Source organism: Paenibacillus rhizovicinus (genome assembly GCF_010365285.1).
Classification (GTDB): domain Bacteria; phylum Bacillota; class Bacilli; order Paenibacillales; family Paenibacillaceae; genus Paenibacillus_Z; species Paenibacillus_Z rhizovicinus.
Genome location: NZ_CP048286.1, coordinates 3,607,501 through 3,722,535, shown reverse-complemented (window position 1 = coordinate 3,722,535; position 115,035 = coordinate 3,607,501). Strand labels below are relative to the sequence as shown.

General features: G+C 51.6%; 114 protein-coding genes, 1 tRNA gene and 2 pseudogenes (2 of these 117 cut by a window edge). 33 read left to right on the top strand and 84 right to left on the bottom strand.

All coding sequences use genetic code 11. The annotated features are described in order from the left end of the window. Positions 1-976 carry the 3' portion of an MFS transporter gene (locus tag GZH47_RS16735; RefSeq protein WP_162641573.1) on the top strand. The gene continues 242 nt to the left of window position 1, outside the view, so the window shows 976 of its 1,218 coding nt (coding positions 243-1,218); the start codon falls outside the window, past its left edge; the stop codon is at positions 974-976. A 94-nt stretch (positions 977-1,070) separates the two neighbouring features. Here the strand turns inward: GZH47_RS16735 and GZH47_RS16730 are convergent, their stop codons facing one another. The 14 genes from GZH47_RS16730 to GZH47_RS16665 form a co-directional block, all read right to left on the bottom strand. Then, the gene (locus GZH47_RS16730; protein WP_162641571.1) at positions 1,071-3,026 is read right to left on the bottom strand and encodes a GTP-binding protein; all 1,956 of its coding nucleotides are present in this window, start codon (positions 3,024-3,026) and stop codon (positions 1,071-1,073) included. 228 nt (positions 3,027-3,254) lie between these two features. Continuing rightward, the gene (locus GZH47_RS16725) at positions 3,255-4,769 is read right to left on the bottom strand and encodes an ABC transporter substrate-binding protein (RefSeq protein WP_162641551.1); all 1,515 of its coding nucleotides are present in this window, start codon (positions 4,767-4,769) and stop codon (positions 3,255-3,257) included. 7 nt (positions 4,770-4,776) lie between these two features. Then, a complete protein-coding gene (locus GZH47_RS16720; protein WP_162641533.1) occupies positions 4,777-5,538 on the bottom strand; it encodes a response regulator transcription factor in 762 nt (253 codons plus the stop codon). Next, the gene (locus GZH47_RS16715) at positions 5,513-7,273 is read right to left on the bottom strand and encodes a sensor histidine kinase (RefSeq protein WP_162641530.1); all 1,761 of its coding nucleotides are present in this window, start codon (positions 7,271-7,273) and stop codon (positions 5,513-5,515) included. Before GZH47_RS16715 ends, GZH47_RS16720 begins: the two co-directional genes overlap by 26 nt. Before the next feature lie 162 nt (positions 7,274-7,435). After that, complete coding sequence (locus GZH47_RS16710; RefSeq protein ID WP_162641528.1) at positions 7,436-8,959, bottom strand: ABC transporter substrate-binding protein; 1,524 nt, start codon at positions 8,957-8,959, stop codon at positions 7,436-7,438. Positions 8,960-9,071: 112 nt separating this feature from the next. Further along, the gene (locus GZH47_RS16705; RefSeq protein WP_162641526.1) at positions 9,072-10,001 is read right to left on the bottom strand and encodes a carbohydrate ABC transporter permease; all 930 of its coding nucleotides are present in this window, start codon (positions 9,999-10,001) and stop codon (positions 9,072-9,074) included. Positions 10,002-10,016: 15 nt separating this feature from the next. Next, positions 10,017-10,961 carry an ABC transporter permease gene (locus tag GZH47_RS16700; protein ID WP_162641523.1) on the bottom strand — a complete coding sequence of 315 codons (945 nt, stop codon included), beginning with the start codon at positions 10,959-10,961 and terminating at the stop codon, positions 10,017-10,019. Between the two features lie 426 nt (positions 10,962-11,387). Further along, positions 11,388-11,816, bottom strand: a complete 429-nt coding sequence (locus GZH47_RS16695) for a hotdog fold thioesterase (RefSeq protein ID WP_225446100.1) — start codon at positions 11,814-11,816, stop codon at positions 11,388-11,390. Positions 11,817-11,886: 70 nt separating this feature from the next. Further along, entirely contained in the window at positions 11,887-12,813 is a 927-nt protein-coding gene (locus GZH47_RS16690) for a DMT family transporter (RefSeq protein ID WP_162641520.1), read from the bottom strand. A 191-nt stretch (positions 12,814-13,004) separates the two neighbouring features. Next, positions 13,005-13,361, bottom strand: a complete 357-nt coding sequence (locus tag GZH47_RS16685) for a VOC family protein (RefSeq protein WP_162641516.1) — start codon at positions 13,359-13,361, stop codon at positions 13,005-13,007. 10 nt (positions 13,362-13,371) lie between these two features. After that, positions 13,372-14,103 (bottom strand): CD3324 family protein, encoded by a 732-nt coding sequence (locus tag GZH47_RS34515; protein WP_318653370.1) that lies wholly within the window; start codon positions 14,101-14,103, stop codon positions 13,372-13,374. 25 nt (positions 14,104-14,128) lie between these two features. Then, on the bottom strand, positions 14,129-14,833 hold the full coding sequence (locus GZH47_RS16675) for a hypothetical protein (RefSeq protein ID WP_162641513.1): 705 nt from the start codon (positions 14,831-14,833) through the stop codon (positions 14,129-14,131). 251 nt (positions 14,834-15,084) lie between these two features. Continuing rightward, positions 15,085-15,435 (bottom strand): nucleotide excision repair endonuclease, encoded by a 351-nt coding sequence (locus GZH47_RS16670; protein ID WP_162641510.1) that lies wholly within the window; start codon positions 15,433-15,435, stop codon positions 15,085-15,087. 60 nt (positions 15,436-15,495) lie between these two features. Further along, a complete protein-coding gene (locus GZH47_RS16665) occupies positions 15,496-16,092 on the bottom strand; it encodes a TetR/AcrR family transcriptional regulator (RefSeq protein WP_162641506.1) in 597 nt (198 codons plus the stop codon). A gap of 137 nt (positions 16,093-16,229) precedes the next feature. On the opposite strand from GZH47_RS16665, the gene GZH47_RS16660 reads away from it, so the two are divergent. The 3 genes from GZH47_RS16660 (at position 16,230) to GZH47_RS16650 (ending at position 19,229) form a co-directional block, all read left to right on the top strand. Then, positions 16,230-17,078: an SDR family oxidoreductase gene (locus GZH47_RS16660; RefSeq protein WP_162641504.1), complete on the top strand. Its 849-nt coding sequence runs from the start codon at positions 16,230-16,232 to the stop codon at positions 17,076-17,078. 67 nt (positions 17,079-17,145) lie between these two features. Further along, complete coding sequence (locus GZH47_RS16655; RefSeq protein ID WP_162641501.1) at positions 17,146-17,907, top strand: SDR family oxidoreductase; 762 nt, start codon at positions 17,146-17,148, stop codon at positions 17,905-17,907. A gap of 251 nt (positions 17,908-18,158) precedes the next feature. Continuing rightward, positions 18,159-19,229: an SDR family oxidoreductase gene (locus GZH47_RS16650; protein WP_162641497.1), complete on the top strand. Its 1,071-nt coding sequence runs from the start codon at positions 18,159-18,161 to the stop codon at positions 19,227-19,229. A gap of 4 nt (positions 19,230-19,233) precedes the next feature. Here the strand turns inward: GZH47_RS16650 and GZH47_RS16645 are convergent, their stop codons facing one another. Then, the gene (locus GZH47_RS16645; RefSeq protein WP_162641492.1) at positions 19,234-19,602 is read right to left on the bottom strand and encodes a winged helix-turn-helix transcriptional regulator; all 369 of its coding nucleotides are present in this window, start codon (positions 19,600-19,602) and stop codon (positions 19,234-19,236) included. A gap of 135 nt (positions 19,603-19,737) precedes the next feature. Here GZH47_RS16645 and GZH47_RS16640 point away from each other — a divergent pair, with 135 nt between their 5' ends. Together GZH47_RS16640 and GZH47_RS16635 are read left to right on the top strand one after the other, a co-directional pair. Then, on the top strand, positions 19,738-20,199 hold the full coding sequence (locus tag GZH47_RS16640; RefSeq protein WP_162641490.1) for a nuclear transport factor 2 family protein: 462 nt from the start codon (positions 19,738-19,740) through the stop codon (positions 20,197-20,199). Continuing rightward, complete coding sequence (locus GZH47_RS16635) at positions 20,196-20,774, top strand: TetR/AcrR family transcriptional regulator (protein ID WP_162641487.1); 579 nt, start codon at positions 20,196-20,198, stop codon at positions 20,772-20,774. The genes GZH47_RS16640 and GZH47_RS16635 overlap by 4 nt, the downstream gene beginning before the upstream one ends. A gap of 105 nt (positions 20,775-20,879) precedes the next feature. Here the strand turns inward: GZH47_RS16635 and GZH47_RS16630 are convergent, their stop codons facing one another. Continuing rightward, entirely contained in the window at positions 20,880-21,563 is a 684-nt protein-coding gene (locus GZH47_RS16630) for a TetR/AcrR family transcriptional regulator (RefSeq protein ID WP_162641485.1), read from the bottom strand. Between the two features lie 139 nt (positions 21,564-21,702). Between GZH47_RS16630 and GZH47_RS16625 the strand changes: the two genes are divergently transcribed. Further along, positions 21,703-23,064: an MATE family efflux transporter gene (locus GZH47_RS16625; protein WP_162641481.1), complete on the top strand. Its 1,362-nt coding sequence runs from the start codon at positions 21,703-21,705 to the stop codon at positions 23,062-23,064. 116 nt (positions 23,065-23,180) lie between these two features. Here the strand turns inward: GZH47_RS16625 and GZH47_RS16620 are convergent, their stop codons facing one another. After that, positions 23,181-23,549, bottom strand: coding sequence for a winged helix-turn-helix transcriptional regulator (locus tag GZH47_RS16620; RefSeq protein ID WP_162641476.1), 369 nt, complete (start codon positions 23,547-23,549; stop codon positions 23,181-23,183). 143 nt (positions 23,550-23,692) lie between these two features. On the opposite strand from GZH47_RS16620, the gene GZH47_RS16615 reads away from it, so the two are divergent. Beyond that, positions 23,693-24,334, top strand: coding sequence for an NAD(P)-dependent oxidoreductase (locus GZH47_RS16615; RefSeq protein WP_162641474.1), 642 nt, complete (start codon positions 23,693-23,695; stop codon positions 24,332-24,334). Between the two features lie 132 nt (positions 24,335-24,466). Here the strand turns inward: GZH47_RS16615 and GZH47_RS16610 are convergent, their stop codons facing one another. From GZH47_RS16610 to GZH47_RS16595, 4 genes are all read right to left on the bottom strand, one after another. After that, on the bottom strand, positions 24,467-25,846 hold the full coding sequence (locus tag GZH47_RS16610; protein ID WP_162641471.1) for an FAD-binding oxidoreductase: 1,380 nt from the start codon (positions 25,844-25,846) through the stop codon (positions 24,467-24,469). A gap of 256 nt (positions 25,847-26,102) precedes the next feature. Next, positions 26,103-26,588, bottom strand: a complete 486-nt coding sequence (locus tag GZH47_RS16605) for a GyrI-like domain-containing protein (protein WP_162641469.1) — start codon at positions 26,586-26,588, stop codon at positions 26,103-26,105. A 69-nt stretch (positions 26,589-26,657) separates the two neighbouring features. Then, positions 26,658-27,125: a phage tail protein gene (locus GZH47_RS16600; protein ID WP_162641465.1), complete on the bottom strand. Its 468-nt coding sequence runs from the start codon at positions 27,123-27,125 to the stop codon at positions 26,658-26,660. 186 nt (positions 27,126-27,311) lie between these two features. Next, entirely contained in the window at positions 27,312-27,734 is a 423-nt protein-coding gene (locus tag GZH47_RS16595) for a DoxX family protein (protein ID WP_162641463.1), read from the bottom strand. A 116-nt stretch (positions 27,735-27,850) separates the two neighbouring features. Between GZH47_RS16595 and GZH47_RS16590 the strand changes: the two genes are divergently transcribed. Next, positions 27,851-28,876 (top strand): helix-turn-helix transcriptional regulator, encoded by a 1,026-nt coding sequence (locus GZH47_RS16590; protein WP_162641461.1) that lies wholly within the window; start codon positions 27,851-27,853, stop codon positions 28,874-28,876. A gap of 22 nt (positions 28,877-28,898) precedes the next feature. On the opposite strand, the gene GZH47_RS16585 is transcribed toward GZH47_RS16590, so the two are convergent. Then, positions 28,899-30,356 (bottom strand): DHA2 family efflux MFS transporter permease subunit, encoded by a 1,458-nt coding sequence (locus GZH47_RS16585; RefSeq protein ID WP_162641456.1) that lies wholly within the window; start codon positions 30,354-30,356, stop codon positions 28,899-28,901. Positions 30,357-30,516: 160 nt separating this feature from the next. Between GZH47_RS16585 and GZH47_RS16580 the strand changes: the two genes are divergently transcribed. Beyond that, positions 30,517-31,212 (top strand): TetR/AcrR family transcriptional regulator, encoded by a 696-nt coding sequence (locus GZH47_RS16580; protein ID WP_162641452.1) that lies wholly within the window; start codon positions 30,517-30,519, stop codon positions 31,210-31,212. Between the two features lie 176 nt (positions 31,213-31,388). Here GZH47_RS16580 and GZH47_RS16575 read toward each other — a convergent pair whose 3' ends face one another. Together GZH47_RS16575 and GZH47_RS16570 are read right to left on the bottom strand one after the other, a co-directional pair. Beyond that, entirely contained in the window at positions 31,389-33,326 is a 1,938-nt protein-coding gene (locus GZH47_RS16575; protein WP_162641448.1) for a discoidin domain-containing protein, read from the bottom strand. Positions 33,327-33,734: 408 nt separating this feature from the next. Further along, a complete protein-coding gene (locus GZH47_RS16570) occupies positions 33,735-34,148 on the bottom strand; it encodes a winged helix-turn-helix transcriptional regulator (protein WP_162641444.1) in 414 nt (137 codons plus the stop codon). A 92-nt stretch (positions 34,149-34,240) separates the two neighbouring features. On the opposite strand from GZH47_RS16570, the gene GZH47_RS16565 reads away from it, so the two are divergent. Next, a complete protein-coding gene (locus GZH47_RS16565; protein ID WP_162641440.1) occupies positions 34,241-34,714 on the top strand; it encodes an SRPBCC family protein in 474 nt (157 codons plus the stop codon). 79 nt (positions 34,715-34,793) lie between these two features. Here the strand turns inward: GZH47_RS16565 and GZH47_RS16560 are convergent, their stop codons facing one another. Next, complete coding sequence (locus GZH47_RS16560; RefSeq protein WP_162641437.1) at positions 34,794-35,741, bottom strand: helix-turn-helix transcriptional regulator; 948 nt, start codon at positions 35,739-35,741, stop codon at positions 34,794-34,796. A gap of 105 nt (positions 35,742-35,846) precedes the next feature. Between GZH47_RS16560 and GZH47_RS16555 the strand changes: the two genes are divergently transcribed. After that, positions 35,847-36,296: a VOC family protein gene (locus GZH47_RS16555; protein ID WP_162641435.1), complete on the top strand. Its 450-nt coding sequence runs from the start codon at positions 35,847-35,849 to the stop codon at positions 36,294-36,296. A 47-nt stretch (positions 36,297-36,343) separates the two neighbouring features. On the opposite strand, the gene GZH47_RS16550 is transcribed toward GZH47_RS16555, so the two are convergent. Then, on the bottom strand, positions 36,344-37,312 hold the full coding sequence (locus GZH47_RS16550; protein ID WP_263866860.1) for a helix-turn-helix transcriptional regulator: 969 nt from the start codon (positions 37,310-37,312) through the stop codon (positions 36,344-36,346). A gap of 114 nt (positions 37,313-37,426) precedes the next feature. Here GZH47_RS16550 and GZH47_RS16545 point away from each other — a divergent pair, with 114 nt between their 5' ends. The 3 genes from GZH47_RS16545 to GZH47_RS16535 all read left to right on the top strand — a co-directional run bounded on the left by GZH47_RS16545 (position 37,427) and on the right by GZH47_RS16535 (position 39,697). Next, positions 37,427-37,906, top strand: coding sequence for a hypothetical protein (locus tag GZH47_RS16545; protein WP_162641429.1), 480 nt, complete (start codon positions 37,427-37,429; stop codon positions 37,904-37,906). Between the two features lie 24 nt (positions 37,907-37,930). Next, entirely contained in the window at positions 37,931-38,407 is a 477-nt protein-coding gene (locus GZH47_RS16540) for a GyrI-like domain-containing protein (RefSeq protein ID WP_162641425.1), read from the top strand. Between the two features lie 252 nt (positions 38,408-38,659). Further along, on the top strand, positions 38,660-39,697 hold the full coding sequence (locus tag GZH47_RS16535) for a hypothetical protein (RefSeq protein ID WP_162641422.1): 1,038 nt from the start codon (positions 38,660-38,662) through the stop codon (positions 39,695-39,697). A gap of 85 nt (positions 39,698-39,782) precedes the next feature. On the opposite strand, the gene hemG is transcribed toward GZH47_RS16535, so the two are convergent. The 9 genes and pseudogenes from hemG to GZH47_RS16490 all read right to left on the bottom strand — a co-directional run bounded on the left by hemG (position 39,783) and on the right by GZH47_RS16490 (position 48,996). Beyond that, positions 39,783-41,189 (bottom strand): protoporphyrinogen oxidase, encoded by a 1,407-nt coding sequence (gene hemG / locus GZH47_RS16530; protein WP_162641419.1) that lies wholly within the window; start codon positions 41,187-41,189, stop codon positions 39,783-39,785. A gap of 28 nt (positions 41,190-41,217) precedes the next feature. Next, entirely contained in the window at positions 41,218-41,940 is a 723-nt protein-coding gene (locus GZH47_RS16525) for an ABC transporter ATP-binding protein (RefSeq protein WP_162641416.1), read from the bottom strand. Then, on the bottom strand, positions 41,940-43,061 hold the full coding sequence (locus tag GZH47_RS16520; protein ID WP_162641413.1) for an ABC transporter permease: 1,122 nt from the start codon (positions 43,059-43,061) through the stop codon (positions 41,940-41,942). The genes GZH47_RS16525 and GZH47_RS16520 overlap by 1 nt, the downstream gene beginning before the upstream one ends. 125 nt (positions 43,062-43,186) lie before the next feature. Beyond that, positions 43,187-43,753 (bottom strand): TetR/AcrR family transcriptional regulator, encoded by a 567-nt coding sequence (locus GZH47_RS16515; RefSeq protein WP_162641410.1) that lies wholly within the window; start codon positions 43,751-43,753, stop codon positions 43,187-43,189. A 132-nt stretch (positions 43,754-43,885) separates the two neighbouring features. Continuing rightward, positions 43,886-44,443 (bottom strand): histidine phosphatase family protein, encoded by a 558-nt coding sequence (locus GZH47_RS16510; RefSeq protein ID WP_225446099.1) that lies wholly within the window; start codon positions 44,441-44,443, stop codon positions 43,886-43,888. A gap of 462 nt (positions 44,444-44,905) precedes the next feature. Continuing rightward, positions 44,906-46,882: a collagen-like domain-containing protein gene (locus tag GZH47_RS16505; protein ID WP_162641400.1), complete on the bottom strand. Its 1,977-nt coding sequence runs from the start codon at positions 46,880-46,882 to the stop codon at positions 44,906-44,908. Between the two features lie 274 nt (positions 46,883-47,156). After that, a complete protein-coding gene (locus GZH47_RS34135; protein WP_225446098.1) occupies positions 47,157-47,660 on the bottom strand; it encodes a hypothetical protein in 504 nt (167 codons plus the stop codon). Positions 47,661-47,916: 256 nt separating this feature from the next. After that, positions 47,917-48,015: pseudogene (locus GZH47_RS34130) on the bottom strand (hemin ABC transporter ATP-binding protein); the annotation flags it as partial. 123 nt (positions 48,016-48,138) lie between these two features. After that, positions 48,139-48,996, bottom strand: coding sequence for an SDR family oxidoreductase (locus tag GZH47_RS16490; RefSeq protein ID WP_162641392.1), 858 nt, complete (start codon positions 48,994-48,996; stop codon positions 48,139-48,141). 231 nt (positions 48,997-49,227) lie between these two features. Between GZH47_RS16490 and GZH47_RS16485 the strand changes: the two genes are divergently transcribed. Next, positions 49,228-49,782, top strand: coding sequence for a TetR/AcrR family transcriptional regulator (locus GZH47_RS16485; protein WP_225446547.1), 555 nt, complete (start codon positions 49,228-49,230; stop codon positions 49,780-49,782). Positions 49,783-50,378: 596 nt separating this feature from the next. On the opposite strand, the gene GZH47_RS16480 is transcribed toward GZH47_RS16485, so the two are convergent. Both GZH47_RS16480 and GZH47_RS16475 read right to left on the bottom strand, forming a co-directional pair. Then, the gene (locus GZH47_RS16480; RefSeq protein WP_162641385.1) at positions 50,379-51,470 is read right to left on the bottom strand and encodes a DUF4179 domain-containing protein; all 1,092 of its coding nucleotides are present in this window, start codon (positions 51,468-51,470) and stop codon (positions 50,379-50,381) included. Next, positions 51,418-51,963: an RNA polymerase sigma factor gene (locus GZH47_RS16475; protein WP_162641381.1), complete on the bottom strand. Its 546-nt coding sequence runs from the start codon at positions 51,961-51,963 to the stop codon at positions 51,418-51,420. The genes GZH47_RS16480 and GZH47_RS16475 overlap by 53 nt, the downstream gene beginning before the upstream one ends. A 314-nt stretch (positions 51,964-52,277) precedes the next feature. Between GZH47_RS16475 and GZH47_RS16470 the strand changes: the two genes are divergently transcribed. From GZH47_RS16470 to GZH47_RS16455, 4 genes and pseudogenes are all read left to right on the top strand, one after another. Next, entirely contained in the window at positions 52,278-52,730 is a 453-nt protein-coding gene (locus GZH47_RS16470) for a hypothetical protein (protein ID WP_162641375.1), read from the top strand. Positions 52,731-53,058: 328 nt separating this feature from the next. Beyond that, the gene (locus GZH47_RS16465; RefSeq protein WP_162641372.1) at positions 53,059-53,283 is read left to right on the top strand and encodes a hypothetical protein; all 225 of its coding nucleotides are present in this window, start codon (positions 53,059-53,061) and stop codon (positions 53,281-53,283) included. A gap of 17 nt (positions 53,284-53,300) precedes the next feature. Next, positions 53,301-54,005, top strand: a complete 705-nt coding sequence (locus GZH47_RS16460; RefSeq protein WP_162641369.1) for a hypothetical protein — start codon at positions 53,301-53,303, stop codon at positions 54,003-54,005. Between the two features lie 327 nt (positions 54,006-54,332). Continuing rightward, positions 54,333-54,560, top strand: a pseudogene (locus GZH47_RS16455) (IS4 family transposase); the annotation flags it as partial. 272 nt (positions 54,561-54,832) lie between these two features. On the opposite strand, the gene GZH47_RS16450 reads toward GZH47_RS16455, so the two are convergent. From GZH47_RS16450 to GZH47_RS16415, 8 genes are all read right to left on the bottom strand, one after another. Continuing rightward, positions 54,833-55,288 carry a DinB family protein gene (locus GZH47_RS16450; protein ID WP_162641365.1) on the bottom strand — a complete coding sequence of 152 codons (456 nt, stop codon included), beginning with the start codon at positions 55,286-55,288 and terminating at the stop codon, positions 54,833-54,835. Between the two features lie 113 nt (positions 55,289-55,401). After that, entirely contained in the window at positions 55,402-56,427 is a 1,026-nt protein-coding gene (locus GZH47_RS16445; RefSeq protein WP_162641362.1) for an LLM class flavin-dependent oxidoreductase, read from the bottom strand. A 122-nt stretch (positions 56,428-56,549) separates the two neighbouring features. Then, complete coding sequence (locus tag GZH47_RS16440; protein WP_162645286.1) at positions 56,550-57,557, bottom strand: zinc-dependent alcohol dehydrogenase family protein; 1,008 nt, start codon at positions 57,555-57,557, stop codon at positions 56,550-56,552. 95 nt (positions 57,558-57,652) lie between these two features. Further along, positions 57,653-59,086, bottom strand: coding sequence for a DHA2 family efflux MFS transporter permease subunit (locus GZH47_RS16435; RefSeq protein ID WP_162641357.1), 1,434 nt, complete (start codon positions 59,084-59,086; stop codon positions 57,653-57,655). A gap of 273 nt (positions 59,087-59,359) precedes the next feature. Beyond that, positions 59,360-59,665 carry an ArsR/SmtB family transcription factor gene (locus tag GZH47_RS16430; protein WP_162641353.1) on the bottom strand — a complete coding sequence of 102 codons (306 nt, stop codon included), beginning with the start codon at positions 59,663-59,665 and terminating at the stop codon, positions 59,360-59,362. Positions 59,666-59,827: 162 nt separating this feature from the next. Further along, positions 59,828-60,307, bottom strand: coding sequence for a 23S rRNA (pseudouridine(1915)-N(3))-methyltransferase RlmH (gene rlmH, locus GZH47_RS16425; RefSeq protein WP_162641350.1), 480 nt, complete (start codon positions 60,305-60,307; stop codon positions 59,828-59,830). A 3-nt stretch (positions 60,308-60,310) separates the two neighbouring features. After that, complete coding sequence (locus tag GZH47_RS16420; RefSeq protein ID WP_162641347.1) at positions 60,311-60,484, bottom strand: CxxH/CxxC protein; 174 nt, start codon at positions 60,482-60,484, stop codon at positions 60,311-60,313. Between the two features lie 130 nt (positions 60,485-60,614). Continuing rightward, positions 60,615-62,048, bottom strand: coding sequence for a S1C family serine protease (locus GZH47_RS16415; RefSeq protein WP_162641344.1), 1,434 nt, complete (start codon positions 62,046-62,048; stop codon positions 60,615-60,617). Positions 62,049-62,256: 208 nt separating this feature from the next. Between GZH47_RS16415 and GZH47_RS16410 the strand changes: the two genes are divergently transcribed. Further along, positions 62,257-62,478, top strand: a complete 222-nt coding sequence (locus GZH47_RS16410) for a hypothetical protein (protein WP_162641342.1) — start codon at positions 62,257-62,259, stop codon at positions 62,476-62,478. Here the strand turns inward: GZH47_RS16410 and GZH47_RS16405 are convergent. From GZH47_RS16405 to GZH47_RS16350, 12 genes are all read right to left on the bottom strand, one after another. Continuing rightward, positions 62,447-63,253 carry an MBL fold metallo-hydrolase gene (locus tag GZH47_RS16405; protein WP_162641337.1) on the bottom strand — a complete coding sequence of 269 codons (807 nt, stop codon included), beginning with the start codon at positions 63,251-63,253 and terminating at the stop codon, positions 62,447-62,449. The genes GZH47_RS16410 and GZH47_RS16405 overlap by 32 nt on opposite strands. 69 nt (positions 63,254-63,322) lie before the next feature. Beyond that, entirely contained in the window at positions 63,323-64,045 is a 723-nt protein-coding gene (yycI, locus tag GZH47_RS16400; RefSeq protein ID WP_162641333.1) for a two-component system regulatory protein YycI, read from the bottom strand. A gap of 127 nt (positions 64,046-64,172) precedes the next feature. Next, positions 64,173-65,606 carry a YycH family regulatory protein gene (locus GZH47_RS16395; protein ID WP_162641329.1) on the bottom strand — a complete coding sequence of 478 codons (1,434 nt, stop codon included), beginning with the start codon at positions 65,604-65,606 and terminating at the stop codon, positions 64,173-64,175. Beyond that, a complete protein-coding gene (locus tag GZH47_RS16390; protein ID WP_162641326.1) occupies positions 65,603-67,561 on the bottom strand; it encodes an ATP-binding protein in 1,959 nt (652 codons plus the stop codon). The genes GZH47_RS16395 and GZH47_RS16390 overlap by 4 nt, the downstream gene beginning before the upstream one ends. Next, positions 67,558-68,316 (bottom strand): response regulator YycF, encoded by a 759-nt coding sequence (yycF, locus tag GZH47_RS16385; protein WP_162641322.1) that lies wholly within the window; start codon positions 68,314-68,316, stop codon positions 67,558-67,560. Before yycF ends, GZH47_RS16390 begins: the two co-directional genes overlap by 4 nt. A 205-nt stretch (positions 68,317-68,521) precedes the next feature. After that, complete coding sequence (locus GZH47_RS16380; protein WP_225446097.1) at positions 68,522-69,874, bottom strand: M23 family metallopeptidase; 1,353 nt, start codon at positions 69,872-69,874, stop codon at positions 68,522-68,524. Between the two features lie 304 nt (positions 69,875-70,178). Beyond that, a complete protein-coding gene (locus GZH47_RS16375) occupies positions 70,179-70,994 on the bottom strand; it encodes a hypothetical protein (protein ID WP_162641314.1) in 816 nt (271 codons plus the stop codon). A 218-nt stretch (positions 70,995-71,212) separates the two neighbouring features. Next, positions 71,213-72,499, bottom strand: a complete 1,287-nt coding sequence (locus GZH47_RS16370; protein ID WP_162641310.1) for an adenylosuccinate synthase — start codon at positions 72,497-72,499, stop codon at positions 71,213-71,215. A gap of 229 nt (positions 72,500-72,728) precedes the next feature. Beyond that, positions 72,729-74,078 (bottom strand): replicative DNA helicase, encoded by a 1,350-nt coding sequence (dnaB, locus tag GZH47_RS16365; RefSeq protein WP_192043645.1) that lies wholly within the window; start codon positions 74,076-74,078, stop codon positions 72,729-72,731. Positions 74,079-74,115: 37 nt separating this feature from the next. After that, positions 74,116-74,559, bottom strand: coding sequence for a 50S ribosomal protein L9 (gene rplI, locus GZH47_RS16360; protein WP_162641304.1), 444 nt, complete (start codon positions 74,557-74,559; stop codon positions 74,116-74,118). Continuing rightward, positions 74,556-76,517, bottom strand: coding sequence for a DHH family phosphoesterase (locus GZH47_RS16355; RefSeq protein ID WP_162641293.1), 1,962 nt, complete (start codon positions 76,515-76,517; stop codon positions 74,556-74,558). The genes rplI and GZH47_RS16355 overlap by 4 nt, the downstream gene beginning before the upstream one ends. A 19-nt stretch (positions 76,518-76,536) precedes the next feature. Then, the gene (locus GZH47_RS16350) at positions 76,537-77,439 is read right to left on the bottom strand and encodes a DUF2232 domain-containing protein (RefSeq protein ID WP_162641290.1); all 903 of its coding nucleotides are present in this window, start codon (positions 77,437-77,439) and stop codon (positions 76,537-76,539) included. Positions 77,440-77,603: 164 nt separating this feature from the next. On the opposite strand from GZH47_RS16350, the gene GZH47_RS34390 reads away from it, so the two are divergent. Then, entirely contained in the window at positions 77,604-77,726 is a 123-nt protein-coding gene (locus GZH47_RS34390) for a hypothetical protein (protein WP_263866859.1), read from the top strand. Here the strand turns inward: GZH47_RS34390 and GZH47_RS16345 are convergent. Both GZH47_RS16345 and GZH47_RS16340 read right to left on the bottom strand, forming a co-directional pair. After that, positions 77,723-78,160 (bottom strand): CBS domain-containing protein, encoded by a 438-nt coding sequence (locus GZH47_RS16345; protein ID WP_162641287.1) that lies wholly within the window; start codon positions 78,158-78,160, stop codon positions 77,723-77,725. The genes GZH47_RS34390 and GZH47_RS16345 overlap by 4 nt on opposite strands. 33 nt (positions 78,161-78,193) lie before the next feature. Further along, positions 78,194-79,285, bottom strand: coding sequence for an LCP family protein (locus tag GZH47_RS16340; RefSeq protein WP_162641284.1), 1,092 nt, complete (start codon positions 79,283-79,285; stop codon positions 78,194-78,196). Positions 79,286-79,469: 184 nt separating this feature from the next. On the opposite strand from GZH47_RS16340, the gene GZH47_RS16335 reads away from it, so the two are divergent. Further along, on the top strand, positions 79,470-79,823 hold the full coding sequence (locus tag GZH47_RS16335; RefSeq protein ID WP_162641280.1) for a DUF4870 domain-containing protein: 354 nt from the start codon (positions 79,470-79,472) through the stop codon (positions 79,821-79,823). 99 nt (positions 79,824-79,922) lie between these two features. Here the strand turns inward: GZH47_RS16335 and rpsR are convergent, their stop codons facing one another. Genes rpsR through rpsF form a run of 3 tightly spaced genes read right to left on the bottom strand, consistent with a single transcriptional unit; the run spans position 79,923 to position 81,116 of the window. Continuing rightward, positions 79,923-80,201, bottom strand: coding sequence for a 30S ribosomal protein S18 (rpsR, locus tag GZH47_RS16330; RefSeq protein WP_090649321.1), 279 nt, complete (start codon positions 80,199-80,201; stop codon positions 79,923-79,925). A gap of 18 nt (positions 80,202-80,219) precedes the next feature. Next, complete coding sequence (locus tag GZH47_RS16325) at positions 80,220-80,783, bottom strand: single-stranded DNA-binding protein (protein WP_162641274.1); 564 nt, start codon at positions 80,781-80,783, stop codon at positions 80,220-80,222. A gap of 48 nt (positions 80,784-80,831) precedes the next feature. Beyond that, positions 80,832-81,116 carry a 30S ribosomal protein S6 gene (gene rpsF / locus GZH47_RS16320; RefSeq protein WP_162641270.1) on the bottom strand — a complete coding sequence of 95 codons (285 nt, stop codon included), beginning with the start codon at positions 81,114-81,116 and terminating at the stop codon, positions 80,832-80,834. A 239-nt stretch (positions 81,117-81,355) separates the two neighbouring features. On the opposite strand from rpsF, the gene GZH47_RS16315 reads away from it, so the two are divergent. After that, positions 81,356-81,535 (top strand): YjzC family protein, encoded by a 180-nt coding sequence (locus GZH47_RS16315; RefSeq protein ID WP_162641265.1) that lies wholly within the window; start codon positions 81,356-81,358, stop codon positions 81,533-81,535. A gap of 444 nt (positions 81,536-81,979) precedes the next feature. On the opposite strand, the gene mglC is transcribed toward GZH47_RS16315, so the two are convergent. The 9 genes from mglC to GZH47_RS16270 form a co-directional block, all read right to left on the bottom strand. Then, entirely contained in the window at positions 81,980-82,993 is a 1,014-nt protein-coding gene (gene mglC / locus GZH47_RS16310) for a galactose/methyl galactoside ABC transporter permease MglC (protein WP_162641262.1), read from the bottom strand. 13 nt (positions 82,994-83,006) lie between these two features. Beyond that, positions 83,007-84,494 (bottom strand): sugar ABC transporter ATP-binding protein, encoded by a 1,488-nt coding sequence (locus GZH47_RS16305; RefSeq protein ID WP_162645285.1) that lies wholly within the window; start codon positions 84,492-84,494, stop codon positions 83,007-83,009. Positions 84,495-84,611: 117 nt separating this feature from the next. Beyond that, on the bottom strand, positions 84,612-85,673 hold the full coding sequence (locus tag GZH47_RS16300; RefSeq protein ID WP_162641258.1) for a galactose ABC transporter substrate-binding protein: 1,062 nt from the start codon (positions 85,671-85,673) through the stop codon (positions 84,612-84,614). A gap of 129 nt (positions 85,674-85,802) precedes the next feature. Continuing rightward, positions 85,803-86,789, bottom strand: a complete 987-nt coding sequence (locus tag GZH47_RS16295) for a substrate-binding domain-containing protein (RefSeq protein ID WP_162641255.1) — start codon at positions 86,787-86,789, stop codon at positions 85,803-85,805. After that, positions 86,786-88,555 (bottom strand): cache domain-containing sensor histidine kinase, encoded by a 1,770-nt coding sequence (locus tag GZH47_RS16290; protein ID WP_162641251.1) that lies wholly within the window; start codon positions 88,553-88,555, stop codon positions 86,786-86,788. Before GZH47_RS16290 ends, GZH47_RS16295 begins: the two co-directional genes overlap by 4 nt. After that, entirely contained in the window at positions 88,552-90,309 is a 1,758-nt protein-coding gene (locus GZH47_RS16285; protein ID WP_162641245.1) for a response regulator transcription factor, read from the bottom strand. Before GZH47_RS16285 ends, GZH47_RS16290 begins: the two co-directional genes overlap by 4 nt. Positions 90,310-90,896: 587 nt before the next feature. Next, positions 90,897-90,987, bottom strand: a tRNA-Ser gene (locus tag GZH47_RS16280). A gap of 75 nt (positions 90,988-91,062) precedes the next feature. Next, positions 91,063-91,302: a DUF951 domain-containing protein gene (locus GZH47_RS16275; protein ID WP_162641240.1), complete on the bottom strand. Its 240-nt coding sequence runs from the start codon at positions 91,300-91,302 to the stop codon at positions 91,063-91,065. A gap of 44 nt (positions 91,303-91,346) precedes the next feature. Further along, a complete protein-coding gene (locus GZH47_RS16270; RefSeq protein WP_225446096.1) occupies positions 91,347-91,586 on the bottom strand; it encodes a putative Se/S carrier protein in 240 nt (79 codons plus the stop codon). 171 nt (positions 91,587-91,757) lie between these two features. Between GZH47_RS16270 and yyaC the strand changes: the two genes are divergently transcribed. Continuing rightward, a complete protein-coding gene (yyaC, locus tag GZH47_RS16265) occupies positions 91,758-92,351 on the top strand; it encodes a spore protease YyaC (RefSeq protein ID WP_162641229.1) in 594 nt (197 codons plus the stop codon). Here the strand turns inward: yyaC and GZH47_RS16260 are convergent. From GZH47_RS16260 to rpmH, 12 genes are all read right to left on the bottom strand, one after another. Further along, positions 92,323-92,817 (bottom strand): DUF4446 family protein, encoded by a 495-nt coding sequence (locus tag GZH47_RS16260; protein ID WP_162641224.1) that lies wholly within the window; start codon positions 92,815-92,817, stop codon positions 92,323-92,325. The genes yyaC and GZH47_RS16260 overlap by 29 nt on opposite strands. A 30-nt stretch (positions 92,818-92,847) precedes the next feature. After that, positions 92,848-94,023, bottom strand: coding sequence for an aminotransferase class V-fold PLP-dependent enzyme (locus GZH47_RS16255; RefSeq protein ID WP_162641219.1), 1,176 nt, complete (start codon positions 94,021-94,023; stop codon positions 92,848-92,850). 103 nt (positions 94,024-94,126) lie between these two features. Then, positions 94,127-94,981, bottom strand: coding sequence for a ParB/RepB/Spo0J family partition protein (locus GZH47_RS16250; RefSeq protein WP_162641215.1), 855 nt, complete (start codon positions 94,979-94,981; stop codon positions 94,127-94,129). Continuing rightward, a complete protein-coding gene (locus tag GZH47_RS16245; protein WP_162641211.1) occupies positions 94,962-95,735 on the bottom strand; it encodes a ParA family protein in 774 nt (257 codons plus the stop codon). The genes GZH47_RS16250 and GZH47_RS16245 overlap by 20 nt, the downstream gene beginning before the upstream one ends. A 245-nt stretch (positions 95,736-95,980) precedes the next feature. Continuing rightward, positions 95,981-96,814, bottom strand: coding sequence for a nucleoid occlusion protein (noc, locus tag GZH47_RS16240; RefSeq protein WP_162641205.1), 834 nt, complete (start codon positions 96,812-96,814; stop codon positions 95,981-95,983). Between the two features lie 159 nt (positions 96,815-96,973). Further along, a complete protein-coding gene (gene rsmG / locus GZH47_RS16235; RefSeq protein ID WP_162641199.1) occupies positions 96,974-97,696 on the bottom strand; it encodes a 16S rRNA (guanine(527)-N(7))-methyltransferase RsmG in 723 nt (240 codons plus the stop codon). Positions 97,697-97,698: 2 nt separating this feature from the next. Beyond that, on the bottom strand, positions 97,699-99,588 hold the full coding sequence (gene mnmG, locus GZH47_RS16230; protein WP_162641195.1) for a tRNA uridine-5-carboxymethylaminomethyl(34) synthesis enzyme MnmG: 1,890 nt from the start codon (positions 99,586-99,588) through the stop codon (positions 97,699-97,701). Positions 99,589-99,619: 31 nt separating this feature from the next. Further along, complete coding sequence (gene mnmE, locus GZH47_RS16225) at positions 99,620-100,999, bottom strand: tRNA uridine-5-carboxymethylaminomethyl(34) synthesis GTPase MnmE (RefSeq protein WP_162645284.1); 1,380 nt, start codon at positions 100,997-100,999, stop codon at positions 99,620-99,622. Between the two features lie 87 nt (positions 101,000-101,086). Then, positions 101,087-101,803, bottom strand: a complete 717-nt coding sequence (jag, locus tag GZH47_RS16220; protein ID WP_162641190.1) for an RNA-binding cell elongation regulator Jag/EloR — start codon at positions 101,801-101,803, stop codon at positions 101,087-101,089. Further along, entirely contained in the window at positions 101,800-102,576 is a 777-nt protein-coding gene (locus GZH47_RS16215; protein WP_162641185.1) for a YidC/Oxa1 family membrane protein insertase, read from the bottom strand. Before GZH47_RS16215 ends, jag begins: the two co-directional genes overlap by 4 nt. 137 nt (positions 102,577-102,713) lie before the next feature. Next, complete coding sequence (gene rnpA / locus GZH47_RS16210) at positions 102,714-103,061, bottom strand: ribonuclease P protein component (RefSeq protein WP_162641181.1); 348 nt, start codon at positions 103,059-103,061, stop codon at positions 102,714-102,716. Positions 103,062-103,143: 82 nt separating this feature from the next. Then, on the bottom strand, positions 103,144-103,278 hold the full coding sequence (gene rpmH, locus GZH47_RS16205; protein ID WP_090574515.1) for a 50S ribosomal protein L34: 135 nt from the start codon (positions 103,276-103,278) through the stop codon (positions 103,144-103,146). Positions 103,279-103,921: 643 nt separating this feature from the next. Here rpmH and dnaA point away from each other — a divergent pair. From dnaA to gyrB, 6 genes are all read left to right on the top strand, one after another. Continuing rightward, entirely contained in the window at positions 103,922-105,274 is a 1,353-nt protein-coding gene (gene dnaA, locus GZH47_RS16200; RefSeq protein WP_162641171.1) for a chromosomal replication initiator protein DnaA, read from the top strand. Between the two features lie 251 nt (positions 105,275-105,525). Beyond that, entirely contained in the window at positions 105,526-106,668 is a 1,143-nt protein-coding gene (gene dnaN / locus GZH47_RS16195; protein ID WP_162641166.1) for a DNA polymerase III subunit beta, read from the top strand. Between the two features lie 81 nt (positions 106,669-106,749). Beyond that, positions 106,750-106,965, top strand: a complete 216-nt coding sequence (yaaA, locus tag GZH47_RS16190; protein ID WP_162641161.1) for a S4 domain-containing protein YaaA — start codon at positions 106,750-106,752, stop codon at positions 106,963-106,965. A 46-nt stretch (positions 106,966-107,011) separates the two neighbouring features. Continuing rightward, positions 107,012-108,121 (top strand): DNA replication/repair protein RecF, encoded by a 1,110-nt coding sequence (recF, locus tag GZH47_RS16185; protein ID WP_162641156.1) that lies wholly within the window; start codon positions 107,012-107,014, stop codon positions 108,119-108,121. A 33-nt stretch (positions 108,122-108,154) separates the two neighbouring features. After that, entirely contained in the window at positions 108,155-108,403 is a 249-nt protein-coding gene (remB, locus tag GZH47_RS16180) for an extracellular matrix regulator RemB (RefSeq protein WP_162641147.1), read from the top strand. Between the two features lie 146 nt (positions 108,404-108,549). Continuing rightward, positions 108,550-110,460 carry a DNA topoisomerase (ATP-hydrolyzing) subunit B gene (gene gyrB / locus GZH47_RS16175; protein ID WP_162641143.1) on the top strand — a complete coding sequence of 637 codons (1,911 nt, stop codon included), beginning with the start codon at positions 108,550-108,552 and terminating at the stop codon, positions 110,458-110,460. Between the two features lie 64 nt (positions 110,461-110,524). On the opposite strand, the gene GZH47_RS16170 is transcribed toward gyrB, so the two are convergent. Beyond that, a complete protein-coding gene (locus GZH47_RS16170; RefSeq protein WP_162641140.1) occupies positions 110,525-111,277 on the bottom strand; it encodes a YheC/YheD family protein in 753 nt (250 codons plus the stop codon). 384 nt (positions 111,278-111,661) lie between these two features. On the opposite strand from GZH47_RS16170, the gene gyrA reads away from it, so the two are divergent. Beyond that, entirely contained in the window at positions 111,662-114,157 is a 2,496-nt protein-coding gene (gyrA, locus tag GZH47_RS16165) for a DNA gyrase subunit A (protein WP_162641139.1), read from the top strand. 42 nt (positions 114,158-114,199) lie between these two features. Beyond that, on the top strand, positions 114,200-115,035 hold the 5' portion of the coding sequence (locus GZH47_RS16160; RefSeq protein ID WP_162641138.1) for an HD-GYP domain-containing protein. It continues 253 nt past the right edge of the window; 836 of the gene's 1,089 nt are visible here — the first part of the coding sequence; the start codon lies at positions 114,200-114,202; its stop codon lies beyond the right edge, outside the window.

The following is a 115,035-nucleotide window of genomic DNA, read 5'->3' as shown; positions in this document are numbered from 1 at the left end:
CCCGCAAAAGCAACTGCTATGCTTCCTGATGGGACTATTCATCCTAGGCAATGCCATCTCCGTCATCGCACCGAATTATGCCGTTCTCATGGGTGCCCGTATGCTTACGGCGCTGACGCACGGTACATTCTTCGGGGTGGGCGCCGTGATCGCCTCGAGCCTGGTGCCGCCCGACAAGCGGGCCGGGGCCGTGTCCATGATGATGGCCGGCCTTACGATTTCGAATATTATCGGGGTCCCGCTGGGCACCTTCATCGGTCAACATATGGGATGGCGCGCCTCGTTCGGCACGATCGCCATCATGGGCGTCATCACGTTAATCGGAATTATGATCTTCATCCCGAAGCTCAAACAAGAGAAGAGCGCGCCGATCCGGCAGCAAATCGCCGCCCTCGCCAATCGCAGGCTGCAGCTGTTCCTGTGCATCGCCGTGCTCGGCAACGCAGGATTGTTCGCGATCTTCACCTACATTACCCCGCTGCTTGTGAAAGTGACCGGGTTCGCCGAGCACAACGTCACCTGGATTCTCGTCCTCTTCGGCTGCGGCGTGACCATCGGCAACATGGTTGGCGGCAAGCTGGCCGACTGGAAGCTGATGCCGACGATTCTGGGCCTTTATTTCATCATCTGCATCATCCTGGCGCTGTTCACGTTCACCGTCCACAACCAGATTGCCGCGGTCGTGACGATCTTCCTGTGGGGAGCTGCTTCCTTCGCCGTATTCCCAGGGATGCAGGTCCGGATCATGGGCTTAGCGAAGTCTGCGCCGGCGCTCGCCTCGACCACCAGCCATTCAGCCGGTAATCTGGGCAATGCGACAGGCGCTTTCATCGGCGGCGCGGTCATTACGCATCTGTCCTTAACGGCCCTTCCCTGGGTCGGATCGACGCTTGTCGGGCTGGCGCTTATTCTCGGCATCGTCTGCCATCTTGCGGACCGGAAATACGCGGCTTCGGCGTCACCGGTTTCTAACTAAACCTTCCGCATGTGAATACACAATGTGAATACACCAAGGGCGCACAGTCATGTGCGCCCTTTTTCTTCTGCTGCATCCGTTGCTGCAGCGCCCGCTATAACAAATGCATCTTCGCTTCCGCCTCATCCCAAGCCACCGTATATCCGTGACCCTTCGCGCAGAAGATCGATGAAGAGCTGTACAGCGGGTCCGCGTCCTTCCGATAGTTCTTCCGCTCAATCACCGCCTGTTCGTTATGGCAACGGTCGTAACCGCCGAAGACGAACTGGGCGATGCCCTTGCCATGCGTAAAGGAAGCCAGCTCCGTGCCGTAATCCATAAAGGTAGCCACGGGAACCCGGCCCGTAATGACAGCGTGGGAGGCGGTCGCGTGCGGCGGCTCGAACTGCCCGGATGCGCGTTGAATATCGGACAGCACTTTGCCCATATGGTCGATTTCCACTTTAATCTTAAACTCGTAATACGGCTCAAGCAGCACGTTCTCCGCTTTCTCCAAGCCCTGCCTCAGCGCGCGGAACGCGGCCTCCCGAAAATCGCCGCCATGCGTATGCTCATTATGCGCGGCGCCCGTCAGCAGCGTAATTCGGACATCGGTCAGCGGCATGCCCGTCAGTAAACCGTGATGGTCGCGCTCATAGAGATGCGTCTTGACCAGATTCTGATTGCCGATGCTTAAATCGTTCGCATGACACGCATTCTCGAACGTAATTCCGCTGCCCCGCTCCGCCGGTTCCAGCCGCAGATGCACCTCGGCATAATGCTTGAGCGGCTCGAAGTGGCCATAGCCATTCACGGCGGACAGGATGGTTTCCTTATATAGAATTTCGGGTTTGCCGAAGGAGACGGGGATCTGGAATCGTTCCTTCGCCAGCTGCTCCAGCACCTCGAGCTGAATGAGGCCCATCACGTGAATGTGGATTTCCTGCAGGCTTTCCTCCCAGATGACATTCAAGGACGGATCCTCGGCATTCAGCACTTGGAAGGCCTTAAGCACATCCTTCACATTCAGCGAATCGGGGAAAATCACTTTCGACGTCAGCGTCGGCACCAGCTCATAGACCAGCCTGTCCGAATAGACGCCTATGCCCTGCCCGGCCTCGGCGCTTGAAAGTCCGGTCACGGCGAACAGATCGCCCGCTCGGACCTGATCGACCGCCTGCGACTTGCTCCCGTTGATGATGAGGAGCCGCGTCGCCTTCTCGCACATGCGATCTTCCCTGCCGGGATAGCACAGCTCATCGCGAACCTTCAGCGTACCGCTCAAGCCTTTGATATAGGTCAAACGCACGCCGTTCGAATCATGCCGGATCTTATAGACGCGCCCCCCGAAAGGCGCCTGGTCATCATAATCCACGGTCGTTAGCCGATGCAGCTGGTCCATAAACTCGATCACGCCGATATCCTGCAAGGCGGAACCGCTCGCGCAAGGGAAGAGCTGATGTCCGCGAATCTTGTCCTGCAGCGCCCGCAGCCAGAAGGCTTGGCCTTCCGTCCCCGCCAGGAACGCGTCCAGCAGCGTCTCGTCCCGCTCCGCCATAAACTCCAGCAGCGCTTCGCCTACGTTTCCGCCTGCGAAGCTGTCGGTTAGCATACAGGCATCCGCCGTCAGATGCATCCGAATATCCTCGAATACCCGGTCTACTTCCGCGCCGACCCGATCGATTTTGTTAATGAAGAAGAACGTTGGAATGCGATGTTTATGAAGCAGCTGCCAGACCGTCTCCGTGTGGCCCTGAATGCCTTCCACCGCGCTAATGACGAGAATCGCGTAATCCATCACCTGGACGGCTCGCTCCATCTCGGGCGAGAAATCGACATGGCCCGGCGTATCGATCAAATAATAGGTGGAGCCTTGATAAGTCATGACGGCTTGGTCGGCGAATACCGTAATGCCCCTGGCCCGTTCGATATCATGGCTGTCGAGGTAAGCGTCTTTATGATCGACCCTGCCCCGTTCGCGAATGCTGTGCGTATGGTAAAGCAGCTGTTCGGCAAACGTGGTCTTGCCCGCGTCCACGTGAGCGAACATGCCTATGGTTATTGGATTCATATTATCGTACCACCTTGATCTCACAATGGTTAGATGGATGGCTTGCACTCGCCGGCGGCGATCAGAGCATGCGCGATCTACTCCAATGATCATATCACACCGCTTACGGGGGCGAGCCGGTTTGTTGGCTTTCTAGCGGAAATTTTAATCTCTCCTATTACAAAAAAACAGGCAACCGCTAGGGGTTTCCCCCCCTGGCAATTGCCCGCTCCTCTTACCCACGCCCTATTACTTATGCCTAGCACGCCAAGCATCCAGCTGCTTCTGCACTTCTATCCGCACCTCGTCGATGCCCGCTTGCCGCAGCTCTTGATTGAACATCGGCAGCACCGTGTCGACGTTCACGCTGCCGGTCATCAAGCTCGGGAAATATTTCTCCCAAACCATCTGGATGTTCTGCATTTGGATCGGCACCCGGGAGAAGTCCGGGGTGAAGCCCAGCGTGTTCGAATCGACCGCTTCCTTGTTGCTGGCGCGGAACTGATCCCATTTATCGGGCGGATCCGGGAATTGCCCGCCCATCGTCTTCAGGATGAACCAGTTGCCCTGCGTATACTGCACGCCTCCATAGCTTGGCAGCGCGTCCGGAATCGGATTGCCGTTACTGTCCTTCGGAGGAATGGGCACCACTTGGCCATTGCTGTCCAGCGTGTAGTGCACGCCTTCGATTCCGAAATTGAACAGGTTGCGCACCTCGGGATCCGTGTTGAGCAAGTTGAGAAACTTGACGGACTCGACGGGATGCTTCGTGTCCGCGCTGACGGCCATGACCCCGCCGCGAATGGATTCCGTCGTGATCAGCGCAGGTGTAACCGGATAAGCCACAAGCTTATAGCCGCGATCCTTGCTCCAGCTATTCTCCGACAGCGGACCGCCTCCGGCAGCTTTCCAGAATACGAGCGCGCCCCGCTTCAGCCCTTGGCTTTCCCGCATGGCCGCATCCTCATTGATATAACCTTCCACGTAGTAGCGCCGAAGAATGTCCAGCACTTTACGGCCTTCCTCGGTTTCGAATATATTGACGACCGGAGAACCGGGATCCATCACGCGAACCATGAGCGGAAGCGTCTTCTCCGCTACGTATTCGTACCCGTCCAGAGCGAAGAAGTTCTGGGAATCCTTATCCAGCTCCATCGGCTGGTACGCGGGCTCCTTCTCCTTGATCATCTTCAATAGCGGTTCAAGGGAAGCCAGCGTCGTGTACTTGGAGATGTCGATATGATATTTCTTCACCAGCGCATCCGGGTACATCCACTGGTCGCGCACGGCTAATTCCTTATTCGTCGGTACGCCGTAGATGCCGCCGTCATCCATTCGCACGCCATTCCAGAAGATCGGGTCGATGGCCTTGTACATATCCTGCCCGACGTTCGATAGATAGCCGTCCAGCTTAAGCCACGCGCCGCGCTGCGCGTACGTCATATACTCCGGCGCAAAGGCGATATCGAATGGCGTGCCCGCCGACACAAGGGTGTTCAGCCGGTCGGCATACTCCTGCCAGCCCACTTTGATATACGTAATCGTGACGCCGATCTTCTTGGCCAGCACCTCGTTGATCTTGTCGTTGACCATCTGAAGGTCCGCGTCGGGATCCCCGATCGTATAATAAATCAAATTCACTGTGCTGCCGGTCTGTCCGGCATTCTCGTTCTTGCCGGATCCGGAGAAGCAGCCGGCTAGAGGCAGCAGCATGACGAGCATGAGAGTGACGGCGAGACGACTCCAATTCCGTTGTTGTCGCATTGCGGCGTTATTCCTTTCTCCGCAAATCCGAGGGTGATTTGCCGAAATAAGCATGGAAATGAGAATAGAAATAGTTCAGGTTGGGATAGCCTACGGAAAGCGCGATGCTGATGATTTTCTCGTCCGTGGACTGAATGCGTTCCTGCGCGCGAAGCATGCGGTAGGCCATGAGATATTCCGAGAATTTCTTATGCGTCTCCTTAAGGAAAAGCTGCCCCAGATACGTTCCGTTCATCCGGAAACGTTCCGCAACCGATTTCAAACTTAAGTTCTGGGCATACTCCGCCTTGACGATCAGCAGGATGCGGTTGGTCAGCTTGGACAGGCTGTCGTAGCGCACGCCGAGCACCGGATCCATGTCCAGGTCGTCGCGGTCCGTACCTTCGAGCGTACCGTGCAGATCCTCGACGATAATCCTCTCGACTAATTGCTGCAGCTTCGAACGGTCGACGGGTTTAAGCAGATAGTCCTTGGCGCCGCAGCGTATGGCCTCCAGCGCATATTGGAATTCGCCATAGCCGCTCATAATGATATATTTGGATGGCAGGCGCAGCTCGTTGAGCTTATGAATCGCGTCATAGCCGCGCTGCTTGCCGATGCATACATCGAAAATCGCCAAATCCGGCAGGAATTCCACCGCCTTCGAAATCGCGCCTTCGTACGTTTCGCTCGTCTCGATGCGGCCGAAGCCGTACTTCTCCCAATCCAGCGTTCGTTTCATTCCCTCCAGAATCTGCGGCTCGTCATCTACGATCAGCAGCTTGTACATCGTAAGTAGCCTCCTTGGATAAGAATACGGATATTTTGACCCCCGCTTCCTCGTTGTTGTCGATGCTCATAGAGAAACCCGATCCGTAGAAAAAATGCAGCCGGGTATACACGTTGCGCAGGCCGATGCTGTCCGCAGCGGCGTCCTCGCCTCTGGAAAGCTTATTCCTGATCTCGGCCAGGCGCGCATCGGAGATGCTGTTGCCGTTATCCACGATCTCCAGTACGAAGCGGTCCGCTTCCTCCCAGCCGTTCACGATGAGCAGGTTGAACTCGCTCTCCGGATTGAAGCCGTGAATGAAGAAGTTCTCCGCCAGCGGCTGCAGCCAGAATTTCACGGTAGGCAAGGATAGCAGCGCCTGCTCCACATTGAACTGATGATAGAACCGGTCCGGATACTTGAACTCCATGATTTTCAAATATTTCTGAAGCAGATCCAGCTCGCTGTCGAGCGGTATGATGTTCTCGTTCTTCACGATATCGCGATAGAGCGCGCCCAAGGTGGCAATGGCGTCGGACGTGTAATCCGCGCTGTTCACCAGCGCCGATGATCGGATAACCTCAAGCGTATTATACAGAAAATGCGGATTGATTTGATGCTGAAGCGCTTTCATCTCGGTCTCTTGCTGCTTAAGCTTCAGTAAATAATTCGTACGGATATGCTTGTCGAGCTGATGAATCATATCGTCCAATTCCCTGGCGATCATGCCGTATTCGTTCCTCCGGTAACGAGGCGGATTAACCGGCGTAAAGTCCGCGGTCTTCGCCCTTCCGATGGAAACGATAATCCGCCGCAGGAAGTTCGCATCCTCGCGGAGATTATATACGATCAGCAGCAGCACGCAAATCATCGCGGCCAGCACGATGAGAAACACGATGAGCAGCACGTTCGCCTTTTGACGAATTAACGGAGCTACGTCCACGATGCTGACAAACTCATAATCAAACTCGGTCGATTTATACGTTGCGTAATACGCGCGGTCCACCAATCCCGTCGATAGATAGCCATGCGTGCCGCCATCCGCCACGGCCCGGCGAACCAAATCCTCCGTCTTCTTGCCGCTGCCCGCGATCAGGTATACGTCTCCGGAAGCGCTGACAGCCGCGGCCTCGCTCAGGTGGTCGTTTTGCACCGTCTTGAAAATCTTGTCGCTGCTGACCAGGAAGCGGAATTCGCCCAGCTGGCGGGAAATTTGGTTCGGGTCCGACAGCTTCTTATGGTAGACGAATCCTTTCTGGATCGACTCGCTGAACGTTGCGTCCGTACTCGGCAGGCGGAATTGAAAGCTCGTATTGCCGTTATTGTCAAAGCTCACCACGTTGCCCTCTTGTTCGGTATGCAGGCTTACTTGCGTGATATCGCCCTTGCCTCCGTTGCTCAGGAAGGCTTTCATATCGTCGGGGAAGGATACGAGCGGCCGGTTATAATGGCTGCTCTGCAATCTGCTCGTCAGATAGCCTTCGGCGTTGTTTCCCAAGAAACTGCGAATGTCGGACACCAGTCCGCTATTGGAATAGACCCGCTGCATGAAGGCTTCGATTCGGTCGGAATCGTATTGAAGGCCGTTTTCCACCCGGGAGAACGCCCCGGCCGCCTCGTTCCGGGAATTTCCCACCCATTGATCGAGCAGTACCGCACAGGTGAGCGCGCCGAGCGTTAAGCCGATGAATACTACGAATACCGCATATGCAATGAATTTGCCGCGATAGATCTTAATTTGCATAAATGAACGCATGCGGCGTCTCCTTTGCAATAAGCTTATGTCGCACCCCACCGCTCAACCATATAACGTAGTTGTCGATAAAAGCAATCCAGAAAATTGTGACAGAAAACCCGAACGGCAATCCCGTTCGGGTTTTCTGGATGTCGACTGTCGATCACAAGTCCAACTTATAACTTATTTGAAATAAGCGTCGATTTGCTCTTGCGCGGCCTTCGTGATCGTATCCATGCCGGCAGCTTTCAATTCGGCAACGATTTTCGGTACCACTTTCTCCGGATCGGAAGCGCCCGTCATCAGTTCATAGCGGTATTTGTCCCATACTGCTTTCGTGTTGGCTACTTCCGTACCCAGCTTGCTGATATCCAACGCGAAGCCGAGCGCCGTGGAGGAAGTTGCTTGCTCGTTCAGCTTCTTGACTTGATCCCATTGATCGACCGGAGCGCCTTTCGTAACGGCCAGGTCGAAGAACGTGCCTTGCGTGTAAGCAGCCAGCGGCCAAGTATCGGTCGTGCGTTCAACGACTTTCTCGCCGTCCACGTTCGTGTAGTCGACGCCCGGCTCGCCGAATGCCAGCATGTTGCGCAGCTTCGGATCGGTGTTGACCAGTTGCAGGTATTTCAACGCTTCGCTCTTGTATTTCGAGTTCGCCGAGATCGCGTTCAAGGAGCCTTGAATCGTGCTCGTCGTGTAGATCGGTCCGAAGTATTGGAACATGTCGTACTTCGCTACGCCTTCGTTGATCTGCCAAGTCGTTTCGGCGCCCGGGAATGCTTGCGCCGCGAAGAACGAAGGTCCTTTGTCCGCTTCTGTTTTCGTTGGCGCATCCGGGTTGACGATGCCGTCTTTGTACCAGCTGTGCAGCGATTTCAGGTCGTTCATGATGTCCGGCTGCTCGAGCACGGATACGACTTTACGGGACGCGTCGTCTACTTTCACGCCAATCGGCGGCAGACCGAGCGTCAAGTCATCGTAGTTATTGAAGAAGCCGTTAAATCCGCTTTGTGTCATTGGCAGCGGATAGAAGCTCTTGCCTTCGCCGGCTTTCATATCGTGGAAAGGCTTGTCGAGATCTTGCATCGATTTGATGTTAGCCGTGTCAATGCCGTATTTCTGTACGTACTTGTCGTCGAATACCCAGTATTGCGTGAGCGAGGAGTCTTTATACGTCGGTACGGAATAGATTTTCCCGCCGATTTTCGTTCCATCCCAAACCTTCTGCGGAATGAGGTTGTAGAGATCCGGCGTGTCCTTCTGAACGAGATCCGTCAGGTCGGCAAACGCGCCCAAAGCGACTTGCTGGCTGTATTTGCCGTTATTCGTAAACATGATATCGAACGGTTCGCCCGTGTTCACGACCGTGTTGATCTTCGTATCCCAGTCGCCCCAGCTTGCTACTTTGATATCGACTTTCACGCCGATTTTCTCAGCCGTATATGCGTTCATTGCCTCGAGCGCCTTGTCGAAGTTCTCCGGCACTTGGCCGCCGATCGTCCACCATACGAGCGTTGGCACATCGCCGGACTTCGCAGGCGTGTTCGCATTCGTCCCGGCGTCGGTTGCCGTATTCGCAGGCGTATTAGCCGGCGTGTTGTTAGCCGCGTTGTTCGAATCGGAATTCGAGTTGCCGCAGCCTGCCAGAGCAGTTGTCAGGAGCGCCGCGGCGCCGATTGCAAGCAGTTGCTTCTTTGTCTTTTTCATGATGTTGTTCCTCCTTTTAATTATCTTTCTCTCTTTCCATGCACCCCGCCTTTGATGTGTTGCGGCGGATATATAAACCGGATAATATCCAGGCTTATTCAAGTTGCTCGGATTAACCTTTGACAGCGCCGACCGTCAGACCGGAAATAAAGTATTTCTGGAAGAACGGATAGGCGATCGCCACGGGAAGCACGATGATGATGGCGACGGCCATCCTCGCGGATTCCTTCGGCATGGTTGCGACAAGCTGCGCGTAGCTGATTCCCATGACGGACGCGTTCTTGGCCAAGGCATCCACGTTGGTCATCAAACTGTTCAACAGCGCCTGCAGCGAGTACAGGTCCTGATTGTCGATGTACAGCATGGAGTTGAACCAATCGTTCCAATAGGAGAAACAGAGGAACAATCCGATCGTCGCCAGTACCGGAAGCGAAATCGGCAGCACGATCGAGAAGAAGATGCGCAGCTGGCTCGAACCGTCGATTTCCGCGGATTCGATCAATGCGTCCGGAATCGTGCTTCGGAAGAACGTTTTGCAAATGATGACGTTGAACGACGAGACGGCCAATGGAAGAATGAGCGCCCATACCGTATCCTTCAGCCCGAGCAAATTCGAGTTGATGTAGTAGCTGGACACCAAACCGCCGTTGAACACCATCGGGATGAAGACGATCCAAGTCAGGAATCCGTTCAGCTTATAATTCGGACGGGACAGGACATAGCCCATCGAAGTGGTCAGCATGACGCCAAGCACCGTGCCGACGACGGTAACGAGTACGGAGATGCCGAGCGCCTTTGAAATCAACTTTCCTTGCTGGGCGATGTAATGATAAGCCTCGCCGGAGAAAGCCGTCGGGAAGATATGGTAGCCGCCGTTCCGTATGGAATCTTCGCTGCTGAACGAGATGGACAGCACCACGATGACCGGGATCAGGCAAAGCAGCGACAGCACGATAAAGATGAGATGGAAACCGACGTTTGTGCCGGTTTTGACCCGGTTGAATTTATCCAATCCGGATTCGAATTGCGTTCTTGATGACATTTCCCGCTTCCTCCTTTACATCATTGCGCTTTCACGGTCGACGCGTCGAACGATCCAGTTAGCAGTCAGAATGGTCAGACAACCCATCACGGATTGTACGAATGCGGAAGCCGAAGCCATGCCCACCGTAGCGGTTTTGAGCTGACTGTACACGAGCACGTCAAGCGTAGTCGCGACATCGAACAGCGAGTTCGAATTCCGCGGCACTTGGAAGAACAAGCCGAAATCGGTATAGAAGATGCGTCCTACCGCCAGAATGAACATCATCACGATAACCAGCTTCATCAAGGGCAGCGTAATGAATCGCGCTTGCTGCCATTTGGAAGCGCCGTCAATAACGGCTGCTTCATAGTACGTGCTGTCGATGCCGGTGATGGTCGCCAGGTAAACGACCATGCCATAGCCCAGCCCTTTCCACACGTTCATGAATACCAAGAAGTACGGCCAATATTTCGGCTCCATGTACCAGTTGACCGGGTCTTTGCCGAGGCTGCCCAGGAACTGGTTGGCGATCCCTTTGTCGAAGCTGAGGAACGCCCACACGATAGCGGACACCACGACCCAAGACAAGAAGTAAGGCAGGAACATCAGCGTCTGATAAACTTTGCCGGCCTTGCTGTTGTGCAGCTGGCCGATCATCATCGCCAACGTGACGGGCACCACGATGCCCAGAATGATGAAGATCAAATTGTAGCCAAGCGTATTGCGAATGACGACCCAAGCGTCGTTCGACTTGAACAGAAACTCAAAGTTCTTGAACCCCGACCACTTGCTGTGGATAACGTTGCTCAGGAAACCACCGTGAATCTTGAAATCTTTAAAGGCGATAATGAGGCCGAACATCGGCAAGAAACAAAATAAGATGTACCAGATCGTCGTCGGCAAGGCCAGAAACGTCAGCTCGGTATCCTGCGTGCGCCAGCGCACCCGCGGGCGTTTTCGTCCGCTCTTCATGTCCATGTTAGCCACTCCTTCCGTTGTGCTCATGCTAGTGTGTACACGCTTTCAGCTTTCTGTAAGCGCATTCGTTTTCATCCGAAATGGCCTCGAACACTGTGATCCTGCGCCGGGGTTACCAGTTTCCCGCAGCTGCTTTCCATGTTTCAATGCGTACACCATTCAATCTAACTGATGTCATTGTATAGAAAGTAGGCGCTCTCATTCCAGATAACAAACATAAGACCGCAGTCAACAAACGTTAGGTTTTAGGGGGAACGAAGCTAAAGTTTACAGGTACCTTCAGCCAGGGAATGCGGACGGCTGGTATGCCAGCCATAAAAAAGAAGCTTCCTACACGCCGTTATTCGGCGGTTCGGAAAGCTTCTTGTATGCTGCCGAAGCACGGTCCGTGCTTCTCTATGCCAGATCGGCTTCCTGCGATGCCCGTCAGCGAACCTTCGGAACGACGCCCACCGTGCAGCGGGAGACGCAGATCAGCCGATCCTCTTCGTCGGTAATCTTGATATCCCATACCATCGTCGTCCGTCCCTTGTGCAGCGGCGTCGCCGTGGCGGTGACGATGCCGTCCTGTTTGGGGCGCAAGTGGTTGGCGTTGATCTCCATGCCGACGGCCAGCTGCGTTTCCTTATCGATCAGATTATAGGTACCGACGCTCGCCACGGTTTCGGCTAGCGCCACCGAAGCGCCGCCGTGCAAGACGCCGAAATACTGCCGGGTAGCCGGTCCGACCGGCATCGTGGCAACCACGCGCTCCTCCGTGCATTCCGTAATACGCATGCCCAGCACGCCGAACATCGTCTGTTCGTACGCGATATCCTCGCTGAGCATGAAGTGATTTTCAACTTTCTGATTCATAGGTGACTCTCCCTCTTAAGCTGTTACCCTCCACTTTACAGATGTGCAGCCGGAGAAGCAAATGCCGGTCTCAGCTAATCAGCTGCTGCTTCCTTCTTGCGGCGATGGCGCTTCCGATCTGCTGAACGGGCACGCCGGCCAGAATGAGCAGCGCAGCGGCATAATCGACCGTCGTCAGCTTCTCTCCCAGCAGCAGCACAATGAGCGCGAGCGTGACGAACGGCGTGACGAAGGTGAAGCTCGCAATCAGCGATGCCGGCGAGTAGCGCAGCGCTTGAAAATAAAGAAAGAAACCGATCACGACATTGCTCATGCTCAGCCAGAGCACGCCGCCAAGCGCAGACGGACCGGGCACGGACGGACTCGAAAACGCGATCAAGCTGCACGCGGACAGCAGGAAAGCGATGACCGTTATGAAGAACGTGCCGAGCAGCATATCCTGCTTGTTCTTCTTGGCCAAATTGGTGAACAGTCCCCAGCTGACCGCCGCCAGAATCGCAAGCGCGTCTCCGGCCGGGTTCGTGAATGCCAGACTGGATAGGTCCCCCTTGGTCATGAGCAGCACCGTTCCCAGGAAGCCCATCGCGATCGACAGCAGCTTGTAGCGGTTCAGCTTCTCCTTATGCAACGGAATGGCGAACACCACGATGAAGATCGGGAACAAGTAGTTCAGCATGGAAGCTTCGACGGCCGGAATCCTCGCGAGCGACTGCATGTAGAAAAAGTCGTATAGGAAGCTGAATAACCCGCAAGCCAGCAGCAGCGCCGCGGTCCGGGAAGTCCAGACATAAGCCGTGACGGTCCGTCTCTTCACCAGCAGAATCAGCGCAAATGCAATCACGGCAAAGCCGTACATATAAAATAAAACATGATAGCTGTCGATCTCGCGCAGCAGCAGCTTGCTTACCGCGGCCAGCGATCCCCACATGAGCAGCAGAATCGGCATCAGCACATACGGATTTTGCGAAGCGCGCAGCTTCTTGGCGTTGGCCGGCATCCTGCTTCCCACTCCTCAGCTCCGATTATTTTCAGGATAACGCTCTATCATCCATCATAGGATGCATGTCCTGATTTCGCAACGATTCGCTGGAAGGATACAGAATCGCCGGCTAACCGTCGCGCAAATAGCTTAAGGCCATCCTTCGCCGGATGGCCTTTTGTTTCGTGCATCGTTCGTATCCTTTCGGTTCAACTCTCCAGATCATAAGCGACAGGGTGGAGCGGCTGGTAGATCGGGAGATCCGCCCCGCTCGGGAGCTTGATCGAAGCGAGCCGCCCCCATCTCTGTTCGCTGACGGGCTCCGAGACCGTGACGCCCTTAGCGGTTAATTCCGCCAATGTCCCTTCGATGTCCTCGCACATAAAATAAAACTCCTGCTTGCTCGGTCCATCCGTTGGATGAACCGCAATTTCAGCGGGAGGCAGCTTGAAGATCAGCCATCCGCCGCCGGCGTCGACGCCTGCCAAGCCGAGCACATCCCGGATGAAAACCCGGTCCGCATCCGCGTCCGCGCTGTATAAAATAATGTGTGCCGCGTTGATCATGCGTTCATCCTCACCTTCTTTCGGACAATCTGGTTCCTGCATATTGTCCCACTTGATCCACATAAATAAAGATGTTGCCAAAGAATTTCATGAACCTTTTATATTCGGCATTGCCTTGCAACACGATAATCGCGGGATACGCATTGACCTTGCGTTGTTGTAAGGAAGCCAGCAGCTCCTGCTCCGCGGTGCAATAAAACTTCCCGTCCTCGTAATAAAGAAGAAGCGGCTGGGTCGCAGCCGTATCATCATTCTCGCTTGGACGGTCCATCCCAAGGCTGCCCGCTTCGGGCTGAATAAGACGCAGCGGAAACTTAATGACTCCGAAGCAGAGGGCATGCTCCCCTATAAGCGCCTGTACCATCGGAGCGGCCTTCCGGGTAAGCAGCAAGTAGCATTGGACCCACTCTTCCATCATCCCTGCATTCGCATAATGCACGGCGGATTCCAGTGTCGGCGAGTAAGCGAGATCCTTATTGCCTTGCTTCGAGTAGATGATTTTCTTAATCGAGTCCAAGGATAAGAAGTATTCGTCCGCAAGATCCGACACCGTCAGCCCATGCGCGTACTTATTGCGAATCATGCGATTGCGCTTCTGCAGCTGGTCCCGGTAGCCGGACGTTTCGCCCCAAGCCCTTTTCCCCTCGGGAGAAGGGATATAGAGCAGCTTCCCTGCCGCGTATTTCTGGATTTCTTTCAACAGCTCCTCGGGGATAACATCGTTGGCATTCTCGTATTTCATCCGGTCACCTTCTATAAGGCGTATTCTACAAAGCGTACATGCGATCCTTCAGTTCGCCGATGGATCTCATAATGTAAAAGCAGGATTCCGTATCATCGATCGAGGCATGCCAGCGGAGGACATCGATCCCTTTATAATAAGCCATACATAGGAATCTCTCTTGGAAGTCCGGGATGACGATGTCCCTCCGCTTGCAGTAGGCGAACAACAATTCCGGAATGCGCAAATACGGCTTATTCAAGTCCATCGTGGCAAAATCGAGCAGGAAGTCACTGATGCCGGATCGGCTCCAGTCCGGGAATCCGACCTCCGTCTTGCCGTCCGTGATCATATTAATGAAGAACGTATTGTTATACACCAGATCACGTCTTCCTTCGCAATAAGGAATGCGGTCCTTCATCTCCTGCAAGTACTTCTCGTAGAATTCATGCTCAAGCGGCGTTGTCTCGAACATCTCCTTCCAATTGTACCAGTACCCCTCTTGATCGTCCGCGAACGTCCCGATCAGAAATTCCTCGCAGGTGCGGTATGGGGTATTACATTCCTCGTCAAACTCGCCATACCCTTCTATTCCGCTAATATCGGACGCGCGAATGTCCAGGATTTTGTCAAAGAACAATTCATGGCAGGCTTCAAACTGTTCCGGGCTTAACTGATCAGCGATAAATCCATTCGGCGTCATGCTTACTTTGTCAGAAAGCAGCGACTTAATGACATGGTCTTTACTCATCTTATTGGCTCCCTTCCCGTCGTTAACGGTTGTTCATCAGATGCGCATCTAATATAGGGTAAGAATAGCATTGGAAAGGCATGGCAGATAGGTAACGAATAGATTAACCTGACTTTACACGGTTCGGTTTACGAAGGATGGCATCGAGTGAGGGCACAGGCCGCTGAGCCAGCTCAAAAAAAGCACGAAACGAAATCCGCCACGGATAACGTTTCGTGCTTTTTGAGTGCTCGGTATGCCACCGTTCCGTTTTACAGCACGCGGTCCGGATTGTACTTCGCTCTGAATTTATTCGCGATGTAGATTTCGTAGATGGCGCGATCCAGAAGGCCCTCGACGATGCAAACCTCGATTCTCGTCACTTCATCCCGGTGGTTCTTGATCGGCGATACGGTATCTTCAAAATGCTTCTTGATTCTTGGGCGCAGCTTTCTCGCTTTCCCCACGAACAGCAGCTCATCTTTGCTGTTGTAGAACATGAAGATTCCGCCCGTTTCCCTGGAAATCAAGTGGAAATCGGTGAATCCGTAAATATGGCTTTCCTGAGGATCACTCTTTTTCTTTATGGTTACGTCCGGTCTAGGCAGGGTGATGTCGATCATTGCTCGGTTCACGTCCTTTTTAAGGTTGGTCTATATACTACCATGAATGCAGGCGTATACCTAGCGTTTCTCCTCGCTTGATGCTTCAACCGTCTCCGCCTGAATCATTAACTTCACCGTTCCTGCGATCCCGTCCCGCAACGCGTCGACATTCTTCATGCTCTCCGAGTCGAGCGGCAGACCGAATGGGTTCGCCACTGTCCATGCGGTAGCAAGCGTCATGACCGTCGTCAGGATAAAGGCAGGCGGGAACGCCGTCCCGATCTTCCCCGACTGCTGGGCAGCCGCTATAGATTGCACTTTCAAGCTGCGCGAATCGTCGCGATCGCCGAGTCCTTCCGCTTGCTGTTCGATATTGGACCATACCAACAAGCGCATCAGCTCTGGATTCGATATCGCGAAGTCGAAGACGCGAACCGCGAAGCCCGGCAGGTCTTCAGGGGTAAAGTCGATTTCTTGATACACCCGCGTAAGGTGTAACCGCAAGATCGTGTTAAACAGCGTTTGTTTGTTCTCGAAATAAATGTAAATCATGTTTTTATTGCATCCGGCATTCTTGGCAATTCGATCCACGCGTGCACCCATAATCCCGTACGCGGAGAATTCGGCCATCGCCGCCTCCAGAATACGTTCTCGCGTTACTTCCGAATTACGCATAAGCATCTTCCCTTCAAGAGCGTCACAATTGGAATCAGTATATCATTTGACAAACCGGTTAGATAGTTCTATCATCTTAACTAACCAGTCAGTTATATAATGAGCGACTGAGAACGATTCGAAAGAAGGTTTTCTTGATGGCGCAACGAACATGGTTGATCACGGGCGTCAGCAGCGGGTTTGGCCGGCTGAGGCTGATGACGGAGCAGCTGCTTGAACGCGGTGATCGCGTTGCCGGAACCGTTCGGAACAGGGAAGTTATGAATGATCTCCAACACAAATACGGCGATCTATTATGGGTGACCCAGCTCGACGTAACCGATACGCCAGCTATTCGCCGCGTCGTGGAGCAGGCATTTAACGACCTGGGCCGCATCGATGTCGTGGTCAGCAACGCAGGTTATGGCCTGATCGGGGCAGCCGAAGAACTGACAGACGAACAAATTGACCATCAACTCGATACGAACCTCGTCGGGTCCATCCAACTGGTTCGCGCCGTTCTTCCATACTTACGGGCGCAAGGCGGCGGTCGGATCCTCCAACTGTCCTCCGTCGGCGGTCAAGCCGCTTTCCCAGGCGGTTCGTTGTACCACGCGACCAAATGGGGCATCGAAGGCTTCATGGAATCGGTTATGCATGAAGTGGCGGCTTTCAATATCGGCGTGACGATCGTGGAGCCCGGCGGCGCAAACACCAACTTCCGGTACAAGAGCTCCAAGCTTGCTTCGAAGATCGATGCTTATGAAGCTTCCCCTGCCATACATGCGCGCCGCATGCTCGAGGAAGCGACGGCGCGGTCCATCGGCGATCCGGCAAAAATGGTTACCCTAATGATTGACAGCGTGGAGCGGACTCCCGCTCCCAAGAGGATCGCCCTGGGAAGTGACTCCTATACGGTCATTCACAAGGCGCTTACCGAGCGGCTTGCACTGCTCGAAGCACAGAAGGACCTTGCATTCTCGACTGACGAGAGTGCGAACAACTAAGTTTGAACAGCCCCTGCCAGGGTAAAGTTGAATAAGCCAAAATAACAAATGGAAAGAGGCATTCCTAATGAAATTATCCGGAAATACCATCCTTGTCACAGGCGGAAGTACGGGAATCGGATTGGCTTTCGCAGAACGCTTCATCCAATCAGGGAATACTGTCATTGTTACGGGACGCCGGGAGAACGTACTTCAGCAAGCGAAGGATAAACACCCGGGTCTCATCACGTATGCCGGTGATTTAAGCAAAGAAGCGGATCGTTTAGCCTTGTATGATTGGGTAAAGGCGAACCATCCGGACGTGAATGTGCTGGTGAACAATGCGGGCATACAACAGCGATTTAACGTTCTGAAGGCGGATTCGATAAACGATTGGCGTTATTTCAATAACGAAATTACGACCAATCTCGAAGCGCCGGTCCATCTATCGATGCTGTTCGCGCCTTATTTTGCTTCGAAACAAGCGGCGGCGATCCTGAACGTAACCTCCGGATTAGCATTTACGCCCTTCGCCATCGCTCCGATCTATTCGGCCACGAAGGCGGCGCTGCATTCGTTCACGATGAGCCTCAGACACCAGCTTTCGAATACGACGGTGGAAGTCATTGAAGTGGTGCCTCCGGCGGTAAATACCCAATTGGGCGGAGACGGGCTGCATGTGCACGGAGAACCGCTGGATGCTTTCGCGGACGGTATCTTCCAAGGGTTAGCGGAAGGGAAATCGGAGATCGGATACGGTACTTCCGTGCCTCGCCTGCGCATGTCGCGCGATGATATCGATCAACAAGTCTCCAATCTGTACGAAGCCACGAAGAGCATGGTTGAATAAGTACGCCTAGTACGGCTAACACGCCTAACATGCCTAGTACGCCTATCGATCGTCAAGCCCCCTTTCATAGGGGGCTTTTTGCAATTTGCATTTTGCAATTCGCGCTCATGTCGCGACTCCACGGCAGCTGATTCCTAGCCCCCAGCCTGCACATGATTACTTTCAAGTGCGTATGGGAGTTCAAAGTGCGTACTTCTCAATTCCTCCGTCCTGGCTCACAATGGTCCTTAGAAGAAGAGGAGGAATGCTGTATGAACCCAAGTGAAACTCAATTGCGCAAGACCGCTCTTGTCGTCGGTGCGAATGGCGTCATCGGACGGAATTTGATCGACTATCTGCTGACGCTCCCCGAGTGGGATATTATCGGCTTGTCGCGGCGCGGTGGAGAAGACTCCGTACGACTGAAGTATGTGGCGGTCGATCTGCTGGATGAAGAAGATACCCGGGTGAAGCTGGGGCATCTCACGGCCGTCACCCATATCTTCTACGCGGCTTATCAAGATCGCCCTACATGGGCCGAGCTCGTTCCGCCCAACCTCGCCATGCTCGTAAACGTCGTGAATGCCATCGAGCCGATCGCCGCGAATCTGCAGCACATCAGTCTAATGCAAGGTTACAAAGTGTACGGCGCGCATCTCGGTCCTTTCAAGACGCCGGCGCGGGAAACGGACGCCTATCATATGCCGCCCGAATTCAACGTCGACCAGCAGCAATTTCTCGAACGGCGTCAGCCTGGAAGCAGCTGGACGTGGTCGGCCCTGCGTCCGTCGGTGGTTGCCGGTTTTGCATTGGGCAACCCGATGAATTTGGCGATGGTGATCGCGATCTACGCTTCGATGTCGAAGGAACTCGGTCTGCCGCTCCGTTTTCCAGGAAAGCCGGGCGCCTACCACAGCCTGCTGGAAATGACGGACGCCAATTTGCTGGCTCGCGCGACAGTGTGGGCGGCCACCGATGAACGCTGCGCCAATCAGGCGTTTAACATCACGAACGGCGATCTTTTCCGCTGGAATGAGCTGTGGCCGAAGATCGGCGCGTTCTTCGGAATCGAGACCGCCCCTCCTTTACAGATGTCGTTAGATACGGTCATGGCGGACAAGGAACCGCTCTGGAATTCCATGGTGGAGAAATACGACTTGGAGCAAAACAGGTATAAAGACGTGTCGTCTTGGCGTTTCGGAGACTTCGTGTTCTCGTGGGATTATGATTTCTTCGCGGACGGATCGAAAGCCCGCCGGTTCGGCTTCCATGACTTTATCGATACGGAACAAATGTTTATGGATATCTTCCAAGACTTCCGCCAGCGTAAAATCATTCCTTGAGCATTCAGGTAGCTGGCGGAGGCTGGAACAGCACTTTTCCTCTTCCGCCATATACACGATCAATATGCGCATCGCCCCAACGGCACATGAAATGAAGGATGTCTTTCAAACTCCAGCCATAGTCCGTCAGCTCATATTCCACTTTCGGAGGCACCTGGTCATAAGAAATCCGGTTCACGATGCCATCCCTCACTAGCTCGACCAGCTGCTGAGTCAACACCTTCTGCGACATGGCAGGTATGAGCTGCATGAGCTCGCCATTGCGCTTCTTGCCGAACGTAAGATGGAACAGAATGACCGGCTTCCACTTGCCTCCGATGACTTCAAGCGTCGCTTCTACCGCGGTGTTGTAGATTTTCGCTTCCTCTTGCATCGCTTCGGATCGCCTCCCTGGCTTAACTTTAGCATCATGAACGGAAGACCACAAAACTAATTTACCTTTGCGCTTGCGCTTCTAAACCGATCGGTCTATACTGTACAAAACAGTATAGAAAGCGAGGAAACTTTCATGAGTATCATCGTTCCCCCTTTCACTCGCGAGTCCGCGACGAACAAAGTCCGGCTAGCGGAAGATAGCTGGAACAGCCGCGACCCGCATCGGGTTGCGCTTGTCTATACGGAGGACAGCCGTTGGCGGAACCGCACCGATTTCCCGGCAGGCCGAACGGAAATCGTCTCGTTTCTTTCCGAGAAGTGGGCGAAAGAGCTGGACTACCGCCTCATTAAGGAGCTTTGGTCGTTCACCGATAACCGGATAGCAGTACGCTTTGCATACGAGTGGCATGACGATCGCGGGAATTGGTTCCGATCTTACGGGAATGAGAATTGGGAGTTTGCTGCCGACGGCTTGATGGCACGCAGGCATGCGTCGATCAATGACATGCCCATCCTTCCATCCGAACGAAAATTTCATTGGCCGCTCGGTCGGCGCCCCGATGACCATCCCGGTTTAACGGATCTGGGCCTATGACCCGTACCGTATTCGAGAAGGCCGATGTAATTCCGCTGGTTGCCGAGGTTTTTCGCGAGCTCGGTTATGAGGGGGCATCCATGAGCAAGATCACGGAGCGCACGAAACTTTCCAAAGGAAGCCTTTATCACTTCTTCCCCGGAGGAAAGGAAGAAATGGCGGCCGAGATTCTCGCGCACATCGATAACTGGTTTGTAAGCAACGTATTCGAACCGCTCGAACGGGATGAACCCCACGCGGCGATTCAAAACATGTGGCGTGAAGTCGATGCGTATTTCCGATCGGGTCAACGAATCTGCCTGATCGGCGCTTTCGCTCTTGACGAGACGCGCGATCGGTTCGCTTCGAGGATTCGGCTGTATTTCAGAAGGTGGATCGATGCATGCTGCGCCGCGCTTGTTCGAGCAGGAGCGTCCATTGAAGCCGCTGCCCGACTGTCGGAGGAGACGATCGGTCGAATCCAGGGGGCATTACTGCTTAGCAGAGCGCTCAATGATGAGACTGTGTTTGAACGCACTCTGACAGCTCTTGCAGAGCGGGTACAGAAATTTCATGAGGCACCGCCTCCTGATTGATGCTAGGCAATGGGGTATGGCCGTGAAAATCAATTCAAATCAAACAACGCGCACCGATTGCGTATCGATGCGCGTTGTTTGATTTGGCTTCTTTCAAGATTACTCCTACTTCTCCTGCTCCTTGATCACCTGTTCAATCCCGAGCAAAATCAGGTTCAACCCGAACTCGAACGACGTATCGCTCCCCATCACCTGGAAAAGCCCGCTCTTGAACATCCTCCGGAACAATCCCGCATCCGTCTCGCTCATATCGTCCAAGAGCCGAATCAGCTCTTCCCCTGGTTCCGTCCCTTTCTCCTTAAGCATTACGGTAACATTGCGCTCATGCTGATAATTGTCCAGCACGAAGTAGAAGACATAGTTCACGAGCGTATTCACCACTTGCAATTTCTGCTCCCTCGTCATCGGCGTCGCTTCCACGCAGAGCAGCATGCGGTTGGTAAACCGGATAATGTCCGGCTCGTGGGGGAGCGTCATCATCATAAGCTGCGTGGAACAGGGATACCGGCTGAGCACGTTCCGCTGCGTTAACGCGAGCGCCGTTAGCTGCTCCTTCCAGTCGCCATCGGAGTTGAACTCCTCCAGTATCGTTTTCGATACCTGGTTAGCCAGACGCTGGTAGAGATGCTGTTTGCTCTTGAAGTACCAATACAGGGAGGGAGCCTGGATCCCCAGCCGTTCGGCCAATCTTCTCAGGCTGAATTTCTCGATGCCCTCCTCCTCCCCCAGAAGCTCCCACGAGGCTTCCAAAATCTTGTCCTCCGAAATTTGAGGCTGCTGTTTTTTCATCGCGATCCATCCTTTTAACTAACAGTGTAAGATTATGCTTTACAGGTCCATACGTCCATGATATCATCTAACACTGTAAGGCACAAACTAACACCGTTAGATTGAGGGCAAAAATAAACCACAGAAGGTCGTGATCCGCATGGATACAGAAAATAAAGAAAACCTCCATTACTTTGAGAAAGCACCGGTCGCCAAGGCCGTCGCGCATTTTGCCGTACCGATGATGCTGGGCATGTCGATGAGCGTCATCTATTCCATCTTGAATGCCTTTTTCCTTGGCACGCTGGGCAATACGGCCATGCTGACCGCACTCGCATTAACCTTGCCCTTATTCGCAGCTATTATGGCGCTTGGCAACTTAATCGGCGTCGGCAGCAGTGCTTTCATCTCGCGTTTGCTCGGAGAGAAGAGATATGATGACGTCAAGCACGTATCCTCGTTCGCCTTTTACAGCAGTTTAGTGCTCGGTCTTCTCTTGATGGCCGTCGGCCTTCCGTTGATCGATTCCATCGTTCACGGCTTAGGCGCGACGGTTGACTCCTTCGGCTACACTAAGGACTATGTCACGATCATGATTATAGGTTCGCCCGTCATCGTCTTATTCTTCACGCTGGAGAATATCGTGCGTGCCGAAGGTTCAGCCATCACGTCGATGATCGGCATGATTATAAGCGTAGCCGTGAATATTATCCTTGATGCGCTGGTCATCTTCGTCTTCCACTGGGACGTAATCGGCGTGGCGTCTGCAACGGTTATTGCCAACCTGGTTGCAAGTGCATTCTACGCCTTCCATATCGGATATAAGAGCTCCTTCTTAACCGTCTCGATCCGATGGTTCAAGGCTTCCAAGGAGATTCTCAGCAATGTATTCAAAATCGGCGTGCCCGTCTTTATCATGAGTCTCTTCCTGGGCGCGATGTCGCTGATCTTTAACCGTTATTTGGTCGAGTACGGGGAGCAGGCCGTAGCGGCGTTCGGAATTTCTTCCCGTTTGCTGCAATTTCCCGAGGTGATTCTGATGGGCTTATGCGAAGGAGTCGTGCCGCTCATCGCCTTCTCGTTTACGGCGAATAAATTACGAATGAAGCATACGATTGCATTCACGATCAAAGCCATCTTGGCGCTGGCCGTCGTGTTCGGCGTTATCGTCTATCTGATTTCCGACCACTTGATCGGCTTATTCACGAATGACCCGCAATTGATCGAGATGGGCAGCTACATTCTGCATGTAACGTTCTTATCCTTGTTCATTACAGGCATGACCGCGTTGTTCACGGGCATCTTCCAAGCAACCGCCCAAGGGACCGCCGCGTTTATTATGTCCATCATTCAAGGGATTACGCTGATTCCCGTGCTGTATATCGCCAATCGGCTGAACGGCTTCCACGGTGTCGTCTGGTCGCTCGTCATTGCCGATACGGTCGCATTCCTCGTCGGCGCCACCATGCTGTACGTGCTGCGGAACAAACTGCAGCCGGATTTGGAAAGCTTGGCGGCGTAGTGGAAGTATAGAGACCTATCACATAAAAAGGCAGGATTAGGGCATTCCCTAATCCTGCCTTTTTGCGATGCGAGAATGGGAATCGCGCGCTAAGTAACTACGGTTCACCTTGACGATCACTTCCCAGATTCAATAACCGTCTTCTTGCCTGCCGCGTATTTCTTGCCCCATTCGCCCATCTGCTCCAAAATGGGCATGAAGGTTCTTCCCTTGTCAGTCAAGGAATACTCTACTTTGGGCGGCACTTCCCGATATACTTTTCTGTCGATCATTTGATCGCTTTCCAATTCCCTTAGCTGGCTGGTCAGAATTCCTTTAGAGACTCCGGGCACTAATCGTTGCAGCTCCCCGAACCGTCTCGTCTCTTGCAAATGCCACAAAATAATAATTTTCCATTTCCCCGCAATGATGTTTTGCGTATCCGTCACAGGGCATACTTTGATCTGCTCTACGGGAATTTCTCCCTCGAATGAAGTACGGGCCATCGCAAAAGCCTCCCTTTTCACATGGTTCTGTTTTTGTGACTATGTTATAAAATTATGCCTACTTACAAATAACCGACTAAAGCTATAGTATAAAATCAAGAGCCAAACAGCAACTACGTACAAAACAACTGGAGGAATGAAAAATGAAAATCGGTATCATTGGCGCCACAGGCAAAGCCGGAAGTCTTATTTTAGACGAGGCATTGAGCAGAGGACATGAAGTAACGGCTATCGTGAGAAACGCTTCGAAGCTCGCAGACAAGAAAGCGAACCTGCTCGAAAAAGACATTTTCTCGCTTACGGCATCCGATCTTCAACCGTTCGACGTCGTCGTAAGCACGTATGCGGCGCCGCATGGAGAGGAGCATCTCTATATCGATGCGGGCCGATCGTTGGTTCAAGCGCTTCAAGATGCTCCGGATACAAAATTAATCGTCGTGGGCGGTGCGGGAAGCCTGTTCGTCGATGAAGAAAAAACAGTCAAATTGATGGAAACGCCCGATTTTCCAACCCTGTACTATGCAACGGCATTCAATGCCGGCAAACAACTTGAGGAACTGCAAAATGAAACATCCATCTCATGGACTTATATGAGCCCTGCCGCTTTCTTCGACGCAGAAGGAAACAGAACGGGGTCTTACCAGTTGGGACAAGATCATCTCATTCTGAATAGCAAAGGCCAAAGTTATATCAGCTACGCCGACTTTGCTATCGCTATGGTGGACGAAATCGAAAATCCGAAACATGCGAATGAACGGTTTACCGTCGTTGGCGAAGCGGAATAACGGATATAGGCAGCGGCGAGCTGACCTTCAACGAAATCTATACGAACAACTTTCACCGTAAACGGTCGGCGAAAATGGAAAAAGGAGCTGCTTATCTCAGCTCCTTTTTCCATTCAGGGTGGTTTGAGCCGATCATTGGTCGACTCGCTTACCCACCGGTATACTCTGAGCGAAACGAAACACATTATGAGGATCGTACTTGCGTTTCACCTGCTTCAGTCTGCCGAAGTTCACGCCATAATACGCCTTCGGCCAGTTCTTAATCTGCAAGTCGGGAAAGTTCACGTAATCCCCATGAACAAAGGGACGCAATGCGCCGCGGAACCCGGCCACCCACCGAATATTCCGCCGCTGCTCTCCATCGTTCCTCCAGCGGGCCGACAATTCGTAGATCGTTTCGGCTTTCCGATGCGGATAGGCCGTTGCAGTAGGCGACACTCGGCTTACGGCGCTCCCTGCTCCGCCTAAGCTTTGGCTCCACACGCCGGCATGCTTATTGGGTGCCTTCGATAGAAAGTCGCGTATGATTCGTACCCCTTCACGAGGCAAAGGTCGAAACCCGTAGGCCCCGGAAATTTTGAACTTCGGTTCCAAATTCAAGTCCGATTCGGCAAAGAATTTGGTCGCTTCAATAAAAGGCACGGTCTTCACCATCACCTTGACCGGAGTGCCTGCTCGCAAGAGCGGTCTGATCAGCCGGCGCAGCTCCTCTGAACCGCCAAGTAATTGCCCGGTAGATACGATGGTTCCCACTTGCTTGGCAGCCACCTCGATGGTTGAGGTCAAGCGGTTCGTGACAGACGGGGCCCAGCGCTGCCAAGCCGGCAGCACCTTCTCCAAATCGCCGAATTTCCAATCGATCCTGTAGATCGAAACCGTCGAGATGGGTCTGACCCGAAACGTATAGGCCGTGGCAATGCCAAAGTTTCCTCCCCCTCCGCCTCGCGATGCCCACAGCAGATCGGAATGTTTCTTCTTGTTGGCCACAATCGTCTTTGCCCCGTACCTCCCCGAAGCTACGACCATCTTGACTTGTTTCAAATTATCGCAAGTCAGCCCGTATTTGCGGGAAAGCAGACCGATGCCGCCTCCCAGGGCAAGTCCGGCTACGCCCACGTCGGGCGCGGTCCCGGCCGGGAGCGCCACGCGCTTATTCCACAGCTTCTTGTACACGCGGGCAAGCGGATTTCCCGTCTGTACGATGGCCGTCCTATTGGTTCGGTCAACCTTAACCTTATTCATCTCGCTCACGTCGATAATAATGCCGCCGTTCACGGCCGAGAAGCCTTCATAGCTGTGCCGCCCGCTGCGCACCCGCAGCCGCACGCCCCGCTCGCGAGCCCATTTGACCGCATTAATCACATCCTGAGTCCGTTTGCAAAAAACGATAACCCTCGGGAATTTCGAAAAACGCCTATTGAATTCCATTCTTGCCGCATTGTATGACGGATTGTCCGGAAATACGATCCTTCCGGTTAATCGCGTACTTGTCTTTCTCCGGTTTCGTGCCATCTCCTCTACACATCCCCGTCCATGACATAAGCCTTGCTCATCAGCTTATTTCTATGTAGGGACACCCGTCCTCGCAACGGCTAACGCCCTGTTGATCAAATTCGAATATAGCGAAGTGGCCGCAGCGGAACGTTTGATCGATTGTCCGAGTACCTGTCAACGCTATAAAGCACGAAAGAACCGGCAAACGGCAGAAAAGGGATTCCTCTTGGGAATCCCTTTTCCAGTTACTCGGCTGCCCTGCCTGGTCCGCGCTTTATTTCCGAACTACGGGAATCCACATCTCGCCGGCGACCAGCCCGTTACGCTCTTCCATCACGACCGTTGCATTCGGCCCGCCGACATAGGCGAAGTCCTTCGCTTCCGGCAAAACTTGTCCGAAGGCAATGCCGGACACCTGATTATTCAACTCTTCAGCCGTCTTCGCCTCCCCTTTCACGACCAGGTATTCGCCCTCTGGAAACTGGATATCGCGGGATCCCTCTGTCGCGGGTGCCGTGGTCGCCGTCATCACGCCGGCGTAGTGCATCATCTTGCTATTCACCGCTTCGTTCACGGCAAATACGTAGTCATTCGCTGCCATGGCTTTCAGTGTATCCAATCGTCCATTCTCGCCGACGGCCTGCCAGAATTCCGACTTCTCCCTGCTCATGCCTGCATAGTCCGTGTAACTGCTCTTAAGTTCCGTTCCAAGTCCATAGACCGTAAAACCTTTCTTTTGTTCCAGCGTATAGTTTGCCATCGTTATTCCCTACTTTCTTTATATTGGATTCGCGAACTGTCTCTTTCCCTTACAAGATTCCGGTTTGCTTCAATATTCTCCTTTAATCACGAAGAACGTACCTCGGATGGTCCCTGCCAGTTTGGACTTCTGCCTGGCGAATTTGAATTTCTTCTCTTCCAGCTCTGCAGGCACCTCCATCCCCTCGGATAGCTTGAACCCTACGGCCCGCTTCTTAGGATCATCCACCGTATACAGGACGTTGACCGCCAGACCGTCCTCATAGAAGACGAAGGCCCATTTGATATTTTCCACTTGAAAACGGGATGTTTCCAGCGGTCGAGCCGCGAACGCAATCCCGCGTTCTTCTTTCAATACCCGATTCACATAATCAAGCGTCTCTTGGCTTTCGCCGGCCGGTACGGTCGTAAATTCGTGCTTGTATTTGTTCATGAAGTAACGGGCTTCATTGGCGCGCATACCGGCCAGCGCTCCTGCTACCGGCGAAGATTCCAGACCGACCTCAGATACCTGTTTGAAATCAACAATCGTGGACATTTCTTCATTCCTCCTGTTTCATCGTTTTACCTCAGGTCTATCATAACCATGAATCATGTCAAAATATGAACCTGTTTAGCGTGCTGGAAATGATTCTCTTCCAAAGCTGCCTCTACCTAATAGTAGTGTCTGAGGCGAGGCAAGTCTATCGAAGTCGCGAATGGGCTGGCGTTCATTTCGCTTCCGTTAGAATCGGCGGCTTGTCGGACGCAGCGCCCAGGAGGCGATGCCAAGAGCGGCATAGAACAGCGGAAGAATAACATGGAATCCGCCATCCCCATAATCATGGGCGAACACATGAGACAAGGCCGCGCCTGTCATTAGAAAGAAGATCCCGCTATACGCCCATTCCTTAAGCCGAGGAAAACCCGGTACGACGATCGCCAGGACGCCAAGCAATTTCCAAGTCCCGAGAATGTTCGTGACGTATAACGGGAATCCAATAGCGGTCACTAAATCAACATTGCCGCCATATCGCATCAATTGCCCGATTCCGCTTAGTGCAATGGAGAAGGCGAGCAGGATGGTAACGATCCAATAAGCTGCCGTCCTTCCGATAGGACGGGATCCTATCTTCGCCATCTGGTCGTTGCCGGTTATCGTACGCATTTCAATTCCTCCTCCGCCGATCTCTTTTTCATTTGATCGACTCCTTTGTTTTTGTACTTGATGAGTTTATAATAAAGGTAAATGATGTCAAAAAATGATACTGTTTAGAGGACCCGATGAAAAAAGTAGAACGGATCAACATCATCATGCGCTACATCAACAATCGCGCCCATTTTACCATTTCGGAAATCATGCAGGAGTTTAACGTCTCCCGTTCAACGGCGATTCGAGACATCAGGGAGATTGAAGCGATGGGCATGCCCCTGGTCGCCGAAGTCGGGAGGGACGGGGGCTATTTCGTGATGAGCAACTCCGTCCTGCCCACGGTCCGCTTTACCGATAATGAGATTAAAGCTCTGTTTATCGCCTTCATGGCCACGCGCAACCTGCAGCTCCCTTATCTGAAGAGCCGTCACTCTTTAGCGGAAAAATTGCTCGGCCTCACCTCTCAAAACCAGCAGGATGATCTTGTTCTGTTGAACCAAATCCTGCTCTTCGAAGGTACCAACCCCTACAATCCCGATCTGCTCGATCTGTCCGATCTGCCCCATCCGATGCTCGAACGACTCATCCAGATCCTTCTTGAAGACCGCTACTTATTGGTTTCCGTCGAAGACGTCGAAGAAGGAAGGGAACTGAAGGCTTATCCCATCTATCTCATGCGCCTCTATCGCGAGAAAAGCTCTTGGCAAATCGAAGGCTTTGATCTAGAGGAGGGGACAAGGCGGATTATTCCCGTCGACAATCTCACCGACGTCAAACCATACCCGGAGAAGAAAAGAGTAAGCAAGAAGAAAATCGAAGAACAGCTGCGCAAGCAGGAAGAAGCCGTCAATCTCGTCCTCGCGCTTGGTCCCAAGGCGATCGCCCAGTTCAAAAAGTACCATCCCTTAAAAATGACCATCTCCTATACGAATCCATTTCAAACGACGGCTATCTTGAAAACGTTCGTTAATGTTCATCATCGGGACGAATTGACCGAAACTACAAACTGGTTGCTTTTCTTAGGCGGAGATATCGAGATCAGGGAAATTCCGAAGGAAGTTGCGAGTGAATTTCAGGGGAGAATGGAGGTGTTGGGAACAAGTCATTCCGAAGACGCCAAATCAGGGGCAGGACAACCCACCCCCGACAGGATCTAAATAAAGCAGGACAGCGCAGCCATCAATGACCCGCGTCCATGACGACCGTCGGCTGGGCACCCTGCTCCTTGGCCGGCCTTCTGAGCGTGATGGCCAGCAGCAAGCCAGCCGCCGCAAGCATGGCGATCAATATATAGGCATTGTGAAATGCGTGCGACATCGCGTCCGGAACGGGCTTCTCGCCTTGGTTCGCATAATGATTCGTACGGCTGACGAGCAGCGTCGTCAATCCCGCGATCGCGAACGATCCGAAGACCTGCTGGGCAGCGCTGGTCAACGAGGTTACCTTGCCTACCAGCTCTTTCGGAGCGGTTTGAATCAAGTGCGTGTTCAAGGCGATAAAGGACATGCCCGTACCGAGCCCGATCAAGGCGCGGGGAGCCAGGAACAACCACGGGCTGTCGCTCGGATCGATGAGCGAGAACGAGTACGCGCCCACCGTAATCAAGATCAACCCGCCGATAACCAACGGGCGTGCGCCGATCCGGTCGAACAGCCGTCCGCTGAACGGCATCATGGTCGCGGAAGCCAATGCCTGCGGCAACGTCCATAATCCTGCCTCGAACGCGCTCATTCCCATCAGCCGCTGCATGAAGTAGGGAACGGCGAAGATCAGCCCGAACATCGTGAACTGCATCACCCACTGCACGATAATCCCGCGAGTAAATTGCATGGACCGGAATACCCTAAGTTCCAGCAACGGCTCCCTCTTGCGGCGGAGCTCGACGACGACGAACAAGATCATGGCTGCGACGCCGACGATAAGTCCGGCGATCGTCCTCGCTGAAGTCCATCCCTCGCCCGCTTCGCTTAACCCGTACGACAATCCGCCGAAGGCGAACGGCGCAAGCGCGATTCCCGCGTAATCAAGCGGCGCCGACGCTTTTTTCGGAAGGTTCGGCAAGGACATCACGCTCATGATCACGCCTGCGATCCCTACCGGAATATTGATGAGGAAGATCCATTGCCAATTGACGTAATCGACCAAATAACCGGATATGACCGGGCCGAGTGCCGGCGCAAGCAGGACCGGTACCCCCATCATGCCCATAATTTTGCCCACCGACTCGGGAGGACTGATCCGATACGTCATCGCGAAGGCGATCGGCATGACCATCCCGCCGCCCAGACCTTGCACGATACGGAAGGCGATTAACTGCTCCGCCGTACCTGCGCACGCGCAAAGGACCGAACCGATAACGAATAAGATTATGGACACGATGAACGTCTGCTTCGCCCCGAAGCGGTCCGAGAACCAGCCCGCCATCGGAATCACGACGGCTTGAGCCAACGAATAACCCGTGATCGTCCATTGAATAAGACTTAATGAGCTGTGCAGATCATCTGCAAGCGCCGGAATCGCGACATTGACAGCCGTCGTATCCAAGATCACCATGAACAGCCCGACCACGATCGCGATCAGCGGAGCAAGGATGGAACGGACGGGCGTTGACGCACTGGCATGAACTTCTGCGGACATGTAAACTCCCCCAAGCATAATCATTTTCTTGCTAATAAAATAACACATCTCCTCTAACTAAGTAAACTAATTTTATTAAAATAGTTAAATTAATAAACTTGTTTCTAATACCCTCGAGATGTTCTATACTAGGAGTTGGTCATCCTGGAGGTGTTGCGAAATGTCGGAAATCGACTGCGATCCGTTATTCGAGAAACGGGAGAAGCTTGTGATGCGCTTGATGCCCTACGTCCAAAAGCACGGCTTTAGTTCGTTGAAAATGGACGATGCGGCCAAATATATGGATATCAGCAAGCCGACGATGTACAAATATTTCGCGTCGAAAACCGAAATCGCGGAAAGTCTCATCGATAAGTTCGTCCTGTACGTGTCCGATCAAATGTTGGCGGAGGCCCCGCCTACGCTGTCGACGGAACAGCCGTCCACCGAAGAGCTGAAGTTCTACGGCGAGTCTTTCGCCCGAGCGTTCAAGCTCACGATCAAGCTGTCGTTTTACTTAACCGACGTCCTGCTTCAGGATCTGAGCGGGTCCTATCCCGACTTGTACGCCAAGCTGGCCGGGGCCGTCGAGCTATGCAAGAACAAGCTCGCCGAATACTTCGACAGCGGCATTGCGCTTGGCGTTTTCTATCCGATCCATGCCCGCATTTATTTGACCCAAGTGGATCTCGTCTTCCGCAAGCTGTTGGATCCGAAGTGGCTGATGCTGCAGAACATGACGATGAAGCAGGCTTTGATGGACTTCTACAAGTCGATGAAGCACCAGGTTTTCTACGAGAAATGGTTGGACGAAGAAGACTCCGCGATGAGCGATTATTTCGATGCCTTGATTGCTGGAATGCGCGCGTACGACTAAGAAGAGCCTTCTTCGCTTAGCGAAGAAGGCTCTTCTTGTTTACTCTCATGCAGTCATGATTCCGTGTACACGGTCGATTTCGTCAGCTCCTCATGGTGCCCAACAAAGAGGAATAATCAAAAAAAATAACTCCTGAAGGATGAAGGATTCAGGAGCTATCTTTAAGCCCGAAGAGGTTATGACGTATAGTCGGGCCCATATACCTCGAACTCGTAAATCCTTGCCGCGGCGTTCGCCGTCTGCGTAGGCACGGTTACATTCAGCTTAATATAACGCGCCGAAACCTCGGTTATCTTGTTTACCGTAATGCCGCCCGTATTGGTAGTCGCATTGACTGCCGTGGTCCATTTCGTACCGTCTGCGCTCACCTGGATATTGTAAGCCTTCGTGTTGTAGGAGGCGGTCTCCCCGCCCTCCGAGGCATGCTTGATAACGAATTGGTTGACTTGCTTCACGGAACCGAGATCTAGCTGCAGCCACCGGTTACCGGACAAGGAGCACCATTTGCTGTCGTTAATGACGCTGCCGTCCACGGCTTTGGCCGCCGTCTGAGCGGCGTTGCACGTACTGTCGGCCGTCGCGGTTGTATTCAGCGCTATATTCGGAGGTCCGTATGCCTCGAACTCGTAGATCCTTGCCGCTGCGTTCGTGGTCTGCGTAGGCATCGTCACATTCAGCTTGATGTAGCGAGCCGGCATAGCATTTATTTTGTTTACCGTAATGCCGCTCGAATTGTTGGTGACGTCTACCGCCTTCGTCCAATTCTTGCCGTCCGTGCTGACCTGGATATTGTAAGCCTTCGTGTTGTAGGAGGCGGTCTCTCCGCCCTCCGAGGCATGCTTGATGACGAATTGGCTGACTTGCTTTACGGAACCGAGATCAAGCTGCAGCCAACGATTACTGGACTTAGAGCACCACTTGCTATCGTTGATGACGCTGCCGTCCACGGCTTTGGCCGCCGTCTGTGAGGCATTGCACGTACTGTCGGCCGCCGCGAGTGAATGTAATGCCAAATTCGGGGGTCCGAATACTTCAATTTCATAGATTCTTGCATAAACATCCGCGGTTTGCGTGGGCATCGTCACGTTCAACTTGATATATCTAGCGGATACCGGCGTAATATTGTCTACCGTTTCCCCACTCGTATTGTTGGTTACCCGGACTGCCGTGCTCCAATTCGTACCATCGACGCTGACCTGGATATTATAAGCCTTCGTGTTGAAGTAGGCAGCTTCTCCGCCCTCCGATGCGTGCTTGATGATGAATTGGCTTACTTGTTTCGCGGAGCCCAGATCAATCTGCAGCCACCGGTTGGCAGTATTGGAGCACCATTTGCTGTTATTGATTTCGCTGCCGTCCACCGCGTTGGCCGCAGTCTCCGAGACATTGCACGTACTGTCCGCCTTAGCGGCTTTATTTAGCGCCAAATTCTGATGCTCGTAGACCCCAAACTCGTAGATCCGTGCCGTGGTATCCGCGGTTTGCGTCGCCGTCGTAACATTCAACCTCATATAGCGCGCCAACGTGTCCGGTATATTGTCGATCGTAACGCCGCTCGTATTATTGGTTACGTTAACGACCGTACTCCAGCTTTTCGCATCGGCGCTGACCTGGATATTATAAGCCTTGGTGTTCAAGGAAGCGGGCTGTCCGCCTTCCGAAGCGTGCCTGATGACGAATTGGCTGACTTGCTTCACGGCGCCGAGATCGATCTGCAGCCAATGGCTGCCGGACATGGAGCACCACTTGCTGTCATTGGTTACGCTGCCGTCCACGGCATTGGCCGCGCTTTGCGAAGCCATGCACGCGCTGTCGGCCGTCGCAAGGCTATTCAAAGCTAGATTTCTACTCGGAGGACTCGGGGGACTCGCCGCACCGCCGCACGGCGCGCTTTGGGCGGACCATTTCGCATAGAGCGTTAGGTTTTTATTGATAAGGTCCGACGCCTTGTAGGCTTGCGTCAACGCGCTGTCATAGAACCAGCCTGCAAAGCTGTAACACTCCTTCACCGGTATATTTTGAAAAGTTACCGTACCGCCGATTTCTACCGCTTGCGTGGGAAGAGGAGAGCCTCCGTTCGTATCGTAAGCCACGACTACTTGCCTGTTGCCCACCCCCGGATCTTCTCCGGCAAATGACGATGATTCGAATGACAATAGAGAAACGATGACAGCTAGCGCCAGCAGTAAACCCCTTATCCTCGCGACAAACATTGGCTTGCCCAAACGTCGTCCCAACCCTTTCATGAATCGTTCCCCTCTCGCCTGCCCGAATGAATGATGCTTTCTGAACCTGCGGACTCCCCCGCGAATGCAGCCTTCCTTGGCGTGTTGCGCCAATCCTAATGCTATTCGCGAAAATCCGAAACATGTATGCCTCGCTTACCGCGTATCCCGCTCCTCTCCTAAGCTCCTTACTGACCGATGCCGCATCCATTGTGTAGAGTAAGAATTCGATGCAAGAAGTGGAAATTCCTGTAAATAAAAGGATCCCTCCGAAAAATTCGGAGAGACCCTGGTTTCTTATGATGTCATATCGCCGAAATGCTGCAACAGGCGCTGCTCCAGCCCCTTTTCGTTTGTTGTCAGCTCTTGCATGATCGGAATAGTCATATCGGTATTCGGATTGTACTTCAGGCCCCAGTGCATAATGGCAAACACGACCGGAAACAGGTCAAGCGCCTTTTGCGTTGGCCGATACATCGTTTGTGCGCGGTTTGAATCTCCTTCTATCTTGACGAGCAAACCCGCTTCAACGAGAGACAGGAGCCTTGCGCTCAAAATATTGGTGGAGATGTTCTCGCGTGAAGCAAGAAACTCGCGGTAATACCGCTTGTTATGGATCAGGACGTCACGAAGGATGATCAGGCTCCAAGGGTCTCCCCAGATATCGAGCGCATAGACGATGGGACAAACGGTTGAGGTTCGCTTTTTCATGAGCTCGATTATACTATCTGTACTTGCATTTTACAAGTACGTATTCTATACTCTGTTTGCACCTCAACAAATGAGCGAAGGAGATCACTTACATGAATCATAGTTACAGGACTTCTTTCATGGTAGACCAGAGCCCTGAGGAGGTATACGCCGCCATTAATAATGTTCGCGGATGGTGGTCAGAAGATATTGAAGGCAAGACCGACGAGCTCGGCCAATTTAAGCATCAGTACCAAGATATCCACCGCTGCACCCTCCAGATCACCGAACTCCTTCCGGGCAAAAAGGTGGTTTGGCACATCGTAGACAACTATTTCAACTTCATAACGGACAATAGCGAATGGAAAGATACCGACGTTATTTTCGAAATCGTCAAGAAGGGCGACCAGACGGAAGTTAACTTTACGCACGTAGGCCTCGTCCCGGCGTACGAATGCTACAACGTCTGTTCGGACGCCTGGGGCTTGAACATCAATGGCAGCCTGCGAAGCCTGATTAGAGAGGGTATAGGCCAGCCTCACGCCAACGATCAAATCGTCGATAAACACGGCCTGGAGAATGCATAGTCTCCTAAATGACTGAATCCTATCTCTTGACGGTACGTTTTTAGTTTTTGGGGGATCGCCAACATTCAATTATCCCCCATTAATCGTACTGATCCAACGTTTCCAAGATCTCCCTCTTAATGCCTTCCACGAGTGCTCGCGGACTTTCTACCCGTACATCTTTACCCAGGCCCAAAAAGTACGCTGCCAAATAAGGAATCTCTTCCTTCGGCATGTTTCCCTCCAGCCAGCCGGTCCCGTCCTCTCGCGTATGCAGCTTGCCTGCCGCCCAGTGCTCCGCTTCGCATCGCTGAACGCCTTCCTTACTCAATTCCGCATACAGACTCACTTTATCCGGTTTGAATCGAACGTGCGACTCCCAGTTTCCAAGATGAACATGCCGCAGATCCAATGGTTTTATCTCGGAAACGTCAACATCCGCCGAATGAATGCGGTCGCAGCGGAACAAACGAATACCTGCCCGAAGAAAGCAATAAGCCGGACAGTACCATAAACCGTTTTTGGCAAAAATGCCAATCGGTTGTATGCTGCGACATGTCTCTCCGTCCTTCGATTCGTAATGGATCACGATCACTTTTTGGTGAATGGCAGCGTCCAGCAGCATGGCTAAATAAGGGGATTCCATTTGTCTCGTCGGGGTAACATAGTCGAAACGGTTTTTCATTTGATCGATACGGTCTCGTATGTCCCCAGACATGTATAAGTAAAATTTACTCAATGCAGAGGAAGCTTCGGTTTCAAAAGGAAGCGATGAGAAGTGACGCAGCGCATGACTCGCAAAAAATATGGCGACGGCTTCTTCTTCGGTAAAAGCGATCGGCGGTAAAATTCTCTCCCGCAGCACTTGATAGCCGCCATGCGGCCCCACTTCGGAGTACAAGGGGACACCGAGCTCGCCAAGCTCCTGCAGGTCTCTTAATATCGTCCTCGGAGAAACGCCAAACTCCCGGGCTAGTTCCTTGACGGTAAACTTTCGTTTTCGATTGACGGTCATCATTAATTCAACCAATCGTTTTGATTTCGACATCCGATATCTCCGTTTTTCAGAATAGTGACAAGAGTTGTCACCATTATCACTTACAATGATAATCAAGTCCAGCTTGTCATATTAAACAAAGGAGTTGTAAACAGCATGACTGTACACTTGTTCCCATTCTTGATGATGGATGGAAATGCAAAAGAGGCCATTGCGTTTTATAAAGAAGCTTTGGATGCGGAGCTGCTATTTATCCAGCAATTCGGGGATGGACCGGGAGCCCCGGAGCATTTGAAGGATATGGTCGCCCACTCCGTGGTGAAAATCGGGGAGACCTCTATTATGATTTCCGATACGCTGCCCGGCATCTCTCGTCAGATCGGAACCAATGTCAGTGTCTGTATCAATACCGACGATATCGGAATCACAACTAAGTTTTACGAAAAGTTGAAGGAGGAGGGCCAAGTATTGCTGCCGTTGCAACCCGTGCATTATGGCCCTGGAAGCGCCATTGTCACTGACAAATTCGGTGTTACCTTCCTAATTACTACGATGGGATCGGAAGACGCGGTTAGAAGAGGACATCAAATGAAGAGCTCGCTATGATGTAAATCATAGCTTAAACAGAGCCGTTCCGATTGCCTCGGTCCGGCTCAAGAAAATCTCATATTAGCTAAACGCTCTTCCAAAATAACGCGCAGCTCATCAGGAATCCGTTCAAACTCGACCCCTTTCCCCAGAAACAGTAGCCAATCCGCATAATACGCCAGCGCCTCAACATCGGTCACATCCAGCTGAACATTGAAAATCCCGCTCGACTGAAACATCCCGGTAAAAGATAAAATAATCCCCGGCGGGTGCATGCGCTTAAAGCGCTGAATCCCAGTCGTATCGAGCTTCACGACCAGATTGGACTCGCGTGCACGAATCCGCTTTTTGCTTAAAATCTCTTGCTCGGACCACTTCATCTTCTTCTCGGAAATGGCCGAATCCCGCAGCATGACAACAGGCAAATAGCAGAACTCATCCGTGTCGAAATCATACACCTCGACAAGCCACTGAGCGTTCGAGTTGAAAATATGCAGCAAAAAGACGTCCATCAGCTGCGGCCAGCCAGGACTCCGCTCATACGTCAAGCGCAAGTGCTTATCCCGCACGGCAAGCGAAATCAGCTGATTCAGCTCCGAAGGCGCCACATCATCGAGCTCCAAGAGACTCGGATTGGCAGGATTCGTATTTTCGAAAAGCAAAATAGTATTCAGATCGATCAGCTCGTCTTGCTGGGATTGCGACGCGATGCCGATGAGTTTTTCGGTGATGGAGCGGCGATTTTGCAGATAAGGCAGCTGTGAATTTTTCGAGGCGATAAAGCTGATCAAAATCGCCTTCAGCTCTTCCGGCGTTAAGCGGACGGCGGGCAGATACTGATTTTGCAGGACATAGTAGCCGCCGCCGCGTCCAAGCTCGGTCGTCAGCGGGAAACCCATCGCCTGAATCTCATTAATGTCCCGGATCGCTGTCGCGCGGGAAATCTTGAACTCCCGCTGAATCTCGGCAATTGTAAAATGCGCGCGGTTATTGATGTAGCGCATGATCACGTTCACTCGTTCAGTTTTTTTCATGATTTTATTGTATCAAAGATGCAGCAAAAAACTCAATAAAAAGTATCACTTTCTGATACATTTCACAAATAGAATCAATCTTGTAAGAAATACTTCCTCAAAGGAGAGAATAAAATGACTAACTACTCCATCCAAACAATCTCGGAAAACTACAAAATGACTGCTTTCGGTGTTTTACTTGAAGACTACAACGACTGGGCAGGCAATGCAGCAAAAACGGCAGCAAAAAAAGCAGAAATCACGGAAAACGGCAAGCTTGCCGAACTTCTCGCGCTCGCTGACGGGCAAGAATATCAAATCAACTACGTTATCGACGGCAAGGCTTGGCGCGGCTTCGGCGTGATGGGTGAGTTCGACGCGGAAGACACGATCGTCCTCGACTTCCTCGCCGGCGACTACATCGTCGTGCCAGGCACAGGCGCTGACAAAGACCGCCTTGCCGACGAGATCACAGGCAAAGTGTTCGGCGGCATGATGCAAGAAATTACGGACTACAAATACGTTGGTCCTGGTAACTCGACATTCGTCAAAGCAGCTGACAACGGTGAATTCTACGGCGAAATGTGGCTTCGTGCCAAAAAAACCGGGCGGTAATCGTTCGGATAAAGGAGCACTCCCATGGCAGATTATACACTTGAACACAAGAAGTCATTCACATTGACCGCTTACGGTTTTTCAATTCAGTCGAACTTTCAAGACATGCCGGCTATGCAAAAGGAAAAAGCCGAGTTTTGGGGCAGACTCCAAGCAGACGGGCGTTTTAATAAGCTCAAAAACGCCGCGAAAGACGGTCGCGAATGGTCCGTCAACGAGGTATATCAAGGCAAGCCGTGGAATTATTTCGCGGTAGAAGCTCGCAAATCAGTGACTGATGCTACGCGCATCATCGAGTTTCCAGAGAGCGAGTACATCGTGGTCGCGGGACATGGCGACAAGGAAACGTTGTTTGATCAGCTGACTTACCGTGCTTTTGGCGAAGTCCTGGCCAAGGTTACCGACTATGCTTACATCGGCGGTCCGAATGCGACTTATCGCAAAGATAACGGCGACGGTACTTTCTATGGCGAATTTTGGGTGCCCGTGGTTGAGAAATAAGGGTCCGTCCTTACTTTGGGTTCGGTTCTCTGCGCTGTCTGTACCGGCAAGTTTTAGGGCCATCCTTTGCGGGATGGCTCTTTCTTTATAGCTACAACCTCACGCTTAGTAGCCTCTAAACCTTGTTGACATAATTTATTGACCTCTATTTTCAAAATCATTCAAGTCCAGACGCTCTGATTGAGGCGCCTTGATTTGACAAAATAATACAATTAATTGATACTGGTTCTAAACAAAGCTGGAGGTACTTTAATGAACAAAATTGGTTTTCATCAAAAACATCGTTCTAATTCCTTCTATACTTTAAAGAGTAATTCTCTAATTGTATTGAAATTTATTCTACCTATTCTTCTTACTATTATTTTATTGCTATTAATATTCTCTTTTTTCCCCCATACTGCTTGGATTTATTCTACAGGTTCCCCCTACTCCATACAAATGAACGATTTCAATGGGAGGATTGATAGTAAGGCACTCATTATTTCCTCAAAAGATAAACTCAGTGGAACCATAGTAAACCAAAACAAATTGACAGTTAACTATAACAAAACTAACTATAATATTGAACCGGGTGAACTTGTAATACGTTATGGACATTCTAGTTCGAGAGACTTTTGGGATACTCTTAGTTCTGATTCCCTTATTCAATTGAGTATGCTCAATACGCATTTAGACAAACTATATATAGAAAAGAAATATTTATTGCAAAAGTTCGATGATTTCCCAAAGAACTATTTGATGTCTATGTCAGGGGATGAATTTGATATAAGTGCTATTGTTTACGATAAAAACTTCGCATGGAATCTTCAAGGTGATTTAGAGGTGTTCATAAAAGGAAAAAAGTTTATTCAAGATATCCCCGTATATGATTTGAGTTTTTCTAATAGTGATTCACAGCATCCTGCTCTTTTTCAATTGATTGGATTTACCAACGTAGAGTTAACTATACCTGAAGAGAAGGGTGAAATTTTATTCTCCGGTCAAAGTAATGAATCAAATAGTTTTTTTGAAAATGGTAATCTAAACTTTAATCAAACAGCAACAGAAAAACAATTCAGTCTGGATGGCAAATCCCTAATAGTAGACTCACTCAAGAATGAAAATCTTAGTGTTGCTTATTCAAATAAAAAGCAATCCACTTTAGAAGTTTACGGAAATATTAGGAAAGCATCTTTGACAGGTAACAACCTATTTCTAAACTTTAAACAATGGGCTGTAGAGAATATTTCTACAGTGGTTGGGACATTAGTTGCAATGTTTATAGGCTTTATTATTATCAAAAAGAATTAATATATTTATCAATTTGACAAAATCAGCTTTTTCCTACTTATGATAAGGTTCTCCCCGCTTAGCTTGATTCAACTATTGATGCCCCTTACTTATTGACTGGGGAATAGCTTTCCTTCAGTAGATCAATGATTTTTTTTGCCGAATCTGCCCCGTTCTTCATGCAGTCTGAGATTCCTGCGCCATAATAAGAGCATCCAGCAAGGATAATGCCTGGGAATACATCTGCCATGATGCTTTCAAGTGCATGGACGCTTCGCGGATGGGTAATCGAATAAATTGGCATTTGCCCGGACCAGTCGGTGATCTCGTTAACGACAGGCTCGGCAGTAATTCCAAGCCCCTTCTCAATATCGCTAAGCGCTACCTTTAGCAGACCATCGTGATCCAGATCCTTTATTGAAGCGAACGAAGGATGGCTGCTTTTATAAAATAGCCGGACGAGCAAATTTCCGGATTTGGACGTATGCTCCCATTTGCGACTAGTCCATGTGCAAGCGTTGCAGAACAATTCATCGGTCGTTGCGGTAATAAATCCCGTTCCATCGGCGGGGAGCACTGAATCGGGCACGTCAAATCCGACATATACGCTGATGAGCGAGCTGCTCTTCAATCCCGAGAATTGCTCCGTAAGGTTCGGATCGGCAAGAATCGGTTCTGCTGCCGTATGCGGAATGCTTAGTACAACATAATCCGCTTCGATCATGTCCTGATCGGCTAAGTGCACGTGATACCGATCATTGTCCTTATCAATTCTGCAGACTTTAGTGTTTAGCAGCAATTCTTCGGTCAGACCGGCTTGAAAGGCGTCAATAAGCGAGCCCATGCCGTTTTTCAGCGAGAAAAACTTCTTCTCACCGATCCTGAACTTCTGCTTGTTTGCTTCGAGCCCTTTAATAATACTTCCGTATTGCTCCTTGTAATCGATCAAGTAAGGTAGTGTTGAGGCAATCGTTAATTCGCTCAAATTCCCTGAATAGACCCCGGAAAGGACGGGGGCAATTTGCTTCTCGACGAGTTCGCTCCCGAGGAAATACTCCAGAAACGCACCGACAGAATCGTCCTTCGTAAACGTCTCGTTTTTCGTATAAAAATCTTTTAGCGCCGCAACTTTGCCTTCTGCCGAGACGAGCGTACTCTTGGCGAGCGACTCGATGCTTGCCGGAATGCCAAACACCGCGTCGTCCGGAATCGGCTTCAGCTGTCCACCCGCGTATATGAAGGAGCGTCCAGTCGCGTTATAGACCACGTCATCCTTCAAGCCCAGTTCTTCAATCACGTTCATGTCGTCCATTTTTCGTGCTACGATAGAATCCGCCCCGGTCTCCGTCACGAATTGTTGATGCCTGACGGTTTGAATTTTACCTCCTAACTGTGCCGACGCTTCAATTAATAACAGCCTGACCGCAGCTCCGGTTGCCTTCCTCCATTTGCGAAATTCATGCATGGCCGACAGCCCGGTAATGCCGCCGCCGATCACAATAATTGTTTTCAAATTTAACACCTCGAGAATCGGAGATTGTTTAGAAGAAGCTTCCGCTCTCGGCTGCGGACGCTAATCTTGTCGTTTCCGCTAACGACAATTTACCATCTTCCATTCGGTACACTTTATCGCAATATTCAAGCATGCGTTCATCATGCGTGACCATAATCGCTGCTTTACGGCGCGACTTTACCTCATTTGCTATCAGACTGACCACCTCATGGGCACGCTTGGTATCCAGACTGGCCGTGGGCTCATCCGCCAAGATAACGTTGGGATTGTTGATTAAAGCCCGCGCGATGGCCGTACGCTGCTTCTCACCGCCTGACAGTTCCTCCGGGTAGCTCTTCAGCTTCGAACCGAGTCCTAACTCCTCAAGTAACTTAACGGCGAACGTTCGATCCGCAGCTTTAACCTTCCCCGACATTCTCTTCACTAGAAGCAATTGGTCAAGAACGTTTAAATAAGGCACTAGATTGGATGATTGCATAATAAAGCCGATTTCCTTCAATCGTACGTTCGAAAGTTCTTTATCGGAAAGCTTAGCCAGAAGATGCCCGTTCAAGTTGACTTCTCCTTCCGAAGCTTTGAGCAATGCGCCCGCAATTGAAAGAAATGTGCTCTTGCCCGACCCGGAAGGCCCGACTACAGCGACAAGCTCTCCAGGCTCCACCGAAATAGAGACTTTTTCAAGCGCGGATATCCGGTTGCTTCCCTCGGCATAATACTTCGTTACGTTGCTGATCTGCAGTCCCGTTGTCATTATTCTGCCCTCCCAAGCGCCTTCAGCGGATCAATTTTAGTTATTTTGCGAACCGAGACCAGTGAACTCAGCACTGCGATGACGAGAAGAATAACCGAGTACTCGATAACGAGGTTCATCTCCAGCTTGAACGGCATCCCCTTCGGCATGATTGCCGCAGTCCCGTATGTGAGCAGAATACCAATAACGATACTCGTCAACGATAAAACAACGACCTGTGAGACAATCGCTTTGCCGAGAAAGCCGTTTCTTGCGCCGATCGCCTTCATGATGCCGAATTGATTGGTCTTCTGCATCGTAATCACATAAAAGAATACTCCTAGCACGAAAGCGGATATCGCAAGCAAAAAGCCCAGCATCATCATTATGGAGCCGTTCTCTTCCTTGTACCCCGGCATGCCGTGAATCGCTGCTCCGCGCGTGACGGTATCGGTATTGGAGAGCTTGCTGCTAATATAAGCAGGATCGATATGTTTGCCCTGCAGCATGACTGCATTAACCGGATCTGCAATTCCCTTATCCGAGCCCGGCGCGGCGAACGTGATCTTCCGCCATTCGGACATCGGAACAAATACGGCTGAGAGGTGGTTGTACGTCTGATTATCGACGAAGCCGATAATCGTCAAGGCTTGTGTCGAACCGTCTAGCTGAAAAGTATCCCCAAGCTTAAAGCCGTCATCCTTCATCGTCTTGTTCACAATGACGCCTGTCGGATTCGCTGCAGCCAGCCCTACGCCTTCAATTACTGCCGGCTCTAGAAAGCTGCCGGGAAGAACGCCTAAGATTGCGATATCGACCTTATCCTCGTTCTTTGTGCTGTTTCCTTTCAAAGCGGTGGCCATCGTACTTCCCATTGGAGATGCGGCTGCTACATTAGGCAATTTCTCCGCTTGCGCCACCAATTCGTCGGATAACAGGGACTTGCCCATGGTCGACTGCGCCCCTTGTTCAAAGACGACATAATCGGCTTTCATGTTCTGGAAAGCGGATGCTGCAAGCGTCGATAATCCGTTACCAAGTCCCGATAGGATGAACACCAACCAAGCAACCAAGACAAAAATAATGACAATCATCAAAAATTTCATCTTGCTGTGCATTAACTCCTTTACAGCTAAAAACATGCTTTCTCGCTCCTCATTTTTTATTTATGACACATGTGTCATTTTTATTATGAAATATGCAACAATTCCGTTTCACCTATTAAACTACATAACCGACACATGTGTCAAATTGAAAAGGGAGCACTCTATCCTTGCGCTCCTCCTATCCACATTTGAAACAGAAGCTTGCTCCATTGGGGATTAGGGACGTTTATCATATTAGGGGTGTTGATAAGGTTGAAAAAGCCCCCGATAAGCACCGGGAGCGGAATGTCTTCTCTGAGATTTTTCTCTTGTTGCGCTCTTTGGAAGAGACGCGTAAGTTGAATTTTTAGCGTAGTATGGGCTTGCTCAACGACATCTAGATCCCGACTAGCCGCAGCAGAATTTGTTGTATTAATTTTTTGAGCATCGCCTAATAGTTGATGAAGCTTGGATTCGTCAACATAAATGCCAAGCAGTTCCTGAAGGGCCTGCATGGTGTCAGTCTCATCGATCGCTGAAGCCCTCTCTATGACGCTCGTGATCACACGCTTCATGCAGGCAGAAACAATTTCTTCCTTATTGGCATAATACTGATAAATCGTACTTCTTGCACCGGGTAAATGCTGCGAAAGCAACTTGAGATGAAACCCGTCATATCCATGCTCAAGCACCAGCTTTTTTGTAAGATCCAGTAGTTCAGATGCTGTATAGGATTGCTTTCTACCCATGGCACTTCTCCTTTCAGCATTTCAATATTACATATTGCTTGGAATTCCTCTGTAGAGAAGAAAAGAGAACAATCACTTTTTTCTTTTTCCAGGATATCAGTCTAACATACCTGTCTGTAACTGCAAGTTTTTTCAACGAAAGCTTAGCCATTCATCTAAAGTGAAACGCCCTACAATCTCAAAGCCATTGCCCTGCCCTCTTGGTTTCACAATTACGGTGCCTAAGTTAGTGATTTCCCCTAAACCAATGCCCCTAGGGAAACTGTGAGCGACGATAACCTTGTTGCTCCCTTGGGGAGGTAATGTTTCCAGTACAGTAGTTAAGTCATTTATAGTGGCTTGCTGCTCGGCGGGAGGCAAGGTACTGCTTAAATTATATACTCTAACCCAGAACGAGTCGGTTTGGACCTTCCCCTCGCCAAAAGCCAATTCCGCGGTTTCCTTCGCTCGGCAAAAGGGACTAGCTATAACCGGGGCTTGGACCGGGATTTGCAAACTGCGCAGCGCCTCACCATATTTTTCAGCTTGTCTTCTCCCAGCCTCAGAAAGATTTCTTTGGGTAGAGCAATCATTGAAATCAACTCTCGGAGCGTCCTCTCCTACCGTTGCCTCCCCGTGCCTTACATAAAGAATATAACCACCCTGACGAAGTGAGTTAATTACCGAGGGGTCTGATGGCCTTGATTTCAAAATTCCTCCTGACGCTTCATGTGGCTGAAACATGAAGAGTATGCACAAGATACTGGTGACAAAAAGCCTTATCATTATTTACCTAGCTCCCTTCGGGTTCGTAACTACCATGAAGTAGTGTCCCTCAAGGAGGTAAAGTTATAACGGGTAAATGGACGACACCTTCCCCTTACCTCTTCTTCTAGCTGAACATTGAAATCCGGCTTTACTGATTTACCGTTGTTAGCGTAACACTGTTTACAACAACTACAATGGGCACAAATTTCCATGCCGCCTCCTCAACTCCCTCTCTGCCAGCATCGACACCTGGCTCAGCGCGCTGCCTGTAACGGCCTGTTCTGAACCTTCGTCCAGGCGATTAAAGCAAATAGCCGCCACATTGATGGCAGCCATTCTGTACCTATAGAATCTCCTTTGCGGCTCATGCTGCAGATAGATCCGTTTCTTTTAAGGAGCGGAGGGTTAGAAATTCACATTGCCGATCAGATCGAAGGCTGCAAGCGATACACCTACGGGCGCGCCTGTGCTGAATCCGACCGGGAACAAAGGACTGACCGTATCGGTGCCCGATCCCCATGGCAGCGTATAACTAAATTTGTTGTTATGCACTTTAATTTGTGCCGCCGAGGGTACGGAAGTACCTCCGAATGTATAGTCGAGATAAACAGCCAATCGATTCGGATTCGGCTGAATAAATATATTATCATCAATAAGAATGGAGACGAAATTCTGAAAGAAATTTACGGCTGCGGGCAAGAAGATCACCGTGCTTCCGCTACGGGTCATATGGTTAACGACATTTTCCGATACCAATAACGAGGTGTTGGATGTTGGCGAATTAAAGAGAACAAATTGCAGCCAGCTGGTTGCCGTATTATTGGAGACTTGGATGGCATCATTGGCGAAATCCCCTTCGATCGATATCGTTCGCCTGCTCGTTGCCCCTCCTCTAAAGACATTCCCATATACAGTTGTCGTGCCTTCGATTCTTTCAAAGACAAGCGCATCCCTGTCTCCGGTATGAATGATCGTATTGCCTATGAAAGTAAATGTATTCGTATCAATAAACGCAGTTCGTCTTCCACCTTCAAACGTACAATATCTGATCATGATATTCTGGTATAAAATTAACGGCAAAAAGGATGCGAGCGCTACATTAAATATCGAATTTTGCGTGAGTCCCGCTCCCGTTGGACCAACCCAATGAATGTTCTCAAGAAGAATGGCATCGGCACGAAGGGACAAGTAGGAAAAGTCTTGGCTCCCGACAACGTTGAATTGAACGATTGTCAGTTTAGAAGATATCCCTCGCAGTGTGATCGTTTTATTAATAACAAGCGGGGTTGCTGTTGAGACCGTCTCTATATAAGTACCGGGAGACAGCTCTATGGTATCTAACGGATTGGCTGCAGCTACAGCTAAAGCTATCGATGCATAGTTGATGCCTTGCGTGAGGTTGCGAATCCGATTCACATTGGCGGTAACCTGGCTGCCAATCGTAATAAAATTAAATTCTTGATTCAAATTGAACTGGATGACCGCCCCGGGAGAGACACTGTTCAGCCGGACAGCCGTTGTACGACTGATAACGGGATCCGTGCTAATGTCATAACTTCCCGCAACGAGGTTGATCGTGCTTGTAGCATTGTTATTAAGTGCGGCTAATAATTCAGCGCTTGTCGTTACCGTCTCGGTGACCTGTATGCCTAATTTCTGCAGAAAGACCGAGGCTGTGACATTCGATTGCGTTCCACCGGCCAGCGTTTGAAGTTGAACGCTCAGGATGGATATATTATTGTGATACCTCACCGTTAACAAGGCAGGTACAGTTGTCACTGTGATAATTGCATGGCCCATATTTTGTTGATTACCATCATCGGAACCATAAATAGACCCCTCCATTAAGGATCCATCTAAAAATAATGCAAACTGATCGATTGAAGCGCCGCTAATAGAAAAAGAGACGAAGTAGTCGCCTGGACTAGAAATGGAAATATCCGTGGATCCGTCTATGTGAGAAATACCACCGAATAGGATCCCGTTGCTATCAAAGGGAATGCTCATTCCAGGAGTAATGGTTTGATTCCCTAAATTATAAATATAGGCATGATCGGACGAGAATCCGGCGATGCCTGTCGATCCGGTCGAACCCGTTGTACCGTTCGCGCCTTGAAGACCGGCAGGTCCGGCAGGCCCGATTTCGCCTATGGCACCGTCGATTCCAGGCATGCCTGCAAGACCTGAAACCCCTACAGGCCCGGCAAGCCCCGCGTTGCCTTGGAGACCGGTAAGCCCGGCAGGCCCGGTAGACCCGGTGGATCCGGTAGGTCCGGTAGGTCCGGTTGAACCGATAAGTCCGATTGGTCCGATTGGTCCGACGCGTCCGATTGGTCCGGCAGGTCCGGTAGGTCCAATTCTTCGTGGAAAAGATTTCGGCAAAAGGGGCACCCCACTTTCGTTAATACAGCTTGCACACTTTATAATCGTTGGATGAGTATTGATGCCGTCACGTTTGCCTCGGTTCCGCCAGCCAAAGTTTCAAGATTAATTGAGCCTGCAGAAGTGTGATTGCGCAAAGTGAGTGTCGAAGATGCGTTTATTGCAATAATAACGATTCCCGTGTTTTGCTGATCGATATCATTTGATCCGTAAATCGACCCGATTTCCAAATTCCCGTCTAGAAACAGAGCGAATTGATTAGCCTGTTGGCCAGTTACGGAAAATACGACCTTATAGTTACCGGCATTGCTAATGACAATCCCGGCATCCCCGATCGTATGGCTGATTCCTCCAAAAAGTATGCCATTGCTATCGAACGTAATGTCTGTCTCCACGGGAACAAGCTGCGCTGTGGACTGATAAATGAATCCATAGTCAAGCGAAGCAGCCGTGCCTGAGGGCCCTTGAGGTCCTTGCGGGCCGGTTGCCCCTGTAGCACCTTGAAGCCCTTGAGGTCCTTGTACTCCCTGTGGTCCTTGTGCTCCTTGTACACCCTGAAGTCCTTGAGGTCCTTGTGACCCTTGAGGTCCTTGGGGTCCTTGAGGTCCTTGAGGTCCTTGAGGTCCCTGGGATCCTTGAGATCCTTGAAACCCTTGAGGTCCCACGGACCCCTGAGGCCCTTGCGGCCCTTGTGGCCCCTGGGGTCCTTGGGGTCCTTCGGGTCCTTGGGGTCCTGGTGGACCCGGAGGACATGGCATTTTACCCATTTCCCACTCACACCCTTTTTTGTGATCTTAGATCACGACACACAGTAAGATATACGGTTGGATAGACGTTTGTGAATGCAAATAGACACTTCTTCAAAAAAACATCGGAATGAGGAGAGCCTGTGCCGGTCGAGTTCCATCGAAGTTCCTGCCGAACGCGTTTATTGAACAACTCGATCAATTCAGACCTCTGACTCTATTCCTGCAACGATTTGAGCATCGATTCAATCCACCTGATATTCCGCCCTACTTGCGGTAAGGTTCAGCTTAACGGCCCGCCAGCGACAATTTGCCATCTTCCATCCGGTACACTTTATCGCAATAGTCAAGCATCCGTTCATCATGCGTAACCATAATGGCCGCTTTACGCCAATTCGATTGCTCACAATGATGTAATTTTTACAATTGTCGATTATCTAGTTAGGGCCATCCTTTTGCAGGATGGCCCTTTCATTAAACGAATAACCGGAAACCGCATTCGCAGCGCGTCTATAGAGATAATGACTCTTTTAGAAAGTCCCTTATCGTCAACGGAGGACGACCGATCAGGTCAGCTAAAGCGTTACTCGTTTGCGCGAAATCCCCGTTACGGCTGGCACGGAATAAACCCAAGGTGATTGCAATGCGCACTTCCGGAAAACCTTGGGCAGTCAGATAAGCCCGATACGTATCGTCCGTTACGACCTTTCGATAGATGGGCCGGCCGACGATATCCGATACCATCGCCGCAACCCCCTCCATGTCAATCGCTTCAGAGGCCGTTAGATTCGGAGATGGACCCTCCCAGTTCTTCTCGGCTAAGATCACTGCAATAGCTTGAGCCAAATCCGAGTGCGTTGTCCAGGCAATCGGACCATCCTCGGGAACGATCAACTCGCCCGTTTTGACGGCATCGCCTATTAATCCAACCAATGAGGAGGCGTAAAAACCGTTGCGAAGAGACGTGCAGCGTATACCCGACTCTTTAAGCAAATCTTCTGTCGCTGCATGGTGAACCATAGGCGGGAAAAACGACGCTCTAGAAGAGCCCATATGACTCGTGTACAGCACCCGCCGGGCGCCGGACTTCTTTGCTGTGTCTATCGCGGTTTGGTGCTGACGGATTCCCGCATCACCCAAAATACCGGTTGAAACAAGGAGAACCTGCGACGCGTCTTCAAAAGCATCCAGCAAGCTCTCCGCGTTAGCGAAATCGCCATGACGAACACGTACGCCGCGCGCCTTTAATTCATGTGCCTGGCTCACATTCCGAACACTGACACCAATCTGATCAGCCGGGATGCGTTTAAGCAGCTCCTCGACCACGCCCTTGCCTAACTTTCCATTCGCTCCAGTAACGATAAGCATGTTATCTCACTCTTCCCCTTCTGTAAAAGATTTGCTTACAATACGGTTTTGTGTAACCATATAAGCAAAAGATAAAGGGTTGGAGCCCGGTCAACAATCAGCAAAAGGCCGGTTTCGTTGCGTTCCCGACACAATCGCCGTTTTGTTTGTTTTTGAAATCCGAAGAAAGCGTGGTTTAGCATGCCGGTAAATCCCAGCGACCCTCGGGTTAAGAGAACCCGCCAATTGTTTATGCATGCCTTTAACGATTTGCTCGACGAAAAGAGAAACCTCTATTCCATTTCTGTTCATGACCTTGCGAATCGGGCCGCCGTCAACCGCGCAACCTTCTATGCCCATTTTGAAGACAAGTTCGCTTTTCTCGCTTATTGGATGACGGAGAAGTTTCAACTCATTCTCTCAAGAAGACTGCCCGATGATGCCGCCTTCAGTCCGGACAATCTGTATGTCCTTGTTCAGACCGTCTTTCAATTTCTCGTAAGATTTCGACAGTACCTCACGCCGGGAGACAAGCAATTTGAGCCGCTGCTGGAGAACGCCATGCATAAGGAATTGTATCGTCTCCTGCTTCAATGGCTACAATCGGTGCCTAAACAGAGCCACCTGCAAGAAAAGCTGGAAGTTACGGCTCTTGTGGTCAGCTGGGGCATATTCGGGTCGGCCCTGCAGTGGAGCAGGGAGGTTCAAGCCCGCACGCTGGAGTCGATGGTGGAAAAGGTTATGGAGGTTGTAACGGATAATTTAGGCACTTTCTGGGAGCGTGCCAAAATGGATACCGGTTTCTAACCGACTCGGGGTAAAAAAACCGCCCTGCAATCGGCTCATTTAGCCGATTGCAGGGCGATTTTATTTCTGCGTCAATCGTACCGCTGGGAGATTAAACGTTCTCAATGATCTATCTTCTCCAATTCAAACTCGTTTACCCGTTCAGCAGATAGCGCAATATCCCTGCAGCAGCGCTGGCGACATCTGCCATAGGCTTGGTAATGAACGTCCGGAAATATGACTCCGTATGGTCATCTTTGCTGGACTTCTTCCTGCCGGCGTCAATCAGCAGCTAAAGCTGCTGCATCAGACGCAGGGCGATGATCTACCTGAGGCGTACCGACTGAGTCGTAAACGCTCCGCCTGGTTAGAAGCGGTCGCTAATCTTGCCGTTTTCATCTCGATTCTGCTAATAGTATTCAAACCGTGAGAAGTCGATCTCTTCAACCTATCTAAAATTCGCTTTATTTGTGGTACGGTTCTCCGCGCTGTCTGTAACGGCAAGTTTTAAGGCCATCCACATTGGGATGGCCCCTTCTTTTTCGTTAGTTCAACAGCCCCCAAAATAGCCCATACCGTTCTTGAAAGCTTTAACCGATTCCAATGTTTAGTGTTTGCTAATTGTTCACAGGCATCGTAAATGCCAGTTCCGGGATGTATTCCTTGCCCGACCCTTCTTTCAAGAGGTATGGTTTGACTGTGACCATTTTCGGAAGGCTAGGGAACGGAGTGAATTCGGCCGTGTTCACATATGTTCCAGAGTCCGCTCCAGGACTTCCGCTTCCGGTCATAACGTTGGAATATTCCCCGCGTTCATTTTGAATGTCGTACCTGATGGAGTCTCCTAACTCTGCATCTACTTTGCCGGAGAGGTGTACTTCCAATTGCGAGGTAGCCTCTGTCATCTCGAGCTTTTTGATACGCATGACTAGTCCGTTATAGGACTTCGTCTCCTCGGATGCTAAAACGATCGATTGGCTTGTTGTTTTCTTGACCGGGAATGACAACGTAAAATACCGCCCAATAGTTGCGTCCCGAATCACCACTTCCAGATTGAACGCATCTGGCAAATCAAACGAAGTCGTATGCGTCTCCGAAACGGACGGCTGTATCGTCAATATAGACGAATTGTTGTGTAGAATATCAGAAGCCAGAGCAGTTGTCACTTTCAGCTTCCTGCCGTTCGCCCGAACTTCGATCATGCTGGATTCTTTACCCTGCTTCTTCCACATTTCCATCACTTCTTCAAACGTAGCATTCGTCCATTTCTTCAGCGGCGGATTCTTGCCATCGTCCGTTTCCCTGGTCAGCACCATGGACATTCGGGTCCCGTCGTACATCATCTCGGAGATTTTAAAGGTTACGCCATCATGCGACTCATTTGCATTAATCTTTGCGGTCAAACCTTGATTGGACGCAGTCTTCAGACCGGTATCGCCTGCCTCGACGAACAGACTGCCAACTAGGGGCAACTTGCTCAATGCATTGGCCATTGCCGGATTGACGAGCCCTGCGCCAAGGATGCATAATACCGTTACAGCGGCAGTTGCAATGATCAAGCTTACAGTGCGCGCTCTGCGTCTGACCCATTGAAAGCGACCAATCCTTGGCTGCTCATGTAGCCTGGCCATAACCGCCTCTAACGTGCGCTCCGGATCAGCGTGTATATAAGTTGGCTTTGCTTGACGAATACGTGTCTCCAATTTCATCCGACTCCTCTCTGGTTAATGCTGATTTCAATTGTTCTCTCCCTCTCGCCAGCCGTGTCTTGATCGCGCCTTCACTTAGCTGGAGAGCATAAGCGATCTCCCTGACCGTTAGGTCCTCAAAATAATACAAGATAATCGGTGTTCGATATTTTTCGTCCAAATCTATTATCGCAGCATAAACTTCCTTGTCCCTACTCATCTGCAGGTAAATGTCTTCCGTGCTCTTGCCTCTCTGTTCAGGCAGAAAATCGGTAGGTTGCTCTCTCCGATATTTGCGGTTCGTATTCAGACACAAGTTGATAACGATGCGAACCAGCCACGGGTACGGACGCTTAGGGTCTCTTAGTTGCCGAATCGAGAGATATGCTTGTACCATTGCTTCTTGTACAATATCCTCTGACCTGTTGTGATCGCGCACGTACGTGTAAGCGACATAACGTAATCGGTCATTGTAATCCCGGATCCATTGATTAAGTTGATCCATCTTTTCCATTTGACTCTCACCCTCTTCCTATCATAATGACACATGAACACAGAAAAGGTTTCAGATAAAATTTACCGATAATGGATTGAGCGACGGTTACTTTTGACTTCTGTATTCAAGACCATATTTTGTGAACGCAAAAAAGGTCCGCTGCGGTAAGACCCTACTGCGTGCTTCATTGAGTTAAACTGCCCGTTTGTTGAGTAAATTTCGCCTTAAATACAGAGCCGATTCAAGCATTTTTTGAGACATATATCATAATCTTGATCTTGCTCTAAGCCCCTTTTCGAAGGGGCATTTTCTTTTTCAGGAGGGATTCAGAAATGAAGATCATCAAGACCCAGCATGACCTTGTCGTTCTGCGCCAAGGCGGAGCACTTCTTACGGTGCTCCTCGACCTGATAGACGACTACTTTCTGCTATTAAGGGACGAACTGGAGGAGGAGGATAGCGAGTTTCGGTTGGACGGGCATGGCTACATTGTAGTTCTCGAAGTGGGGGACAACGTCCGCGATCTCGACAACGTCGGGCTGAACCGCGAAAACGGCGGACTGCTGGGAAGTTACCCCGAGTACGTCGAACTGCTCAACGTAGGCGAGGGACTCCAAGCGTACAAATTCGTGGTGCTGTACGACAACGACTACATGATGACGTTTTTCACTCTGGCGCAGAACGCGAGGCCTTGGAAAGAGCGTTCGATGACGAAAGCATCCAGTTTGACCTCAATTACCTCCCCACCAAGGTTTTCCATGGTCTTGGCGTCAACGAGTGGCTAGACGGCAAGTCGGAGCGTTTTGACTTTGACGACTACTCCTACGAGCGAACCTTCATCGGCGATTACGAGGTTGTCAGCTTGGCTTGACAGCTTGCTGCCGCCCTCCCGCACTTTTCGCCTTCAACCCAATGCAGTCAAAGAAAGGGCCGATGCTGGCAAGCTAACTGTAAGTGAACTCAAGTGCACTTGTCGGGACTGCCGGCAAAGTACAGGTCAGGGCGACTACAGAACGGCAAACCGCCCATGCAACACAACAAAGGGCGACAGGGCGGCACTTTTTTAGTACCGCTCCTCCCCAAACACTTCACGAAAAAGAGGAGTGACCACCGATGCAACTGACCGTTGCCGACAACTACCAAACCACGATCGAGATTCTTGCCACACTCGTCAAAGACTATCTTGCCAAACCGGAAAGACGCTTTGCTCTCGCCAAAGTCGACGAGCGAATGTTCCTACTCATCACCGCCATTCTAGAACAGGAAGATGACGAGCAAGCCGAATTTGAACTGACCGCTGAACTGCTCGGGACCCCGGAATTCAGACGAATAGCATAGAACAAGGGGACTTGAAAATGACTTCGACAAAACAAAAGACGCAGCCCCTCAACGTGCTCAAAAATATCTCTGCTCCGCCAGAACTGCAAGTCGTCTCGTACAGCCGCGTGTCAACCGAGGAGCAGGCGGAACTGGGCTTTTACATCGAGGCCCAAATGGAGGAAATTAGAAAGCAAGGTCGAACACAAGGTCGTGTTCAAAGAGTACGTCGACGCCGGAATCTCCGGCAAGTCGATCGAGAAGCGTCACCACTCCAGAAGGAACTGGCCGCAATCGAAAAAGAACTGGCATCAGTCGAGAGCCAGCGCAAGAGATTCTTCAAGCTGTTCGAGACAAGCGGCGTGGACGACGACCTATTCGTCGAGCGGCTGAGCGAGTTGAAAGTCCAGCACGAGCAACTCACGCGACGAAAAAGCGAAGCAGAGCGGCACCTAGCGGACAGCACGTCCGCCCCCGTCCCGCTCCAACAAGTCCGGCAGGCACTTGCACAGTTCCAAAGCCTTCTCGAAGGAGCGCCTCCAGAGACGCAGAAGACGCTCCTCCAGACCGTGGTCAAGCAAGTTCACATGAAGGACAGGCGCAAGGTCGCTGGCATCGAACTTGAGTTTGACCCAACCGTCCAAAAGCATATTTTTGAGCTTGTCCCTTCCGCTAAACAGGCGGAGGGGGCTTTTGCTTTCCGTAAGCAAAAGTCCCCCTCCAGATACCGCATCGTTCTGTAGCTCAAAAAGCTCGCAGAAGCCCGTTTGCGCCGACTACGCCGCCCAGCGTGGCCCATCCCAAACCCATGCCCGGCAAAGCGTCTTTCCAAGCCCACTGCGTGATTTTCCGAAAAAACTTGCCGTTACTTGTGATACGGTTCAGCTTAACGTATCTATCGGCGAAAATAAGCAGCGAGGGCCATCCTTAGTGGAATGGCCCTTAACATTGATTATATTTTGTTCAACTATCGTTCTCCGAGGGAGTTCAATGACATTGCAGACTTCAACGTTCAAACAACAACGGCAGAAACTTCTGTAGACTCTTTCTGGGACAATGTTTTGACCTCAGACAAATATCACGCCACTGGCGCTTATTATACAGGGTTTTGCATGCTGACGATGGGATGGTCTGATTGCCATACTTTCCTGCCACTGGACTTTGCATTGCTTAGCTCTTACAAGTCTGCGATTAACGGTATGAGCGAGAACATTGACAAACCCTCACACGGTTACAAGCGCCGACAAGAAGCTCTCCAGTCGGCTCCACAGGTGATAGCATCTATGCTCGATCGTGCTGCTTGTTTGCCGATTTGATGCTGCGAAAGTTGAGCTAATAACATAATTAAATACCAAATATCTTTATAAAGGGGTAGCGTCAGGAAAATGCGGATTTACAACGTTAAGGAAATCCCATAATAAAAAACCTAATTTCTCAAATATAAATTTTGAGAAATTAGGTATTTTTCATTGCTCCGTTAAAGCGCCCTTTAATGGAATAACTAAAATATGGCCTTACCTAAGAATGATACGCTATTTATTAGCATAAATGATACTTCCACCTGTGGGGGTTAGACACCTTTAGCTTGAACCACTCGTTTTAGTGACTGAATTTGGCCTAAGTGCATCGCTTCATGGTACGCCATCATGGCCGCAAATTCTCCAAAAGTCTCCAATCCCGGACGTGGTCTTGACAATTTTTCATTAAAGGCTTCCTCAGGGATATTTTGAATGCGAACATACTGCTCTTTTAATTCAGCAATAAGGATTTTCAATGATGGAACTCCTTCTTTCGATTGCCGGGGTCTTGTTCCAGAGTCAAAAAAATTAGCATACTCCGCCGGTAACGTTCCTTTTCCTGGGAACAAATGTAGTTCTCCTGCATATAAGATATGTCCTACTTGCCAACGAATATTGTTATTGAAACCAAATGGAATTACGTCAGCCATTTCCGGTGAAACACCCTCTAACGCCTGCATGACTCCTTGTCTCGTTAAAGTAAACTGCTGTTTAATAAGATTGACCATTATTATACCTCCTATGTTTTTTTCAAACCTAGTAAACTTCCCGCTCTCTAATTGTTTTGCTTTCTGTATATATTTATGCTTTTACTCGCCTTTTCATAGCGTGACTTGTAAAATTAGCACAGTCCTAATTCTTTGGCCAATAATTTGTGTCCTTTCTTTCGACTTTCTTGATCAGGATAAAAATCAACAATAATTATTTCATCAACTAAACTATCTTTCGCTAGCCGATGTAATGTCTCAGCAACATTTTCTACACTACCAATCACGAAACGAGATTTGTTACGTTCCCTCGCACTTTCTTCCGCTAGAGTGTATATATGATTTTTCGCTTCCAATGGTGTTGAAAACGACAAATCGATTGTTCCCGTACTGATTTGTGCCCACATTAACTCTGCTGGACCGGCTATGAATTCAGCCTCTTCTTCTGTTTCGGCCACGATAACCATTAATGCTATTATACTTTTTGGTTCACTCAGATAAGATGAGGATTTAAATTCGTTTTTATAGGCTCGTAAAATAGGAATAGCTAATTGTGGTGCGAGTTGAGCAGCGAACACAAAACCTAATCCTTTATCAAGTGCAAATTGTAAACCACCTTCGCTAGAGCCTAACATATACACATCTGGTATCATTGACTTGTCACCCGGTGGGGTTATCTGGCTAAATGGATGATCCTTTTTAAAATCACGCTTAAAAAATGAAAGAAGATCCTCCAGTTGATTGGGGAAGTCATTTGCCCACATTAACTCTCTAGACCGTAGCAAAGCTAACATAGTTTGTCCGTCAGTTCCGGATGCCCTCCCTATACCAAGATCAATACGCCCTGGGTGAAGCCCTTCAAGTAAAGTGAAATTTTCCATTACTTTCAATGCACTATGATTAGGCAGCATTACTCCTCCAGAACCCACCCTAATCCTCTTTGTATGAGCAGCCGCATGCATAGTCAACATTTCGGGCGAAGTACTTATCGAGGTTTTTGTATTGTGATGTTCCGTAAACCAATATCTTGTGTAACCTAATTCCTCAGCTAGTTGCGCCATCTCAATTACATTCTTGAGACTTTCTGAAGCATTACTATTACCGTATATATGAACAAAATCTAAAATTGAAAGTTTTAAATCGTTATTCTCGATGTTCACTGAACTCCCCCCCTTCTGGTAACGATCTAATTGATCGGATCGATTTTCGACTGCGTCACCATGACAAATCAGCATTCGGTCGAATTTCTCCGGCTATCCGTTCACGCGCCCTTCCATGACAATTACATCTCGATGACGATCTTCCCGACCATCGCACCGCTTGCGAGCCGGCTATATGCATCTTGGTAATCGGCAAACGGGAAAACTCGATCAATCACAGGGTTCATCTTATGTGCTGCCATGGCGGCAAGGAGTGCTTCAAAGTCCATCCGTGTGCCCATTGTCGTGGTGTTCAGGCTGAGCGCCCGACTCATGATGTCAATGGGTGAAATTCCACCGCCCGAGCCGCCGGCGAAGCCGACTAGCGCTACGTTGCCACCGATTCGGGTTGACGCTGCCGACTTCACAATTGTTTTTTCGCCTGCGATGTCCACAACCTTGTCAACGCCAATGCCGCCAGTCAGCGCATGGATGTCCTTCTCCCAATCGGGCTGATTGGTATAGTTGACAACCGCCTCGGCACCGAGCTCCTTCAGTTTCTCGGCCTTCTCATCCGAAGAAGTGATCGCCAGAACACTGGCTCCGACCATCTTCGCGATCTGCAAGGCGAACAGCGCCACACCGCCCGTGCCCTGTACCAGCACCGTCTGACCGGGAGAGAGAGGTGTCTTCTGATTGAGCGCAGCCCATGCAGTCACAGCAGCGCAGGGTAAAGCGGCAGCAGCGGTGAACGACAGATAGTCTGGCAGATGGACAATTGCGACCTCGTGCAAGACTATATATTCAGCGAGCCATCCATCGGTGGTAAAGCCTACGCTACTCGAGAAGTATTCTGGCAGGATCGGGCCACCGATCCAATATTCCCAGCAGTTTGCCGACACACGATCACCGACCTTGACCCGTGTGACGGAATCACCGACAGCTACGACCTCACCAGCACCATCTGAAAGCGGGATAACCTGCTTTACCTCTCCAGGATAGTTATCCTGTAATATTGCCTGATCACGATAGTTAAGCGAGGCGGCAAGAACGCGCACGAGAACATCACGTCGTCCAATACTGGGCTTAGCCTCCTCATTTAAGACAAGATTCAACTTATTATTTTCAACTTTCAATCTAACTGCTTTCATTTCATTCACGCTTCCTTTCTTCCTTAGCACAGATGTGGAGACAAACAAGATACGGTCGAAATGGTTGTGTTCGGTTGGGCTAATTTTGTTTGTATTTAGTGCATGCTTTGTACTTCTCCGATTTTGTTATTGGAGCGACGTACGAAAAAGCCAATAATAAAGCCAATAACAGCAATAATCATCATGACCCAAAACACATTTTGAGCTCCCGCAGTTATCGCATTTGCGATTTCATTCGGCATTGTTGGTGTAGATGAAGTAGCTAAAAACTTATTCTTTCCACTTGTTAAGATGCTAATCGCTACAGCAGTTCCCGTAGCCCCGACGACTTGCATTAACGTGTTCAGGGCAGCTGAACCGTGTGCATATAATTCAGATGGAAGGGAATTTAATGCGTTTGTTTGTGAAGCAGGCCAAATGAGTGCAATTCCACCCCCTAGAACCATATGCAATGCGATAATTAACCCAACAGCTGAAGCTGGCGTTAATGTTGTAAAGAACCATAAAACCAACATCACGATGACTGAACCAGGGATTATAACCCACTTCGGTCCATACTTATCGTATAAGCGCCCTGCGAGCATTTGGAAAATACCATTTAGCGCACTACCCGGCAATAGTATCAACCCTGTAGCAAACACTGAGAGCCCTGCCCCTGTTTGCAAGTACATTGGCAACACAATCATAGTCGACATAAAAACGACCATACAAATCATTACAAGGAAAACCCCGATAACGAACATTGGGTATTTGAACACACGTAAATTTAGTAACGGCTGACTCTTTCTTTGGCGCAATACAAATAAAACAAGTGCAACTACACCAACAATAATCAACGTTAGAGCGACGGAGCTTACTCCCCCATGGCCTCCTTCACCAGCTTGACCAAATCCAAATACGATACTTCCGAAACCAATCGTAGATAAAACCGCAGAAAGTACATCAATACGTTGCTTACTTACTTCTGTTACATTTTCCAAATACTTATAGCCGAACAACATTCCAATCACCATCAATGGAATAAGGAACCAAAAAATATAGTGCCAAGACAAATACTGAATGATCATCCCACTAACTGCTGGACCCAATGCTGGTGCAAACGATAAGACTAACCCAATGTAGCCCATAGCTGCGCCTCGCTTTTCTGGGGGGAAAATCACAAGTATTGTGTTAAACATAAGCGGTAATAATAACCCCATACCTATTGCCTGTAGAACACGTGCAAACATGAGCATTTCAAAATTGATTGATACAGCCGCTAATAATGTACCTGCTGTTAAACCAATTGTTGACACCGAAAAAAGTTGTCTAGTCGTAAACATTTGTAATAATTGACCAGTGAAGGGCATTAGTATACCGAGCGTTAGTAAGTAACCCGTTGTCAACCATTGCGCCGTAGCGGCTTTAATTTCGAAAACTTCCATTAAATTTGTAATTGCTATATTCAGAGAAGTCTCGCTAAACATCCCAACAAATCCGCAGATAAGCAGCGATGCCAAGATGGCACGCGTATTATATTTCTTTTCCATTTCTGAATCACCTCGTGGTTGTTTATCATTGAGCTAAATTCCCCGTTAGTCATCCATGCAGCGCAAAAACACTAACGGGGCTGGGAGAAGAAGGTCTATAAACATTAGTCCTTATATAGGGATAGGTATTTTTTTTTTATTTTTTTTTTGCGGGGCAGCCTGTGTGCAATTTATCGAAATTGACTCTTCTTAATTTATATTTACATATCGCGAAATAACAATATGTTAATTTAAAAATTGAGTGAATAATACTGAATGATTGTAAATTCAGTATTATTCACCTTTTTGGAGATACCGACCAATTTGATTAATTGCATCTTCATTTCTCTTATAATATGTCCATTTGCCGATACGCTTAGCACTAATTAAACCAGCTCGATGTAGTATTGAGAGATATTGTGAAGTTGTTGATTGATTCATATTCAATTTTAAAGTTATTTGACCAACACATACCCCTACTTCAACAAGATCAATCCCTTCTTGGGGAGAAAAGTGAGCTTCTGGATTTTTCAACCATTCTAGTATTTGAATACGCGACTCATTAGCCAGTGCCTTAAATATATCTAATTGAGTGTCCATAGACACTATTATATATTGATTATTCTCGATATGTCAACATGATTAAGTCATGACTTTTCATGACACTTTCAATTGTGGCTACTTAAGGATTAATATTTCTAGAGAGAGTTAACTCCAGTATGATTTCATAAAATGCAGGCAAGCTTATAAAAATTTTAGCCGTCACTTATGGTACGGCTCCCCCCGGTTAATCTTCACCGCCCGGTACACCTGCTCCAGCAGCACCAACCGCATCAGCTGGTGCGGCAACGTCATGCGCCCGAAGCTGAGCTTCTGCTGGGCGCGCTTCAACACGGCGGGCGCGAGGCCGTTGCTCCCGCCAATGACAAAAGCCACGTGGCTCCGCCCATACGTGGCTAAATGATCGAGCTGGCCGGCGAGGTCCTCGCTCGACCAGAGCTCCCCGTCCAGGGCGAGCGCGACGACATGCGCGTCCGCCTTAATAACCGCGAGCAGCCGCTCACCCTCGCGCTCGCGAACAATGGCCTCCTCCGCGGCGCTCATCGTCTCGGGCGCCCGCTCGTCCGCGACCTCCGTGAGCGTAAGCTTCACGTACGGGCCCAGACGCTTCGCGTATTCGGCGATACCGAGAACGAGGTATTTCTCCTTCAATTTCCCAACGGCCGCAATTTGAATGTGCATCCCCTACACCACCAGATATTCCGCGATATGATCGCATTGACCCAATTCGCAGGTCGCCGGCGCTTCCCATTCGGTGAACTTCGTCTTCATGAGATCCACAATGTCCGGCGCATCCTCGTACTCGTCCACGAATTTATCGATCGCCAGCTCCACATGCTCTTTGCACACACAATACATAAATCCCGTTTCCTCCAACTCTGATCGAACTCGAATACCTCTATTGTACGAAAAAAAAAATCAGCTCGTCAAACGCAGTCCCGCTTCCGGGCGCTGCACGAGCTGATCCGTCTTCGCGATATTATATCGCTTAGTCTTCCGTCTTCTCTTCAAGCTTAAACGTCGTCGTATGCCGCTCGCCTTCACGGTAAAAGGTCACTTCGATGTCGTCGCCGATATGCTTCTTACCATACAAGTATTTGCGCAGATCCATCGTGCTCGTAATCGGCTGCTTATCCAGCTTCACGATTACGTCGTTGAAGGCCAAGCCGGCTTCCGCCGCCGGTCCGACCGCCTGCAGCACGATGACGCCATCCTTCACGTCGTCCGGCAGCTTCAAGTCGCTGGGCGGCACGACGATCGTATCGTCATCCCCGCCCGGCTGCTGCCCGGCGCCGCCGGTATCCCCGGACGACGAATCCCCGCTGCCGCCCGCGTCGCCGCCGTCGCCCTGCTGGTCGCCGTTCGGATCAAGCGGGCTGCTGCCTGGACTATCGTCCTCGGCCGCCGCGGCTTGAACCAAATACTGGTCCAAATCCATCGTGTACACGCCGAGGTAAGGACGCTTCACTTTGCCGTCGGCCAGCAGACTCTTCACGATCGGCAGCGCCTCGTGGGACGGAATCGCGAAGCCGACGCCCTCCACGCCGTAATCGGCGATCTTCATGCTGTTGATGCCCACGACATTGCCGTCGAGATCGATCAACGGGCCGCCGCTGTTGCCTTGGTTGATCGACGCGTCGATCTGGATCACTTCCTGCTCCCAATCATAGTTGCCGTCTTGGCTGAGCGAGACCGGTATAATCCGCTTCGTCTTGCTGACGATGCCCATGGTCAACGAATCGCTTAAGCCCAGCGGATTGCCGATCGCCATGACCCATTGGCCCGCGCGCAAGTCATCCGATTCCCCGAAATGCGCCACCGTATCGATCCCCCGGTCATCGATTTCCAGTACCGCCAGATCCGTAATCTCATCTTTGCCGATGACCTTCGCATCCCGCGTGTCGCCATTGCTGAGCACGGCCTTCACGGCCACGGCATCGGCGATAACGTGATTGTTCGTCAAGATATGCGCCTTGCCGTTCACCTTCTCGAAAATAAACCCCGATCCCAGCGCCGCCTGCTCCAATCCGGACCCGCCGTCCGCGCCCTGCGAATCGGCCGTGCCGGACTTGCCTCCGCCGGCAGCTCCGGGTTTGGCTTGCTCGTTAATAATGCTCACGACCGCCGGCCGCACCTTTGCCGCCGCGGAGATCGTTTTCTCCAGCGGATCGTTGTCGCTCATGCCCACCTTGGTTACGCCGGCCACCGCGGTGACCGGGCTTTCATGATGATCGAATCCCGTAAAGAGCCCGAATGCGATCACCACGGCCGCCGCGCTGATGACGGAAGAAGCCACCGCCACCCGCAGCGGCGTCCAGCGAACGCCACGGCGCTTGAAAGGCGCTTCTCTCCTCGCTTGAAAGGTTACCCGCACCCGACGCGATACGCGCGTCGAGTAGAAATCATCATCGAATAAGCTCATCTATAATCGCTCCTCTCGACGCCCGGGGACATCAAGATCATTTTTTTCAAATCTAGGAATGATATCGGTAGATTAGACTACAATGTAATAGAGAGGCTCGCAGGCTCATCAGCCCCGATACTTCCCGGCCTCTGTTTGGAACGTCTCTCCCATCCGGTCCGGCCAGGCTTACTGCCAATAATCCCGTTTCCCCAAGGAGGATAACCCCATGCCGCACAAAGCTTCCGCAGCACTGGAGCAACTGAATCTCGCAGCCAAGCTCGCCGATCTCAAGGAAGACCACTACCGCACCCTGCTGACCATCAGCGCGGTGACCGAACTGTTGATCGACAAAGGCATCATCGCTCCGGAGGAGCTGGAACGCAAAGTCCGTTCGCTCGATTCCGAGCTGGACGAGCTTATTTCCGCCTCACTTCATCCCATGCCGTAGGACGGTCATGGTACGTTTCGCGCAGCGGATGCTCATCCCGCTTGAAGAAGAAGCCATTGCTCTCGAGCACCTCGTTCACCGTCATCCGCGCGAGATCGGTCAAATTATGATCCAAGCTCAGATGGGCCAGATAGACCCGCTTCGTACGGTCCGTCATCAGCTGGCAGAGTGCCTCGCCCGCTGCTTCGTTGGACAAATGGCCGACATCGCTCAAGATGCGCCGCTTGATATTCCACGGATAGCGTCCCATGCGCAGCATGTTCACGTCATGATTCGACTCCAGCACGAGCACGTCGGAATCCTCGATCATCATTCGCACTTTATCGCTCACGTAACCTAGGTCGGTGGCGAGGCTGAGCTTCAGCCCATCTTCCTCGAACACGTAGCCGACCGGCTCCGCCGCGTCATGCGATATCGCATACGAGGTCGCCCGCAGCGCGCCGAAATTCATCGGCTCGCCTGTCTCGAAGACGACGCGCTGCTCGCTCCCAAGCTGCCCGACATGCCGTTCCAGCGCACCCCAGGTGGCCTCGTTCGCATAGATGGGCAAATTGAATTTTCGGGCAAGCGCGCCCAGCCCCTTAATATGATCGGAATGCTCGTGCGTCACGACGATCGCATTGATATCATGGCCGGACACGCCCTGCTCCCGCATCAGCTCGTCGAGCCGCTTGGCGCTCAAGCCCGCGTCTACCAGCACCGTGGCATCCTGGCCTTTCACAATCGTCGCATTCCCCGTCGAACCGCTTCCCAGTACCGTAAATCGAAGTCCCATGTTCCCCAAACCTGTCCTTTCCCCGCTGCCCGCCGGCCCATATCCCGCGAACAGCCTCCGTAATGCCGCTTATTCCGTAACGACTTCTCCGCTGATGGCATTCATGTAATACTGTCCGCCATCCTCCAGCAGCACGCGCCATGTAGGCGCCGATACCTGGGTATCCGAGTTGAAAATCTGCCCGTGATAGCCCAGTTTGATTTCTTTGATAACCGCGCCGTTATGCAGCAGGTTCTTGTTCTCGATCAAGCTTGCGACCACCTTCGTCGCCGGCAGTACGGACTGCGGCGTCGATTTCTCCGATGGCAGCAGCTCGATGAGATCCTGCTTGTACGCGGTGATTTTCAAGTTGCTGTAGAACAGCTCCAGCTTCACGTCGAACATCGGACGCCCATCGGCCATCCGGTAGAACACGAATTCATTGTCCAGATATTCGCCGAACGTATACTTATCCAAGTCCGGGATGATGCCGCCCAAGCTTTCCTGAAGCTCTTTCGGCGTGAAAGCCACTTTACTGTCCACGGGCTTCTCCAGCACATGCTGTTCGCCATTGCCCAGCTTCGCCTTCACCCGGAAAGTCAGATCCTTGAGATCCGGCGTCTCCGATGGAATGCTCGTCCCGAGCTTGATTTGGTTATTCTTCATCAGCGCCTGCGTCTCCGGCCGCAAATCGTTCACGTCCGCGCTCGTGTCCAGCCTCTCCCGGATATTGGACCAGAGCTGGTACCCAAGCACGAGATTCAGCAGCAAGAACGCGATGATTAGCACACTCTTCGCCCTGCCCCAGTCCATTCCGACAACGCCTCCAACTGAACATCAGTACCGATAAGCAACCGGCCGCCCGCAAAAGCCAACCGTACATTCATGCAGCCCGCTCATAAACCGCAACACTCGCGGGCCGCCCATCTAACCCGTCCGCCTACTCGGACGCGGTCTTGCCATATCCATACGGACTGACCGTGCCCGCACTTCCGGACCCCGACCCGTTACTGCCGGTCGCCTCATGATGATTCGCCGGCGGCAGCGGTGCGCCGCCCGGCTCGCCCGGCAGCGGCTTATAGCCGCCCGGGATCGCGTCCAGCAGCTTCTCCTGCGTAGCGTCACTGAGCTGAACCGCCCAGATCGGGTCGAGCGACAGCGACTTGTCATCCGTCGGCGTAACGAGCAGCGCCGGATAGATCGCCACGATTTCCGCCCTGCGCTTATAATTCGCTAACGCATCCGCGAGCATCTCGCCGCCCGGCAGCCAGCGAACGCTGCGCCGATCCGCCTTCTTCTTGAGCGTTAGCATGGAACGCTCATATTCCGAGACGACGCCGTCCTGCATGCGCAGCTTCATGTTGCCGAACAAGAAAGGGCTCATCGGAACGAGCGGGAACGATCCGTAATACTGCTGGAATTTAAGCACCTGCGCATCGCCGAACAAATCGGCGTACACGAACCGGTGCAGCCCGTCCCACCCGCCATGCTGATTGACGAACTGAATCGCCGCATAGACGTTCTGACTCTCATTGTCGCCATGGCTCTGGACGGCAACGGAATCCGTGAAGCTGAGCCATTTGCCATTCTGTTCGATCTGCAGGCCGCGTTTGCCGTCGGTATAGATCTGCGAACCGTTGCGGTCGCTGATCGCCCGCGTCACGCCCGGGTCGTAGAACAGATAGCTTTGCATCTCGCTTGGCGTGTAGCTGTCATAGCCAACGGTAGAGGCAACGGATTCCACCGGTCCTTCGGGCAGATACAGATCATTGCTGATCCGTTTGTAATTGACCTGGTATTCCCCATAGCCAACATACATCTGCACGTCCTGCGCGGTGAGATCCGCTTTGACCGACTCGTATACGGTGGTATTGTCGGCACTGAAGAAGTACGTCCGCACTTCGTCGCGGTCGCTGCTCTTATAGATCCAGATGCGATTCACCACATCGTTCATGAACGGGGCATCGCCTTCCAGCTTGAGTACCTTGCTTAACAGCTCCATGGGAACGCCGCGCCCGAATCGGAGCTCGAGTCCCTGGTCGCTGTCGCGAATGACGTTCCAATCGTCCGCAGCCGCAGTCGTCCGCTGGAAGCCTTTAAACTCCCGGCTTTTGATTTTATCGAAGATCAGATTATAGAAATTCGAATCCGGGTATAACACCGTATGCTTTGACTTGCCCAAATGAAGCACCATGTCCTCAGGGAAAATAACACTTTCGACCTTTGCTTCTTCTCCCAAAGGTATTTTCACATAATCCTGCAGCGGCGATGTCGTGACATCCAAGCCCGGCATGCTGTAAGCGAGCAGATAGCTCTGAACGAGACTCAGAATGACAAGCGCCGTAAGCAGAATCGTCTTCGTCTTATCGATCATGACGTCTCACCTCCGGTTAACAGAGGCAGCACGACCGTAACCGTCGTGCCTTCGTTCAGCTCGGAATCGAGCGCGATGGAGCCGCCGTGGGCTTTTACGATTTCCCGGGCAATGGAAAGCCCGAGACCCGTGCCGCCCATGCTCCGCGAGCGGGCTTTATCCACCCGGTAGAACCGGTCGAAGATGCGCCCCAGATCCCGCTTCGGAATGCCGATGCCGGTATCCTTCACGCTGATCGCGATCGAAGACGGCTCCTGCCTGCCCTGGTCGCCAGATTCGCTGGCCCTGGTCGCGAACTCCGTTCGCCCTGGTCGTGAGCTCCGCTCACTGCTCGGGTATGCATCCGACTGCTCGGGCATGCTTCCTGCTGCTCGGGCATGCATCCTGCGCGCCGTGATCTCGATCCGCCCGCCGTCCAGCGTGTATTTGATCGCATTGGATACGAGATTATCAAGCACCTGGTCGATCTGATCGCGGTCGAGCCAGACCGTCGTAATGTCGTCCTCGACGCGGACAGAAGCGCGAATCGATTTCTTGCGCATCTGGAAGGAGAAGCGGTCCGCCACTTCCTCCAGCATTTCGGGCATATTCGTCTGCTGCCTGCGCAGTGGAGCTTGATTGGAATCCAGCCGCGATAGATGCAGCAAGTCGGTTACGAGCCGAATCATACGTTCCGTCTCGTTGCGGATGACGCCGACGAACCGCTGTCCGAGCTCCCGCTCGTCCATCGCGCCTTCGTCCAGCGCCTCCGCATAGCTCTTGATCGTCGTGAGCGGCGTGCGCAGCTCATGCGATACGTTGGCAACGAACTCCCGCCGCGATTGCTCCAGCCGTTCCTGCTCCGTAATATCCTGCAGCACCGCGATCGTGCCTGAAATGCCATGCTCCCGGCGATGGATCGGCGTCAGCGTCACGCGCATCAGCTCGTCCTCCTCGCCTTCGGGCTGCGTATGATAGAGGACCGCCTGCTGATCGTTGCCTTTCGGCAGCGCCGACAGCGTATCCTCCATGTTGAACAGCTCGCTGAGCTTTACGCCTTCGCAATCGTCCCTGCGCAGCATCTCCAGCGCCCGGCGGTTGGAAACGATCACGTATCCGCGCTCATCCGCCGCGACGACGCCGTCGCTCATGTTGGCCAGGATCGAGGCGAGCTTCTCTTTCTCCTCCTCGTTGGCCGAAAGCGCGTCCCGAAGCCGCATCGTCATGTTATTGAACACTTCGGAGAGCCGGCCGATCTCGTCATCGCCGAGCACCGGCACCTGCTGGTCGAAGCGTCCTTCCGCCACGCCGGCCGCTTGCCTCGTCAGCGCTTTGATCGGATTCGTAATCGTATGCGCGAGCAGAATGCCGAGCACGCCGGTCAGACCGAGCGCGAACAGCATCCCGGACATGAAGATCCGGTTAATCCGGTCCACCGTCCGGTACAAATCCTTCATCGAGGCGACCAAATAGACCGCGCCCACGATTTTATCGCTATAGACGACCGGCTTGGCAATGATTTTCTTGCGCACGCCGTCCTCGTCGATGATATCTTCTTCATTGTCCCGAACGCCCTGCAGCGCGCGGCTGACCGCCAGCGACGTATTCTTCTTCCCGATATAGGATTGATGGGACTGCGAAGAAGTCGCCAGCACCTTGCCGCTCGCGTCCATCACTTGGATCTCCGCTTCGCTGATGCTGAACAGGTTGCTGACCAGCAATCCGAGATATTCCTCCCGGGTCTGGTCGCCGGGATTGCCCGGCTTCTCCGGCTGGCTCGACAGCGTCTGCCCCGCGATCTCCGACAGCAAGTTCGCCTGCTCGTTCAGGTTGTTCGTAAACGTCGACGTCAGCGAGGTTTTCATCGTACTGATGAAATACACGCCGATCAGCTGCATCGCAATTAAGATCAGCAGCACGTAGATAATAATCAGCTTTACTTGAATGGTCCGGAAAAAGCGAATGCCCCCGTTCATCCGAAGCTGAAACCTCCGGATTTCGGATTACGCATGAGATACCCCAAGCCCCGGCGCGTCAAAATATACTCCGGGCGGCTCGGATCGTCCTCGATCTTCTCGCGAAGCCGCCGAATCGTCACGTCCACGGTACGGACATCGCCGAAATATTCGAATCCCCAGACCGCCTGCAGCAAATGCTCGCGCGTCATCACCTTGCCGCAGTTGCGGGCCAGGTAATACACGAGTTCATACTCGCGATGGGTCAAGTCCAGCGGTTCGTTATCCTTGTACACCACGTACATGTCCGTATCGATAAACAAATTGAAAATCGCCAATCCCTGCTTGTCCGCAGCCGATGGCGCATCCGCGCCTGCAACGCTGCCCGCGGCGGCCGGAGCGGCCGCTTCGTTCTTCGTTCGCCGTAAATGCGCTTTCACCCGCGCAAGCAGCTCGCGCGTGCCGAACGGTTTGGTTACATAATCGTCCGCGCCGAGCTCGAGGCCCAGTACTTTGTCCAATTCCGTATCCTTCGCCGTCAGCATGATGATCGGTGTCTGCAGCCGTGTGCGCACTTCGCGGCACACATCCATGCCGTCCTTCACGGGAAGCATCAGATCGAGCAGAATCAAATCGGGTAGTTCCTCGAAAGCCAGCCGCACGGCCTCTCCGCCGTCAAAGGCGCAGATAACCTGATAGCCTTCCTTCTCGAGGTTGAATTTTATAATGTCCGCAATCGGTTGTTCATCATCGACCACTAATATTTTTCCGTGCATCGCTACACCGCCTGTCGCTTAAGCAATCTCCTTATATTCTACCATAGTAGCCCTGCGTGTTCCCAATGAAAGTTCCCTCATATCAGGGGAGATTTAGGCGAATAAGGGCGAATTCGCGCTTATTCCGCCCACGCGGCCCGCTGTATGCAAAAACACCGCCGCAGCCTCATGGGCCGGACGGTGTTTCGTTTCAGGCAACGCCTGATTATAGATATTTAAGCGGGTTTTGCAACGCGCCGTTCTTATGAATTTCGAAATGCAAATGCGTGCCGAAAGAGTGCCCCGTATTGCCCATGATGCCGATATACGAACCCTGGCTCACGGTCTGGCCTTTCTTCACCTGTATCTTGCTCAAGTGCCCGTACCACGTTTCATATCCGTTCTTATGGTCGATGATGATGCAGTTGCCAAGCCCCGGGCGCGTTCCGACAAACGTAACGACCCCGTTGTCCGCTGCCATGATGTTATGGCCGCCGACCATATCGAGACCGCGATGCAGCGCGCCCCAACGCATTCCGAAGAAACTGGTCAGGCGATGGCTGGTTACCGGCCAAGCGAATTGTCCGGTGCCCTCGGCAAGGTTCACCTTCGTGCCCTTCATGATGATTGCCGGAACCGAAGGCTCGAGCACGACTTCGCTGATCAGCTCTTCGCTCATCAGGTAGCCGTTCTGCTTCACTAATCGATAAACGAGCTGCTTCTTGCCGCTCTGTCCTTCGCGGATGACCTTCTGCTCGCCCGATTTCATATTGCTGTTCTTCTGATAGACCGTTTTCGGTTCGATCGATTCCGTTTCCGTTACGTTCTCGACCGTCTCGACAGTCACTTCCGGCTGCAGTACGGTCAGATCGAGCACGTCGCCGACCTTAATCATATCGTCTTTGATCCATGTATTGCGTTCGTAAATCACCTGCGGCGAGATATTGAACTTCTGGGCGATACAGCCTACGCAGTCGCCGTCCTGAACGGTATACGACTTCGGCTTGACGGTCCCTTTAATGAGCTGCAAATACAGCTGCTCCGGATCGGCAATGTCTTGCGGCTGAACGTCCTTAGCGCTCGTTCCGATCTTCTCGACGAATTTCACCGATTTCAGCGCCGTCTTCGACTTCACGCTGCCGTCGGCCGAGTAAGCCAGCGCCGTAACTTCCGTCTTCGCCGTTTTGGTCTTAGGCGCGTATTTGCCTTGCACCCGATTCAGCAGCGAATCGGCCGTCGCTTTGTCCTTGACGACGCCGACTTGCTTGCCGTCAACGACCAGTGCGACGCCTGTCGCGTGGGAAGCGAACAGTCCCTCGAGCTTCTCCAGCGTTGCCGCCGTTTTCGGCTGCGCGTTGTAAGCGCTTTTATCCCCATATGTGATCGTACCGGTCTCAAGCACCATATGTAGGCCTGCGTTGCCCGAATCAAGTTTCTTCTGTACGTTGCTGATCAACTCTGCCACTTGCTCCTTAGAGCTGACTTCGCCGACCAGATTGCCGTTCTGATACACCTCGAGATATTCCACGGTGTGCGCCTTCACGTAATGCGTTCCGCTTAAACCGGCGATGACAAGCACGGCGGCTGCGCCTCCTGCAAGCAGAAGCGGTTTCTTGCGCAGCAGGCGTTTGGCTGCTGGATTGTCTATGTCTAGTTGCGAATGGCTTTGATTGGGGGTTACGCGCCGAAAAGTCTGTCGGAATGTATTCCACAACTTTCGGAATCGACCCTTGTCCGTAAAAAAGGTCATGATCGTCTCCTTTTCGCGTTATGTTGCCTTAGAATGAGCGCTTCCGACAATGATAATTCTACATCGCCAGTCACGATTTCTACTGTATCATAACGCGCTAGGCAGGTTCAACCAAACGGCCTTTTACCCCACATTAATATTTGCTCAGAATCGACGACATCTGATCGTATTCGTCACGGTCCAAATACTGCGCCATCAACTGATTTACCTGCGTCATTTCCTCCGTCGTCAGCCCGTCTTCCATTAGTTTCGAGATCTGCTGCCACGCATCCACGGGCAGTTTCTTGATCATGACATTGAACAGCTGATCCTTGTCCGCTTGGCTTATTTGCGACTTGGCCGCATTAATATCGTCCGTCGACATCGCGACTTCATCCTTCGACGAACCGCTTGCGTTCGTCCCTGCGCCGCTCTCCTGCCCTGCAGCCGCGCTATTGCCCTTCGGCCCAGTTCCGCCGCCGATATCGCTGATCTGTCCTTCAGGCAGATCGCCGAAAGCATCCACCGCATCTTGGCCGTTCCCGCTTCCATGATTGTCGCCTCCGGTCGATGCCGTTCCCTGACTGTCAGTCGAACTGCCGGACGGCGCCGTGTCATCGCTGCCTGCGTTCGCGCTTGTGTCATGTCCGCTGCCCGAGTCCGAAGACGTCTGATCCGAGTCCTTCGAATCGGCGTTTGCTCCGGACGTGCCGTCCTTCCCTGTCGACGAATCCGCAGTGTTCGATTTCGCGACATCCTTCGCGCCCGGATCGGCGCCCCACATCTCGCCCCATAACCCGCTGAGCGCGAAAGGCTGCTCCTCCAGCGGAATATGAAACTGCTTCAGCAGCGTCTCCACGTAACTGTTCACGACATAACCGGTCGTCCAGATCGACAGAAAGCTAATCAGCAGTGCCGCTGCGACGAGTTTCCCGACGGCCGCCGCTACTTTCCCTGTAATCTTCCACATTCTCTATCACCCTTTGCTGCTGCCGCCTATCAATAGCTGAATGCTGCACTTGCGTCTCTCAGAGCAAATGCAAACTAGTCAGCTCGGGCGACTAGATTGGCAAGGGCATTTCGCCCATACTTCTTAGTATGGGCAGCGGCCGGACGAAGCATTCACTCTCCGCGCAAAAAGAAAGAGGACGGCGATTGCTCGCCATCCTCTTCATCAACAGTTGGAACTTACAAGTAAATCGGTGCGACCGGATTGGTCTGCTCGCGGTTGCGCCCGACAGAGAAGATCGCGATCGGAATGCCCGTCAGCTCGGAGACGCGTTCCACGTAGCGGCGCGTATTCTCCGGCAGATCAGCCAGCGTCTTCGCGTTCGAAATATCTTCGCTCCAGCCTGGAAGCTCCTCGTATACGGCTTCGCATTCGGAGATCAGCTTCAAGCTTGCTGGATAGTGCTCGATGATTTCGCCGCGCAGCTTGTAGCCTGTGCAGATCTTAACCGTTTCGAGACCGGACAGCACGTCAAGCGAGTTCAGGGACAAGCCCGTGATGCCGCTGACGCGGCGCGCATGGCGGACGACAACCGTGTCGAACCAGCCGACACGGCGCGGACGGCCAGTAACCGTGCCGTACTCATGGCCTTTCTCGCGGATCCAATCGCCGGTTTCGTTGCTCAGCTCAGTCGGGAAAGGACCGTCGCCGACGCGAGTCGTGTAGGCTTTCGCAACGCCGATGACTTGTTGAATCTTCGAAGGGCCGACGCCCGAACCGATACATACGCCGCCCGCGGTCGGGTTGGACGATGTTACGTACGGGTACGTGCCTTGGTCGATGTCGAGCATAACGCCTTGGGCGCCTTCGAACAGAACGCGCTTGTTGCTGTCGATTGCATCGTTCAACACAACGGACGTATCCGTTACGTACGGACGAAGCGTTTCCGCATAACCGAGGTACTGGCCGAGGATTTCATCCGCATCCAGCTTCTCTCCGCCATACACTTGCTCGATGACTTGGTTCTTCTCGACGATAAGGCGGCGCAGCTTGGACTCGAATTCTTCAGCGTCCAGCAGATCGGCAACGCGAATACCGTTACGCGCCGCTTTGTCCATGTAGCAAGGACCGATGCCTTTGCGGGTCGTGCCGATCTTGCTATCGCCCTTGCGATCTTCTTCCAACCCGTCCAGAACCAGGTGATACGGCATGATTAGATGCGCGCGGTCACTGATCTTCAGGTTCTCCGACGAAAAGCCGTGTTCATGTATATAATTGATTTCATCGATAAGGGCAGCTGGATTGATGACCATGCCGTTGCCGATAACGCATACTTTATTTTCATTAAAAATACCGGATGGGATCATAGTGAGCTTATATTTCTTGTTACCGATCATGATGGTGTGGCCTGCGTTATTGCCCCCTTGATACCGGGCTACAACATCGGCGCCGTCCGCCAAAAAGTCGGTGATTTTGCCTTTGCCTTCGTCTCCCCACTGGGTTCCGACTACAACTACCGTTGACATGGATATACCCCCATTACATGTTTTGCACGCAAACACATCGAATGGCTGCCGATGACGGCAGCAAGATTGCCCGTAAAAGCAGCAGGACTGCCTGCAAGCAGCATCGCCGCTTGTTAATGACAGCATTCTTAGTTTACTGGTTTAGTCCAGTAAAGTCAACGAAAAGCGAACAATTGTAGGGTTGCCCCTACAATTGTTCGGAAATAGAATATAATGTCCACGTAACGCCCTAGGAGGCATGACCAGGTTCCTGATGCGAACGATCCAAGCCGACGAACTTATTATAGTTCTTCAGGAAGGCCAGCTCCACTGTGCCGACCGGGCCATTCCGCTGCTTGGCGATGATGATCTCGATAATGTTCTTCTTCTCCGATTCCTTATCGTAGTAGTCGTCCCGGTAGAGGAACGCTACGATATCGGCATCTTGCTCGATCGAACCGGATTCCCGAAGGTCAGACATCATCGGACGCTTGTCCTGCCGCTGCTCGACGCCCCGGCTCAACTGAGACAGCGCGATGACCGGCACTTCAAGCTCGCGCGCGATCTGCTTCAGCGTACGCGAAATCTCGGATACTTCCTGCTGCCGGTTCTCGCCGGCTTTGCCCCGGCCTTGAATCAGCTGCAAGTAGTCGATCAGGATCATGCCGAGCCCGCGTTCTTTCTTCAGCCGCCGGCATTTCGCGCGAATGTCCGCAACGGTAATACCTGGCGTATCATCGATATAGATTTGTGCCTCCGACAGCGAACCGATTGCCATCGTTAGTTTTTCCCAATCATCGCCGACTAATTCTCCTGTTCTCATTCGGCCGGCGTCGACATTCGATTCCGCGCAGATCATCCGCTGCACCAGCTGGGCGGCGGACATCTCGAGACTGAAGATCGCGACCGTCTCGCGGGCGCGTACGCCGACGTTCTGGGCGATGTTCAATGCAAAGGCTGTCTTCCCTACGGAAGGACGCGCCGCTACGATGATAAGATCGTTGCGCTGGAAGCCGGACGTCATCTTGTCGAGATCCGAGAATCCGGAAGGAATGCCGGACGCGCCGCCTTTGTTCGAATAGAGGTGCTCGACTCGTTCGAAGACTTCCATCAGCACGTCCCGGATCGAGATGAAGCCGTTGCTGGAACGGCGGTTCGACAGCTCCATGATTCGCGATTCCGCGTCGCTCAGCATCAACCCGACATCGTCCGCCGCCGCATAGCCGTCCGATACGATATTCGTCGCCGTACGAATAAGGCGGCGAAGCATGGACTTCTCTTCTACGATTTGCGCATAGTAGTCCACGTTCGCCGCCGTCGGCACCGCGTTGCCGAGCTTGGCCAGATAGCTGACGCCGCCGATTTCCTCGAGCTGCTGCCGGTCTTGTAAATAAGAAGTCAGGGTAACCAGATCGATCGGCTGATTCGCTTCGCCGAGCTCCACCATCGCATCATAGATCAATTGATGCGACGGCAGATAGAAGTCCTCGCTCTTCAGACGTTCCATCGCCGTAATGAGCGCTTCCGTCTGCAGCAGAACGGCGCCAAGCACCGCCTGCTCCGCTTCCATGTTCTGCGGCGGAATCCGGTCAAACATCATCAGCTCGTCATTCGCGTCTCCCCTGGCCCCTTCGTTATTATTCTTCCGAGGCATGGACGCTCAGCTTCGCTTTCACTTCAGGATGCAGCTTAACCGCCACTTGCGTAACGCCCAGTGTACGAATCGGCTCCTCCAGTTCGATTTTGCGCTTATCGACCTTCACGCCCAGCGCTTCTAACGCCTCGGCGATCTGCTTGCTCGTAATGGCGCCGAACAGACGGCCGCCTTCGCCGGCTTTCGTCTTCACGACGATTTTCATTGCTTCTAATCGAGTGCCAAGCGCCTGCGCATCGGCCTTCTCCTGCTCTTTCTTGCGCTTCTCGGCAGCATTCTGCGCGTCCAGCGTCTTCACGTTGCCGTCCGAAGCCGGCTTCGCCAAATTCTTAGGAAACAGGAAGTTGCGTACATACCCTTCCGACAGATCCTTAATCTCGCCCTTCTTGCCTTGACCCTTTACGTCTTGCAGAAAAATTACCTTCATTCGAATAGCCCCTCTTCCTTATCGATTTCCTGCAGCACTTGCTTCAAGCGCTGCGCGACTTCCGCTACGGTGCCTTCCAGCTGCGCGGCCGCGTTGGTCAAGTGACCTCCGCCGCCCATGCGCTCCATAACGACCTGTACGTTCATATGGCCAAGCGACCGGGCACTGATACCGATCAGACCGTCCGGGCGCTCGCCGATCACGAAAGACGCCAAGACGTCCGTCATGTTCAACAGCGTATCCGCCGACTGCGCGATGAGCAGCTGGGAATATTGCCTTCCCTGCTCCGTCACGGCAATGGCGATATGATCATAAATAATCTCCGACTGCTTGATCATTTCTGCTTTCTTGATGTACTCCGTTAAATCTTCTTTCATCATTCGCTGGATAAGCGCGGAATCGGCACCGTTGCGCCGCAGGAACGAAGCGGCCTCGAACGTCCGCGAACCGGTGCGCAGCGAGAAGCTCTTCGTATCGACCGTAATTCCCGCGAGCAGCGCAGTGGCTTCCCTTACGTCCAGCAATACCCGGTCGTGAATATATTGAAGCAGCTCCGTAACCAATTCGCAGGTGGATGACGCATACGGCTCCATATAGACCAGAATCGCATTGGTAATGAATTCTTCCCCCCGGCGATGGTGGTCGACGACGACGATCTTGTCCGTCAGGGACAGCAGACGCGGCTCCTTCACCATAGACGCCTTATGGGTATCGACGACGACCGCCAGCGTCTTGCCGTCCACGATTCCGAGCGCCTGATCCGGCGTAATGAACCGTTTGGTGATGCGCTCGTCTTCCCGCAGCATCTCCACCATTTTTTGAATGGCGGGATTGACGCCTTCCAGCACGATATACGCTTCTTTCTGGAACAGCAGCGCCGCCTTGAGCACCCCGATCGCCGCGCCAAGCGCGTCCATGTCCGGCATCTTGTGCCCCATGATCACGACGCGGTCGCTGTCGCGCAGCAGATCGCGCAGTGCATGCGCTACGACGCGCGCGCGCACGCGGGTGCGTTTCTCCACGGCATTGGACTTGCCGCCGTAGAACGACTGGCGCTGGCCAACCTTGACCGCCGCCTGGTCGCCGCCCCGGCCTAGGGCATAATCAAGACTTGTCTGCGCCCAATGTCCCAGCTCCACGATGCTCTCCGCGCCGGCCGCAAAGCCGATGCTGAGCGTCATTGGGATTTTGTTATCCGCCGTAATTTCCCGCACCTCATCCAGCAGGACGAACCGCGACAGCTCCAATTGTTTCAAGGTCCGCTGATCCGTAATGACCAAGTAGCGATCCGACGTCAGCCGCTTCAGATACACATGGAACTTATTCGCCCACTCCGTGATCTCGGCCGTTGCCTTCGACATCAGCGTACTGCGCTGCTGATCGTCCATGCCCTGCGTCACTTCTTCAAGGTTATCCATCATGACGATGCCAAGCGCCATCTTCTCTTCCTCGTACCGCTTGGCCAGCTGCCACTGCTTCGTAATATCGCGTACGTACAGCAGCCGCTCGTCGAAACGGAATTGGAGCTCATAAATGGCGTTGCCGATCGTCGCTTCCACCGTGCCTTCGCGATCCTTCGCCTGCGATAACGTCGGGAACAAGTCGTTCAACGATTCTCCTACGACGGACTCCCGCTCCAGCATGTTCGTCACGAACGCGTTATGCCATTCGATCGCTTTATCTTCGTTATACAGAATGATTCCGAACGGCAGATCGCTGATAATCTCGTGGCCTGCCTTCTTCACGCGATAAGACAGCGTGCCAAGGTACATTTTCAAATCCCGGCGGAATGCCCGCTCGGCCATCACGGAGTATACCCCGATCGCGCCGGACAGCACCAGCCCGATGACGCCCAGCTTCCAGTCGTACGTAGCCAGTGTGATCGTCATTAATAACATCAGCACGAATGCCCATAAATGGTGCATGCCGTGCCATCGTTTAATCAGAAACTTCGGCATGTTCAATTCCGCCCCTGCATTACGATTTCTTAAACGCTCTTCGAATCGGGAACGCCACGTCCAGTACTCCGATTAAGCTAAACGGCGGGAAGACCGCGACGACGACGGACAAGAGGACCGGAATCGCTTTATTCCATTTGCGTTCATTCGCGATGAAGAAGAAGAAGCCCATCGCCTGAATGGATAACGTCAGCTGCATCAGGGGCACCAGGTTATGAAGCGTGACCGTCATGAACGATGTTCCACTATTCGGTACGGCCATGTCCACGAGAAGAACGATTAAATAATACAGGACGAAGATTCGCGGCAGCATCCATTTGTGAGGCGCCTGCAATTTCGGAATGGCAAGACCCGACGCGCGAAGCGCCCTTCCCGCAATGGCGTGCGCAATAACGGTGAAGAGGAACGACACGACAATGAGCGCCAAAGGAATAGAATGAATCAAATTCTGAATATAGGACTCCGTTACTTCCGCCGTCCATGTGTTCGGCATCAGTCCCTCGCTGTTCAAGCTGTCGATCGTATCCGTGATGGTCATGCGGATCTCATGGATCAGCGAGAAATCAAACAACAGATCGGCAAGCACCAGCTGCAGCAGCGATTCGCCAAGCAGCGTCAGCATGACAGCCGTCAGCACCTTACGCGCCGGAACCCCTTTGCGGTACAGATGCCCCATGACGATGGACGGAATCAAGAAAAACAAGCCGACGATTAAAGCGCTTGGCCCCAAAACAACAGTTCCGATTGCGTAAACGACGGCCATGTGAATGACAAAAGACCGCCTCGACAACTTCGTATACAAGATTACTACAGGCACCATCATGACGGCGGCGGCAAGCACGTTCATGAGCGGTACTACGATGGCAAGCAGCAGCAGCAATGCCGCGGCGCTCCAAAGCATCGATTTCACACCGGTTTTCAAACCGTTCACCTCTTGCTCTAGTTACTAGTGCGTAGCCTTAAGCTTTACTCCCCATTATAGCATAAAACAAGTACGGCAACACAGGAGACCATGTCCAGCAAGACGCGGCCAAAGCACAGATTTTATCAGGTATTGCGCCCGTCGCATGAAGGAGAAATTGGCTTATGCCGTTTGAATTCCGATTGCCGATCGACGAACGCCGGCCTGCTGCTTGGATACAAAACGCCGCCCTCTTTCATGAGGACGGCGTCTATTTCGTTCCGGATCGTCCGCGGTTCATTCCTTAACCGGCAGCCATTTCCTTCTGTGAATTTATCGTTTTTATGATGAGTGCTTCGCAATAATCAATGATGTCGCTACGGCGTACGATGCCGATGAAACGGTTCATATCGTCAACCACCGGCACGAAGTTCTGTACTTTAGCCAAGGAGACAAGATCCTCCATATTCGCGTCAATTTGCACGGCTTTGTTGGTCAACCGCATCTGCACATCGGACAGCTTGACCTTATTCGTCTGATCGAACGTAATTTGCGGGTTGTTCTTCATATACCAGAGCAGGTCACCTTCGGTCAGCGTTCCGGCATAAACGCCGGCTTGATCCAGAATCGGCACGGCCGTATATCGGTGATGTTCCATTCGCTCGAGCGACTGCCGCAGCGTGGCATCCATCGTCAGCCACACCACTTCTTGTTTCGGTAATAGAAAAAATGCGATATTCATGCGTTTGTTGTCCACCTTCCTTCCTAACCGCCGTTATTTCTTCGCGGATGCACCAGTCGCAGTCGATTTCGCCGACAACGACGAGACCGGCTTCTTGACTTTAGCCTGATACTCCTCCGGAAGCGGCAGCTCTGCTTTCGTGACGGCTGGATTCAGCCACGCCGCAATTAGTGCGTCGGTTTTCGCCAAGTCCTCTTCATCCGCAAAATAGTACCATGCGCCGTGAGCCGTCTTGCGATGTCCTTCGCCTTTGAGCGTATGGCTGTAAATCGTACGATTGTCGCTTTGCAGCATGCCTTTTGCAAGGTCGATCATATGTTCCGGCGTTAAATCCGTGCTGAAATTATCGCCCATGATGTCCATTAACTGCGGAATTTTGGTCCACTGACTGACGTTTGACGCTTTGTTCATAATGGCATTCAAGAACACTTGGTGGCGTCCTGCGCGGCTTGTATCGCCTCCTGCATCTTCCCGATAACGAACGTAATTCAGCGCCTCCGTGCCATTGTAGACATCCTTGCCGGCCTTCACGACGAACTTCTCGTGATCGGCGTCGTCATTGACGAGATCTTCGGTGATGGGAAGCGAGATGCCGCCCATAGCGTCGATGACGTCGCGAAAGCCTTTGAAGTTTATTGTAGCATAATGGTTCACCGGCGCGCCAAACAACTTCTCCACCGATTCAACCGACATTTTCGCACCGCCGAACGCGTAGGCATGCGTGATTTTATCTTCCCATTGCTTGCCTGCCTTCGTCTTCTTGCCCACAATAGCGACGTACGTATCGCGCGGAATCGAAACCATCAGCATGGAGCCGTCAATCGGTCTGACGACCGTATAAATCATCGTGTCGGAACGGCCGATTTCCTTGTCCCGCTGATCGACCCCCAGCAGCAGCAGCGAGAACGGCTGCTCCTTCTTATAGGTCGTGACGACCGGCTCGCGGCCCTCGATCGGTTTGTACGACTTCTCCAGTTTCTTCTCCACGCTGTCCGATAGAAACGTATCGAACCCCCATAACGCCAGCGCGCTGCGGTTGTAATACCCCGCTGCCCCGCCCGCGATAACAAGAATAAGCAATGCCGCCAGCCATTTATAGCTTCGTTTTCTTCTGGGTCTCGTCATGTTGTATCGTTAAGCTCCTGTCTTCCACCAATCTATTTAAACACGTTATGCATATTCTAAACGATCGATTTCGGAGGAAAGTTACAATTCGTTAACGATGGATTCAAGGACAAATTTTACCCTTGCCGCATAGTTTGCCCCGTCCTCGAATACATACCTAACAAAAGGAAGAGGGGGCTCTCTTATGCAAGCACCGCGCTTTGCGCCGGATCGTTCATCCACTGGCATCGACCCGAAGATCGTCGGACTGCTCTGTTATTTGGGCGTCTTCGTCACGGGACTGTTGTTCCTTGCACTGGAGAAGCGCAGCACGTTCGTCAAATTCCACGCCATGCAGTCCATCATGCTGTCCGCGGCGCTGCTCGTCATTAATATTGTACTCGGCTTTATCCCGATTATCGGCTGGATTCTTGGCGGATTGCTAGCACCCGTGTCATTTATTTTATGGATTGCCTTAATGCTCCTTGCCCTGCAAGGCAGATGGTTTAAGCTGCCGATCATCGGCGACTTCGCCGAGCAGCAAGCCTCTAAGTTCTAGCGGACACAACAAAAAAAGGCAGCCGGTTAGGGCTGCCCTCTTTATCATCATACCGCATGTCCGGCCGTAAGGCCGAACGTGCAGATGCTGTTATATATCCTATTCCGTTGTGTAAGGCAACAGCGCAACTTGACGCGAACGCTTGATAGCGATCGTCAGCAGGCGTTGGTACTTCGCGCTAGTTCCAGTTACACGACGTGGCAAGATTTTGCCGCGCTCGCTGATAAATTTACGAAGCAGGTCCGTATCTTTATAGTCAATGTGCGTAATTTTGTTAGCTGTGAAGAAACATACTTTACGGCGTTTGTTACGGCCTTTACGACCGCCGAATTTGCGTTCTGGACGCTCGTCGCCACCATCTCTTTGTTTGAAGCTCATGTTCATCCGTCCTTTCGTTTAGAATGGCAAATCATCTTCCGATATATCGATCGGGCGCCCGTCATCCGAGAATGGATCACGGCCGTTGTTGTTCCGAGGTGTGCCTCCTGAACGTCCGCCGCCACCTTGAGAACCGCCGCTGTTACCGCCGAAGCCGCCGCCTTGGCCGCCTCCGCCGTAGTTTCCGCCGCCTTGACCACCTTGGCCGCCGCCGTAATTGCCGCCATCTTCACGCGGACCATTGTCCCGGTTAGCGGACTCCAAGAACCGTACGTTATCGGCAATAACTTCCGTCACGTAGACGCGCTTGCCTTCGTTGTTCTCGTAATTCCGTACCTGGATACGACCCTCGACCGCTGCTAAGCGGCCTTTGCGCAAATAATTGGCGCAAGTTTCAGCTAACTGACGCCACGTGACGATCGGAATGAAATCCGCTTCACGTTCGCGTTCTCCACCTTGGCCTCCGCTCGAAAACGGACGATCCACCGCAAGCGTAAATTGCGTTACCGCAACGCCTGCAGGCGTATAGCGCATTTCAGGATCCCTTGTTAATCTACCGATGAGAATAACGCGGTTCAACATCGTTTATCGCCTCCAATCAAAACATCGCTTGCGTTCGAATTGATGAGCTTAAGCTACATCTTTCGTGATCAGGAAACGGATAACTTCATCCGTAATTTTCATGACGCGGTCAAGTTCATTAACAACTTCTGGAGTTGCATTGAAATGAACGAGAACGTAAATACCGTCACGAACCTTATTGATCTCATACGCAAGGCGGCGCTTGCCGATCACGTCATGCTTAGTGATCTCTCCGCCGTTTCCGATGATTGCTTGGAACTTTTCAGTCAGTGCTTGGACCGACTCTTGTTCCGTTTCCGGACGAATGATGTACATCACTTCGTATTTGCGCATTTGTTTCACCTCCTCTTGGACTATGCGGCCCCCATGCGGGAGCAAGGAGCGAGCAGACTTTCTATCTCGCATACCTGAATACTATATCAAACTTTAGGTGTGCTTGACAAGTAAGGAAACGTTGCATGTCCTCCCTCATTCTTCCGTTCATGCCTGCCGCGTGTCGGGCGCAAACTAATGGTCGGGGTATTCCCCCTATTTTATCGCAGCAGCAGTTATCAATTGGAGGTGCGGCAGCAATGGGCGAATGGACGGAATTCCGGCCGGGCGATCGTGCGCCTAATGACGGAACGTATATTGAGATCGGCGAGGCATCGTTCCATATGGGCGTGAACAGTCCGAAGAAAGTGCATCTGAACAAAGGCGATCAGTTTCCCGACACGTCGAACAAGGATCGCAAGTGGAAACGAATGCATTAATTTTTTTCATCCGGCCGGCGTATAAATGAGCCGCCTTCGGAGCATCATAATTTTTGACGGTGCATTGAGAGGTGTGGTTCCATTGAACGTTAATGTGCTCGAACCTCAAGGAGATTCTGTCCACTCAGCATAGAAGCGGAGGGTTGTGCCAAAGACACTTGTCTGTAACACACGAACACCGACTGGATCGGTGAACCAAGGTTTCTTTCCGAAAGCTTTGTGATGACTGTTTTCTAACAATTAAACACCGTCGGGAAAAGGGCTCGCAAGAGCCCTTTTTTCCTGTTTGCCTGATGTTTCCCGTTCTCGTATGCCATCATGCCAACCTCATAATGCCAACCAACACAGCGAAACCCCTGCACGCTTGCTGAGTAAGCAAGGTACCGGGGTTTCGCTGTCTATCGCTTGCCTGTAATTCACTACTTATTTCGTACTTTTGATTATTTATTTCTTGGCCAGATATTTACGAATATCGATCGCAACCGCGCCGACGATGATCAAGCCTTTAATAATCAATTGGTAATACGGGCTAACGCCAACGAACGTAAGGCCGTAATTGATGACGCCGAAGATCATTACGCCGGCCATGACGCCTGGCACTGTGCCGATACCGCCGGCCGTGGACACGCCGCCGACGACGCAAGCCGCGATGGCATCCAATTCGTACATGTTGCCGTAGTTATTCGAAGCGCCGCCCGACTTTGCGGCTTCAAGCACGCCGGCGAGCCCGTACAATGCGCCTGCGATCGCGTAGATCGCGAGCAGATTGCGTCCGACGTTGATGCCGGATACGTGGGCCGCTTGCGCGTTGCCGCCGATTGCGTACATATTCTTGCCAAGCCGCGTTTTATTGAAGATGACCCAGCAGATAAGCGCAACCACGATCGCGACAATGACAATGTAAGACAGATGGAACGATCCGATGCCGATGTATCCCGTGCCCAGATCCGTAAAGGAATGGCGCAAGCCGCCGATCGGCTGCGATTTATTCGGCGGCATATCGAAGTACAGCGAGTTGGCGCCGTATACGATAACCATCGTTCCCAGGGTTGCGATGAACGGCGGTACTTTCAGCTTCGAGACGACGAATCCGTTTACCAAGCCGACGAGCAAGCCGACTACAACGGCCGCCACGATCGGGACGATGATCGGAAGCTCCTTCATATGCGGGAAGAACTTCTGCGGGTAGTCCGCCATCTGCAGCATGGATGCCGAGATGACCGCGGAGAATCCGACGACGCGGCCCGCAGACAAGTCGGTTCCGCCTGTAATCAGAATGAAGGCTGCCCCTAGGGCAATGATTGCTTTGGTTGCGTTCTGATGCAAAATATTCGTAAGCGAGCTTACAGATAGAAATGAAGGATCATATATCGTAATTCCGATGATCAGCACGACGAGCACGATGTAGATCGCATACTCCGTCAATACCGTATTCAGTCTCTTCAAATTGGCGTTCATGTTGTTCCCCCTATTAAGCCGTATGTTGGGCGGCCAGCCGCATGATTTCTTCCTCGGTCGCCGTCTTTCCGTCGACGATGCCCGTCATCCGGCCCTCGCACATGACCATGATTCGGTCGGACATGCCGAGCAGTTCGGGCATTTCGGATGAAATCATAATGATGCTTTTGCCCTGTTTAGCCAATTCTGCAATGATGGAATAAATTTCGTACTTGGCGCCGACGTCGATGCCGCGCGTCGGTTCATCGAGCAGCAGAATGTCCGGATCGGTAAGCAGCCAGCGCGACAGCAGCACCTTCTGTTGATTGCCGCCCGACAGGTACCGGATTTGCGTCTTAACGGAAGGCGTCTTCGTCCGCAGCCGCTCGACGCCTTGCTCGGCAACCTTGCGTCGCTCTGCATCGTTTAAGAGGCCGAATTGTTCGTAGTTCTTCTGACTGGCAATGACTGTATTCTCAAGTACCGACAGTACGGGAAAAATGCCGGTTACGCGACGTTCTTCGGTTAGCAGCGCCAGCTTATGGCGGATGGCATCGATCGGCTGTCGGATATTTATGGCTTTATCCCGCAGCGAGATGGTGCCGGATTGAATGGCGCGAAGTCCGAACAGCGCTTCGATCAGCTCGGTTCGCTGTGCGCCGACAAGACCGCCGACTCCGAGGATTTCGCCTTCGCGAAGCTCGAACGAAACGTTCTTGAACGACTTTTCGATCGGAGAAGTAAGCTTGTCGACTTTAAGCAATGTTTTGCCCGGCACATTCGTCCGTTCCGGGTAGCGCTCGGTCAGATCGCGTCCGACCATGCGGGAAATAATTAAATCCGTCGTCAGCTCGGAGGCTGCCCAAGTACCGATTTTCTTGCCGTCGCGCATGATCGTGACATCGTCGGAGATGCGCAGGATTTCTTCCATCTTGTGCGAAATGTAAACGATTGCACATCCGCGTTTCTTCAACTGGTCGATAATCCGGAAGAGCTGCTCTACCTCGTTGCCCGTGAGCGATGAGGTCGGCTCGTCCATAATGATGACCTTGGCGTTATAGGATACCGCCTTGGCGATTTCAAGCGATTGCACCTTGGATACGGACATCGTGCCGACGATCGTCTTCGGGTTAATATCCATCTCCAGCTGCTTGAACAGTTCCACGGTATCGCGGTGCAGCTTCGCGCCGTCGATCAGCTTGAACAATCCATAGTTTCGCATCGGGTAGCGGCCCAGCCAAATGTTCTCCATCACGTTTCGTCTTGGAATCGGATGCAGCTCCTGATGAATCATGGCGATGCCGTTGTTCAGCGCAGCTTTCGAATTCGGCAGCAGCAGCTTCTCGCCGTTCATGACGATTTCCCCTTCATCCGGGGTATACATGCCGAACAGGCATTTCATGAGCGTCGATTTACCCGCTCCGTTCTCGCCCATCAGCGCGTGCACCGTTCCCGGACGCAGCTGCAGCGTTACGTTATCGAGGGCACGAACGCCGGGAAACGACTTGGATATGCCTTTCATTTCGAGTAAGTAAGTCGATTTGCTTGCCACTCGTCTCTCACGCTCCTTACCGCGTATCGAACGCGAAAAGCGGAGACGGCCATGCCTATTGCCGTCACCCGCTTTCGGGTCATCCGATTACTTCGCTTCGCTCATATTGTCTTTTGTAATTTTCTTGTACGTGATCCAGACATATTTGCCGTCCGTAATGTCGTAGCCTACATTCTCTTTCGTTGGCGTTTCGCCTTTCGCGAGGACGCTCGCTACCGCTACCGTCGCTTTGCCTTGGTTCTTGGCATCATTCAACACCGTTCCAAGCAATGTGCCGTCGGAGAGCGCTTGCTGAGCCGCAGCCGTAGCATCTACGCCAACAACCGGCATGAACTTGTTGTCTTTGAAATATCCGGCTGCCTTCAGCGCTTCGATTGCGCCGAGCGCCATATCGTCGTTGTTCGCAAGAACGGCTTCGATCTTGTCGCCGTTCGCGGACAGGAAGGTTTGCATTTTGTCCTGTGCCTTAACGCGATCCCACATAGCGGTATCTTCGGCAATCTTCTCGACTTGAATGCCGGCATCCTGCAGCGCTTGAATGGAGAACTTCGTGCGCAGTACGGCATCTTGGTGACCCGGCTCGCCCGTCAGCATGACGTATTGGAGTTTGCCGTCCTTGTTCTTATCCATCTCCGGATGGGCTTTCCAGTAATCCGCAAGAAGTTCGCCTTCCATCGTGCCGGATTGCTCCGCTTTCGCACCGACGTAGTAAACTTTGTCCCACTTCTTCATGTCATCCGCGAGCGGCTCGCGGTTCAGGAAGACGACCGGAATGTCGGCTGCTTTCGCTTTGTCGATGATGACGCTTGCAGCAGTGCGGTCGACTGGATTAATCGCCATCGCATCGTACTTCTTCGTAACGAACAGGTCGACTTTATCGTTCTGGGTCGGTTGTGCGTTCTGGCTGTCGACAATGTCGACGGTTGCTACGCCTTTTGCCGCATCCGTGATTGCGTTACGAACGCCGGTCATGAATGTATCATCGAATTTATAGATGGCCACGCCGATTTTCGGTACGCTGCCGGAAGCTCCTCCGCCGTTCGCAGCGTTGCCGCCTCCGTTGCTGTTGTTATCGGAATTGCCGCAAGCGGAAAGCGCAGTTACTGCCAAAGCTCCTACGACCATCATCGGAATCCATTTCTTGTTCATCGCTTGACCCTCCTGAAGAGATGTTGTTTGTCTTTATGTGTTGATTATGCCTCAAGGGAAGGCCGCTGCGAATTCAAAATCCTTCTCAGTTCTATCGAAATTCTGCTGTTCTTGAATTTCTTCCGTTAGCTATTGCACGAACGGGAACAGCATCTTCTGATTGTCCGACCAGAACATATTCTCCGCATCGATTACTTTCGTTCCCGTATCGATTCTCCGATTGACTTGTTGATGGTCCATCGCTTGAACCGCCGTTTTGACGCCCAGGTATCCCATGCTGAACGGATTTTGAATGACAGTCGCCTGTATAACGCCCTCCTGCAGCCATTCCAGCTCTTCCTCGGCATTATCGAATCCGACCAGCTTGACGCGGCCGGCCAGCCCCATTTGATCCAATTGTCTGGCGGCCTCCGAGGAGGTTGCGGCATTCAGCGCCAAGATGCCTTCCGCTTGCCCTTCGTTCGTTACCCGCTTCAACAGCTTCTGTATGTCCGCTTTGCAAGCGTTCGTCGTAGAAGCGCAGTAGACGGTATCCGTGATTTTCATACCGGCAGCAGCCGCCTCGTCCGTAATGCCCTTCACGCGCTGCATGGCATTCCGATTCCCCCGCACGTCGCCGATGACATGCAAGCCTGCCTGATTTCCCGCCAGCTCGATCATCTTGCGCGCTGCCTGTCGGCCCGCTTCGTAATTGTCGATGCCGATAAAGCTTCGCGTCTTCGAAGAGTGGATTTCCGACTCAATCGCGACGACCTGAACGCCGCGGCGTTCCACCGCTTCAACGGTTCCGGCCAGCTTCTCGTAATCGGCCGCGGCAAGCACGACTGCATTCGCGCCATAGGCCACATAACGCTCGGTCAGGGCAGCTTGGGCCTCCCAATCGGAGTCGCTATCGGTACCGTCGAACTTGAGGTCGATATTGAACTCCTTCGCCGCCGCTTCCGCGCCGAGACGTACCGTCGTCCAAAACTCGCCTGACCGATCTTTCACGATTAATGCCACGCTTCTCCTGTCCGCCGACGACGAAGATTGCAGCTCTTTCGTGCGCGCGCAAGACGTTGCCAACGGCAGCGCGATCAGGAGCATCATGATAGCCAGCAGTTTTACCCGTTTCATGCTCTCTCCTCCTCTGTCAGGCAGGGAAGCCAAATATCCACTGTCGTTCCCTCTTCGCGTTCGCTCTCGATTCGCAGCCCGTACGCGTCGCCAAAATGAAGCCGAATCCGCTCATGCACATTACGGATTCCGATTCCGCTGCCAGGGTCGTCCGATTGCGCGCCTCCCGGTTCCAGCAGACCTGCAAGCTTGTCCGGCGGAATGCCGACGCCGTCGTCCTGCACGCGCAGGCGGAGACTGCCCTCGATGATGCTCGCGGAAATCGCGATGCGCCCTTCGTCGACGCCAGGCTCGATGCCATGATAAATCGCGTTCTCGACGATCGGCTGGAGAATCAGCTTGATCGTTCTGCAGTTCAGCGCCTTGTCTTCCGCTTCGATCGTAAAATCGAACTTGTTTTTGTACCGCATGCTCTGGATGACCAAGTAATTCCGGATATGCTCCAGCTCGTCTGCCACCGAGATGATGTGCTGCCCCTTCGACAAGCTGATGCGGAAGAATTTCGACAGCGACGTAATCATCGTAATGACCTCGACGGTCTTGCCCGTCCCAGCCAGCCGGACGACCGAATTAAGCGTGTTGTACAAGAAATGCGGATGAATTTGCGACTGCAGCACTTCGAGCTCGCTCTTCCGCTTCATTTCCTGCTCGCGGGTATTCTCCTCCATCAGCTCGCGAATGCGGTTCACCATCAGGTTGAACCTTCGCGACAGCCTCCCCACCTCGTCGTTTCCCCGAACGGGTATATGGATGTCGAACCGGCCCCTTTCCACGAGCCTCATCGATTGCTCCAGCCATTTGATCGGCTGCGATATCTTCGCCGACAGGTACCATGTCATAAGCAGAACGAATACGAGCACCGCCCCGAGCAGCCAGGCAAGGAAGCCGGTGATTGTCCTGCGCGTCGTGATGATCTCATCCATGTAGGAAACGCCGACGATTTTCCAGCCAACGTTGCTGACGGTTTGAATCGTAATCAGCCGGTCCTCGCCGGTAGAGTCGTCGAAATAGCTGCCGAACGTATATTTCAGCGCCTGCTCGACATTCTCGTATTTAAGCCCCGCATAGATCAGCTGCTGCTGCGGATGGTAGATAATGTTGCCTGCCGATTCGTCAATGATATAAACGTATCCCTTCTGCCCCAATTGCACGCTCCGTGACAGATCGTCAATTCGCTTGAAATTCACGTCGACGAGAAGAACGGCGTTGATCTGCTTGCCGTCTACGATCAGCTTGATGCCTTTGCTCATCGATACGACCCACTTGTATTCGCCTTTGAATAAATTTTGCACATGCGGGATGGAGAAGCTGAGGTGGTTCGGATTTTCGATCGCGGATTGAAACCAGCTTTGACTCTTCAGATTCGTATTCGACCGCATCTCGGCCGCCGGTAATGCGAGCAGCCGTTTACCGTCGACGGTGAACAGGGCAAATGAGACCAGGTCATCGCGCGTCCCGAATATCGTGTTCAGCTGGTCCAGCATCTGCTTGTTCGTTACCTCTCCTCCCGCTGCCCGGATATTGCTGTCGACCGAGTTGAATAACGTAGCCATATTCCGAATGTAGCTATTGACGTAGTTCGCGACTTGAAAGACAACTTGCTGATTGGAGATCGACGCATTATTGGCTGCCGTACGGTCGAACTTGTCGTAGAGTACCGCACTGACGAAGAAAACGACGACCACGGTCATCACGGTGAACGAAACGGCGATCAGAAACTGAATACTCTTGAACTGATACATGCGGAATCGGAGTCTTCGCTTCATTGCACGGCATCCCTTCCCGCCCCGTTCCGATAGTCCTTCGGCGATTGGCCGACATGCTTCTTGAAGCTGAAGCTGAAGTAGTTCGGATCGGCGTAACCGACTTTCTCGGCAATCTCGAACGTCTTGAGATCCGTCGTGAGCAGTAAATCCTTCGCCGCTTCCATTCGGACATGAAGAAGGTATCCCATGTAAGTCATCTTCGTCTCCCGTTTGAAAATGCTGCTAAAGTAGCCCGCGCTTATGTGCAGGACGGCGCATATTTTCGCAATATTGATCTCGCTGTCAGCGTAGTTGGCTTTCGTATAACTGCGAGCTTCTTCCACGAGCGAGTGGTAGGCGGTCTGACGGCCGGCCGCGATTCTCCCCATCATCGCCTCGCAGGTGGAGACAACCCAGTTCTTCGCTTCATGCATGCTGCCGAACTGAATCAATTCCTTGAGGATATTCGGGCTTGGGGTGCCGCTGGTGCCGCCGAAGCCGCCCGGGCCGTTATCGGTGTCTTGCGCGGCTTTGAGCATCGTCGTAGACAGTTGCAGCAGGAACACTTGCGCATCGAGGAAGGAGACCGGACTACCGCTGTTCAGAAAGGGAGAGAACAGCTGGTCGACGATCATGGACATCTCGGAAACGGTCCCCACCTTCAGACAACGCAGCAGCGATTGTTCATGCAGCTCGTCGAACCTTACGTGCGCAGCATGGCGCGTCTCTACGTCTTCGATCGAGATCACGCGATTGCTGCCGAGCAGCATCCGGTAATCGAGCGCGGCGATCGCATCGTCATAGGCGGCCTTAAGACCGGTCAGCGGGAAAGCTGCGCTGCTCGTCCCGATCGTAACGGTCAGCTTCAAATAGCGTTCGACGTTTTGACGTATTTCTTCAAGCAATTGCGGCGTCTGGTTATGTTCGCGATCCGCGGTTGCTATCGGCTCGGCGGCAGCGGCGTGTTCGCCCGTCGAAACTGCCGCTGCCGGTGCCGCGGTCAGCACGACGACCCGTTCGTTATGCTGGAAGACGTATCCCGCCAAGCGGCGGCCAACGATCTCCTCCGCGATATTTCGCACGGCGAACCGGCGCAGCTCGAAGTCCCGGGACTCGTATAGCGATAAGCCTGCAGGGCGAACTGCCGCGGGCTCGTTATCCCCGGGTGCTTTTATGTTCCCGCTCGATCCGGTTCCGGATTCGCTCCCGTCCAACAGCAAGACAGATACCGTGCAGCAAGCGCCGCGGAGCGCAAGATCGTAATGTTCGATCTTCTCCTCGATTTCCCGTTCGCTGAGCTTCCGCGTAACGAGCGTGCCAAGAAACACTTCCCGCAATAGGGGAAGACTCTTGTTGTAGTGCTCGCGGAGCGCATCGACGTTCTCGCGTTCGGACATTTCGGCTTCGAGGCGGCTCTTCACTCTACGAAGTGCTTGTACCAGTTCCTCCGCGGAGAAAGGCTTCAATACGAACTCCTCTACCTTGAGGTGGATGGCTTGCCGGGCATATTCGAATTCGTCAAAGCCGGTCAGGATGATAATTTTCGTGCCTGGCATCAGACCACGAATTTGCTCAGACAGCTTCAATCCGTCCATGAACGGCATACGAATATCGGTTACGAGGACGTCCGGCATCCACCTTTCGGCCATCTCCAGCGCTTCACGCCCGTTCTCAGCTACATCGACGACCTGGAAGCCTTCCGCTTCCCACTCGATCTCCTGCAGTATGCCTTCTCTGACATCCGCCTCGTCGTCAGCCAACAGCAACTTGTACATCGTGCATCTCCTCGATCCTGTATATTCGTAACATACCCTAACGTACCCTGGTAAAATACCGTGAGGCAGTGTCGCAGCTCCCGCACCGCCCGTGCTGTCTTACATAACGGCGTCTGCTCTCCCTCTCCTGTTCCCGCTTCACGCCTTGTCCCTGCCAGTGCCTCCGATATCCGCTTTAGGCAATGTCCTTGCCCTAAACTCTATCTCCATTAGCACCCTATTCGGATCCTGCTTTGTCCCTTTCCTCCAGCACCCGATTCAGATCCTGCTTCGTCCCTTTCCTCTAGCACCAAGTTCAGACCCTGCCTCCTCCTCTTTCCTCCAGCACCCGGCACAGAACTTGCTTCGGTCCTTACCTATAGCACCGGTTTCAGACCCTGCCCCGTCCTCTTTCCTCCAGCACCCAGCACAGAACCCATGTCTTCCTCTATTCCCGTCTCGAACCGCTTCACCATCCGGCAAGCCGCCGTTTCATTCATCTGCAAATCCTCTCCGACGTTGGGGAAGATATCGCCATTTTAATTGGAGTTGTCTATTTTAGACAACAAAAAAAGCGATCCGTTAGGATCGCTTCGATTTAAGGGTTATGGCGGAGAGGGTGGGATTCGAACCCACGCACGCTGTGACACGCCTAGCTGATTTCGAGTCAGCCCCCTTGGGCCTCTTGGGTACCTCTCCATGTGTGTTTGTCAGTCAGCAAGGATTATCTTATCACGAGGCTCGTCCCAATGCAAGCCTTTTTTTTCGTTTTTTTTAGGATGGTGAAGATGAATGCCCTTCTCCCTCATTTGGCTGCTTTTCGGCGGCGGATCGCAGTACTTTTTTCAAGTTTTTCTCGAACTTCGCGCGCGGGATAAGCACACTATGCTTGCAGCCAACGCATTTAATGCGAATGTCCATCCCCATACGGATGATCTCCATTTCATTCGTGCCGCAGGGATGCTGCTTTTTCATTTGAACAATATCGCCTAATTCAAACTGTTTCCTCTCCATCTCGATCCGCTCCTCCTCTTATCCCACGTTACTGTCGTTCTTCTCTATATATCGACAGCCTCATATTGGTCTTCGATTTGCTTGAATATTCCTCGAATTTCAACGCGTTCCTGCACGATAACCTCATGAACGGCTAACAAATCTTCTTCCGGAAAATGAATTGATAGTGCACATCCGGCCGTGATTTGTTTCGGTGTCGGACAGATATCTATTTCAATTTCCGCGTATTCTAATAGCATCTCTGCACGCAGCGCCTGCTGGGTGGAGTCAAACGCGATCAGCACGCTTCTCGCCTCCTGACTGATTTTATTGAAGATCCCCTGCGCAGGCAAGTATAAAATGGTTGTCCCATCCATATACTAGTAACCAAGCGTACGCGCAGCACAATCTATTAAATCTAGATGCTGGTCTGCTGCGCTGCCGATTATTCATAGAGCTTTGCGGGAGGGGAATCTATGAAACTGCCAGGGATGAAAGAAACGCCGCTCAAAGTACCTTATACGGAGCCTAACATCACCGGACTGCTTATCAATCGCATGACGTATCTGCTCGATAACGTTTCTTCTGATCGCCGAATTGTCGTCGTATGCGTTGGCACCGACCGCTCAACCGGCGATTCCCTTGGTCCGCTTGTCGGCACTTCGCTGAGCAAATACAGAAGTCCATTCTTTGACTTGTACGGCACGCTGGAAGAACCGGTCCACGCAATGAACTTGGATGAGACGCTGATCGACATCAACAAGCATGTTCGCAAGCCTTTTGTAATCGGCATCGATGCCTGCCTCGGCCAAGCGGCAAGCGTTGGCTGCATTCAAGTTGGTACAGGTCCCGTTCGGCCTGGCGCCGGAGTAAACAAAGATCTGCCACCGGTCGGCGACATCCATATTACCGGCATCGTCAACGTGGGAGGCTTCATGGAATATTTCGTCCTTCAGAATACGCGTCTCCATCTTGTCATGCGAATGTCCGATATTATCGCGCACAGCTTATTTTCTTCCATCATGAAGTGCACGCGTCCGGCTACTTTTCCTGTTGCAAGGCCAGATTGATCGCTTCGATTTCTTCGGGAGTTAACGCATACGCCGACTGTCCCTCTTTTAGGGGCTTTGCATAGACGAATGTTTCATCGCGCCCGTGAATACCGCTAAGCACCATACCATCCTTCTCGTCATTAACAAGGGCAACCGAGAAGCTTAAGTCGCTTCCGCGATCTGCAAATGCATTGTAGCGATGAATGCCGATGTTGCCTTTCTTCCTCTTTAACGTCTCGCTCAATCCGGTAACCGTCTGTTTCAAGCTGCGTTGCTGTTCCTCTTGCCTCTGCAGCTGATCCTTGATCTGTATGATGACATCTTCCAGACCCTCCACCCCAGTACCGTTCATGAACTGCGTATAGTTCTTTCTCAGTTTCTTCAACTTGCTGCCCAACACGAAATTACGAATAAGCAATAGTAAGACGACTACAAGCAGGCCAACCGACACCCAATCGAACGGCCTTTCAATCCATTGATCCATGTAAGTGTTTCTCTCCCATTCCGTGCTTTCTTAGCTGTAGTGTTGAACGATTTCTTTCACAGCCTCCACAAAGGCCTCCACCTCTTGCGAAGTCGTAAAGCACCCCACGCTCGCACGAACCGCTCCCGTCTCCAACGTTCCCGCAGTTTCATGAGCGAGCGGCGTACAATGAAACCCCGTGCGTACCGCTATGTTATAGTGCTGGTCCAAAATAAATCCGATTTCCGATGGATCTGCGCCATCAATAACGAATGACACGATTCCCGTTCTCGGTTGGCCCAGCTCAGGCCCAAGAAGACGAACGTTCTTCAGGGCACCTAATCCCTCCATTATGTTCTGCGTCAATGCCCATTCTTTATTATGGATCTTTTGAACCGTCTCATGCAGGACATACTTGACCCCGGCTCCAAGCCCGCTGATTCCGGCGGTGTTTTGCGTCCCTGCTTCGTAGCGATCCGGCCTTACCGAGGGCTGTTCAATGGATTCCGATTGACTGCCCGTCCCACCGTGCAGCAGAGGCTCCAAATCGACATCAGGGTGTATATACAGCCCACCTGTGCCTTGCGGCCCCAGAAGCCCTTTGTGGCCCGGAAAAGCAAGGAAGTCAATCCCCATGCCTTCCACGTCGATGTCCATAATTCCCGCTGTCTGCGCCGCATCCACCAGCAGTTTGACACCGTTCCGCCTTGTCAATTCTCCGATGTCCGCAACGGGCAATATAGAACCCAATAAATTCGAACTATGACTGACCACCGCTAATTTGGTATTCGGCCGAAACGCCAGTCCTACTTGTTTAGCATCTAACTGCCCCCGCTCATCCGGTTCTACATAGGTAACATCGATGATCCCAAGTTTCTTCAAATATTCAAGCGGCCTGCGCACCGAGTTATGTTCAATAGCAGTTGCAATTACATGATCGCCGGGCTTAAGGAATCCCTTAATCACAGTATTCAGCGCCATCGACGTATTCAATGCAAATGCGATATCGTTCGGATTTTTGACGGCAAGCAGTTTAGCTAACGACTTACGCGTATCAAACAATATACGACTCGCTCTCACGGCCATCGCATGGCTGCCGCGACCCGGATTCGCACTATCATGCTCCATCGCTTCCCTAACCGCTTCTATTACTGCAGCAGGTTTCGGCCATGAAGTTGCTGCATGATCCAAGTAAATGAATGGTCGATCGCCCTTAACTTCCACCATTCTCCCGCCCCCTTCCTCTATATCCTAACAATAGCATACTTGATTGGCAGGCCTGCTTCAAATCCCGCCAATCAAGTATGCTATTTAAGGAGTGAGTATCGGATTATGATAATTGCTGTAACAGTTCGAGCAAGCGTTCCAAATCCTGCTTGTTATAATACATTAGCTCGATGCGACCTTTATCTTTTTGCTGTTTGATTTTAACCGTTGTTTTGAAACGTTCGCGAAGCGACTCTTCCACCTCATTAATATAAGGATCTTTCTTCTTATTCGAGGTCGTGTCTTTCGGTTTGACCGGTTCCGGTTGACCTAAGTTTTTGATCGCTTCCTCAAGCTGCCTTACACTCCAGTCGTTTGCGATCGTAAGATCAGCCAATTCTTTCTTTCGCTGATCTTCCTTCACACCAACAATCGCTCTTGCGTGACCCATGGATAATGTTCCACGTGAAACATTATCTTTGATCTCTTCTGGCAGCGACAACAGTCTAAGGAAGTTTGCGATATGCGACCTCGACTTGCCCACCTTCATAGAAAGTTCTTCCTGCGTCAGATTGAACTTGTCCATAAGCGCCTGATAAGCAAGAGAAAGTTCAATTGCATTCAGATCCTCACGCTGCAAGTTTTCAATCAAAGCGATTTCCATGACCTGTTGATCGGAGAAATTTCTCACTACGGCAGGGATCGTTGGATTACCGCAAAGCTGAGATGCCCGGAAACGACGTTCGCCCGCAATGATCTCATAACCCTTCAGAACGGTGCGGACGATGATTGGCTGAATGACGCCATGCTGTTTGATCGACTCCGCAAGTTCCTTGATGGCATCGTCATCAAACGTTTTCCGAGGTTGATAAGGATTCGGTCTCAGTTGCGCAAGCGGTACTTCAACCACTTTATCTTCTTCGCTGACAGAAAGTGATGGAATAAGCGCATCAAGTCCTCTACCTAGCCGCTTGCTCATACATGATCACTTCCTTTGCGAGTTCAAGATACACCTCTGCCCCTTTGGACCTTGGATCATACGTAATAATCGATTGTCCATGTGACGGCGCTTCGCTTAAGCGTACATTACGCGGAATAATCGTTTGGTACACTTTCTGTTGGAAATACTTCTTTACCTCTTCAATAACTTGAATGCCTAGGTTTGTCCGCGCATCGAACATCGTCAACAACACGCCTTCGATTTGAAGGGACGTATTCAAGTGTTTCTGCACAAGACGAACTGTATTTAATAGCTGGCTTAAACCTTCCAGCGCGTAATATTCGCATTGAATCGGAATGATAACGGAATCCGAAGCCGTCAATGAATTAATTGTCAGTATACCTAGCGATGGGGGACAATCGATCAGAATGTAATCGTATTGGTTTTTCACGAGCGCTAACGATTTCTTCAATCGCTGTTCACGGGATATCGTCGGCACGAGCTCGATCTCCGCACCAGCCAATTGAATCGTAGCCGGAATGATATTTAGTCCATCGATATTCGTCTGGCAGGTCGCTTCATTCGGATGTACATCATTAATAAGCACATCGTAAATGCAATGCGCAACGTCCGCCTTATTGATTCCGATTCCGCTCGTCGTATTGCCCTGAGGGTCAATATCAACCAACAACACTTTCTTCCCCAGAGAAGCCAGACAAGCGCCAAGGTTTACGGACGTCGTCGTCTTCCCGACACCGCCCTTCTGGTTCGTTATTGCAATCGTTTTTGACAAACTGTTCACCTCTATGCTGATAACTTATGAATCCGAACAAGGTGAAACGGCTATCGCCATTTGTTGACGGTAGAGCGTTTCATTCCAGAAAGATATAAGCCTATTCGCAAACCGTAATTGATTAAGACTTATATTATGAAATGCGGCCTTACTCTAGCACCCAGTCTATCAAAACAAATATTTCCAATCCGATAGACAAAATGACGATGCCGTCCCCTATAACCGGACGGCTGTCAGCAGTACTATTATCGTTTAGGAATCTTGATCACTATTTCATAATGATCATCATAATCCTGTTCGTTTGTCTTAATTTGCAATCCGGAACCCGAAACCATGTCAATGGATTGACGAATGGTATTCAACGCGATTCGAACATCTTTCGTAAACGAGATCCTTTTCGGCTTCTTCGCCGTGTTCTGGACCGTTTCTTTATAGAAAGCAACTCTCGCTTCCGTCTGCTTTACATTAAGCTCTTTTGTAATAATATCGTCTAGTACTTTCAGTTGCAACTCTTCCGAGTCCAGTGACAACAACGCTCTAGCATGACGCTCCGTGATTTTACGTTCCATTAATGCATTTTTCACGGTTTCGCCTAGTCCGAGCAGCCTTATTTTATTCGCAATCGTCGACTGACTCTTACCGAGACGTTGGGCTAAGCTTTCTTGCGTTAAGTTGTGCAGATCAATAAGCTTCTGATAGGCAACCGCTTCTTCGATGGATGTGAGCCCTTCACGCTGAAGGTTCTCGATCAATGCAATTGAAGCCGCCTGAGAATCATTGAATTCCCGAACGATTGCTGGCACTGTCTCCAGTCCCAGTTTTTTTACGGCCCGGAATCTACGTTCTCCGGCTATGATTTCGTACCTTCCATTGCGTAACCGAACCACAATCGGTTGGATAATGCCATGAGTCCGAATGGTTTGACTAAGCTCTTCAATACGGTCATCATCGAATACAGTCCGTGGTTGATAAGGACTGGTATCTACGTCAGCGATCGGAAGCTGCTTTACTTCGTCCAGATTCTGACTCTGGTTCTTTTGATCGCTCAAACCGAATAAACGAGAAAATTGTTCTTTCATAGCGTCAACATACCACCCGATTTCAAAATGCCGAGTTTGTCGTTTCTATACTATTCGTCGGCTGCAAGTTGATTTCCTGCTTGACAGTTGCACAATTCGAACAAATATCCTGTTATCGCTATGTTCCACGTGAAACATTTCCAATCCGATTTCTCATTGCTAAACGATCGGCTGTTTTAGAGGTAGGCCCGCTTTTCTAGGGTACTTCGCTGGTGTTTCCGCTAGTTTGTTGATCACGATGATGTGGCGATCCGATTGTTCAAATGGAAGCTTTAAATGATGGATGTCCACAAGCTTCGCTTTCAACTCCGACAAGCTCCGTTTCGACTCCTGTACTTCCTCTGCAGGATCAGCGCCCTTCATGGAAGCGAAGACACCGCCTCTGCGAACAAAAGGAAGACATAGCTCGTTCAATCCGCTCAATCGTGCTACTGCCCTTGCCGTAACCAAATCGTACCTGTCTCTATGAGCTGCCAATCGGCTTATATCCTCCGCACGGCCATGAACGCAAAACACATCCTGGAGGCCGAGCCTTTCGACGACATGCTGAAGAAACTGAATGCGTTTATTCAGCGAATCGACGATCGTCACTTTGAGATGAGGGAAACAAATCTTCAATGGCAAACTAGGAAAGCCGGCGCCGGATCCGATGTCGGCAATCGATGACGTTTCATTCATGTTTAAGAAGAAGGAAAGCGATACGGAATCGTAGAAGTGTTTCTCATAAACTGCTTCTCTTTCCGTAATCCCCGTTAGATTCATTTTCTCGTTCCACTCAACGAGCAGTTCGTAGTAGGTTTGAAATTGCTGGAGTTGGAGCGGCGATAACGCCACTCCCCGCTCTTGAAGCCGTTCCGCAAACCATGTTTCAGTCGAATTCATGTTTACCCCCGTGCCGCTAAAACCTTATTGTAATGCTCCAAATAAACAAGCAAGATGGAAATATCGGCAGGCGTTACGCCTCCAATTCTGGCAGCCTGACCAATGGAAAGCGGACGAATCGTAGTCAGATTCGCTTTCGCTTCCTTGGACAAATTGGTGATTACCATATAATCGATGTCATCCGGAATGCGCTTTTTCTCCATTTTAGAGAGCCGGTCAACCTGAATTTGCTGTTTCTCGATGTAACCGGCATATTTGATTTGAATTTCAACTTGCTCTTTCATATCCTCGGTCAGCGCTTCGGACGAAGGTGACAAACGCTCAATGTGTTCATACATCACTTCCGGACGACGCAATAAGGATAGTGCATCTGTCGCTTGTTGCAGCGGTGCGGATCCGATGGACTCCATTAATGCAAGCACGTCTTCATCAGGGCGGACTCTCACCGTCTTGAGACGTTCGATCTCCTGCTCCACCATTGCCTTCTTGATCGTAAACCTGTTATAACGAGCTTCGGTGATTAATCCGATTTCGTAGCCTGTCGGCGTAAGGCGCATGTCCGCATTGTCATGCCGCAGCAGCAAGCGGTATTCCGCACGGGAAGTGAGCAGACGATAAGGCTCTGTCGTCCCTTTCGTCACGAGATCATCGATGAGAACCCCGATATACCCTTGGGAGCGATCGATAATGACTGGCGGTTTCCCTTGTACTTTCCGAGCAGCGTTAATACCAGCCATGATCCCTTGACCTGCCGCTTCCTCATAACCCGAAGTGCCATTGATTTGGCCGGCAGTGAACAGACCAGGAACGAGCTTCGTTTCCAGCGACGGCCACAGCTGAGTCGGAACGACCGCATCATACTCAATAGCATAGCCCGTGCGCATCATTTCGACTTTCTCCAAACCTGGTATCGATCGAAGAATGCTTAGTTGAACGTCTTCCGGCATGCTTGTAGACAATCCTTGAACATAATACTCCGACGTGCTCTTCCCTTCAGGCTCCAAGAAAATCTGATGCTTCGGCTTATCGGCGAAACGTACGATTTTGTCTTCGATTGAAGGGCAATACTTAGGACCCGTTCCTTCGATCGCACCGGAGAACATTGGAGCACGATGAAGATTGTCATTGATGATGCGATGCGTTTCTTCCGATGTATACGTCAACCAGCAAGGCAGTTGCTCGTTATCGGAGGACTCCGTTTCATAAGAGAAAAACTTCGGCTTCTCGTCGCCGGGCTGAATTTCCGTCTTGGAGAAATCAATCGTATCCCCGTGCACGCGCGGAGGCGTACCTGTTTTGAACCTCACGAGCTGCAGACCAAGATTGCGCAAGCTTTCCGACAACTTAATGGAAGGCTGTTGATTGTTCGGTCCGCTCTCATAGATGAGTTCGCCCATGATGACCTTGCCTCGCAAATACGTACCCGTCGTAACTACGATCGACTTCGCCCTATATTCCGCACCTGTCTTCGTCACCACGCCTACGCAAGCGCCATCCTCAATAATGAGGTCTTCAGCCATTCCCTGACGCAGCGTCAAATGATCGGTTGCTTCGATCGTCTGCTTCATGAAATGCTGATATAGAAATTTATCGGCTTGCGCACGCAAAGCGTGAACAGCTGGACCCTTACCCGTATTCAGCATCCGCATTTGGATGAACGTTTTATCGATATTACGCCCCATCTCTCCGCCGAGCGCATCGATCTCCCGTACGACATGACCTTTAGCCGGACCCCCGATCGACGGATTACATGGCATGAACGCCACCATATCCAAGTTAATCGTAAGCAGCAATGTCTCAGCGCCCATCCGCGCCGATGCCAGTGCAGCTTCACAGCCAGCATGTCCAGCACCTACAACGATGACATCGAAATCCCCTGCATGATATCCCATTCCTCTATCCCTCCTTGCCTTTCGGACAATATTATTTACCTAAACAGAACTGCGAGAAAATTTGATCGATCAATGACTCAGCTACCGAATCACCTATCATTTCGCCTAATTGTTCCCACGCCGTACGTACGTCGATTTGCACAATATCAATGGGAATGCCGATTTCTGTCGCCTCGATTGCATCCCTTAGCGATTGACGTGCCTGGTTGAGCAATGAAATATGCCGAACATTGCTGACATAAGTCAAATCCGCCGATTCCAGCTCGCCATCGAAGAACATGCGCTTGATTACATTCTCGAGCTCGTCTAACCCTTGCTCCGTCAACACGGACAAACGCACAATGGATTCGACAGGAAAGCTCTCCTCAATCTCGGACGTATCTAATACGATCGGCAGATCCGTCTTGTTCAAGAGCACCACGACTTGACGGCCCTTCATCTTCGCGATCAGTTCCCGGTCGTCCGGATGCAGCGGTTCATTCGCATTCAGAACCAATAAAATCAGATCGGCTTCCTCTAGCGCTGATCGAGAGCGTTCAACGCCGATCCGCTCTACCACATCCGCCGTCTCGCGTATGCCGGCTGTATCAAGCAGGCGCAGTGGAATGCCTCCAAGTGTTATATATTCTTCGATTACATCCCGCGTCGTGCCAGGAATGTCGGTTACAATCGCTTTGTTTTCCTGCACCAGCGCATTAAGCAGCGAAGACTTTCCTACGTTCGGACGTCCGACAATGGCGGTAACGATACCTTCTCGTAATATTTTGCCTTCCGCAGCCGTTTTTAACAATCGTTCGATTTCCAGGTACGCTTCTCCGCATCGTTCCCGGATATACGCGCTCGTCATCGACTCCACGTCATGTTCCGGATAATCGATATTAACCTCAATATGGGCTAGCAGCTCAATCAGCCCATGCCGCAGAGCCTTCACCTTCTTGGATAACATACCTTCCGCTTGCTTCAAAGCCACCGTGAAAGCACGGTCCGATTTCGACCGGATTAAGTCAATGACGGCCTCAGCCTGCGTCAAATCGATTCGCCCGTTCAGAAAAGCCCGCTTCGTGAACTCTCCGGGCTCAGCCAGTCGGATTTCGCCGGACCGCAACAGCAGCTCGAGCACGCGTTTGACGGCAACCACTCCGCCATGGGTGCTCAATTCGACGACATCTTCTGCTGTAAACGAGCGCGGACCGCGCATGATGGTAAGCAGGATCTCTTCCACCGTTTCACCGGAAGCTGGATCCACAATATGACCATAATGTACGGTATGCGAATCAACCTCGGCAATATTCGACTTGGAGCGGAAAACCGCCGCGCAAGCCTCCACCGCCTCAGGTCCGCTGACCCGAATAACGGCAATGCCGCCCTCTCCGACAGCTGTCGAAATGGCGGCAATCGTGTCTTGTATCATCATGATTATTCCCTCTTAACTTGTCACAAAATAAAAAAACGAGCAATGACCGTAGAGAGCCATTGCCGAAGTGAGACCTATGCATTGTTACTTCAGCGTGATGACGACGCGCCGATTGGGCTCGTCGCCTTTGCTGAACGTTTTAACCTTGGCGTGATTCTGAAGCTGCGAATGAATAATCTTACGCTCGTGCGGCGCCATCGGCTCGAGTACCACTTCTTTACGAGTCCGAACGACGTGCCCCGCCAAGCGGTCCGATAAATCTTCAAGCGTCTTACGTCGACGCTGACGAAAATCTTCCGCATCAAGCACGATCCTAAGATGACTGCTGGAATAACGGTTAGCCACAATATTGACCAAGTATTGCAAAGCATCAAGCGTTTGACCGCGACGGCCGATCAGCATGCCGAGATCTCCGCCGCCGGATAATGCGAGAACCAATCCATCTCTTGAATCGTGACGAGCAATCGTAATGTCAAGTCCCATCGTTCCTGCCACTTCAATAATGAATCGTTCCGTTTCAAGGATCGCATCTTTTGCATCCTTCGCAGCCGGCGCAGGCGTATCTGCCTTCGGAGCGGCAGCGACCGGAACAACCGGCGCTGAAACCGCGGATGGCTGACTCACCTCTGGAAGCAGAGCCAGCTCAACTTTCGCAGCTCTTACCCCAATCAAGCCGAAAAAGCCTTTGCTCGGCTTCTCCAGCACAGTCACGTTCACACGTTCCGCGGATACTTGCAATTCCGTTAAACCTTGTCTTACAGCATCTTCGATCGTTTTGCCCGATGCTATGATTTTCTTCATTTCGCGGGGACACTCTCCTTATTCTTCGATGAGTTTCGAACATAAAGGAAGTAGTTTTGCGTAATCGTATACGTGTTACTGAAAATCCAGTACAGCGGCAGCGCTGCCGGGAAGTTAATCGCCATGACGAAAATCAGGACAGGGAAGATCATCATGATTCCCTGCATCGCAGGCATCGTCTTTTGTTGGGATTGCATCATTTTAGACTGGACGAATGTCGTAATCGCAGCCAGGATCGGCAGAATGTACGTATGGTCCTTCTCGCCTAGTTGCAGCCAGAGGAATGTATGCTCGCGAATATTTTCATTCATATAAATCGAATTGTAGAGCGCGATGAACACCGGCATCTGCACAAGCAGCGGTAAACAGCCCGCAAGCGGATTTACTTTATGCTGCTGAAACAGCTTCATTGTTTCTTCTTGCTGTTTCTGCGGATTGTCCTTATGTTTTTCTTTCAATTTCGCCAGCTCCGGCTGCAAAGCCTGCATGGCCTTCGAACTGCGGTATTGCTTAATGGTAAGCGGGAGAATCAGCGTCCGAACGATAATAACCATCAGCAGGATTGCGATCCCATACTCCCCATTGAACCACTTCGCGAAGTGCTCTAAAGCTTGAGAGAAGTAGTAGACAACGTTTCGCTGCCAGAAGTTCCCGTGCGATAAGTCATCCATGGAAACCGGGTGAGCAGCCGACGAACAACCGCTCAAGAAAAACATCACGGCAATCAGGGCGAATGCCGTTAACCATGTTCGTTTCGAAATACGGGACAACATGTAAATCTCCTCTCTGCGTAACCATAAGCGCTGGCCGATTATTGGGCGCAGACGCTGCACAATCATTCACGTAAACTATATCACATTTTATGGTACAAAGAAACAAGCCTGCTCCGGTAATGAAGCGATTACAAGGCTCAGCGATTCTGTTTCAGAAGCCCTGCCCGCTTCAAGACGTGAAGCATGCTTTTTTCGAGTTCCTTTATGCCAAGACCGACAGCTGGCTTGCGCACAATAATAATGAAATCCAGCTGCTCGGCGATTCGGTCCGTCTGATGGCGAACGATCTCCTTCACAAGCCTTCTCATCCTGTTGCGAACGACGGCATTTCCGATTTTCTTGCTGGCCGACACGCCGAGCCGGAATGGTTCCGCTTTATGCTGGCGGGACCAGTACACGACGAATTGGCCGTTCGCGAACGATTTGCCGTTCCGGTAGATCCGGCTAAAATCTTCGCGGTTACGCAAACGTAGTTTTTTTTGCACGGCGCATCCTCACCGAACCTTTATTACATATAGTATGACCCTTATAAATGAAAAAAAGACCACCGTAAAGTGGTCTTTAAAATTACGCGCTCAGTACTTTTCTTCCCCGTTGACGACGGGCGCTCAGCACTTTACGTCCATTTGCGGAAGCCATACGTTTGCGGAAACCATGAACTTTTTTACGCTTGCTCACATTCGGTCTAAATGTAGGTCTCATTGATCAATGCACCTCCTATCCTTACTCAAATCTGCGTTCATTCTATTTCTGATCGTCTTCACGATTATCGATCGCCGGTTTTCCTTTACGAGGATGCTGCAAGGTCGATAAGAAAAATCGAACGATGAGCATTCTCCGAAAAAAACGCCTTTTTATATTTAACCATGCGACAGTGCAAAAGTCAACCTTGGAGACATCTAAACAGCCGTCAAAAGGATTGCCAAATCCGAACTGTGGATAAACTAATGAGAGGTCCATAAGTAGCGCCAAATTAATAACATGTGGATGAATTTATCGCACTTTCCCGGATTATGTCGAACTGGTAACAAGATATTAACAATATCTAGTGTTGTCGATAACTTTTGTACACAACCTATTGAATTTGTGGATAAAATAGCCGCAATCGTTGAATATCAAGGGTTATTTTGCTATGATAAATATGTTTTCTGTGTGGATGACTCCGATCCCCCCGCAAATTTATTAACAGCCTGTGGATAACAATGTGAACAACATTCATCCCCTTCTGATAACTTTGTTTTCCATCCCTTGATACTGTGGACTGATTTACTACCCCATTCCCTGTATTCGACATATTCAGCAGGATAGCGCCGTTATCGGCGATTTTGATAAGGAGTGACCATTTGTGGATAGCCATACGCACGAAATGTGGCAACAGGTGCTGTCTATCATCCAAACCAAGCTTAGCAAGCCGAGCTTCGATACTTGGTTTAAAGCGACGAAAGCTTCGTTCAGCGGAGATTCCGTCGTTATCGTGACAGCACCGACGACTTTCGCGGCCGAATGGCTCGAAAGCCGGTATACCAAGCTTGTGCGAACAACGCTGCAGGAATTCCTGGGGCGTCAATACGACATTAAATTTGTCATTGAGGAAAACAAACCGCCTGAACCGGCCGAAATCCAGCCGATCGTCTTGCCTCCGGCCCAGGTCGGTCCCGAAGAGCATTACACCCATATGCTCAATCCCAAGTATATGTTCGATACGTTCGTCATCGGCGCCAATAACCGGTTTGCGCACGCGGCTTCCTTGGCAGTAGCCGAAGCGCCGGCTAAGGCTTACAACCCGCTCTTCCTATATGGAGGCGTTGGTCTGGGCAAAACGCATTTGATGCATGCAATCGGGCATTATATTCTTGAGCATAATCCCAATACGCGGGTACTTTACCTGTCCTCGGAGAAATTCACCAACGAATTCATCAACGCGATCCGGGACAACCGCGGGGAAAGTTTCCGTAACAAGTACCGGAACATCGACGTGCTGCTGATCGACGATATTCAGTTTCTAGCCGGGAAAGAACAGACGCAGGAAGAGTTCTTCCATACGTTTAATGCCCTGCATGAGGAACGCAAACAAATCGTCATTTCAAGCGACCGTCCGCCCAAAGAGATCCCGACGCTGGAGGAACGGCTGCGTTCGCGGTTCGAGTGGGGGCTAATTACGGATATTCAGCCGCCTGACCTGGAGACGCGGATCGCGATTCTCAGGAAGAAGGCGAAGGCGGAGAACCTGGACATTCCGAACGAGGCAATGGTCTATATCGCGAGCCAGATCGATACGAATATCCGCGAGCTGGAAGGCGCGCTCATTAGGGTCGTAGCTTATTCTTCCCTCATCAATGAGGATATTAGTTCGCATTTGGCAGCCGAGGCGCTGAAGGATATCATTCCGACCAGCCGGCCGAAAATGATTACGATGCAGGATATTCAGCATAAGGTCGGGGAGCTGTACGGACTGAAGCTAGAGGAGTTCAAAGCGCGTAAACGGACGAAAGCCGTCGCATTTCCGAGGCAAATCGCCATGTACTTGTCCAGGGAACTAACGGACTATTCGCTTCCTAAGATCGGCGAGGCGTTCGGGGGCCGTGACCATACGACTGTCATTCACGCCCACGAGAAGATCACGCAGCAGCTGAAAGCCGATTCGGAGCTGTACAAGATTGTTCAGACGCTGACGGAGAAGATCAAGAACCATACATGAATATGAATAAGAAGAATGGTGGATAACCATGTCGAAAGTTATACACTTCTTCAACATTTAACTAGCAAGCCTATGCACACGCTATACACATGTGGATAGGCTTGCTTTATCCGTGTTATATGTACTTATCCACATATTCAGGGCCCCTACTACGACTTCTACTAATATTTATTAATAATTCATCATCAAAATACGGGTGAAAACGACACTACCTTCGCTGCCGTGATCCCTTTCCTTTAGGAGTGACACTTATGAAATTAACGATCCGCAAAGATCAACTGAATGACGCCATTCAACAAGTATCCAAAGCCTCTTCGACACGTCCTGCAATTCCGATTCTCGGCGGTATCAAAATCGACGTTAATCACCAAGGCGTGACTTTAACCGCAAGCGATACCGATATCTCTATTCAAAGCTTCATTCCTGTCGAAAACGGAGAATTCGTCATCGCCAAAGTCGAGAAACCGGGAAGTGTCGTGCTTCCAGCTAAATTCTTCGTCGAAATCGTCAAAAAACTGCCTTCGGATGACCTTGAAATCGAAGTCAAAGAACAGTTTCAAACGATGATCCGCTCCGGCTCCACCGATATTCAGATGGTTGGACTGGATCCGGAAGAATTCCCGATTTTGCCGACGATTGAACAAAGTGAATCCATCGCCGTTCCAGGTGATTTGCTGAAGTCGATGATTCGCCAAACCGTTTTCGCTGCATCCACAAGTGAACAAACGCCGATTTTGACGGGAACGCTCTGGAATTTGTCAGAAGGCCAGCTGAAATTTGTCGCAACCGACCGTCACCGGCTCGCCAGCCGTTCCGCAACGGTGGAAGCGCCGGAGGGCTATCGTTTCTCCAATGTCGTTATCTCGAGCAAGACGCTGAACGAGCTCTCGAAAATCGTTCCGGATGATCATACACATGTGGATATCGTTGTCGCCGACAATCAAGTTCTGTTCAAAGTCGGTAACGTACTATTCTACTCCCGTATTCTGGACGGCACGTATCCGGATACTTCCAAGATTATTCCGCAGCATTTCAAAACAGAACTCGTACTGCCAACGAAAAAATTGACGGATGCCATCGACCGGGCGTACCTGATGTCGCGGGAAGAGAAAACGAACATCGTTCGCCTCGTCACTTCGGAAGACGGAAGCATTGAAATTTCGTCCAGTTCGACGGAGCTCGGCCGAGTAACCGAACAGCTGGATGCGAAAGAAATGACCGGCGAACAGCTTCGCATTGCATTCAACTCCAAATATATGCTCGACACGCTGAAGGTCATCGACAGCGAATATATCTTTATTGGCTTTACGGGTTCTATGAGCCCGATCATCATTAAGCCGACCGACCACCCGCACAGCTTGCATCTCATCCTGCCGTATCGGACGACAGGCTAACCGAGGCTGGTCGTACTCATGCACATAATTACTGATGCACGTAGGATTACTGCTCGCCTATGCATCCAAGGAGAGAACGTGATGAAAGAAATCGGAATTTCAACGGAATATATTGCGCTTGGCCAATTTTTGAAGCTGTCGGATTGCATCGATAGCGGAGGAGCCTCGAAGTTTTTTCTGCAGGAGAACGAGGTTGTCATAAACGGAGAGCCGGATAACCGGCGCGGCCGCAAACTCTATGTCGGCGACAAGGTTGACATCAAGGGGCATGGCGTGTTTACGATTGTGAAACGGTAATGCGGCAACATGCTGTTTTTGCCGGCTATGACCGGGGGGCCTTACAGTGCGATTAAATTCCATCCAGCTGCTTAATTACCGCAATTACGAACAGATCGAACTCAAGACGGATAACCAAGTGAATCTGTTCGTCGGGCGCAACGCGCAGGGCAAGACAAATTTGCTGGAAGCGATCCTTGTGCTCGCATTAACCAAGTCTCACCGCACAAGCAAGGACAAGGAACTGATCGGCTGGCAGTCCAGCGAAGCTCGCATTCGGGGCGAGGTTGAGAAGCGTTACGGAACGGTGACGCTTGATCTTGCTTTATCCCAGCAAGGGAAGAAGGCTAGAATCAACGGACTGGAGCAGCGCAAGCTGAGCGATTTTGTCGGCTCGTTGAATGTCGTCATGTTTGCTCCGGAGGATCTGGAAATTGTAAAAGGTACGCCGGGCGTGCGTCGTCGGTTTCTCGATATGGAGATCGGCCAGGTGCAGCCCGGTTATTTGCATGCGCTCGGGCAATACCATAAAGTGCTGCAGCAGCGCAATAATTACTTGAAAGCGACGCTGCCGGGAAACGCCAATCCGGCCATGATGGAAGTTTGGAATATGCAGCTTGCCGAATACGGTGTTAAAATTGTGAAAAAAAGGCAAAACTTCATAGAGAAGCTCCAGAGGTGGGCACAATCCATCCACGCCGGTATTACCGCCGGATCCGAGGAGCTGACGATCGTCTACAAGCCCTCCTTCGAAAGCGATGCGAAAGAAGATGAATCTATTTTATTTGAGCAATTTATGATAAAGTTAACACAAGTCAAGGATCAGGAGCTTCGTCGCGGGATGACGCTCGTTGGTCCTCATCGTGATGACATCGCCTTCTTTATCAACGGCAAAGAGGCCTCGGTTTACGGTTCGCAGGGACAGCAGCGAACGACCGCGCTTTCGCTCAAATTGGCCGAGATCGAACTCATACATGAAGAAATCGGCGAGTACCCGTTGCTGCTGCTCGATGACGTGTTATCGGAGCTCGACCAGCACCGGCAGACGCAGCTGATTGAAACTTTCCAGAGTAAAGTGCAAACGTTCATAACGACGACGGGACTTGAGAGCGTCAATATAAGCAAACTGCATGACGCCAAGATATATAACGTTCAGAATGGCCATGTGGCGCTATAATACGCAAGTGACGAAGAAGCGGGGGGTCGGTATATGTACATCCATTTAGGCGGAGAGAAGATCATTCGTGCCGCGGAGCTCGTAGCGATTTTCGATATTTCAATCGAGCAATCCTCCAAGCTATCCAAGCAATTCGTCGCGCAAGCCCGCAAGCGGAAAGACGTTGAAATTATAGGAGAAGAAGAAGCGAAATCCATCGTAGTGACCGAGAATAAGATCTACTATTCGCCGATCTCATCTTCAACGCTGAAGAAACGTTCGCACCATTTTGCGACTAGTTAGCGTGTTAATCGGCAATCAGGATGCAAAGTGGCAAGTGGAATGTAGGCCCGAGCAGTCAGATAGGCTGACGATCAGGGCAGGATGCAGGCCCGAGCAGCGAACAAGGTTCGCGACCAGGGTAGTTGAGAGGAGCAGTGAAACCCAGCATGACATCGAATCAGCATACGTATGATGAAAGCCAGATTCAAGTTCTCGAAGGGTTGGAAGCGGTACGTAAACGCCCGGGGATGTACATCGGCTCCACAAGCGGCAAAGGACTTCACCACCTCGTATGGGAAGTCGTTGATAATAGCATTGACGAGGCGCTGGCAGGCTTCTGCTCGCGCATCGAAGTAATCATTCACGAGAACAACAGCATCACCGTTGTCGATAACGGACGCGGTATTCCTGTAGGGGAAAACGCGAAACTGAAGAAGTCGACGCTTGAAGTCGTCATGACGGTTCTTCATGCCGGCGGTAAATTCGGCGGCGAAGGCTATAAAGTATCCGGCGGTCTGCACGGCGTTGGTATTTCCGTCGTGAATGCCTTGTCCGAGTGGGTCGAAGTCACAGTTAAGCGGGAAGGCAAGATCCATCGCCAAGAATACCGTCGCGGCGCACCGCAATATGATCTGCAAGTAATAGGCGAGACCGAAGAAACCGGCACAACGACCACCTTCAAGCCGGACGGTGAAATTTTCACGGAAACGCTCGTTTACGAATACGAAGTGCTCCAGTCGCGGATCCGCGAGCTGGCCTTTTTGAATAAAGGAATCGAAATCGTGCTCATCGACGAGCGTACAGGCGCTTCCAACACGTACAAATACGAAGGCGGCATTATCGAATTCGTCAAGTATTTGAATCGGAGCCGCGAAGCGCTCCATGAAGATCCGATCTATGTCGAAGGAGCCAAGGACAATATTCAAGTCGAAGTGGCGCTGCAGTATAACGACAGCTACACCGAGAATATTTACTCCTTTGCCAACAACATCAATACGCATGAGGGCGGTACGCACGAATCCGGCTTCAAGAGCGCCTTGACGCGGATCATCAACGAATATGCCCGCAAGATGAACGCCATCAAAGACAGCGACTCCAATCTGTCCGGCGACGACGTGCGCGAAGGTTTGACGGCCATTATTTCGGTCAAAATCCCCGAGCCGCAGTTCGAAGGACAAACGAAGACGAAACTCGGCAACAGCGAAGTACGCGGTATTGTCGAATCGTTCTTCGCCGAGAAGTTCCAGGAGTTTCTCGATGAGAATCCGGCAGTCTCGAAGAAAATCGTCGAGAAAGGGCTGTCGGCTTCCCGCGCCCGCGAAGCTGCGCGCAAAGCGCGTGAGTTGACCCGCCGCAAGAGCGCCCTGGAAGTCAGTGCGCTGCCGGGCAAGCTGGCCGACTGTTCGTCCCGCGATGCGTCCATCAGCGAAATCTATATTGTCGAAGGTGACTCCGCAGGCGGATCGGCCAAACAGGGCCGCGACCGTCATTACCAAGCGATTCTGCCGCTCAGAGGTAAAATCCTTAACGTTGAGCGCGCTCGCTTGGACCGGATTCTCTCCAATACGGAAATCCGGGCTATCATCACGGCGCTTGGAACGAGCATCGCCGATGATTTCGACCTTTCCAAAGCACGGTATCACAAAGTCATTATCATGACGGATGCCGACGTCGACGGTGCGCATATTCGTACGCTCCTGCTCACGTTCTTCTTCCGCTACATGCGGAAGATCATCGAGGCTGGCTACGTGTACATCGCCCAGCCGCCGCTCTTCAAGATCGAACGAAACAAAGTCGTTCGTTACGCGCAAAGCGAAAAAGAGCGCGACGCCATCATCGCCGAGTTCGGCGAAGGCGTGAAAGTTAACGTACAGCGATACAAAGGTCTTGGCGAGATGAACGCTTCGCAGCTATGGGAGACTACAATGGATCCCGAAAGCCGGACGATGCTCCAGGTTACGATTGAAGACGCCATCGAAGCCGATAACATCTTCGAAACGCTCATGGGCGATAACGTGGAACCGCGTCGCGAATTCATTCAAGAGTTTGCGAAGTACGTCAAGAATCTCGATATCTAGCTCGCGTATCAGCCACGCGCAGCATACAAAAAAACAAGCCGTCCGGTATTCGGGCGGCTTGTCGTTATTTCAGTCGCCTGCCGTAGGCAAGGCAATACCGATGAATGCGGCGAAATACCGATTTATCATTCAGTTTGCGGAAGATAAAAGGGTCCGGCAATGTATTTACCTCCAGGATCCAAGGGCGGAACGATTCGTCGATGGCGACGTCGATGCCGATTTCTTTCATCCGTGGATAGCGGGTCTGCAGTTGTCTAGCTACAGACGTGCCGATCTCGGACAACCACATTTTGTAGCTGTCGGTTTGCGGCTGCGACAAGTGGGGATGCATCAGCTGATCGATAGACATGATAACGCCGCCGCTGTGATAGTTGGTGACGATCTTTTTCGGGTGGCTGAGACGTCCGATGATGCCGGTAGTTTCCCATTCCTTCTTCGGGTTCTGCTGGACCATGACGCGAATATCAAAGCGCAGCCCTTCATAAGTGAGGAGCGGTATGCCTTGCTGGATCAAGTAAGAACGGCTTCCGATCCGCTCCTGCAGCGAAGAAGCCATCATAGCGAACGAGGAGAAGCGCTGAAGGACCGTCCCCGACTGGTAGGTATAGTCCGTGTCCGAGAGCCTCTCTACTCGAACGACGCCAAGTCCAAAGGTCCCTTGGTCCGGTTTGACATACACCATGCCATGTTCGTCCAGCATGGAAGCCAGCTGCGGAATCTGCCAGCGCCGCGTAACCGGAATCCGCTCACGCAACGGCTCAGAAAGCAGCAGCACTTTCGTTTTCGCCCACTTGCTTTTTACGCGCTGGATGGCCAAAGAGGCACCACCTTTCATATTGGGATTGGGGTAGCAGGAATACCGTGCATGCAGGAGACACGGTCAGAAATCAATGGTATAATAGAGATAATGCCTATTTTTAGGTTTTCCGTTTTTACGACGATAATCGACGGCATAATCGTATTAGTTTATGGCGAAAAAACGGATTTGGAGCGTGTATCAACCCAAGACGATGAAGTTTTGGAAGAGTGAATGCATTTCAGGCAAGTTTCATGTTTGCAAACGTTTAAGGATAGCAAGAATGAGCCGAAACTATAATGGATTCTAGTATTGTTTGTCGATTATTCCTGCTCGTCAACGGCGTTGGCTTCGAGGCCGGCGTCATTGAAAGCTTAAACATAAGCAAACTCTAGGAGGTTTACGATGGCAGAAGAGAAAAGCCAGCAAATACGGGATCGCGATATCGGAACCGAGATGCGCGAATCGTTCATGGATTATGCAATGAGTATCATCGTCAGCCGTGCGCTGCCGGATGTCCGAGACGGCTTGAAGCCCGTACATCGCCGTATTTTGTTTGCCATGTCGGAGCTCGGCATGTCGCCGGACAAGCCTTATAAGAAATCTGCCAGAATCGTCGGCGAAGTAATCGGTAAATATCACCCGCACGGCGACTCTGCTGTATACGAGACGATGGTACGGATGGCGCAGGACTTCTCGCTTCGTTACATGCTGATCGACGGTCACGGAAACTTCGGATCGATCGACGGCGATATGGCGGCGGCCATGCGTTATACGGAGGCGCGTCTTTCCAAGATCGCAATGGAAATGCTGCGCGACATCAACAAGGAAACGATTGATTATGCGCCCAACTACGATGGTGAAGAACATGAGCCTACCGTGTTGCCGGCTCGTTTTCCAAACTTGCTGGTTAATGGCTTGACCGGTATTGCGGTCGGTATGGCTACGAACATTCCGCCGCATAACTTGACCGAGGTCATTGAAGGCGTTCAAGCGTTGATCCGCAATCCCGAGATTACGCCGATTGAACTGATGGACTATATCAAAGGTCCGGATTTCCCGACAGCCGGCTTCGTTATGGGGCGGCAAGGCATGCGCCAGGCGTATACCACCGGACGCGGCTCCGTTACGATGCGTGCCCGTGCAACCATTGAGGAGAATGGCGGCAAAGCGCGCATTATCGTACACGAGCTGCCTTACCAGGTTGTAAAAGCACGTTTGGTCGAGAAGATTGCCGAGCTTGTTCGCGAGAAGAAAATCGAAGGCATTACCGATTTGCGCGACGAGTCCGATCGCAACGGTATGCGGATCGTCATCGAGCTTCGCCGTGACGTTACGCCGACGGTCGTACTGAACAATCTATTCAAACAAACGCAGATGCAGATGAATTTCGGCTTCAACATGCTCGCGCTCGTCAAAGGCGAGCCGCGCACGCTTAATCTGCGTGATATTCTGTACTACTACTTGGAGCACCAAGTCGAGGTTATTCGCCGGCGGACGGAGTTTGACCTGAAGAAAGCACAAGCTCGTGCTCATATTCTGGAAGGCTTGCGTATTGCGCTCGATAACCTTGATGAGGTTATCCGTCTCATCCGTGCATCGCAAACGACGGAAGAAGCGCGCGAAGGCTTGATATCCCGTTTTGGCCTCAGCTACGACCAGGCGCAAGCGATCCTGGATATGCGTTTGCAGCGCCTCACCGGACTGGAACGCGATAAGATTGAAGCCGAGTACGCAGAACTGCTTCGCAAGATCGCCGAATATCAAGCGATTTTGGCCGATGAGCAGCTTGTTCTTCAGATCATCAACGATGAACTCGAAGAAGTGAAGGAGAGATTCGGCGACGAACGCCGTACGGAGCTGATGACCAGCGAGGAAGAGATTCTCGACGAGGACCTTATCCCGCGCGAAGATGTCATTATATCGGTTACGCATTCCGGCTACGTCAAGCGTTTGCCGGTTACGACCTACCGCAGCCAGAAACGCGGCGGTAAAGGCGTCATTGGCATGGATACGAAGGATACCGACTTTGTCGAGCATTTATTCGTTTCCAATACGCATCACTACCTGCTCTTCTTTACGGATAAGGGCAAAGTGTACCGGTTGAAAGCCTACGAGATTCCGGATCTCAGCCGGACTGCGCGGGGGACGCCGATCATCAATCTAATTCAGATCGAGCAAGGAGAGACGGTCAATGCCGTCATTCCGGTAGAGTCCTTCGAGCCGGACCGCTTCTTGTTCTTCGCTACCAAGAAAGGCATTGTCAAGAAAACGCCGCTTGATGATTACGCGAACATCCGCAAAGTCGGCCTGATTGCGATTAACCTGCGCGATGACGATGATCTTATTGGCGTCAAGCTGACCGACGGCAACCAAGAAATCATTATGGGAACAAGCCAAGGCATGTCCATTCGCTTCTCGGAGCAGGATGTTCGTCCAATGGGACGTTCGGCGACGGGCGTTAAAGGGATCAGTTCCGACGATGAGGACGAAGTCATTGGCATGGACGTCGTAGTACCTGAAAGCGAGGTCCTGATCGTAACGGCTAACGGTTACGGCAAGCGGACGCCTGAAAGCGAGTATCGCTCACAGACGCGCGGCGGCAAAGGGATCAAGACGCTCAACGTACAGGAGAAGAAGGGGCTTATCGTCAGCCTGCGCGTCGTGCAGAATGACGAGGACCTCATGATCATGACATCCTCCGGCACGCTGATGCGCATGAGCATGGCGGACATTTCGACGATGGGACGGAATACGCAAGGGGTCCGATTGATTAATATCCGAGAAGATGATTCCGTTGCTACCGTAACCCGAGTTGCCCGGAGCGAAGATGCGGACAGCGAAGACGACGATGATGATGTGGAAGGCAACGTAACTGATCTGACTTCAGACGAAACGTAGATCATCTGTGTGGTTGAGGCGAGTGACGTGGAGGAGAGACCTATGAGCATGGTATCAGTTTCGCAGGTTAAGCTTGGGGACAAAATCACGCAAGACGTTCTTACTCCGCTCGGTAGCGTGCTTTTCCATAAAGGAAAGATTGTTACGCCTCGAGAATATGAAGTTCTGCAGGCTTTTCTTGTTCCTCAAGTATCAGTGAACGGGACATCGGAGAAGAAAGAAGCAGATGAAACGACGAATGATAAAAACCAGGAACAAGCGAAGGAGACAGCGCAGCCTAAATCATCGCTGATTGAACAGTATGATCGCACGGTCATGCTCCTGAAGAGCGTGTTCAACCAAGTGATGAGTGGACAGGTATTGCCGATTCTTGAAATTCGCAATCAACTTGAGGCACTGCTGCAACAAAGCCAGGATTATAAAATCTTGACGTTCTCCCCGCAGAAAGTCGCAAGCGAGGATTATCTCTACCACAAGAGCGTGATGTCTGCATTAAGCTGTTATATGATGGCGCAGTGGAACGGATTGCCCAAGAAAGATTGGATGCAATCCGCTCTTGCTGGATTACTCCACGATATTGGCAATGCCAAAATCGATCGCGACATCTTGAATAAACCGACCAAGCTGACGCCCGAGGAAGCCGAAGATATGAAGCGGCATACTGTATACGGATACCAACTCCTCAAGAATGTTGCCGCAATCAACGAAGGAGTCAAACTGGCTGCGATACAGCATCATGAACGGTTTGACGGGAGCGGTTATCCGCTTGGCATCAGTTCAGAGAAAATCCATCCCTATGCGAAGTTTGTAGCAATCTCGGATATCTTCAATGCGATGACGATGAAACGTGCTTACCGCAATGCATCATCGCCGTACCT

Excerpts from the sequence above, each read along its gene's own strand:
- rsmG (WP_162641199.1), bottom strand. The coding sequence starts at position 97,696 with ATGAATTCGACTGAAACATGGTTTGCGGAACGGCTTCAAGAGCGGGGA.
- GZH47_RS16435 (WP_162641357.1), bottom strand. The coding sequence starts at position 59,086 with ATGGAAAAGAAATATAATACGCGTGCCATCTTGGCATCGCTGCTTATC.
- dnaB (WP_192043645.1), bottom strand. The coding sequence starts at position 74,078 with ATGATGTTTGACCGGATTCCGCCGCAGAACATGGAAGCGGAGCAGGCG.
- GZH47_RS16515 (WP_162641410.1), bottom strand. The coding sequence starts at position 43,753 with ATGGGTAGAAAGCAATCCTATACAGCATCTGAACTACTGGATCTTACA.
- GZH47_RS16695 (WP_225446100.1), bottom strand. The coding sequence starts at position 11,816 with ATGAATCAGAAAGTTGAAAATCACTTCATGCTCAGCGAGGATATCGCG.
- rpsR (WP_090649321.1), bottom strand. The coding sequence starts at position 80,201 with ATGAGCTTCAAACAAAGAGATGGTGGCGACGAGCGTCCAGAACGCAAA.
- GZH47_RS16620 (WP_162641476.1), bottom strand. The coding sequence starts at position 23,549 with ATGGCCCGTACTTCATTCGAGGGAGAAATTCCCGTAGAGCAGATCAAA.
- GZH47_RS16345 (WP_162641287.1), bottom strand. The coding sequence starts at position 78,160 with ATGAATATCGCATTTTTTCTATTACCGAAACAAGAAGTGGTGTGGCTG.
- rlmH (WP_162641350.1), bottom strand. The coding sequence starts at position 60,307 with ATGCACATTCAAATTGCGGCCGTTGGGAAATTGAAGGAGAAATACCTC.
- GZH47_RS16480 (WP_162641385.1), bottom strand. The coding sequence starts at position 51,470 with ATGAAATTGGAGACACGTATTCGTCAAGCAAAGCCAACTTATATACAC.
- GZH47_RS16580 (WP_162641452.1), top strand. The coding sequence starts at position 30,517 with ATGTCGGAAATCGACTGCGATCCGTTATTCGAGAAACGGGAGAAGCTT.
- GZH47_RS16395 (WP_162641329.1), bottom strand. The coding sequence starts at position 65,606 with ATGATCGATAAGACGAAGACGATTCTGCTTACGGCGCTTGTCATTCTG.
- GZH47_RS34390 (WP_263866859.1), top strand. The coding sequence starts at position 77,604 with ATGCCGTTTGAATTCCGATTGCCGATCGACGAACGCCGGCCTGCTGCT.
- GZH47_RS16725 (WP_162641551.1), bottom strand. The coding sequence starts at position 4,769 with ATGCGACAACAACGGAATTGGAGTCGTCTCGCCGTCACTCTCATGCTC.
- GZH47_RS16485 (WP_225446547.1), top strand. The coding sequence starts at position 49,228 with ATGCATGCCTTTAACGATTTGCTCGACGAAAAGAGAAACCTCTATTCC.
- GZH47_RS16390 (WP_162641326.1), bottom strand. The coding sequence starts at position 67,561 with ATGAACGGGGGCATTCGCTTTTTCCGGACCATTCAAGTAAAGCTGATT.
- GZH47_RS16625 (WP_162641481.1), top strand. The coding sequence starts at position 21,703 with ATGGATACAGAAAATAAAGAAAACCTCCATTACTTTGAGAAAGCACCG.
- GZH47_RS16450 (WP_162641365.1), bottom strand. The coding sequence starts at position 55,288 with ATGGTCAATCTTATTAAACAGCAGTTTACTTTAACGAGACAAGGAGTC.
- GZH47_RS16705 (WP_162641526.1), bottom strand. The coding sequence starts at position 10,001 with ATGTCATCAAGAACGCAATTCGAATCCGGATTGGATAAATTCAACCGG.
- GZH47_RS16520 (WP_162641413.1), bottom strand. The coding sequence starts at position 43,061 with ATGTTTTTAGCTGTAAAGGAGTTAATGCACAGCAAGATGAAATTTTTG.
- yycI (WP_162641333.1), bottom strand. The coding sequence starts at position 64,045 with ATGGACTGGGGCAGGGCGAAGAGTGTGCTAATCATCGCGTTCTTGCTG.
- GZH47_RS16405 (WP_162641337.1), bottom strand. The coding sequence starts at position 63,253 with ATGGGACTTCGATTTACGGTACTGGGAAGCGGTTCGACGGGGAATGCG.
- GZH47_RS16300 (WP_162641258.1), bottom strand. The coding sequence starts at position 85,673 with ATGAACAAGAAATGGATTCCGATGATGGTCGTAGGAGCTTTGGCAGTA.
- GZH47_RS16720 (WP_162641533.1), bottom strand. The coding sequence starts at position 5,538 with ATGTACAAGCTGCTGATCGTAGATGACGAGCCGCAGATTCTGGAGGGA.
- jag (WP_162641190.1), bottom strand. The coding sequence starts at position 101,803 with ATGAAGAAAATCATAGCATCGGGCAAAACGATCGAAGATGCTGTAAGA.
- GZH47_RS34515 (WP_318653370.1), bottom strand. The coding sequence starts at position 14,103 with ATGAAATACGAGAATGCCAACGATGTTATCCCCGAGGAGCTGTTGAAA.
- GZH47_RS16610 (WP_162641471.1), bottom strand. The coding sequence starts at position 25,846 with ATGGCACGAAACCGGAGAAAGACAAGTACGCGATTAACCGGAAGGATC.
- yycF (WP_162641322.1), bottom strand. The coding sequence starts at position 68,316 with ATGCACGGAAAAATATTAGTGGTCGATGATGAACAACCGATTGCGGAC.
- GZH47_RS16715 (WP_162641530.1), bottom strand. The coding sequence starts at position 7,273 with ATGCGTTCATTTATGCAAATTAAGATCTATCGCGGCAAATTCATTGCA.
- GZH47_RS16630 (WP_162641485.1), bottom strand. The coding sequence starts at position 21,563 with ATGAAAAAACAGCAGCCTCAAATTTCGGAGGACAAGATTTTGGAAGCC.
- GZH47_RS16655 (WP_162641501.1), top strand. The coding sequence starts at position 17,146 with ATGAAATTATCCGGAAATACCATCCTTGTCACAGGCGGAAGTACGGGA.
- rpmH (WP_090574515.1), bottom strand. The coding sequence starts at position 103,278 with ATGAGACCTACATTTAGACCGAATGTGAGCAAGCGTAAAAAAGTTCAT.
- gyrA (WP_162641139.1), top strand. The coding sequence starts at position 111,662 with ATGGCAGAAGAGAAAAGCCAGCAAATACGGGATCGCGATATCGGAACC.
- GZH47_RS16670 (WP_162641510.1), bottom strand. The coding sequence starts at position 15,435 with ATGATCGACATCACCCTGCCTAGACCGGACGTAACCATAAAGAAAAAG.
- GZH47_RS16685 (WP_162641516.1), bottom strand. The coding sequence starts at position 13,361 with ATGATCAACGCGGCACACATTATTTTATACAGCGCGGACGCGGATGCG.
- dnaN (WP_162641166.1), top strand. The coding sequence starts at position 105,526 with ATGAAATTAACGATCCGCAAAGATCAACTGAATGACGCCATTCAACAA.
- GZH47_RS16315 (WP_162641265.1), top strand. The coding sequence starts at position 81,356 with ATGGGCGAATGGACGGAATTCCGGCCGGGCGATCGTGCGCCTAATGAC.
- GZH47_RS16660 (WP_162641504.1), top strand. The coding sequence starts at position 16,230 with ATGGCGCAACGAACATGGTTGATCACGGGCGTCAGCAGCGGGTTTGGC.
- GZH47_RS16535 (WP_162641422.1), top strand. The coding sequence starts at position 38,660 with ATGAACAAAATTGGTTTTCATCAAAAACATCGTTCTAATTCCTTCTAT.
- mglC (WP_162641262.1), bottom strand. The coding sequence starts at position 82,993 with ATGAACGCCAATTTGAAGAGACTGAATACGGTATTGACGGAGTATGCG.
- GZH47_RS16440 (WP_162645286.1), bottom strand. The coding sequence starts at position 57,557 with ATGAAAGCAGTTAGATTGAAAGTTGAAAATAATAAGTTGAATCTTGTC.
- GZH47_RS16525 (WP_162641416.1), bottom strand. The coding sequence starts at position 41,940 with ATGACAACGGGACTGCAGATCAGCAACGTAACGAAGTATTATGCCGAG.
- GZH47_RS16465 (WP_162641372.1), top strand. The coding sequence starts at position 53,059 with ATGCAACTGACCGTTGCCGACAACTACCAAACCACGATCGAGATTCTT.
- GZH47_RS16250 (WP_162641215.1), bottom strand. The coding sequence starts at position 94,981 with ATGAGCAAGCGGCTAGGTAGAGGACTTGATGCGCTTATTCCATCACTT.
- GZH47_RS16565 (WP_162641440.1), top strand. The coding sequence starts at position 34,241 with ATGAATCATAGTTACAGGACTTCTTTCATGGTAGACCAGAGCCCTGAG.
- GZH47_RS16595 (WP_162641463.1), bottom strand. The coding sequence starts at position 27,734 with ATGCGTACGATAACCGGCAACGACCAGATGGCGAAGATAGGATCCCGT.
- GZH47_RS16590 (WP_162641461.1), top strand. The coding sequence starts at position 27,851 with ATGAAAAAAGTAGAACGGATCAACATCATCATGCGCTACATCAACAAT.
- rpsF (WP_162641270.1), bottom strand. The coding sequence starts at position 81,116 with ATGCGCAAATACGAAGTGATGTACATCATTCGTCCGGAAACGGAACAA.
- GZH47_RS16285 (WP_162641245.1), bottom strand. The coding sequence starts at position 90,309 with ATGTACAAGTTGCTGTTGGCTGACGACGAGGCGGATGTCAGAGAAGGC.
- GZH47_RS16290 (WP_162641251.1), bottom strand. The coding sequence starts at position 88,555 with ATGAAGCGAAGACTCCGATTCCGCATGTATCAGTTCAAGAGTATTCAG.
- GZH47_RS16690 (WP_162641520.1), bottom strand. The coding sequence starts at position 12,813 with ATGCCGGCCAACGCCAAGAAGCTGCGCGCTTCGCAAAATCCGTATGTG.
- mnmG (WP_162641195.1), bottom strand. The coding sequence starts at position 99,588 with ATGGGATATCATGCAGGGGATTTCGATGTCATCGTTGTAGGTGCTGGA.
- GZH47_RS16640 (WP_162641490.1), top strand. The coding sequence starts at position 19,738 with ATGAGTATCATCGTTCCCCCTTTCACTCGCGAGTCCGCGACGAACAAA.
- GZH47_RS16490 (WP_162641392.1), bottom strand. The coding sequence starts at position 48,996 with ATGCTTATCGTTACTGGAGCGAATGGAAAGTTAGGCAAGGGCGTGGTC.
- GZH47_RS16710 (WP_162641528.1), bottom strand. The coding sequence starts at position 8,959 with ATGAAAAAGACAAAGAAGCAACTGCTTGCAATCGGCGCCGCGGCGCTC.
- GZH47_RS16340 (WP_162641284.1), bottom strand. The coding sequence starts at position 79,285 with ATGACGAGACCCAGAAGAAAACGAAGCTATAAATGGCTGGCGGCATTG.
- GZH47_RS16375 (WP_162641314.1), bottom strand. The coding sequence starts at position 70,994 with ATGTGGAAGATTACAGGGAAAGTAGCGGCGGCCGTCGGGAAACTCGTC.
- GZH47_RS16645 (WP_162641492.1), bottom strand. The coding sequence starts at position 19,602 with ATGCAAGAGGAAGCGAAAATCTACAACACCGCGGTAGAAGCGACGCTT.
- GZH47_RS16295 (WP_162641255.1), bottom strand. The coding sequence starts at position 86,789 with ATGAAACGGGTAAAACTGCTGGCTATCATGATGCTCCTGATCGCGCTG.
- rplI (WP_162641304.1), bottom strand. The coding sequence starts at position 74,559 with ATGAAGGTAATTTTTCTGCAAGACGTAAAGGGTCAAGGCAAGAAGGGC.
- GZH47_RS16650 (WP_162641497.1), top strand. The coding sequence starts at position 18,159 with ATGAACCCAAGTGAAACTCAATTGCGCAAGACCGCTCTTGTCGTCGGT.
- GZH47_RS16370 (WP_162641310.1), bottom strand. The coding sequence starts at position 72,499 with ATGTCAACGGTAGTTGTAGTCGGAACCCAGTGGGGAGACGAAGGCAAA.
- GZH47_RS16275 (WP_162641240.1), bottom strand. The coding sequence starts at position 91,302 with ATGGAGAGGAAACAGTTTGAATTAGGCGATATTGTTCAAATGAAAAAG.
- GZH47_RS16305 (WP_162645285.1), bottom strand. The coding sequence starts at position 84,494 with ATGAAAGGCATATCCAAGTCGTTTCCCGGCGTTCGTGCCCTCGATAAC.
- GZH47_RS16410 (WP_162641342.1), top strand. The coding sequence starts at position 62,257 with ATGCCGCACAAAGCTTCCGCAGCACTGGAGCAACTGAATCTCGCAGCC.
- GZH47_RS16555 (WP_162641435.1), top strand. The coding sequence starts at position 35,847 with ATGACTGTACACTTGTTCCCATTCTTGATGATGGATGGAAATGCAAAA.
- GZH47_RS16605 (WP_162641469.1), bottom strand. The coding sequence starts at position 26,588 with ATGGCAAACTATACGCTGGAACAAAAGAAAGGTTTTACGGTCTATGGA.
- GZH47_RS16215 (WP_162641185.1), bottom strand. The coding sequence starts at position 102,576 with ATGTTGTCCCGTATTTCGAAACGAACATGGTTAACGGCATTCGCCCTG.
- yaaA (WP_162641161.1), top strand. The coding sequence starts at position 106,750 with ATGAAAGAAATCGGAATTTCAACGGAATATATTGCGCTTGGCCAATTT.
- GZH47_RS16600 (WP_162641465.1), bottom strand. The coding sequence starts at position 27,125 with ATGTCCACGATTGTTGATTTCAAACAGGTATCTGAGGTCGGTCTGGAA.
- GZH47_RS16470 (WP_162641375.1), top strand. The coding sequence starts at position 52,278 with ATGAAGATCATCAAGACCCAGCATGACCTTGTCGTTCTGCGCCAAGGC.
- GZH47_RS16335 (WP_162641280.1), top strand. The coding sequence starts at position 79,470 with ATGCAAGCACCGCGCTTTGCGCCGGATCGTTCATCCACTGGCATCGAC.
- GZH47_RS16635 (WP_162641487.1), top strand. The coding sequence starts at position 20,196 with ATGACCCGTACCGTATTCGAGAAGGCCGATGTAATTCCGCTGGTTGCC.
- GZH47_RS16420 (WP_162641347.1), bottom strand. The coding sequence starts at position 60,484 with ATGTATTGTGTGTGCAAAGAGCATGTGGAGCTGGCGATCGATAAATTC.
- GZH47_RS16475 (WP_162641381.1), bottom strand. The coding sequence starts at position 51,963 with ATGGAAAAGATGGATCAACTTAATCAATGGATCCGGGATTACAATGAC.
- GZH47_RS16730 (WP_162641571.1), bottom strand. The coding sequence starts at position 3,026 with ATGAATCCAATAACCATAGGCATGTTCGCTCACGTGGACGCGGGCAAG.
- GZH47_RS16460 (WP_162641369.1), top strand. The coding sequence starts at position 53,301 with ATGACTTCGACAAAACAAAAGACGCAGCCCCTCAACGTGCTCAAAAAT.
- GZH47_RS16430 (WP_162641353.1), bottom strand. The coding sequence starts at position 59,665 with ATGGACACTCAATTAGATATATTTAAGGCACTGGCTAATGAGTCGCGT.
- GZH47_RS16325 (WP_162641274.1), bottom strand. The coding sequence starts at position 80,783 with ATGTTGAACCGCGTTATTCTCATCGGTAGATTAACAAGGGATCCTGAA.
- GZH47_RS16615 (WP_162641474.1), top strand. The coding sequence starts at position 23,693 with ATGAAAATCGGTATCATTGGCGCCACAGGCAAAGCCGGAAGTCTTATT.
- remB (WP_162641147.1), top strand. The coding sequence starts at position 108,155 with ATGTACATCCATTTAGGCGGAGAGAAGATCATTCGTGCCGCGGAGCTC.
- GZH47_RS16415 (WP_162641344.1), bottom strand. The coding sequence starts at position 62,048 with ATGAGCTTATTCGATGATGATTTCTACTCGACGCGCGTATCGCGTCGG.
- GZH47_RS16540 (WP_162641425.1), top strand. The coding sequence starts at position 37,931 with ATGGCAGATTATACACTTGAACACAAGAAGTCATTCACATTGACCGCT.
- GZH47_RS16700 (WP_162641523.1), bottom strand. The coding sequence starts at position 10,961 with ATGGACATGAAGAGCGGACGAAAACGCCCGCGGGTGCGCTGGCGCACG.
- GZH47_RS16545 (WP_162641429.1), top strand. The coding sequence starts at position 37,427 with ATGACTAACTACTCCATCCAAACAATCTCGGAAAACTACAAAATGACT.
- GZH47_RS16570 (WP_162641444.1), bottom strand. The coding sequence starts at position 34,148 with ATGAAAAAGCGAACCTCAACCGTTTGTCCCATCGTCTATGCGCTCGAT.
- GZH47_RS16585 (WP_162641456.1), bottom strand. The coding sequence starts at position 30,356 with ATGTCCGCAGAAGTTCATGCCAGTGCGTCAACGCCCGTCCGTTCCATC.
- GZH47_RS16260 (WP_162641224.1), bottom strand. The coding sequence starts at position 92,817 with ATGGATCAATGGATTGAAAGGCCGTTCGATTGGGTGTCGGTTGGCCTG.
- GZH47_RS16560 (WP_162641437.1), bottom strand. The coding sequence starts at position 35,741 with ATGTCGAAATCAAAACGATTGGTTGAATTAATGATGACCGTCAATCGA.
- GZH47_RS16550 (WP_263866860.1), bottom strand. The coding sequence starts at position 37,312 with ATGAAAAAAACTGAACGAGTGAACGTGATCATGCGCTACATCAATAAC.
- mnmE (WP_162645284.1), bottom strand. The coding sequence starts at position 100,999 with ATGATACAAGACACGATTGCCGCCATTTCGACAGCTGTCGGAGAGGGC.
- GZH47_RS16675 (WP_162641513.1), bottom strand. The coding sequence starts at position 14,833 with ATGAGTAAAGACCATGTCATTAAGTCGCTGCTTTCTGACAAAGTAAGC.
- GZH47_RS16665 (WP_162641506.1), bottom strand. The coding sequence starts at position 16,092 with ATGCGTAATTCGGAAGTAACGCGAGAACGTATTCTGGAGGCGGCGATG.
- noc (WP_162641205.1), bottom strand. The coding sequence starts at position 96,814 with ATGAAAGAACAATTTTCTCGTTTATTCGGTTTGAGCGATCAAAAGAAC.
- GZH47_RS16355 (WP_162641293.1), bottom strand. The coding sequence starts at position 76,517 with ATGCCGAAGTTTCTGATTAAACGATGGCACGGCATGCACCATTTATGG.
- GZH47_RS16255 (WP_162641219.1), bottom strand. The coding sequence starts at position 94,023 with ATGGTGGAAGTTAAGGGCGATCGACCATTCATTTACTTGGATCATGCA.
- yyaC (WP_162641229.1), top strand. The coding sequence starts at position 91,758 with ATGAAACTGCCAGGGATGAAAGAAACGCCGCTCAAAGTACCTTATACG.
- gyrB (WP_162641143.1), top strand. The coding sequence starts at position 108,550 with ATGACATCGAATCAGCATACGTATGATGAAAGCCAGATTCAAGTTCTC.